The organism is Pseudomonas fluorescens (assembly GCF_902497625.1).
Lineage (GTDB): Bacteria > Pseudomonadota > Gammaproteobacteria > Pseudomonadales > Pseudomonadaceae > Aquipseudomonas > Aquipseudomonas fluorescens_BQ.
Genome location: NZ_CABVGX010000004.1, coordinates 115343 through 198598 on the forward strand (window position 1 = coordinate 115343; position 83256 = coordinate 198598).

71 protein-coding genes, 1 tRNA gene and 1 pseudogene (1 of these 73 running past the window's edge) are annotated in these 83256 nt (G+C 58.5%); 35 read left to right on the forward strand and 38 right to left on the reverse strand.

From position 1 onward, the window contains the following. The 9 genes from F8N12_RS04220 to F8N12_RS04260 all read left to right on the forward strand — a co-directional run. Nucleotides 1-508: the 3' portion of an alpha/beta fold hydrolase gene (locus F8N12_RS04220; RefSeq protein ID WP_150579316.1), read on the forward strand. It extends 224 nt beyond the left edge of the window; the window shows 508 of its 732 coding nt (coding positions 225-732); its start codon lies off the left edge, out of view; the stop codon is at nucleotides 506-508. After that, a complete protein-coding gene (gene bioC, locus F8N12_RS04225; RefSeq protein WP_150579317.1) occupies nucleotides 501-1313 on the forward strand; it encodes a malonyl-ACP O-methyltransferase BioC in 813 nt (270 codons plus the stop codon). The genes F8N12_RS04220 and bioC overlap by 8 nt, the downstream gene beginning before the upstream one ends. Beyond that, nucleotides 1310-1990 carry a dethiobiotin synthase gene (gene bioD, locus F8N12_RS04230; protein WP_150579318.1) on the forward strand — a complete coding sequence of 227 codons (681 nt, stop codon included), beginning with the start codon at nucleotides 1310-1312 and terminating at the stop codon, nucleotides 1988-1990. Before bioC ends, bioD begins: the two co-directional genes overlap by 4 nt. Nucleotides 1991-2097: 107 nt before the next feature. After that, complete coding sequence (locus F8N12_RS04235; RefSeq protein WP_150579319.1) at nucleotides 2098-2394, forward strand: pyrroloquinoline quinone biosynthesis protein PqqE; 297 nt, start codon at nucleotides 2098-2100, stop codon at nucleotides 2392-2394. A gap of 278 nt (nucleotides 2395-2672) precedes the next feature. Continuing rightward, on the forward strand, nucleotides 2673-4478 hold the full coding sequence (locus F8N12_RS04240; protein ID WP_150579320.1) for a phenylacyl-CoA dehydrogenase: 1806 nt from the start codon (nucleotides 2673-2675) through the stop codon (nucleotides 4476-4478). 223 nt (nucleotides 4479-4701) lie between these two features. Further along, the gene (locus tag F8N12_RS04245) at nucleotides 4702-5988 is read left to right on the forward strand and encodes a sensor domain-containing diguanylate cyclase (protein WP_150579321.1); all 1287 of its coding nucleotides are present in this window, start codon (nucleotides 4702-4704) and stop codon (nucleotides 5986-5988) included. Nucleotides 5989-6078: 90 nt separating this feature from the next. Beyond that, complete coding sequence (locus F8N12_RS04250) at nucleotides 6079-7875, forward strand: acyl-CoA dehydrogenase C-terminal domain-containing protein (RefSeq protein ID WP_150579322.1); 1797 nt, start codon at nucleotides 6079-6081, stop codon at nucleotides 7873-7875. A gap of 251 nt (nucleotides 7876-8126) precedes the next feature. Continuing rightward, entirely contained in the window at nucleotides 8127-9905 is a 1779-nt protein-coding gene (locus tag F8N12_RS04255) for an acyl-CoA dehydrogenase C-terminal domain-containing protein (protein ID WP_150579323.1), read from the forward strand. Between the two features lie 367 nt (nucleotides 9906-10272). Then, entirely contained in the window at nucleotides 10273-10431 is a 159-nt protein-coding gene (locus tag F8N12_RS04260; protein WP_003228885.1) for a YqaE/Pmp3 family membrane protein, read from the forward strand. A gap of 130 nt (nucleotides 10432-10561) precedes the next feature. Here F8N12_RS04260 and F8N12_RS04265 read toward each other — a convergent pair whose 3' ends face one another. The 10 genes from F8N12_RS04265 to F8N12_RS04310 all read right to left on the reverse strand — a co-directional run bounded on the left by F8N12_RS04265 (nucleotide 10562) and on the right by F8N12_RS04310 (nucleotide 21797). Next, nucleotides 10562-12376: a S9 family peptidase gene (locus F8N12_RS04265; RefSeq protein ID WP_150579324.1), complete on the reverse strand. Its 1815-nt coding sequence runs from the start codon at nucleotides 12374-12376 to the stop codon at nucleotides 10562-10564. Continuing rightward, nucleotides 12342-13484 (reverse strand): pyrroloquinoline quinone biosynthesis protein PqqE, encoded by a 1143-nt coding sequence (gene pqqE / locus F8N12_RS04270; protein WP_191623112.1) that lies wholly within the window; start codon nucleotides 13482-13484, stop codon nucleotides 12342-12344. The genes F8N12_RS04265 and pqqE overlap by 35 nt, the downstream gene beginning before the upstream one ends. 4 nt (nucleotides 13485-13488) lie before the next feature. Beyond that, nucleotides 13489-13764: a pyrroloquinoline quinone biosynthesis peptide chaperone PqqD gene (gene pqqD, locus F8N12_RS04275; RefSeq protein ID WP_150579326.1), complete on the reverse strand. Its 276-nt coding sequence runs from the start codon at nucleotides 13762-13764 to the stop codon at nucleotides 13489-13491. Further along, nucleotides 13761-14513, reverse strand: coding sequence for a pyrroloquinoline-quinone synthase PqqC (pqqC, locus tag F8N12_RS04280; protein WP_150579327.1), 753 nt, complete (start codon nucleotides 14511-14513; stop codon nucleotides 13761-13763). Before pqqC ends, pqqD begins: the two co-directional genes overlap by 4 nt. 370 nt (nucleotides 14514-14883) lie before the next feature. Next, the gene (gene pqqB / locus F8N12_RS04285) at nucleotides 14884-15795 is read right to left on the reverse strand and encodes a pyrroloquinoline quinone biosynthesis protein PqqB (protein ID WP_150579328.1); all 912 of its coding nucleotides are present in this window, start codon (nucleotides 15793-15795) and stop codon (nucleotides 14884-14886) included. A 73-nt stretch (nucleotides 15796-15868) separates the two neighbouring features. Then, a complete protein-coding gene (pqqA, locus tag F8N12_RS04290) occupies nucleotides 15869-15943 on the reverse strand; it encodes a pyrroloquinoline quinone precursor peptide PqqA (protein WP_009045898.1) in 75 nt (24 codons plus the stop codon). Nucleotides 15944-16103: 160 nt separating this feature from the next. Then, nucleotides 16104-18536, reverse strand: a complete 2433-nt coding sequence (gene pqqF, locus F8N12_RS04295; RefSeq protein WP_150579329.1) for a pyrroloquinoline quinone biosynthesis protein PqqF — start codon at nucleotides 18534-18536, stop codon at nucleotides 16104-16106. A gap of 48 nt (nucleotides 18537-18584) precedes the next feature. Next, a complete protein-coding gene (locus F8N12_RS04300) occupies nucleotides 18585-19379 on the reverse strand; it encodes a carbon-nitrogen hydrolase family protein (protein WP_150579330.1) in 795 nt (264 codons plus the stop codon). A gap of 12 nt (nucleotides 19380-19391) precedes the next feature. After that, the gene (locus F8N12_RS04305; protein ID WP_150579331.1) at nucleotides 19392-21074 is read right to left on the reverse strand and encodes a flavin monoamine oxidase family protein; all 1683 of its coding nucleotides are present in this window, start codon (nucleotides 21072-21074) and stop codon (nucleotides 19392-19394) included. Nucleotides 21075-21335: 261 nt separating this feature from the next. Beyond that, the gene (locus F8N12_RS04310) at nucleotides 21336-21797 is read right to left on the reverse strand and encodes an Lrp/AsnC family transcriptional regulator (RefSeq protein WP_150579332.1); all 462 of its coding nucleotides are present in this window, start codon (nucleotides 21795-21797) and stop codon (nucleotides 21336-21338) included. 156 nt (nucleotides 21798-21953) lie between these two features. Between F8N12_RS04310 and F8N12_RS04315 the strand changes: the two genes are divergently transcribed. Then, complete coding sequence (locus F8N12_RS04315; protein ID WP_150579333.1) at nucleotides 21954-22613, forward strand: peptidase M41; 660 nt, start codon at nucleotides 21954-21956, stop codon at nucleotides 22611-22613. A gap of 50 nt (nucleotides 22614-22663) precedes the next feature. Here the strand turns inward: F8N12_RS04315 and F8N12_RS04320 are convergent. The 5 genes from F8N12_RS04320 to rpsU all read right to left on the reverse strand — a co-directional run bounded on the left by F8N12_RS04320 (nucleotide 22664) and on the right by rpsU (nucleotide 31210). Next, nucleotides 22664-22740: transfer RNA gene (locus F8N12_RS04320), tRNA-Ile, on the reverse strand. 15 nt (nucleotides 22741-22755) lie between these two features. Continuing rightward, nucleotides 22756-26502 (reverse strand): EAL domain-containing protein, encoded by a 3747-nt coding sequence (locus F8N12_RS04325; protein ID WP_150579334.1) that lies wholly within the window; start codon nucleotides 26500-26502, stop codon nucleotides 22756-22758. A 122-nt stretch (nucleotides 26503-26624) separates the two neighbouring features. After that, nucleotides 26625-28469: an RNA polymerase sigma factor RpoD gene (gene rpoD, locus F8N12_RS04330; RefSeq protein WP_150579335.1), complete on the reverse strand. Its 1845-nt coding sequence runs from the start codon at nucleotides 28467-28469 to the stop codon at nucleotides 26625-26627. A gap of 67 nt (nucleotides 28470-28536) precedes the next feature. Continuing rightward, nucleotides 28537-30516 (reverse strand): DNA primase, encoded by a 1980-nt coding sequence (dnaG, locus tag F8N12_RS04335; protein WP_150579336.1) that lies wholly within the window; start codon nucleotides 30514-30516, stop codon nucleotides 28537-28539. A gap of 478 nt (nucleotides 30517-30994) precedes the next feature. Further along, nucleotides 30995-31210: a 30S ribosomal protein S21 gene (gene rpsU, locus F8N12_RS04340; RefSeq protein WP_002551877.1), complete on the reverse strand. Its 216-nt coding sequence runs from the start codon at nucleotides 31208-31210 to the stop codon at nucleotides 30995-30997. Between the two features lie 199 nt (nucleotides 31211-31409). Here rpsU and tsaD point away from each other — a divergent pair, with 199 nt between their 5' ends. Then, a complete protein-coding gene (tsaD, locus tag F8N12_RS04345) occupies nucleotides 31410-32435 on the forward strand; it encodes a tRNA (adenosine(37)-N6)-threonylcarbamoyltransferase complex transferase subunit TsaD (RefSeq protein ID WP_150579337.1) in 1026 nt (341 codons plus the stop codon). A gap of 20 nt (nucleotides 32436-32455) precedes the next feature. Here tsaD and plsY read toward each other — a convergent pair whose 3' ends face one another. Continuing rightward, nucleotides 32456-33025: a glycerol-3-phosphate 1-O-acyltransferase PlsY gene (plsY, locus tag F8N12_RS04350; protein WP_150579338.1), complete on the reverse strand. Its 570-nt coding sequence runs from the start codon at nucleotides 33023-33025 to the stop codon at nucleotides 32456-32458. Between the two features lie 74 nt (nucleotides 33026-33099). Here plsY and folB point away from each other — a divergent pair, with 74 nt between their 5' ends. Together folB and folK are read left to right on the forward strand one after the other, a co-directional pair. Then, on the forward strand, nucleotides 33100-33456 hold the full coding sequence (gene folB / locus F8N12_RS04355) for a dihydroneopterin aldolase (protein WP_028621514.1): 357 nt from the start codon (nucleotides 33100-33102) through the stop codon (nucleotides 33454-33456). Continuing rightward, nucleotides 33447-33965 (forward strand): 2-amino-4-hydroxy-6-hydroxymethyldihydropteridine diphosphokinase, encoded by a 519-nt coding sequence (folK, locus tag F8N12_RS04360; RefSeq protein ID WP_150579339.1) that lies wholly within the window; start codon nucleotides 33447-33449, stop codon nucleotides 33963-33965. The genes folB and folK overlap by 10 nt, the downstream gene beginning before the upstream one ends. Nucleotides 33966-34076: 111 nt before the next feature. On the opposite strand, the gene F8N12_RS04365 is transcribed toward folK, so the two are convergent. From F8N12_RS04365 to F8N12_RS04415, 11 genes are all read right to left on the reverse strand, one after another. Then, nucleotides 34077-35306 (reverse strand): multifunctional CCA addition/repair protein, encoded by a 1230-nt coding sequence (locus tag F8N12_RS04365; RefSeq protein WP_150579340.1) that lies wholly within the window; start codon nucleotides 35304-35306, stop codon nucleotides 34077-34079. Nucleotides 35307-35369: 63 nt separating this feature from the next. Next, a complete protein-coding gene (locus tag F8N12_RS04370) occupies nucleotides 35370-36929 on the reverse strand; it encodes a SpoVR family protein (RefSeq protein ID WP_150579341.1) in 1560 nt (519 codons plus the stop codon). Beyond that, a complete protein-coding gene (locus tag F8N12_RS04375) occupies nucleotides 36926-38197 on the reverse strand; it encodes a YeaH/YhbH family protein (protein ID WP_150579342.1) in 1272 nt (423 codons plus the stop codon). Before F8N12_RS04375 ends, F8N12_RS04370 begins: the two co-directional genes overlap by 4 nt. A 119-nt stretch (nucleotides 38198-38316) precedes the next feature. Continuing rightward, nucleotides 38317-40239 carry a PrkA family serine protein kinase gene (locus F8N12_RS04380; protein WP_028621509.1) on the reverse strand — a complete coding sequence of 641 codons (1923 nt, stop codon included), beginning with the start codon at nucleotides 40237-40239 and terminating at the stop codon, nucleotides 38317-38319. Between the two features lie 294 nt (nucleotides 40240-40533). After that, a complete protein-coding gene (glpE, locus tag F8N12_RS04385; RefSeq protein WP_003228847.1) occupies nucleotides 40534-40863 on the reverse strand; it encodes a thiosulfate sulfurtransferase GlpE in 330 nt (109 codons plus the stop codon). A 32-nt stretch (nucleotides 40864-40895) separates the two neighbouring features. Continuing rightward, entirely contained in the window at nucleotides 40896-41777 is an 882-nt protein-coding gene (locus tag F8N12_RS04390; protein ID WP_150579343.1) for a symmetrical bis(5'-nucleosyl)-tetraphosphatase, read from the reverse strand. Further along, entirely contained in the window at nucleotides 41777-42157 is a 381-nt protein-coding gene (apaG, locus tag F8N12_RS04395) for a Co2+/Mg2+ efflux protein ApaG (protein ID WP_150579344.1), read from the reverse strand. The genes F8N12_RS04390 and apaG overlap by 1 nt, the downstream gene beginning before the upstream one ends. A 113-nt stretch (nucleotides 42158-42270) precedes the next feature. Beyond that, the gene (gene rsmA / locus F8N12_RS04400; RefSeq protein WP_150579345.1) at nucleotides 42271-43083 is read right to left on the reverse strand and encodes a 16S rRNA (adenine(1518)-N(6)/adenine(1519)-N(6))-dimethyltransferase RsmA; all 813 of its coding nucleotides are present in this window, start codon (nucleotides 43081-43083) and stop codon (nucleotides 42271-42273) included. Further along, nucleotides 43080-44069 carry a 4-hydroxythreonine-4-phosphate dehydrogenase PdxA gene (gene pdxA, locus F8N12_RS04405; protein ID WP_150579346.1) on the reverse strand — a complete coding sequence of 330 codons (990 nt, stop codon included), beginning with the start codon at nucleotides 44067-44069 and terminating at the stop codon, nucleotides 43080-43082. The genes rsmA and pdxA overlap by 4 nt, the downstream gene beginning before the upstream one ends. Then, a complete protein-coding gene (surA, locus tag F8N12_RS04410) occupies nucleotides 44066-45382 on the reverse strand; it encodes a peptidylprolyl isomerase SurA (protein ID WP_150579347.1) in 1317 nt (438 codons plus the stop codon). Before surA ends, pdxA begins: the two co-directional genes overlap by 4 nt. Next, nucleotides 45363-48137: an LPS-assembly protein LptD gene (locus F8N12_RS04415; protein ID WP_150579348.1), complete on the reverse strand. Its 2775-nt coding sequence runs from the start codon at nucleotides 48135-48137 to the stop codon at nucleotides 45363-45365. The genes surA and F8N12_RS04415 overlap by 20 nt, the downstream gene beginning before the upstream one ends. Nucleotides 48138-48267: 130 nt before the next feature. Here F8N12_RS04415 and F8N12_RS04420 point away from each other — a divergent pair, with 130 nt between their 5' ends. From F8N12_RS04420 to F8N12_RS04430, 3 genes are read left to right on the forward strand one after another with little or no spacing between them, the layout of a single operon-like run. After that, complete coding sequence (locus tag F8N12_RS04420; protein WP_150579349.1) at nucleotides 48268-49287, forward strand: aminoglycoside phosphotransferase family protein; 1020 nt, start codon at nucleotides 48268-48270, stop codon at nucleotides 49285-49287. Continuing rightward, nucleotides 49284-49955 (forward strand): N-acetylmuramate alpha-1-phosphate uridylyltransferase MurU, encoded by a 672-nt coding sequence (murU, locus tag F8N12_RS04425; protein WP_150579350.1) that lies wholly within the window; start codon nucleotides 49284-49286, stop codon nucleotides 49953-49955. Before F8N12_RS04420 ends, murU begins: the two co-directional genes overlap by 4 nt. A gap of 1 nt (nucleotide 49956) precedes the next feature. After that, nucleotides 49957-50724 (forward strand): TerB family tellurite resistance protein, encoded by a 768-nt coding sequence (locus F8N12_RS04430; RefSeq protein WP_150579351.1) that lies wholly within the window; start codon nucleotides 49957-49959, stop codon nucleotides 50722-50724. 183 nt (nucleotides 50725-50907) lie between these two features. Here the strand turns inward: F8N12_RS04430 and F8N12_RS04435 are convergent, their stop codons facing one another. After that, entirely contained in the window at nucleotides 50908-51900 is a 993-nt protein-coding gene (locus F8N12_RS04435; RefSeq protein ID WP_150579352.1) for an alpha/beta hydrolase family protein, read from the reverse strand. Nucleotides 51901-51973: 73 nt separating this feature from the next. Between F8N12_RS04435 and F8N12_RS04440 the strand changes: the two genes are divergently transcribed. The 10 genes from F8N12_RS04440 (at nucleotide 51974) to trpE (ending at nucleotide 64409) form a co-directional block, all read left to right on the forward strand. Next, entirely contained in the window at nucleotides 51974-54367 is a 2394-nt protein-coding gene (locus F8N12_RS04440; RefSeq protein WP_150579353.1) for a PAS domain S-box protein, read from the forward strand. 103 nt (nucleotides 54368-54470) lie between these two features. Continuing rightward, nucleotides 54471-55100 carry a response regulator transcription factor gene (locus tag F8N12_RS04445; RefSeq protein WP_003210977.1) on the forward strand — a complete coding sequence of 210 codons (630 nt, stop codon included), beginning with the start codon at nucleotides 54471-54473 and terminating at the stop codon, nucleotides 55098-55100. Between the two features lie 341 nt (nucleotides 55101-55441). Further along, complete coding sequence (locus tag F8N12_RS04450; RefSeq protein ID WP_150579354.1) at nucleotides 55442-56566, forward strand: ABC transporter ATP-binding protein; 1125 nt, start codon at nucleotides 55442-55444, stop codon at nucleotides 56564-56566. A gap of 43 nt (nucleotides 56567-56609) precedes the next feature. Beyond that, nucleotides 56610-57653 carry an ABC transporter substrate-binding protein gene (locus F8N12_RS04455; RefSeq protein WP_150579355.1) on the forward strand — a complete coding sequence of 348 codons (1044 nt, stop codon included), beginning with the start codon at nucleotides 56610-56612 and terminating at the stop codon, nucleotides 57651-57653. Nucleotides 57654-57825: 172 nt separating this feature from the next. Continuing rightward, nucleotides 57826-59073, forward strand: coding sequence for an ABC transporter permease (locus F8N12_RS04460; protein ID WP_150579356.1), 1248 nt, complete (start codon nucleotides 57826-57828; stop codon nucleotides 59071-59073). 12 nt (nucleotides 59074-59085) lie between these two features. Beyond that, nucleotides 59086-59910 (forward strand): ABC transporter permease, encoded by an 825-nt coding sequence (locus F8N12_RS04465; protein ID WP_150579357.1) that lies wholly within the window; start codon nucleotides 59086-59088, stop codon nucleotides 59908-59910. 217 nt (nucleotides 59911-60127) lie between these two features. Next, nucleotides 60128-61276: an iron-containing alcohol dehydrogenase gene (locus F8N12_RS04470; protein WP_150579358.1), complete on the forward strand. Its 1149-nt coding sequence runs from the start codon at nucleotides 60128-60130 to the stop codon at nucleotides 61274-61276. A 90-nt stretch (nucleotides 61277-61366) separates the two neighbouring features. Then, nucleotides 61367-62041, forward strand: a complete 675-nt coding sequence (gene rpe, locus F8N12_RS04475) for a ribulose-phosphate 3-epimerase (protein ID WP_150579359.1) — start codon at nucleotides 61367-61369, stop codon at nucleotides 62039-62041. Further along, on the forward strand, nucleotides 62038-62856 hold the full coding sequence (locus tag F8N12_RS04480) for a phosphoglycolate phosphatase (RefSeq protein ID WP_150579360.1): 819 nt from the start codon (nucleotides 62038-62040) through the stop codon (nucleotides 62854-62856). Before rpe ends, F8N12_RS04480 begins: the two co-directional genes overlap by 4 nt. A gap of 71 nt (nucleotides 62857-62927) precedes the next feature. Beyond that, nucleotides 62928-64409: an anthranilate synthase component I gene (gene trpE / locus F8N12_RS04485; RefSeq protein WP_150579361.1), complete on the forward strand. Its 1482-nt coding sequence runs from the start codon at nucleotides 62928-62930 to the stop codon at nucleotides 64407-64409. A gap of 166 nt (nucleotides 64410-64575) precedes the next feature. On the opposite strand, the gene estP is transcribed toward trpE, so the two are convergent. Then, entirely contained in the window at nucleotides 64576-66483 is a 1908-nt protein-coding gene (gene estP / locus F8N12_RS04490; protein ID WP_150579362.1) for an esterase EstP, read from the reverse strand. 406 nt (nucleotides 66484-66889) lie between these two features. Between estP and F8N12_RS04495 the strand changes: the two genes are divergently transcribed. From F8N12_RS04495 to F8N12_RS04510, 4 genes are all read left to right on the forward strand, one after another. Continuing rightward, nucleotides 66890-67483, forward strand: a complete 594-nt coding sequence (locus tag F8N12_RS04495; RefSeq protein ID WP_150579363.1) for an aminodeoxychorismate/anthranilate synthase component II — start codon at nucleotides 66890-66892, stop codon at nucleotides 67481-67483. 9 nt (nucleotides 67484-67492) lie between these two features. Next, nucleotides 67493-68542 carry an anthranilate phosphoribosyltransferase gene (gene trpD / locus F8N12_RS04500; RefSeq protein ID WP_150579364.1) on the forward strand — a complete coding sequence of 350 codons (1050 nt, stop codon included), beginning with the start codon at nucleotides 67493-67495 and terminating at the stop codon, nucleotides 68540-68542. Beyond that, entirely contained in the window at nucleotides 68539-69375 is an 837-nt protein-coding gene (trpC, locus tag F8N12_RS04505) for an indole-3-glycerol phosphate synthase TrpC (RefSeq protein WP_150579365.1), read from the forward strand. The genes trpD and trpC overlap by 4 nt, the downstream gene beginning before the upstream one ends. A 171-nt stretch (nucleotides 69376-69546) precedes the next feature. Then, nucleotides 69547-70248, forward strand: coding sequence for a biotin/lipoate A/B protein ligase family protein (locus F8N12_RS04510; RefSeq protein WP_150579366.1), 702 nt, complete (start codon nucleotides 69547-69549; stop codon nucleotides 70246-70248). On the opposite strand, the gene crp is transcribed toward F8N12_RS04510, so the two are convergent. Beyond that, the gene (crp, locus tag F8N12_RS04515; RefSeq protein ID WP_150579367.1) at nucleotides 70245-70889 is read right to left on the reverse strand and encodes a cAMP-activated global transcriptional regulator CRP; all 645 of its coding nucleotides are present in this window, start codon (nucleotides 70887-70889) and stop codon (nucleotides 70245-70247) included. The two genes, F8N12_RS04510 and crp, sit on opposite strands and share 4 nt — an antisense overlap. A gap of 247 nt (nucleotides 70890-71136) precedes the next feature. Between crp and F8N12_RS04520 the strand changes: the two genes are divergently transcribed. Together F8N12_RS04520 and speD are read left to right on the forward strand one after the other, a co-directional pair. Then, nucleotides 71137-71559 carry an OsmC family protein gene (locus F8N12_RS04520; protein WP_150579368.1) on the forward strand — a complete coding sequence of 141 codons (423 nt, stop codon included), beginning with the start codon at nucleotides 71137-71139 and terminating at the stop codon, nucleotides 71557-71559. 238 nt (nucleotides 71560-71797) lie between these two features. Further along, nucleotides 71798-72592 (forward strand): adenosylmethionine decarboxylase, encoded by a 795-nt coding sequence (gene speD / locus F8N12_RS04525; protein ID WP_150579369.1) that lies wholly within the window; start codon nucleotides 71798-71800, stop codon nucleotides 72590-72592. A 118-nt stretch (nucleotides 72593-72710) separates the two neighbouring features. On the opposite strand, the gene coq7 is transcribed toward speD, so the two are convergent. The 6 genes and pseudogenes from coq7 to hemJ all read right to left on the reverse strand — a co-directional run bounded on the left by coq7 (nucleotide 72711) and on the right by hemJ (nucleotide 77190). After that, nucleotides 72711-73358 (reverse strand): 2-polyprenyl-3-methyl-6-methoxy-1,4-benzoquinone monooxygenase, encoded by a 648-nt coding sequence (gene coq7 / locus F8N12_RS04530; RefSeq protein WP_150579370.1) that lies wholly within the window; start codon nucleotides 73356-73358, stop codon nucleotides 72711-72713. A gap of 80 nt (nucleotides 73359-73438) precedes the next feature. Beyond that, on the reverse strand, nucleotides 73439-73777 hold the full coding sequence (locus tag F8N12_RS04535) for a histidine triad nucleotide-binding protein (protein ID WP_150579371.1): 339 nt from the start codon (nucleotides 73775-73777) through the stop codon (nucleotides 73439-73441). A 78-nt stretch (nucleotides 73778-73855) separates the two neighbouring features. Next, the gene (locus F8N12_RS04540; RefSeq protein WP_150579372.1) at nucleotides 73856-74644 is read right to left on the reverse strand and encodes an SDR family NAD(P)-dependent oxidoreductase; all 789 of its coding nucleotides are present in this window, start codon (nucleotides 74642-74644) and stop codon (nucleotides 73856-73858) included. Between the two features lie 61 nt (nucleotides 74645-74705). After that, nucleotides 74706-75680, reverse strand: coding sequence for a DUF805 domain-containing protein (locus F8N12_RS04545; protein ID WP_150579373.1), 975 nt, complete (start codon nucleotides 75678-75680; stop codon nucleotides 74706-74708). A 78-nt stretch (nucleotides 75681-75758) separates the two neighbouring features. Beyond that, a pseudogene (locus F8N12_RS04550) lies at nucleotides 75759-76728 on the reverse strand (NAD(P)H-dependent flavin oxidoreductase). A gap of 33 nt (nucleotides 76729-76761) precedes the next feature. Then, nucleotides 76762-77190 (reverse strand): protoporphyrinogen oxidase HemJ, encoded by a 429-nt coding sequence (gene hemJ, locus F8N12_RS04555; RefSeq protein WP_150579374.1) that lies wholly within the window; start codon nucleotides 77188-77190, stop codon nucleotides 76762-76764. Between the two features lie 135 nt (nucleotides 77191-77325). Between hemJ and argC the strand changes: the two genes are divergently transcribed. Further along, nucleotides 77326-78360 carry an N-acetyl-gamma-glutamyl-phosphate reductase gene (gene argC / locus F8N12_RS04560; protein WP_150579375.1) on the forward strand — a complete coding sequence of 345 codons (1035 nt, stop codon included), beginning with the start codon at nucleotides 77326-77328 and terminating at the stop codon, nucleotides 78358-78360. Nucleotides 78361-78514: 154 nt separating this feature from the next. After that, nucleotides 78515-78865 carry an iron-sulfur cluster insertion protein ErpA gene (erpA, locus tag F8N12_RS04565; RefSeq protein WP_007947969.1) on the forward strand — a complete coding sequence of 117 codons (351 nt, stop codon included), beginning with the start codon at nucleotides 78515-78517 and terminating at the stop codon, nucleotides 78863-78865. Nucleotides 78866-78940: 75 nt separating this feature from the next. Here the strand turns inward: erpA and F8N12_RS04570 are convergent, their stop codons facing one another. Together F8N12_RS04570 and F8N12_RS04575 are read right to left on the reverse strand one after the other, a co-directional pair. After that, nucleotides 78941-80032 (reverse strand): anhydro-N-acetylmuramic acid kinase, encoded by a 1092-nt coding sequence (locus tag F8N12_RS04570; protein WP_150579376.1) that lies wholly within the window; start codon nucleotides 80030-80032, stop codon nucleotides 78941-78943. Between the two features lie 3 nt (nucleotides 80033-80035). Further along, the gene (locus F8N12_RS04575; RefSeq protein ID WP_150579377.1) at nucleotides 80036-81463 is read right to left on the reverse strand and encodes a peptidoglycan DD-metalloendopeptidase family protein; all 1428 of its coding nucleotides are present in this window, start codon (nucleotides 81461-81463) and stop codon (nucleotides 80036-80038) included. 211 nt (nucleotides 81464-81674) lie between these two features. Here F8N12_RS04575 and tyrS point away from each other — a divergent pair, with 211 nt between their 5' ends. Further along, nucleotides 81675-82874 carry a tyrosine--tRNA ligase gene (gene tyrS / locus F8N12_RS04580; RefSeq protein WP_150579378.1) on the forward strand — a complete coding sequence of 400 codons (1200 nt, stop codon included), beginning with the start codon at nucleotides 81675-81677 and terminating at the stop codon, nucleotides 82872-82874. Nucleotides 82875-83256: the final 382 nt, after the last annotated feature.

The window sequence follows — 83256 nt, forward strand, 5'->3', positions numbered from 1 at the left end:
CGAACTGGCGGCGCGGCGTGGCGATCGCTGCTGCGGCGTACTGACGCTTGCGAGCAATCCCTGTTTTATCGCCCATGAACAGTGGCCGAGTGCGATGTCGGGGGAAACCTTCGACGCCTTCCTGGCCGGGTGCCAAACCGGTTCGCGGCTGACCTTGAAACGCTTTGCATTACTTTGCACTCAGGGCGCGGAAGACCCGCGCGGGTTGTCGCGGTTGTTGCTCGGCGGCGCTCCGCACACGGCCGACGGCGTACTGATGAGCGGCCTCGAAGTGCTCGCGCAACTGGATACCCGCCAGGCGTTGCAAGCCTTTCGCGGACCGCAACTGCACCTGTTTGCCGGACTCGACGGCCTTGTGCCCGCAGAAGCCGCCAGTGAGTTGCTGGCGTTGTTACCGGATGTCGAAATCGGTCTGATTGAACAGGCCAGCCACGCCTTTCTTCTGGAAGACCCCCACGGTGTGGCGGGGGCGATCCAGGCCTTTTTGCATGAGTTTGGTGATGACTGATTTATCCCTTCACAGTTTGCCCGGCGGCTTGCCGGACAAGCGCGACGTAGCCGCTTCTTTCTCCCGCGCGGCAGCCAGCTATGACAGCGTGGCCGAGCTGCAGCGTGCGGTCGGCAGCGAATTACTGAGCAGGCTGCCGGACGCTTTCATCCCGGCTCGCTGGCTGGATCTTGGGTGCGGCACCGGCTATTTCAGCCGCGTGCTGGCCGAGCGGTTTGCCGGCAGCCACGGCGTGGCGCTGGACATTGCCGAGGGCATGCTCAGTCACGCGCGGCCCTTCGGCGGGGCCCGCGATTTCATTGCTGGCGATGCAGAGCAATTGCCGCTGCAAGCTTCGACCTGCGATCTGATCTTTTCAAGCCTGGCAGTGCAGTGGTGCGCGGACTTCGCTGCAGTGCTCAGCGAAGCAAATCGGGTGTTGAAACCGGGTGGGATGTTCGCGTTTGCCAGTCTGTGCGTGGGCACCCTGGCGGAGCTGCGCGACAGTTGGCGTCAGGTCGATGGCAGAGTGCACGTCAATCGGTTTCGTGAGTTCGGGGGCTATCAACAGCTTTGCGCCGACAGTGGTTTGCAGATCGCTACCCTGGAAACCTGTCCGCAGGTGCTGCATTACCCGGATGTGCGCAGTCTCACCCACGAGCTCAAGGCGTTGGGTGCGCACAACCTGAATCCCGGTCGCCCCGGCGGCTTGACCGGCCGCGCGCGAATTCTTGGCTTGGTCGAGGCTTATGAGCGGTTTCGTCAGGCCGAAGGTCTGCCGGCGACTTATCAAGTCGTGTACGCCGTTTTGGAGAAACCTCGATGAGCGCAGCCTATTTCATCACCGGCACGGACACCGATGTCGGCAAAACCACTGTTGCGGCGGGGCTGTTGCACGCTGCGCGCTCAGCGGGCCTGAGCACCGCAGCGGGCAAGCCGGTGGCGTCCGGTTGCTCGGTCACGCCCAAGGGGCTGCGCAACGCGGATGCGCTGGCGCTGTTGGCGCAGTGCTCGATGCCTTTGACGTATAAACAAGTGAATCCGCTGGCGTTCGAGCCGGCCATTGCGCCTCATCTGGCCGCGCGGGAAGCAGGAGTAGCGTTGACTGTGCAGTCTCTGCTCACGCCGATGCGGCAGATTCTGGACTTGCAGGCGGACTTCACCTTGATCGAAGGCGCCGGTGGCTGGCGCGTGCCGCTGGCGGATCAGGACAATCTGTCAGACCTGGCGATGGCGCTGAATCTGCCAGTGATTCTGGTGGTTGGCGTGCGCCTCGGCTGTATCAGCCATGCACTGTTGACTGCCGAAGCGATCGCCCGGGACGGACTGCAGCTGGCCGGTTGGGTGGCTAATATCATTGATCCGAAGACGTCGCGGCTGGAAGAAAACCTCGCTACGCTTGCCGAACGACTCCCCGCGCCGTGCCTGGGACGGGTACCGAAACTCAAGTCGACAACGGCTGAGGCAGTAGCTGAACATCTTCAGCTGGATTTGCTGGACTAGGCTTTTACTATGAGAAGGCACCGTGCCATTAGTGTTTATGTCGGGCCTTTTGCAGCGGCGTCTGCTTCAATGAATGCTTGTTGATCCTTCAAAGGACGCGTTCTCCCATGGAAATCTCAGGAAACACCGCTTTTTATGCCGGGCTGAGCACTATTCAGACTGGGCAGAACCGTGTTGATCAGGCCGCAGGGCAGATTGCCAACACTACCATCGAGCGTTCGGTCACCAGTCAGTCCTCCGAGTCGCAAGTCGACCGTCTGCGCTCTATCGATCGCGCTCAGCAGTCTGACCTCTCCAGCAGCATGGTCGAGATGGCTCAAGGCAGGTTTCAGATCGAAGCTGGGGTCAAAGTTGCCAAGGCTTCCGACGAAGTGCTTGGCACCTTGATCGATACGTTTGCTTGATCCCGCGCTCCAATCCGCTCTCCGACGCCGCGCCTGTCCGCGGCGTTTTGCTGCGTAAGTCCTTCTCGCTCAACTAATCTTCTTCGTATGACATCTGCAATCAGCGGGTATCTGTGCGGGCTAGCGCGTGCGTGCACATCGCGTGTTGATGACGAACGGCAAAGCATCGACGCTTGACAAGATTTAGGCGTAAACGTATGTTTCAAACAACTGTTTGACCGTTACAACACATCTACACGGTCGTTCATCCCCGGTTACATCAGCAGAGGTTTATCGCTATGCCTGACTACAAGGCCCCCTTGCGTGATATTCGCTTCGTTCGTGACGAACTGCTCGGCTACGAAGCGCATTATCAGAGCCTCCCGGCTTGTGCAGACGCAACTCCTGACATGGTTGACGCCATTCTCGAAGAAGGCGCCAAGTTTTGTGAGCAGGTATTGGCTCCGCTGAACCGCGTGGGTGACACCGAAGGCTGCACCTGGAGCGAGTCCGGCGTTAAGACGCCGACCGGTTTCAAAGAAGCCTACAAGCAGTTCGTTGAAGGCGGCTGGCCAAGCCTGGCCCATGACGTAGAGCACGGCGGCCAAGGCTTGCCGGAGTCGCTGGGCCTGGCAGTCAGCGAAATGGTCGGCGAAGCCAACTGGTCATGGGGCATGTACCCGGGCCTGTCGCATGGCGCCATGAACACCATTTCCGAGCACGGCACACCTGAGCAACAAGAGGCCTACCTGACCAAGCTGGTTTCCGGCGAATGGACCGGCACCATGTGCCTGACCGAACCGCACTGCGGCACCGACCTGGGCATGCTGCGCACAAAGGCCGAACCTCAGGCTGACGGGTCCTACAAAGTTTCCGGCACCAAGATCTTCATCTCGGCCGGTGAACACGACATGGCCGACAATATCGTCCACATCGTGTTGGCACGTCTGCCGGATGCACCGGCTGGCACCAAAGGCATTTCGCTGTTCATCGTGCCCAAGTTCATGCCGAACGCTGACGGTTCGATCGGCGCTCGCAACGCCGTGACCTGTGGTTCCCTGGAACACAAAATGGGCATCCACGGCAACGCCACCTGCGTGATGAACTTCGACGCGGCCACCGGTTATCTGATCGGCCCGGCGAACAAAGGCCTGAACTGCATGTTCACCTTCATGAACACCGCACGTCTGGGTACCGCACTGCAAGGTCTGGCCCACGCCGAGATCGGCTTCCAGGGCGGCCTGAAATACGCTCGCGATCGTCTGCAGATGCGTTCGCTGACTGGCCCGAAAGCGCCGGAAAAAGCCGCTGACCCGATCATCGTTCACCCTGACGTACGTCGCATGCTGTTGACCATGAAGGCGTTCGCCGAAGGCAACCGTGCAATGGTTTACTTCACCGCCAAACAAGTCGACATCGTCAAATACGGCGTAGACGAAGAAGAGAAGAAGAAAGCCGACGCACTGCTGGCCTTCATGACTCCAATCGCCAAAGCCTTCATGACCGAAGTCGGCTTCGAATCCGCCAACCACGGCGTGCAAATCTACGGCGGCCACGGCTTCATCGCCGAGTGGGGCATGGAGCAGAACGTTCGCGACAGCCGTATTTCGATGCTGTACGAAGGCACCACTGGTATTCAGGCACTCGACCTGCTGGGCCGTAAAGTGCTGATGACGCAAGGCGAAGCCCTGAAAGGCTTCACCAAGATCGTCCACAAATTCTGCCAGACCAACGAAGGCAACGAAGCCGTTCAAGAATTTGTCGCACCGCTGGCTGCGCTGAATAAAGAATGGGGCGAGCTGACCATGAAGGTCGGTATGGCCGCCATGAAAGATCGCGAAGAAGTCGGCGCGGCGTCGGTGGACTACCTGATGTACTCCGGTTACGCCTGCCTGGCCTACTTCTGGGCTGACATGGCGCGCCTGGCGGCAGAAAAACTGGCGGCCGGCACCTCGGAAGAGGCGTTCTACACGGCCAAGTTGCAGACTGCGCGCTTCTACTTCCAGCGCATCCTGCCGCGTACCCGCACTCACGTTGCAACCATGCTGTCGGGCGCCGGTAACCTGATGGACATGAAGGAAGAGGACTTCGCGCTGGGTTACTAAGACTCGCGTAAGTTGCTTCATTGGGCCGCTGCTTCTTCGGAAGCAGCGGCTTTTTTGTGCGCGACACAAATGGCTAAACATTCCAGCCAAAAAATCCTAAGAAGAACGCAGACGCTGCCGTTAAAGAGGATGGCGATGTGACATGTGTCACACCTTGTGTGATTTACTGGCGCAAATGCAGGCCCAGTGCCATCTCTTTCTTGCCGGGTTGGAGTTTTACCCTTTGTCGCGTCCTTCCGCTGTGCGTATCAGTCATTTTCTGCCGTCCTTTCTGCTCTTGATAGCGGGACTTGCGGCGGCCTACGTCAAGGATCTGAACGTCTTCTTCACCTCGCTGTTCAACGTCTTGCCCACGTTGGTGCTGTTGCTCGGCGGCGCTTACTGTGCGGTATACCGACGCCAGCGCGAACTGTTTCTGATGGTCACGGTGTATATCGCCTACTTCCTGCTCGATACCCAAACCGATTACTACCGTGATAACGGCAAAGTTCGCGCAGACGCTGCGGTGGTGTTTCACCTGTGTTGCGTGCTGTTACCGCTGTTGTTCGGGGTGTTTGCCGCGTGGCAGGAACGCACCCATTTGTTTCAGGACATGGTGGCGCGTTTCGCAGTGTTGGTGGCGGTGGGCAGTGTCGCGCTGGGCCTGGAACAGAGTTACCCGCAAGCGCTGCTGTCGTGGCTGTCGGAGATCCGCTGGCCCGCGTTGCACGGGGCCTGGATGAGTCTGATCCAGCTCGCCTATCCGGTATTTATCGGTGTATTTCTGCTGCTGGGTTGGCAATACTGGCGCAATCCAAGGCCCTTGCACGCCGCGCAACTGGTCGGCCTGCTCGGACTGTGCTGGGCACTGCCGAAGACTTTCATCCTGCCGTTCACGCTCAATATCATGTGCAGCCAGGTCATGTTGATGATTGCTGCGGCGGTCGCTCATGAAGCTTATCAAATGGCCTTTCGCGATGAGCTCACCGGTCTGCCCGGTCGCCGCGCATTGAATGAGCGCATGCAGCGTCTGGGGCGCAATTACGTCCTGGCGATGAGCGATGTCGACCACTTCAAGAAATTCAACGACACACACGGCCATGATGTCGGTGATCAGGTGCTGCGTCTGGTCGCCAGCAAGCTGTCGAAAATCGGCGGTGGCGGAAGGGCGTATCGCTACGGCGGAGAGGAATTTGCCTTGGTCTTCGCGGGCAAGACCCTCGAAGAGTGTATGCCGCACCTGGATGTCATCCGCGAATCCATCGCTACCTACAACATTCATCTGCGTAATCAGGACCGTCCCCAGGATGACCAACAGGGGCGGCAGCGTCGTGCGGGTGCGGCGGCCTCGAGTGTATCGGTTACCGTCAGCATCGGCGTCGCCGAGCGTGTCGAGCAACGTAACCCGGAAAAAGTTCTGAAGTCGGCAGACGAAGCGCTCTATGCAGCCAAAGGCGCTGGCCGCAACTGTGTAGTGGCGTACGGACAGAATCGCCGTGGTGCCGTGCGCATGGACACGGCTGCAGGTTGAGTGATGATGGCGCATTCAGCGTCTGGACTGTGATTGTGGGGCATGCTCGCCAGCATTAGGTTTGAGGGATCTGCTGCCGGAGAAATGACCATGCCCGAGTACAAAGCCCCGCTGCGCGACATGCGCTTTCTGATTGACCACGTCTTCGATTTTCACAGTAACTACGCGGCGCTGGGCGCCACCGATGCCAGCCCGGACATGGTCAGTGCGATCCTTGAGGAAGGCGCTAAATTCTGCGAGAACGTACTCGCGCCGCTCAATCGCAGCGGTGATGAAGAGGGCTGCCATTTCGACAATGGCGTGGTGACAACGCCTGCAGGCTTCAAGCAGGCTTTCGCGCAATACGTCGAGGGCGGCTGGAACGGTCTTGCGGCCGATCCAGCGTACGGCGGCCAGGGCTTGCCCAGCTCGCTGGGCCTGATCATCAGCGAGATGGTGGGCTCCAGCAACACCTCATGGGGCATGTACCCCGGCCTGACCCACGGAGCGATGTCGGCGATCCATGCCCATGGCACCGACGCGCAGAAACAGACTTATTTGAACAAACTCACCGCCGGTGAGTGGACCGGCACCATGTGCCTGACCGAAGCTCATTGCGGTACCGATCTGGGCATCATCAAGACCCGCGCCGTGCCTGCGGCCGACGGCAGTTACGCGATCTCCGGCAGCAAGATTTTCATCTCCGCCGGCGAGCACGACATGAGTGCCAACATCGTCCACCTGGTGTTGGCGAAACTGCCGGATGCGCCGGCAGGCACCAAAGGCATTTCGCTGTTCATCGTGCCCAAATTCCTACCTGATGCAACAGGTGAGGCCGGCGAGCGCAACGGCGTTTCCTGCGGATCGATCGAACACAAGATGGGTATCAAGGCGTCGGCCACTTGCGTCCTGAATTTCGACGAGGCCAAGGGTTTTCTGATCGGCGAAGCGAACAAAGGCCTCAACTGCATGTTCACCATGATGAACCACGCGCGCCTCGGTACTGGCATGCAGGGATTATGTCTAGGCGAAGCGAGCTTCCAGGGTGCGATCAAGTACGCCAACGACCGCCTGCAAATGCGTTCGCTGACCGGGCCGAAAACACCGGAAAAAGCTGCCGACCCGATCATCGTCCACCCCGATGTGCGCCGTATGCTGCTGACGATGAAAGCCTTCAACGAAGGCAATCGCGCGCTGACGTATTTCACCGCGCAGTTGCTGGACGTCGCGCATCTGAGCGCGGATCAGGCGGCACGCCAGGATGCCGAGGACTTGCTGGCGTTCCTCACGCCCATCTGCAAAGCCTTTATGACCGACACCGGGCTGGAAGTGACCAACCTCGGCATGCAAGTGTTTGGAGGGCACGGGTACATTCGCGAGTGGGGTATGGAACAGTTGGTGCGCGACTGCCGGATCGCACCGATTTACGAAGGTACTAATGGTATCCAGGCGCTCGACTTGCTCGGACGCAAGGTGCTCGGCAGTCAGGGCAAACTGCTGCGCGGTATTACCAAAATCGTCCACAAGTTCTGCGCGGCGAATGCCGGGCACGCTCAGTTGGGCGATTATGTCGCGCAGCTCAACGAGCTCAATCAGCAGTGGGGGGAACTGACGACCAAAGTCGGCATGGCCGCCATGAAAAATGCGGATGAAGTCGGCGCTGCGTCAGTGGATTACCTGATGTACAGCGGTTACATCATTCTGGGTTATCTGTGGCTGCGTATGGCGCTGGTAGCGCAGGCGCAAATGGATGAGGACAGTGGCGACGCTGATTATTGCCAGGCCAAGCTGGCGACCAGCGAGTTCTATTTCAAGCGACTGCTGCCGCGCACGGCTGCCCATCGCGCGGCGATCGAGGCGGGGAGTGATTGCCTGATGCAACTGCCGGCGGAATTGTTTGCGCTCTGACGCGTCTGTTTGAACTGCATCGCGGGCGAGCCTTGCTCCTTGGTTTCCTGTTGTACACGGTTTGTACATGCGACGGGACCGTAGGACCAAGGCTTGCCCGCGATTGCGTTTTCACGAAAAAACGCCGATGACTAAAAATTACAAATTGGTCATGGCCTGACCCTATGTGTCGCAAAAGTTGTTGGGTTACACTCGGGGCCAGCGAAACACTATTCCTTCGAATCACCTGCTTAGATCCTGCGAGGTTTGCCATGGCTGACTACAAAGCGCCCCTGCGCGATATGCGCTTCGTCCTCAATGAAGTGTTCGAGGTCGCCAAGCTCTGGGCAGAATTGCCTGCGCTGGCCGAAACGGTCGACGCCGAAACGGTCGAAGCCATTCTTGAAGAAGCCGGCAAGGTCACCAGCAGAAGCGTCGCCCCCCTGAGCCGTGCGGCCGATGAAGAAGGTTGCCATTGGGCGGACGGTGCCGTCACCACGCCGGCAGGTTTCCCACAGGCTTATCAGACTTATGCCGAGGGCGGGTGGGTCGGTGTCGGTGGTGATCCGGCTTACGGCGGCATGGGCATGCCCAAAGCCGTTTCGGCGCAAGTTGAAGAAATGGTCAACTCGGCCAGCCTGTCATTCGGTCTATACCCGATGCTGACTGCAGGGGCCTGCCTCTCGATCAATGCTCACGCCAGCGAAGAGCTGAAAGCGACTTATTTGCCGAATATGTATGCCGGTCTCTGGGCGGGCTCCATGTGCCTGACCGAAGCGCATGCAGGCACCGATCTCGGCATTATCCGCACCAAGGCCGAACCCCAGGCTGACGGTTCCTACAAGGTCAGCGGCAGCAAGATCTTCATCACCGGCGGTGAGCACGATCTGACCGAAAACATTATCCACCTGGTGCTGGCAAAACTTCCGGACGCACCAGCAGGGCCCAAAGGTATTTCGTTGTTCCTGGTGCCAAAGTTCATGGTCAATGCCGATGGCAGCCTGGGTGCGCGCAACCCGGCCAATTGCGGCTCGATCGAACACAAGATGGGCATCCAGGCGTCTGCCACCTGCGTGATGAACTTCGATGAAGCCGTTGGTTATCTGGTCGGTGAGCCGAACAAAGGTCTGGCGGCAATGTTCACCATGATGAACTACGAACGTCTGGGCGTCGGCATTCAGGGTCTCGCGACCGGGGAGCGCTCGTATCAGAACGCCGTTGAATACGCTCGCGATCGTCTGCAGAGCCGTTCGCCGACGGGTGCGCAGAACAAGGACAAAGTGGCAGACCCGATCATCGTCCACCCTGACGTACGGCGGATGCTGCTGACCATGAAGGCGTCGAACGAGGGCGGTCGTGCCTTCTCCACTTACGTAGCCATGCAACTGGACACCGCCAAGTTCAGTGAAGACGCCACCACCCGCAAACGTGCGGAAGATCTGGTCGCGCTGCTGACGCCAGTGGCGAAGGCATTTCTGACTGACCTCGGGCTGGAAACCACCGTTCACGGCCAGCAGATTTTCGGCGGCCACGGTTACATTCGTGAATGGGGCCAGGAGCAATTGGTGCGTGACGTGCGCATCACGCAGATCTACGAAGGCACTAACGGCATTCAGGCACTTGACCTTGTCGGACGCAAAATCGTCGGCAGCGGCGGTGCGTTCTACAACCTGTTCGCTGACGAGATCCGCCACTTCACGGCAACGGCGAGCGCAGATCTGGTGGAATTCACCAAGCCGTTGAACGACGCAGTGACGATTCTTGACGAACTGACTGCCTGGCTGCTGGATCGCGCCAGATCCAATCCGAATGAGATTGGCGCCGCCTCCGTCGAATATCTTCAGGCATTCGGTTACGTTTCCTACGCCTACATGTGGGCACTGATGGCCAAAGCGGCCTTCGGGAAAGAATCCGAGGAAGATTTCTACGCGAGCAAGCTGGGTACTGCACGCTTCTATTTCGCCCGTTTGCTGCCGCGTATCCACTCGCTAAGTGCGTCGGTGAAGGCGGGCAGCGAGTCGCTGTTCTTGCTGGATGCTGCACAATTCTGAGGCCATGGCGCCATGTAAGCATTAGCTTACATGGCGTGCTGCTGTTCTCCCATTGGCGAAGATTGGATCCACGGCTAATCTACTGCTCATGGACGTCGCGCAGGAAGCGCAAAGCAACAACACGGACACGTAGGATTCTGCCAGGACGGCGGAGCGAAATGGATGTCAGGGAAACAGTCTGCAAAGCCCCGCTTCGGCGGGGTTTTCTTTTGCCTGCAGAAAAGTGGCCTGGCCAGCCCAGACCGAGATAGAAGCGCTTGCTGCTTCTATATCCGTACAAGCGATGTCAGCACTGAACCCTGCCGAGTGGCCAGGGTCGATTAGGTTGTGTGGCTCACACGAGCCAACTTAATCAGGAGCTGATCCCATGGACTTTATTCGAATCATCATCGCTATTCTGTTGCCACCACTGGGTGTGTTCCTGCAAGTCGGTTTCGGCGGCGCGTTCTGGCTGAACATTCTGCTGACTTTGTGCGGTTACATTCCAGGGATCGTGCATGCGGTTTACATCATCGCCAAGCGCTGAGTATTACGGCGGCAGGTAGATCGCTTTCGCGAGCAGGCTCGCTCCTACAGGTTTGGTGTCATTAGCACGATGTACGGCACGACATAAAACTGTGGGAGCATGGCTTGCCCGCGGATAACGCGACGCGGTTTCAGCTCTGAAGCCCCATCACCCGCCGATAAAACAACCACTCCTGCTCCAACGCATGCGCCTGATTTCCGGCCTTGCGAAAGCCGTGACGTTCATCTGCGTAGTAATGCGCTTCCACCAGAATGCCGTTTTCCTGCAGCGCCTCAACCATGTCGCGAGTCTGCTGCGGCACTACCACGGCATCCAGTTCTCCCTGAAAGAAAATCACCGGCACGCTAATATTGTCTGCGTGCAGCAACGGTGTTCGCGCGGCGTAACGCTCGGCGTCGGCTTCGGGATCACCGATCAGCCAATCCAGATAATCCCCCTCGAATTTATGCGTTGCCTGGGCCAGTGCGACGGGATCGCTGACGCCATACAAACTGGCACCGGCGCGGAATACCTTGTGGAATGCCAACGCACAGAGAGTGGTGTAGCCGCCTGCGCTGCCGCCGCGAATGAATGCCTGATCGCCATCGATCAAACCGCGATCAGCCAGATGGCTGACCACTGCGCAGGCATCTTCGACATCCACCTCCCCCCAGTTTAAATGCAGCGCCTGGCGATACTCGCGACCGTAACCGCTGCTGCCACGGTAGTTGAGGTCAGCCACGGCGAAACCGCGATGCGTCCAGTACTGGATGCGCGGGTCGAGCATCGGGTAGCACGCCGATGTCGGACCGCCGTGGATGAACACCACCAGCGGCGGTTTTGCCAGCCCGGTCATTTCGGGATAAAAGAAGCCATGCGCCTCGCCCGCGCCGCTCGGATAACGCAGCGTCTGCGGCACACTGATTTGCCCGGCAGGTAGTGGCGCAACACCGCCAGCCAGCACGCTTGGCTGCCCGGTGTTGCGGTTGATGGTGATCACCGCTGCCGGGCTGATCGGCGAGGCGGCAATGCAATAGATGAACTGCTGATCGAGTGCGAGGCTGCGAAAACGGCTGTAGTCACCCGTGAAGTCTTTATCGCCAAGGCTCAGTCGGCCAAAACCGTTTTCGGTCCAACTGGCCAGATAAGTGTCACCCGCTAGCGGTAGCCAGGTGCAGCCGCCTAATTGCCAAGGCGCGGGGCCATGATCGGCGGCGGCGCTCGGCAGCGGACGCAAACCTTGCGCCGATTCAACCCATGGCTGCCAGAACCCGTCACGATCAGAAAGACAATACAGACGACTACGGTCATCGAATCGCGGTTGTTGCAGCGACTCGTCGAAATCATGGCCGGCCACGCAACGCGGTTGGCTCAAGCGGCCATCGCCGTCACGATCAGCGACCATCAAGCGAGTCGCTGTCCAGGGTTGATCGGGTCGGCTCCACTCTATCCAGGCCAGCCGCTGACCATCCGGGCTAAGCGTTGGCGCGGCGTAAAAATCCGCGCCTTCGGCCAACAGATGGCGCGTGCCGGTTTCCATATCGATGGCCACCAGTCGATGCTGATCACCGTTTTCCTCAACCGCCAGCACCTGGCCATTGGCAAAGCGCACATCTCCGTAACGGCATGCGCTTGAGGTCAGCGCTTCAGGCGCTCCGACGAGCGACTGGCGATACACCTGTTGATCCGCCTCATTGACGAAAACAATGCCGTCATCGCTCAGACAAAACGCGCCGCCGCCATATTCGTACACCCGACTGCGCGCGCTGAAACCCGCGGGCGTCAGGCAATGAGCTTTGTTGTCGCGCCACTGCCAGATGCGGCACGCGCCGTCCTCGGGGCGGTACTCGTTCCAGAACAGGCCGTGCGGGCCGACTTGCAACTCGGCGAAGTCGACACCGGCGGCCACGGCTTTAGCGGCGCTGAAGGATTCAGCTTTTGGCGATGAGGCGTGAGTTTCGTTCATTGCGAAAGGCCAGTTGTTCGATGGTTTGAGTCGCGTGCTCGGCTTCTTCGCGGGCCGTCAGAATCACGCCGTGATGTGGCGACTTGCTGCACACCGGATCGGCATTGCTCGCGTCACCGGTGAGCATGAAAGCCTGACAGCGGCAGCCGCCGAAATCCTTTTCTTTCTCGTCGCATGAGCGGCACGGCTCAGGCATCCAGTCGTAACCGCGAAAGCGGTTGAAGCCGAACGAGTCGTACCAGATGTGCTGCATGCTGTGGTCGCGCACGTTGGGAAACTGCACCGGCATCTGTCGGGCGCCATGGCATGGCAGCGCAGTTCCGTCCGGCGTAACGGTCAGAAAAATACTGCCCCAGCCGTTCATACAGGCTTTCGGACGTTCTTCATAATAATCCGGCGTGACGAAAATCAACTTGCACGGATGACCTTCGGCTTCCAGCTTCGCCCGGTATTCATTGGTGATGCGTTCAGCGCGAACCAGTTGTTCCTTCGTCGGCAACAGCCCGACCCGGTTGAGCTGCGCCCAACCATAGAACTGGCACGTGGCAAGTTCGACAAAATCCGCTTCCAGAGCGATGCACAGCTCGATGATGCGATCGATCTTGTCGATATTGTGTCGATGGGTGACGAAGTTCAGCACCATCGGATAGCCATGGGCTTTCACTGCGCGGGCCATTTCCAGCTTCTGTGCGAAGGCTTTTTTCGACCCGGCCAGAAGATTGTTCACCTGCTCGTCACTGGCTTGAAAGCTGATCTGGATATGGTCCAGACCGGCCTTTTTGAAATCGCTGATTTTCTGCTCGGTCAGACCTATGCCCGAGGTGATCAGGTTGGTGTAGAAACCCAGCTTGCGCGCCTCGGCGATCAATTCGGCCAGGTCCTGACGCACTAACGGTTCACCGCCGGAAAAGCCCAGCTGTGCCGCGCCCATATCCCGTGCTTCGCGAAACACCTTGATCCACTGCTCGGTGCTCAACTCTTTGCCTTGCTCGGCGAAATCCAGCGGATTGGAACAGTACGGACATTGCAGCGGGCAGCGGTAAGTCAGCTCGGCCAGCAACCATAGTGGCAGGCCGATTTCCGGCTTGGGCGGTAACTTGTCCGACACGGTATCAGGCAAGTTCGATCCAGTGCTCAGCACGGGCGACCTCCATGAATTGCTCGATGTCTTCACCGAGTTCGGGCACCCCGGGGAACTGCGCGTCCAGTTCGGCAATGATCGCGGCGACGTCGCGCTCGCCGTCGATCAAACCACCAATCAGCGCAGCGCTTTCATTGAGCTTGATCATGCCCTCCGGGTAGAGCAATACGTGGCCTTTCTGCGCCGGTTCGTACTGGAAGCGATAACCGGGACGCCAGGTCGGGGTCTTGCTGCGGTCGAAGCTCATAACGTGATTCCTTTATGCCAGACCCGTTGTTCGGTGACGCTGTGATACGGCGGGCGATTCAGTTCGTAAGCCATGCTCATGGCATCGAGCATGCTCCAAAGAATGTCCAGTTTGAACTGGAGAATTTCCAGCATGCGCTCCTGGCCGGCGCGAGTCGTGTAGTGCTGCAAGGTGATTGCCAGTCCGTGTTCGACGTCGCGGCGAGCCTGGCCCAGACGCGTGCGGAAATATTCGTAACCGGTCGGGTCGATCCACGGGTAATGCTGCGGCCAGCTGTCGAGGCGCGATTGGTGGATTTGCGGCGCGAACAATTCGGTCAGCGAGCTGCTGGCGGCTTCCTGCCAGTTGGCGCGACGAGCGAAGTTGACATAGGCGTCGACAGCGAAGCGCACGCCGGGCAGCACCAGTTCCTGAGAACGCAACTGGTCCGGGTCGAGGCCGACCGCCTCGCCCAGACGCAGCCACGCTTCGATGCCGCCGTCTTCACCGGGTGCGCCGTCATGGTCGAGCAAACGCTGAATCCATTCGCGGCGGATCTCACGGTCGGGGCAGTTAGCGAGAATCGCCGCGTCTTTGAGGGGGATGTTCACCTGATAGTAAAAGCGGTTGGCGACCCAGCCCTGTATCTGCTCGCGGGTTGCCCGGCCTTCGTACATCGCTACGTGATAAGGGTGATGGATGTGGTAATAGGCGCCTTTCGCGCGCAGGGCGGCTTCGAAATCGGCGCGGGACAGCGGGGTGTCAGTCATTTCGGTTCTCCGGGTAGGACCGGTGGATACTTAGTCTCAGTGCTGGCTCCATCGCCAGCAGGCTGGCTCCCACATTCGACCTGATTACATCATCGAGTTCTGTGAGTACCTTGGGTCTGATTACAACACCGAACCCAGGGCGACCAATGGATCTGGTCGCAACACCAAACCCTGGGGGAGCCCATTGGATCTGGGTGCAGCACCAAACCCTGTGGAGCCTATTGGATCTGGTTGCAACATCAAACCCTGTGGGAGCCTATTGGATCAGGGTGCAGCACCAAACCCTTTGGGAGCCTATTGGATCTGGTTGCAACACCAAACCCTGTGGGAGCCAGCCTGCTGGCGATAGACCGCGCAGCGGTCTCGATTCTTACAGCACAATACTCATACCGTCATACGCCACTTCAACCTCACGCCGCGCCAACTCGGCGCGCTCCGGCGAATCTTCGTCGAGGATCGGGTTGGTGTTGTTGATGTGGATAAGCACCTTGCGCTGATCGGGCAACTGCTCAAGTACTTCGAGCATGCCTCCGGGGCCATTCTGTGCCAGATGCCCCATCTCGCGACCCGTGCGGGTGCCGACGCCACGGCGCTGCATTTCGTCGTCGTCCCACATCGTGCCGTCCACCAGCAGGCAATCGCTACCAGCCATGATTTCCAGCAGTGGTGCATCGACTTTTCCCAAGCCCGGTGCGTAAAACAGCTTGCCGCCGGTATTGAGGTCTTCGACGATCAGACCGATGTTGTCGCCCGGGTGCGGATCGAAACGGTGCGGCGAGTAGGGCGGCGCAGCGCTGCGCAACGGCAGCGGGGTAAACCGCAGATTCGGGCAGGCGGCAATGGTAAAGCTGCGATCGAGTTCGATGCGGTTCCAGCTCAACCCGCCGTTCCAGTGGGTCAGCATGGTGAACAGCGGGAATCCGGTGCTCAGGTCTTCGTGGACCATGTCCGTGCACCAGACCTGATGCGGGCAGCCCTCACGCAGGCTGAGCAGGCCGGTGGTGTGGTCGATCTGGCTGTCCATCAGGATGATCGCGCTGATGCCGGTATCACGCAGAGCGCGACCCGGTTGCATCGGGGTGAAACTCTGGAGCTGGGCACGGATGTCCGGAGAGGCATTGCACAACACCCAATTGACGCCGTCATCGGAAATTGCGATGGACGACTGTGTGCGGGCCTTGGCATTCAGGCTGCCGTCGCGAAAACCTGCGCAATTCACGCAGTTGCAGTTCCACTGCGGGAAACCGCCGCCTGCGGCAGAACCTAGAATCTGGACAAACATGGGGGCTCCATCTTTTCAACGCTGAAAATAAAAACGCCTCGGCAAACCGAGGCGCTGGACACACAGGACAAACTTAGCGGCTTGCGAAGTACATGGTGACTTCAAAGCCGATACGCAGGTCGGTGTAAGCAGGTTTGGACCAAGACATGAGAGTGCTCCTTTCAGGGATGGGACAGCTGATTCTATACCTATACATATAGTCCACCTCCGCGCGGAGATGTTCAGATAGTTAGGTGGCTATGTTACTCAAAATTACGGGGTGCTGGCCCGCGAAACTTTGAGAAAGCTCGTTGCAGCAGCGGTAATGATCATTTTCGCGCATGCCACTCGGCACTTGGCGTGGGGCCGGTGGCGAGGCAGTGCCAACCGCCTGCAGCCGATTTCAATCGCTGTACGGCAGAAACCAGCGCACCGTGCTCAGCTGTCAGAATCGCCAATGGTAGCTCCCTCAGGTATTCCGACGAGCGGCCTGCCAGTTTGCTCTGCCACATCAGCTCTGCGACGGCCGCGCTGGGCAATACGATGTAATCAAATTGTTCGGCAAGTGCTCGACGCTGCTCGACGAAAGTCGCTTCATCCATGCCGTCAACCAACGACTGCAGGCCGCTGAAGAACTGTTCCAAGTGCTCCAGTAGCTCCGAGGGTGCGACATTGGGAGACTGCACACCGAACACCAACCCGGTCTGTCCATGAATCTGTCGCAGCCCGCTGAATACCGCGTAACCCAGCTGCAATTCCACCCGTATGCGTTGGTAAAAAGGCGTCTGGGAAAAGTGCGCCAGCAAACGCCAGGCCGCTTCGTCAGCCAGTTCGTTGCTGGCCGTAGGACAAAATAGCAGCACGGCGTGTTCGCTGGAACCGGTATCGATTGTGCTCCAGACTTTGCGACCACCTAGCGACGGCGTGAGTGTCGGCTCACCGTCTGCGGTTCCGGGCACTCGACTCAGAGTGACGCTCAGTGCCGCTTGAGTCTGCGACGACATCCCGGTCGCGAGGCCATCCCAGTGTGCGGTTGACCAGAGCTGTTGCAGATTGTCAGACACCGCGCAGCGCTCGAGACACTGCTCGGGCAGTGCCTTGAGCAGCTGTCGAATCGGTATCAATGCCGGACTGCTTGAGGCTTGCTGTACGACGCCGGTTTCAGCTGACTTCAGCTCTTTCAACGCATGTTCGAGGACGATGGGCATCGGCTCCTGCAATCCCGTCATTTTCAGCAACCATTCATTTCCCGATGCGCTGAAGGAGAAATCCACGCCGGCCTGCCGCGCGTCTTCTGTCAGCGGTCGCAGGCGATTTTCCAGAAGAGTTTGCAGGCTGTCGGACACTGCCGACTCCAACTGCCAGCGCAGGTAAACAGCGCCTTCGACCGTATTATCCGGCAACGCCTGGCTGAATTGCATGGGCGAGCGTTCGCGACGATTGCGCAGACGATCCTGAGCAAAGGTCCGCAGCCCCCGGTGTTTGCTGGTTTGGCCACGGATCAGCCCCGCGCTGGGAGCCTCGGGCTCTGCCTGCAAAAAAGGATTAGGCGGCGGCAATTGCCATGGACCCGTGAAGTGATCCACAGCGCCGATCTGCTTGAGGACGGCGTTCAGCGCCGCTACGCCGTGCGCGGGTAAGCCATCTTCAAGCTGCGCGCAGTCCCATTGAGCGAGTTTCAAGGCACTGCTGATCTGTCGCTGGCGCTGTTGCACCTTTGCAAACTCGTCGCGCAGCGCGCTCCAGTCCTGCTGCGCGGCAAAAAAGCCCAGCCAGTCGAGCAGCAATTCAGTAATGGCGGGGGCGGCTGCGTCGCCCGGCAATGTAAATTCGATATGCAACAGCGCTTGCTCGGCGAACTGATACAGCGGTCTGGCGTGCAGCTGTTCAGCCAGGCCTCGCGCTCGCATTTCAGTAAGCAAACTGCCGGGCTTGTCCGCGTTCAGCCAGTGGCATAAAAAGGCCAACGCTTCTGTCGAAGACTGCGGCAGTGCTTCCAGAGCGAACAACAGATTCAGGCTGTTCGCGTTCACCTGTTGATAACTTGAATTGGCGTCTTCCATTAACAGGGCGGGCGCACTTTGCGGGACGTGTTCCGCAACTGGAATCGTGTCGCAGAAAACCATCGCCAGCCGTTTCAGCTCTTCGATGCTCTGTGGCCCTGCAAGGCTGAGAGTCATCTGCCCGGCCTGGTAGAACTGCTGATGGAATGCCTTCAGAGCGTGCTGAAACTCAGGTCGCTCAACTGGCAGACTGTCTCGGTTGCCCGCGTGGAATCCGCGCAGTGGATGGCTCGCCGACAGGCCATTGAACAGCGCCAGTTGCTGCTGCTCCCTGGCATCACCGGACCAGGCGACGAATTCCGCCTGCAGCACCTCTCGTTCCCTCTGCTGATCCTGAAGATTCATACGCGGATGAGCCAGCATGTCTGACAGGCGTTCCAACCCCCCGCTGAACGCGTGAGGCGATAACTCGAAAAAGAAGTCGGTGGTGCGTTCATTAGTCCGCGCGTTCACCTGCCCGCCATGCCGTTGCACGTAGGCCATCAGCGCTTGATCGGCGGGAAAACGTTCGGTGCCCAGAAACAGCAGATGCTCAAGAAAATGCGCCAGACCAGGCCATGCCAGCAGCACGTCATGACTGCCCGCCGCAACACGCAGCGCCGCCGCACAGCGCTTCAATTGCGGCGCATGACGCAGCGTCAGACGCAGGCCATTGGCCAGGGTTTCAGTGAAGAGGCTAGGGGCATTCAACGCAGGCATGAGCACTTCCAGAGCAGAGAAGCGCTAATGCTAGCGGATAACGATGGATCAGCGCTTGTTCAGCTCGCCATAAAGCTCAGGACGGCGATCCTGCAAATAACGATTGGCTGCGCGGGAATCGTCCATCAGCTGACGATCCAGCTCCCCGACAATCAGCGCTTCGTCCAGCCCGGCCAGGGCGATTTGACTGCCATCCGGTGCGGCGATGCTGCTTTGGCCGCAATACTGAATCTCGTCTTCATGCCCGCAGTAGTTGGCATAAGCCACGTAACACTGGTTTTCGAAAGCCCGAGAGCGCACGGTGACGTCAGCCACAAAGTCGTAAGGCACCATGTTCGCGGTCGGCACCACAATCAGCTCGGCTCCAGCCACTGCCAGCCGACGTGCGTTTTCCGGAAACTCCAGGTCGTAGCAAATCAGAAAGCCGATCTTCCAGCCGTTGAGATCGACCAAGGGCAAGTCAACACTGCCGGCGCTGAACATCGATCGATCCAGATCACCGAAAAGATGACTTTTGCGGTAATTGCACAGACGCTCGCCGTGGGCATCGATCAACTGCACCGAGTTGTAGATCTGTCCGTCTTCGGTTCGCTCGGGATAGCCATAGGCAATGGCCAGCCCGGCGGACCGGGCAATGCGGCCGATCTGTTGCGCCCATTCACCGTTGTAGACCTCCGCCAATACATTCACCGCATCGGAGCCAATGTTGTAGCCCGTCAGAAACATCTCCGGCAGTACCAACAGATCGGCGCCTTTGGCTTCCAGCGCAACCTGATGCAGGCGGTGCAGGTTGCCGGGCGGATCAAGGGGCAGCGGTGGGCATTGGTAAAGGGCTACGCGCATTTCAGATTCCTCTTACTCGGGCAGGGCGATCGGACCGATCTCGTTGAACACATCTCCTGGACCCGGGTTCTCGGCGTGAGTTTCACCGCCGAAGTGTTTCATGATCCCCCATACCGCATTGAGCGAGGTCTGCACTGCGCCTTCCACCCACGCCGGCGTCCACGAAACGTCGTCGCCAGCGATGAAAATCCCGCGCTGTTCGGCCGGCATGTCGTCCTGCATGAAGTGCGCATACATGCGTTGGTTGTAGCGGTAATGGCCGGGCAGGGCGCCTTTGAATGCGCCGAGGAAATGCGGGTCGGCTTCCCATGACACGGTAATCGGGTCGCCAATGATCCGCGCGGCAATGTCGACTTTCGGGTAGATCTTTTTCAGTGCGTCCAGCGCCAGTTTCACGCGTTTTTCCACCGGGTGCGGCAGCATTTTCAGCGCATCGCTCATCCACGAGTAGGACAGGCAGATCACTCCAGGCTTGTTGTCGCCGTTGTCGAACAGGTAAGTGCCGCGGGTCAAACGATCGGTAAGGGTCATGCTCATCAAATCGCGGCCGGTTTCCGGGTCCTTGTCCTTCCAGAATGGCCGGTCGACCATCACGAACGTTTTCGACGACTGCATGTAACGCGTGCGGTCGAGGGCCATCCACATCTTTTGCGAGAACAGGCTCTCGTCACATTCGATCTGGGTGGTCAGCAGCCAGCTCTGGCAGGTGGTCAGGACAGCTGCGTACTCGCGGGTGTCGCCATAGTTATCGGTAATCGTGAAACGACCGTCGGGTGCGTGGGCGATTTTTTTCACCCCGGAACGCGGCGCGCCGCGATGCAGCGAGCTGAGGCTGGTGCCTTCCGGCCAGTGCACGCAGCGTTCCGGTACATGACGCCAGATCCCCAGCGGCACTTGCTCGACGCCGCCGACTACCAAATGCTGGTGGTCGTCGCAGTTGGTCATGACCACGCGGAAGATTTCCAGCATCGAGTTAGGAAAGTCGGAGTCCCAGCCACCGGTGCCGAAACCGACCTGGCCAAACACTTCACGGTGATGGAACGAGAGCTTGGCGAAGGCTTTGGAGGTGGCGACAAAATCATAGAACGTGCGGTCATCCCACAACGGCACCAGGGTGTTCCACAACTCCTTAAGACGTGGCACGTCGCGGTCGCGGATCGCTTGCTGGATGTCGGAGAACTGCGAGCCGGCCTCAAGCGCATCCGCCCAAGCGTCAGCCACTTCCTGAAACAGGGCAGGAAGATCCGCCAGTTTTTGTGCGTAATGGGTTTTGCCTTCGATGTCGATGACGGTGCTGCCGGAAGCCGCTGTCAGCGGGTTCGGGAAAGGCTTGGTCTCGAGACCGAGTTTGTCCACGTAGTGATAGAACGCGGTGGATGAAACCGGAAAACGCATGCCGCCCAGTTCGGCAATGATGCCTTCGGCGCCATTGAACGCCTGTGAACGCAAGCGGCCACCCATCTTGGAAGCCTCGTAGACCACGGGTTTGAGGCCAATCTTCATCAGCTCGTAAGCGGCCACCAAACCGGCGATGCCGGCACCAACGATGGCCACTTCAGCGCCGTGATGGTGGGTCGGAATGCTGCCGATGCCGGCAGGGTGTTCGATCCACGTGTCGAAAGCGAACGGGAAGTCCGGGCCAAACACGGTGACCGGTTTTTTACCGTCTGCAGGATGGCGATTGTGCTTGTTCATGGCTGACCTTGCTGGCGACCGGACGCGGGGTGCGCGTCTGAGTATAGGAAAAGATGGCAGCCATTCTAGAGAGCGCAGAACACGTTAATAAGACGCAATGTGTCGTCGTTTTGCTAAATAAGCAACAGAAGTGACGATCGCAGACTGCACAATGATCAAAATGTGGGAGCGGGCTTGCTCGCGAATGCGTGATCGAATTTACAATAGTGCCGACTGACACGCCCTCTTCGCGAGCAAGCCCGCTCCCACAGAAGACCGTGTTTAAACGGGCTGCCCCCGATCAATCTTGCTGCTCAAGATGATCGAAGTCGTGGTCTTCTCCACCCCATCGACGCTGCCGATCTGGTCCAGCAGTTGATCCAGCTGCTCCGGCGAATCCGTGCGCAGCCACGCTACGTAATCAAATTCGCCACTGACCGCGCACAACTGCTGAACCTGAGCCATGGCGCTTAATCGCCGCAGCACTTCCTTGCCCGAGCGCGGCTGAACCGTGATCCCGACATACGCTTGCAACCCGCCATCCACCACTCGCTGGCCCAGACGCACGCCGTAGCCGGTGATGACCTTGGCCTTTTCCAGGCGGGCAAGGCGCGACGTGACGGTGGTGCGGGCGATGCCCAGTTGCCGCGCGAGCATGGCCACACTCTCGCGGGCGTTGATTTGCAGGGCGGCGATCAGTTGGCGATCGATTTCGTCGAGGACGGGCGGGCGCATGTCAGGCAAGTGTGTCTCCAGCGGCACATATCAATGGGTCAGCATGTTACAGGGACATTTAGGGTCGCGTTCGTTGGTCTAGCCTTTGACTGTTCATGCCATTCTTACCTGCGACAATTAGCCATAAGTCATCAGGGACCCAGGCTGCTACGTGAGGCGATGGATATGACCAACAAGATGCCATCCGCTGTGCGGGATCGCGCAGTGCAGATCGCGAACCATGAAATGGCCCACTACGTGGCGGCTCGCGCGCTGGGATTTGAAACGGGCGGCGTGAGCCTGACAGTTACCATGGACCTGAGGCACCGTGGCGGCGCGGCGATCACCCTGGCCCGACCCATTATGTCGATTGAGAACATGAAGGCTTATCTGGAGGCGCGAGTGATGGTCCTGTTCGCCGGCGTCATGGGACAAACGCTTTCGGCCAGAAGTGCGGTTGGTAAACGCGTCGACAAGGCGCAAGCGCTCGCCTTCCTGCGAGGAGAATTCGGCGCGGAAAAGGACTACGCAAAAATCAGAGAGCTTCTGCATCTGCTGCGCAATATCGAACATCCCGACACGGACGCTGCATCGTCCCGGCTGCTGACGGCGGAGCTCAAGGCGATCCATGATTCTCTCTGGCTGCGTACGCAAAATATCGTCGACAGACTGGCCGAGACGATCCTCGAGTCGGCATGCAGGCTGGTGGAAGGCATGACTTTGGTGGAGCAATGGGGCAGGGCGGGGGATACGTATGAAGGGGAGTTGACGCGAGAAGTGCTTGAGCGGTTGGAGTTAGTGCAGAGGATTCCGTTGTTGGCTCCAATGAATGCTACCAACGTCTGAAGCAGTCTTCAGACACGAAAAAGCCGCGCCTATAGCGCGGCTTTCTTGTTTGGTGGGCCCACACGGACTCGAACCGTGGACCAAAGGATTATGAGTCCTCTGCTCTAACCAACTGAGCTATAGGCCCTCAGTAGGCCGCGGATTATAGCGATGGTTTCTCGGCTGTGCTATCCGAAAAATCCATTACCTTTGTACGAAGAAACGTTGCTGCGAATTCTTCGGCGGGTAAGGGCACGCTGACGATGTAGCCTTGAATCTGTTCACAGCCCTGTGCGGCGAGGAATTGTTGCTGCGCCTGGGTTTCGACGCCCTCGGCGATCACGGTGAATTGCATGCTTCGGCCCAACGCGATAATCGCGCGGACGATCGCTGCATCGTGGGGATCGTCCGGTAATCCGCGGACGAAAGACTGATCTATCTTGAGGATGTCCAACGGCAGGCGTTTGAGGTAACTCAGGGACGAATACCCTGTGCCGAAGTCGTCGATGGCCAACTGCACGCCCAAGTGTTTGAGCTGATGCAGCACCGCCAGCGCTTCCTCGGCCTGGCTCATGATGAAGTTTTCCGTAATTTCCAGTTGCAACAAATCAGGTTGAAGGCCGTTGTCCTTGAGCAGTTGTTCGATTCGCCCCAACAGGTTTGGCTGACGTAACTGCGCGCCAGCGAGGTTGACCGACAGCGGTCCGAGGCTTTCGTAGCGTAAATTCCATTCGCACATCTGTCGGCATGCGGTCTCGAGAACCCAGTCGCCGATCTGCAGAATCATGCCGTTTTCTTCGGCCAGATGGATGAAGTGCTCGGGCGGTACGTCGCCGAAAGTCGGATGTCGCCAGCGGACCAAGGCCTCCGCACCCACCAGCCGATGGTCGATCAGGCTTATCTTCGGCTGATAGTGCAGCAATAATTCATTGCGCTCGATGGCCCGTCGCAGTTCATGTTCCAGCGCCACGCGTTCGCTGGCCTGGGCCGTGAGATCGCGCGTGTAGCTTTCGACACGGTTGCGGCCTTTGGCTTTGGAGCGATACATCGCCGCGTCGGCGTTCTTGACCAGCGTGGCGACATCGCAGCCGTCCTTGGGATACAGGCTGGTGCCGATGCTGGCGCTGATGAAAAACTCGTGCTCGCCGGCCTGGAAGGGGGCGCAGAAGCAATTGAGCAATTTGGTCGCGATGTGATCAGCATCGCTGGGTTGCTGCAAGCCGGGCAGGAGAATGATGAATTCATCGCCGCCCAACCGCGCAACCGTATCAATATCGCGCAATTGCTCCTTCAGGCGCACCGCGATGCCTTTGAGCAGCAGATCGCCGACCGGATGGCCGAGGCTATCGTTGATGTGTTTGAAGCGATCCAGGTCAAGGAACAGCACCGCGCCCTGTCCGCCGTTTTCCTGCTGATGATTCAGTGCGGTCTGCAGTCGGCTCTCGAACAGGGTGCGGTTTGGCAGCCCCGTCAGCGGGTCGTGATGCGCCTGGTAATCGAGTTTGGCCTGGGCATGCTTGAGGCTGGAAATATCCGCAAACACCGCGACAAAATGGGTAATGAATTTGTCGCGATTGCGCACCGCACTGATGGTCAGCCAGCTCGGGTAGAGTTCGCCGTTCTTGCGGCGGTTGGAGATTTCCCCCTGCCAATGGCCTTCGGCGGTCAGTTGGTGCCACATGGCTGCGTAGAAAGCGCTGTCATGTAAGCCTGAAGCGAGCAGGCGGGGCGTGTGCCCAAGCGCTTCGCTTTCGCTGTAACCGGTGATCTCGGTGAATGCACGGTTGACCGCGCTAATGTGCTGTTGAGTGTCGGTGATCAAAACACCCTCAGCGGTACTCTCGAACACGGTCGCGGCTTGTTGCAGTTTTTCCTGCATCAGGTGCCGCTCGGTGATGTCCCGTGCGATGGTCAGCATGCAGTTGTCGTCGCCAATCGGCAGCGGCCGGCTGGATACCTCGCAGAGACGAATCTGCCCGTCACTGCGGCGAATGTGGCAGCTGAAGTCGCGAACGAAGCCGTCCCGATGCAGCAGGTCTAACATCTGCTTGCGTTCGTTGAGGTTGACCCAGATCCCCAGTTCCAGCGTTGAGCGATCCACCGACATGGCGCTGTTGAACCCGGTGAGGCGGCTGAAACCTTCGTTCACTTCCAGCAGCAAACCGTCACTCTGTCGTGACAGCAGCAAACCATCGGGCGAGGCGTGAAAAGCCTTGGCGAATTTTTCCTCGGAGGTTTGCAGTTGCTGCTGGGTTTCCTTGAGCTGGCTGATGTCTCGCACCACCACGACCAGCGCAGGCGTTGTGTCGAGATCGAACGTTTCGGCTGAAATCAGACCGGTGAACAACTGGCCATTGTTGCGGCGAAAAGGCATCTCCAGGTTGCGAATGCTGCCGGCCTGCAAGCGCTGAAGCAGGCCCGGCCCGACTCCGGGTACGCCCCATATATTGAGATCCGTGGCGGTTTGACCAATGACTTCCTCAGCACTGAGACCGACCTGCTCTTCAAACGCTTTGTTGACTTCCATCAGGCAACCGTCGCTGAGCCGCGCAATCACCAGAATGTCCGGGCACTGCTGGAAGACCGAAGCAAATTTCTGCTCGGATAGCCGCAGTGCCTCTTCCGTGCGTTTGGCTTCGCTGATGTCGATCATCAGCCCGCGCATCACCGGCTCATGCCCATGCTCGATCAAGCTGACGATGTCACGCACCCACAGGCAACGGCCGTCCGCCGTGATCACGCGATAATCGAGAGAGTGGTCGCGACCGGCCAGCACTTCGCAATCACAGAAACTCTGCGCACGAGTGAGGTCAGCAGGGTGAATGATGTTGCGCCAGAAGCCGGGAATGAGCCAGTGAGACAGCGGGTAACCGAGCAATTCTTCAGCATGGGGCGAGACATAGCTGTAGGTGAAGTCGGTGATCCGCGCCTCCCAGGCAATCGCAGAAAGACTCTCCACCAAACCGCGATAGTGATATTCGCTGCTGCGAAGCTCCTGCTCCAGATCCACGCGCCGGGCGATTTCCGAACTCAACCGACGGTTGATGCGAATAACCACAGCCAGCATCGTGATCAGTATGAGCAGCCCGGGTACTCCGTAGACCAGCAAGTCTGACCAGAACGTTCGGTGGTCAAGGACGTTGCCTATCCAGTGTTCCTGAATGGTGCTGATTTCTGCGGGTGTCATGTCGGCCAGTACTTTGTCCAGAATGCCGACCAGTATCTTATTCTCCTGAGGCACAGCCATCGCCAGTTGATAGCGATAGGGTGTTTCGCCACTGACATACAAGCCGTCAAGCTTTAGCTGACGCAGGCTCCAGACACTTGAAGCGAGATCGCCAACCACCGCGTCCACTTCGTCAGTGGCCAGTGCCTGCAAAGCCGAGCTGACGTTGGGCATGGCTACCAGGTTCAAATCGGGGTGATGCGTGCGCAGCAATTCGTGGGGCGCGTAATTGTTCACGACAGCAATTTTGAGGCCGTATAGCTCTTCCAGTTTACGTGGCTGTGGGCCGCCGACATGGGCGAGGATGACGATCGGGAAATCCAGATAGGGCCGGGTAAATGACAGGAAGCTCTGGCGTTCGGGGGTCGACATGATGCCGGGCAACAGGTCGATCCTGCCTTCTTTGGCTTGTTGCAGCACGACCGTCCAGCTAACCGGCTCAATCGGTGTGAGCTTGATGGCCAGGCGTTGACGAATCTGATTGATGTAATCCGCCGCAAGGCCCTGGTAAAGACCCTGTTCATCGCGAAATTCGAAAGGTGGCCAGGATGCGTCAATACCCAGTCGTAAATCCGGGTGAGCTGCCAGCCAGCGACGTTCTTCGTCCGTCAGGGTCAGTGCGTTAGCCGTTGCGGTCCAGGTCATCATCGACAGCAAAAAAAGCACGGTCGGCACTCTGGGCATAACGGTCTCGTTACGGCATGGGGAATGGTTCGAGTGTAGTCGGGCAATCGGGCGGGGGGCGGAGCGGGAGGGAATTAATCTGCAAAAAGCAAAACCCCCGGCCTGGGCCGGGGGTTTTGTGATCACTCGTCGAGGAAGGAGCGCAGATGCTCGCTTCTCGTCGGGTGGCGCAGCTTGCGCAACGCCTTGGCTTCGATCTGACGAATCCGTTCACGGGTGACGTCGAACTGCTTACCAACCTCCTCAAGGGTGTGGTCGGTATTCATGTCGATCCCGAAACGCATGCGCAGTACCTTGGCTTCACGGGCAGTGAGGCCGGACAGTACTTCGCGAGTCGCTTCTTTAAGGCTCTCAACAGTGGCGACATCGATTGGCGACTGCATGGTCGAGTCTTCAATGAAGTCACCCAGATGGGAGTCTTCGTCATCACCGATCGGGGTTTCCATGGAGATCGGCTCTTTAGCGATCTTCAATACCTTGCGGATTTTGTCCTCAGGCATTTCCATGCGTTCGCCCAGCTCTTCCGGGGTCGGTTCGCGACCCATTTCCTGCAACATCTGCCGGGAAATACGGTTGAGCTTGTTGATCGTCTCGATCATGTGCACCGGAATACGGATGGTGCGGGCCTGGTCGGCGATCGAGCGAGTGATCGCCTGACGGATCCACCAGGTGGCATAAGTCGAGAATTTGTAGCCGCGGCGGTATTCAAACTTGTCTACCGCTTTCATCAGACCGATGTTGCCTTCCTGGATCAGATCGAGGAACTGCAAACCACGGTTGGTGTACTTCTTCGCGATCGAGATCACCAGACGCAAGTTCGCTTCAACCATCTCTTTCTTCGCGCGGCGGGCCTTGGCCTCACCGATCGACATACGACGGTTGATGTCCTTGATTTCGGCGATCGTCAAACCGGTTTCGGTTTCAAGCGCGGTCAGCTTCTGCTGGCAGCGAATGATGTCCGGCTGCAGGCGACCAATGGCTTCAGCGTATTTGCTTTTGCCTTTGGCCAGCGCATCGGTCCACGTAGTGTCGACTTCGTTGCCCGGGAACTGGCGCAGGAAATCGGCACGTGGCATGCGGGCATCACGAACACAAAGTTGCATGATCGCGCGCTCTTGCTGACGCAGACGATCCAGGGCACTGCGAACACGCTCGACCAGGCCTTCGAATTGCTTCGGTACCAGCTTGATCGGCATGAACAGCTCAGCCAGAAGCACCAGCTCGGCGATTGCCAGCTTGTTGCCACGACCGTGCTTTTTCAGCGCCTTGCGGGTGATTTCCATCTGGTCGGAGACAGCGCCAAAACGCTGTGCCGCGATGACGGGATCGGGTCCGCTTTCGACTTCGTCTTCTTCGTCGCCATCAGCTTCATCGTCGTCGGTGTCGTCATCCGCTTTCACGGCTTTCGGGTCGACGGGCGGTGGCACTTCTGCAGCAGGCGGCGCAATGCCATCGTCCGGGTCGATATAACCGCTCAGGACGTCGGACAGGCGGCCACCTTCGGTGGTGACTCGAGTGTATTCGGAGAGAATATGGTCAACCGTGCCAGGGAAGTGCGCAATTGCGCCCATCACTTCGCGGATGCCCTCTTCAATACGCTTGGCGATTTCAATTTCGCCTTCACGTGTGAGGAGCTCTACCGTACCCATTTCACGCATATACATGCGCACCGGGTCGGTGGTGCGACCAATGTCGGTCTCGACCGCTGCCAACGCTGCTGCTGCCTCTTCGGCCGCGGCTTCGTCGGTATCGGCGTCGGCCAGCATAAGGGAATCCTTATCTGGCGCAACCTCGAATACGTTGATCCCCATGTCGTTGATCATGCGGATGATGTCTTCCACCTGTTCCGGATCTGAAATATCCTCCGGCAGGTGGTCGTTGACCTCCGCGTAAGTCAGGTAACCCTGCTCACGACCAAGTGTGATCAACTCTTTGATACGAGACTGCTGTTGCGCTTTTCCGGACATAACACCCTATCCACTGAAGGTCTTGGCGGGCAAAAAACAAGCCGAGGATTATACCTGAGCTATGACCTCACGCGCCAGTTGAGGTCGGGTTTGATACAGCCATATTGCGTTTTAATAGGTCGCGCATCTGATTTGCGATCTGATTTGCTTCCTCTGCAGTCAATCCAGGCTGCCTGGCTTTTCTGATAAGTGCTTCCAGACTGTCCGTGTGTTGAGCCGCGGATAACCTAGTAATGGTGTCTAAAAACTGTTGTTCAAGGTTGTCGCCATCAATCAGCCATTCCTTTTCTGCCAATGCCCTGAGCAAACGCCCCTGTTCGGTCCCGTGCCAACGGGCCATCAGCTGAATTGAGTTTAGCTTAGGATTTTTTTGCACGGCCTCGATCAGGGCCACCAGTAACTGAGCGTAGGTATTGCTTTCATTAGCGAAATGGTTGGCGGTTTCTACCCTGCCTGCCAGATCGGGATGATGAATAAGGGTGCGCAACGCGATCAGCGTCGGGGCTTCCACGGCTATCGGTGTACGGGGTGCACGGGGCTGATCGCGATCACCGCCGCGTTTGCCGCTTTTATCCCAGGGTTTCTTGTCCCATTTCTTGCCGCCGGCACCGGGTTTTTTCGGCGTCCATTCCTGCTGCGGCGCGTACATGTCCTGCGCCTGCGGCTGATGGTAGTCGCTGTAATCCGGCATGGCGTCGTAATCGATGCCCGGATCGTAGGCGGGCGGGGCGTCTTGCGGCGCGCTCTGCACCAGTTGGCTAACGGCTTCGCCGCTCAGTCCGGTGATTTCCGTGAGGCGCTGGCGCATCAGGATCCGCAGGTTTGCACCCGGGACCTTGTCGATCAATGGCGCAGCAAGGGTGGCCATGTGGGCCTTGCCCTCTAGCGAGCGCGGGTCCGATTCTTCGGTCAGCTGCTGGAAGAAATAATCTGCCAACGGCTGCGCGTGCTGGTTGATTCGGGCGCGGAAGGCGTCGGTGCCCTCGGAGCGGACCAGGGTATCCGGGTCTTCGCCTTCGGGCAGAAACAGAAACCGCGCCCGTCGCCCGTCCTGCAGGCAGGGCAACGTCGCCTCCAGCGCCCGCCACGCAGCGTTCCGCCCGGCCTGATCGCCATCAAAGCAAAACAGCACGTTGGGCACGACGCGAAACAAACGCTTCAAATGCTCTTCGCTGGTGGCTGTGCCCAATGTAGCGACAGCATTGCGCAAGCCTTGCTGGGCGAGAGCGATCACATCCATGTAGCCTTCGACGACGATTATTTCGTCGAGATTGCGGTTGTTCTTGCGCGCTTCATAAAGGCCATAGAGTTCCTGGCCTTTATGAAATACCGGTGTTTCCGGCGAGTTCAGGTATTTCGGTTTGTCGTCACCCAGAACCCTGCCGCCAAACGCGATGATGCGCCCGCGGCTGTCGCGGATCGGGAACATCACGCGATCACGAAAGCGGTCGTATCGTTTGCCGGTTTCGGCGTTTTCGATCAGCAGACCGGCATCGACCATGGCTTTTTGTTGCAGGGTGTCGCTGCTCAGATGCTTGAACAGGTTGTCCCAGCCGGGCGGGGCGAAGCCGAGGCCGAAGTCGCGAGCAATCTCGCCGGTCAGCCCGCGGCCTTTCAGGTAATCCACCGCCGCTTTTCGCGAAGGATGAGATTTCAGCGCTTGCCGATAAAATTCGGCAGCAGCGGTGAGTAACGGGTAAAGCGGTGAATCGGTCGGCTGCCGCGGTTTATGCGGACGGCCGCTCTCTTCGCGGGGAATTTCCATGCCGGCGGCTTTGGCCAGTTCTTCAACAGCCTGGATGAAGTCCAGGTTGTCGTGGTCCATCATGAAACCGAGGGCATTTCCGCCGGCGCCGCAGCCAAAGCAATAATAGAACTGCTTGTCCGGGCTGACGCTGAAGGAGGGGGTCTTCTCTTTGTGAAACGGGCAGCAGGCAGTGTAGTTCTTGCCGGCTTTTTTCAGTTGCAGGCGCGAGCTGACCACATCGACGATGTCGGTGCGGTTCAGAAGGTCGTCAATGAAGCTCTGGGGAATTAGCCCGGCCATGGCGTTCTCGTCATCTGCGCTGTCAGGACCCGTAACGAATGGCGGCCGAACACGGGGCGGTTTTATAGGCGCGCAAAAAATGCGGCTCGACCAGTGTCGTCTGCGTTATCGCTGTCGGGAAGTGTATCTGCCGAAATCCACTGACGATAATACCTATCAGTCTTCGACTATTTGAAAGTGTGTCGCCGAATCCGCTGCGGCAGTCGCTGGCCTCGGATAGCTCATAAGCGGGCACGCAAGCAAGGTGCCTTGGGCTGATCGTCGTAAGAGGAATCAGTGGGTGTGCTCGTCAGTAGCCTTGGAAGGCTCGTCAGAAAAGACGTGCACCGCTGGCAAAAGAGCCAGGTCTGACGCTGTAAAACAGTATGTCTCGGTCGCGTGCGCGGCTTTGACGGTGAAGCATCAAGCGTTGTCCGCAAATGCCATTAGCCCGGCTGAGGGCCGGGCTTGGCAGAAGCTTGCTACGATCGGCTGTGTATTAGTACAGACGAACGGCGCGGCGCTGTTCGCGCTGAACTTTCTTGGCGTGACGCTTAACAGCGGCTGCTGCTTTGCGCTTACGCTCAGAAGTTGGCTTCTCATAAAATTCGCGGCTACGAACTTCAGCCAGTACACCGGCTTTTTCGCAGGAGCGCTTGAAACGACGCAGAGCTACGTCGAAGGGTTCGTTCTCTTTTACTTTGACGGCTGGCATCCAGAGCTACCTTCATTCATTACCGGGGTCAACATCCTCGCGGCAAAAGAGCACTTGAAGACGTCGGTTTTTAAGGGTTGCGGATGTTAACCCCTCATTGACCGGAATGCAAAGCCTCTGATCGAAAACCGCTAGTCGGCGCATCCCGTGGCGACTATTATGCGCGCCTTCGAATTCAGCCTAAACAGGGCGCAAACCCATGCTAGTACTGGGCTTAGAAACTTCCTGCGACGAAACCGGTGTCGCATTGTACGACAGTGAGCGCGGCTTGCTGGCCGACGCGCTGTTCAGCCAGATCGACCTGCATCGCGCCTATGGCGGGGTAGTGCCGGAGCTGGCTTCGCGCGATCACGTCAAACGCATGTTGCCCCTGATTCGTCAGGTGCTCGCCGAAGCTGGCTGCGTTGCTACCGAGATTGATGCCATTGCCTACACGGCGGGTCCGGGGCTTGTAGGCGCGCTGCTTGTTGGTGCCTCCTGCGCGCAGGCGCTGGCCTTCGCCTGGGGCATTCCGGCGCTCGGCGTGCATCACATGGAAGGCCATCTGCTGGCCCCGATGCTGGAGTCGCAGCCACCTGAATTCCCGTTCGTCGCTTTGTTGGTCTCGGGCGGTCATACGCAACTGGTTCAAGTCGACGGCATCGGCCAATACACGCTTTTAGGGGAAACCCTCGACGATGCGGCCGGTGAAGCGTTCGACAAGACCGCGAAGATGATGGGACTCAATTATCCCGGCGGGCCGGAAATTGCCCGTTTGGCGGCGCAGGGCGTTGAAGGGCGTTTCGTGTTCCCGCGTCCGATGTGCGATCGCCCTGGCTTGGCTTTCAGCTTCAGCGGCTTGAAAACCTTCGCTTTGAACACCTGGCATCAATGCGTGAGCGCCGGGGACGACAGTGAGCAAGCCCGTTGCGACATCTCGCTGGCGTTTCAACAGGCCGTGGTAGAGACTTTGACCATCAAGTGCAAGCGAGCCCTGAAGCAGGCTGGCATGAAGCGTCTGGTGATCGCTGGCGGCGTCAGTGCCAACAGGGCACTGCGCACTTCCCTGGAAAAAATGCTCGGTGACCTGCGCGGCGATGTGTTTTATGCCCGTCCGGAGTTCTGTACTGATAATGGTGCGATGATCGCCTTTGCCGGCTGCCAGCGTCTGCAAGCCGGGCAGCACGAAAGCCTCGCAATCAGCGTGCAGGCACGCTGGCCAATGGAGCAATTGTCGGCGCTGTAGAGTGGCGCTAATGTCCGGTATTAAAAATGCCGTTCGCGCCCGGCAAACAGGTCGCGTAGATTGCCGCGATGACGCCAGACGATCAGCCCTGTCAGTGCGCACATCGGCAGCAGGGCGGCTGGCTCCTGCCAAGCCAGCAGGGGCAGGATCAGCGGTGTGGCAATCAGCGCAGCGAGGGAGCTGGTTCGGGTCAGGTAGAACGTCAGCAGCCAGGCACAGACAGCCAACAGTGCAGCGGGCGGATACAAGCCCAGCAACACGCCGGCAGCGGTGGCTACACCCTTGCCTCCACGAAAGCGAAAGTACAGCGGGAACAGATGACCGATTACGGCGAAAACGCCAATCCAGGCCTGATTTTGCAGTGAAAGGCCGGCAACGTCTGCGATAAGAACCGGCACCAACCCCTTGCAGAGATCGCCGAGCAGGGTTAGAACAGCGAGTTTTCTGCCCGCCAGGCGTAACATATTGGTGGCGCCGGCGTTACCCGAGCCACCCATTCGCGGATCGGGATTTCCGGTCAGGCGGCTGAGCAAAATGGCAAAGGACAGCGAGCCGAGCAGGTAGGCGAGAGTCGCCAGTAACCAAAACATGCTAACTATTCCGGGCGGGGACGCCCTGATTCTAACGGCGCGATGCGCCCTTGTCGTGCAGCGGAGAAAAGTGCTTGGACAGAGTGTTTATCGAGGGCCTGGAAGTCGACACCGTGATCGGTGCCTATGACTGGGAGCGAGGCATCCGACAGTGCTTGCGTCTTGATCTGAGTTTCGCCTGGGATAATCGCCCGGCGGCTGCCGGAGATGACCTGACATTGGCGCTCGATTACGCGAGTGTTTCCTCGCGCATCCAGGCGTTTGCCGAACAGGCGCAATTCCAGTTGGTGGAAACGTTTGCCGAGCGTTTGGTTGAAGTGCTGATGAGCGAATTCCATATCACCTGGATGCGTTTGAAACTGACCAAGCCAGGCGCTGTTCCGGCAGCAACCGGTGGGGTCGGCGTGGAGATCGAGCGCGGATGTCGCTGACTCAGGTCTACCTCGGGCTCGGTAGCAATATCGAGCGTGAAATCCACTTGCAGGCCGGCCTTGAAGCGCTGGCAGGTTTTCTGGTGGATATCCGCTGCTCGGCGGTGTTCGAGAGTCAGCCAGTGGGGATCAAGAGCGGTCCCTTCATCAATTTTGTGGTGTCGGCTTACACTGATCTGCCACTGGTTGAACTGGATCGCCGGCTGAAGTTTATCGAGGCGGATAATGGTCGATACGCGCCCGACCGCAAGGGTTTGCCGCTCGATATCGATGTGTTGCTGTTTGGTGACCTGGTTGGCAATTTTGATGGATTGGTGCTGCCGCGCGCCGAGATTCTGAAGAATGCCTTTGTACTGTGGCCGTTGTCGCTGATTGCGCCGGACAGGGTGCATCCGGGCGTCGGCAAAACTTTTGCGATGTTGTGGAGCGAGGCGCAGATTGATCAGGTGCTGGCGCCGGTTGCATTTGAATGGCGCGGTCAGCAGTTGACACCCTCGAATTTGTTGTGAGGGAAACAATGCCTTCGTTGGATCGCCACCCGAAGCAAGGCTCGCTCCAAGGGGCAATCGTGCGAATTGCGGGAGCGAGCGGTTCGGCAGTCCGACTACCCGCCAGGCCTTTCAGGCAGTCGTCGCCTCTTTGTAAGCCGTCAGCGCCCGGAGCCGCTCGCGCTTGATCGCTTCGCCCAGCTCCGGCCCTTTGAAGCCCTTCTCCAGCAATGGTTGCACGGCAACACTGCGCGACGCAGTTGCTGCGCCGCGCAGATAATCCGCCTGCGGATAACTGCGCTGTTCCAGCCCTTTACGTCCGCGTGCGTCCATCTCGCAAGCAGCAATAAATTCCTCAAACCGCTGCGGTCGACGGTAAACATCAAAGTTCTGCAGCAACTCCAGCAAAGTAGAGGGTTTGAGCTCCAGCGCACGATGACCATGCGTGTGGTATTGCCCAACCAACAGTGCCAGCTCCTGGCAATCTTTGGGCGCCTTGAAGCGTTCATTGACTGCTTTGATCAACTTCAAGCCTTTGTGCTCATGGGCGATGTGCCGCGGCCATTGCGCTTCCGGCGTCAGGCCTTTCCCCAAATCATGCAGCAGGCATGCCCAGCGTACGGTCAGTGGCTGTTTGTGCAATGCCGATTGCTCCAGCACGCTTAGAGTGTGCACGCCGGTGTCGATTTCCGGGTGATGAACTTCAGGCTGGGGAACACCGAATAATGCCTCGATTTCAGGCATCAATACTTTCAGCGCGCCGCAACTGCGCAACACCTCGATAAAAACCTGCGGCTGATCTTCCAGCAGAGCGCGGGAAATTTCCTTCCAGCTGCGTTCTGCGGTCAGCGATTGCAATTCACCCGATTCACTCAGCTGTCGCATCAACTCAATGGTTTGAGGTGCGACAGTGAAACCCAGCGCGGCGTAACGGGCGGCGAAGCGAGCAACGCGCAGAACCCGCAAGGGATCTTCGGCGAACGCAGGTGATACGTGACGCAACAGGCGTGCTTCTAGATCTCGCTGGCCATGGTAGGGGTCAGTGATATTCTGCTGATCGTCTTCAGCCATCGCATTGATTGTCAGGTCACGACGAATCAGGTCTTCTTCGAGCGTCACTTCAGGACTTGCGTAAAAGGTAAAACCGCCGTAACCACGACCGCTTTTGCGTTCCGTGCGGGCGAGGGCGTATTCCTCACCGCTCTTGGGATGGAGAAAAACCGGAAAGTCAGCGCCCACCGGACGATAGCCCTTGGCGAGCATTTCTTCGGCAGTGGCGCCCACCACAACCCAGTCGATGTCGGTGACGGGTTTGCCCAGCAGGCGATCACGGACCGCTCCACCGACTTTATAAATCTGCATAAAAAACCTCCGTTAGCTCGACAGAATAACCGTTGCGTCGAACTTGCGGAGGCCAAAACAGGCTCAAAGGTGGATGACGGCCAGGTCCAACCGGCCGTAATCGCCCTCATGTTCGCTTCGCGGCGGCACATGCTGGGTTTTCATGACCTGATCGCCTTGCAAGGTTTCCAGATGAATATCGAAGCCCCACAGGCGGTGCAGGTGTTTGAGCACCTCATCGGTAGAGTCGCCCAGTGGTTTGCGGTCATGTTGCTGGTGACGCAGGGTCAACGAACGGTCGCCGCGTCGGTCGATGCTGTAAATCTGCACGTTGGGTTCACGATTACCCAGGTTGTACTGAGCAGCCAGGGTTTCACGAATAGTGCGATACCCCTCTTCGTCATGAATGGCCGGTACCAGCAGATCATCCTTCTGATCATCGTCGAGAATGCTGAACAGTTTAAGGTCGCGAATCACCTGTGGTGACAGGTACTGCAGGATAAAGCTCTCGTCCTTGAAGCTGCTCATGGCGAACTTGATGCTCGACAGCCAATCGCTGCCGGCCAGTTCCGGGAACCACCGGCGGTCTTCCTCGGTAGGGTGCTCGCACATGCGTCGAATGTCGCGGTAAATGGCGAAGCCCAGGGTGTACGGATTAATGCCGCTGTAATAGGGACTGTCAAAACCTGGCTGGTAAACCACGCTGGTATGAGAGGTGAGGAACTCCATCATAAAGCCATCAGTGACCAGGCCTTCGTCGTAGAGGTCGTTCATGAGCGTGTAATGCCAGAACGTCGCCCAGCCCTCGTTCATCACCTGAGTCTGACGCTGCGGGTAGAAATACTGTGCGATCTTGCGCACGATCCGCACTATTTCGCGCTGCCAGGGCTCCAGCAGCGGCGCGTGTTTTTCGATGAAATAAAGGATGTTTTCTTGAGGCTCTGCGGGGAAGCGCGCATTGTCCTTGTCGCTGTACTTGTCTGCCCCCTTGGGAATCGTGCGCCACAGGTCGTTGATCTGTTTTTGCAGATGTTCTTCGCGGTCTTTCTGCCGGCGGCGCTCTTCTTCTGCCGAAATAGGATAAGGGCGTTTGTAGCGGTCAACGCCGTAGTTCATCAGCGCATGGCACGAGTCGAGCAGGTCCTCGACCGCGTCGATGCCGTGGCGCTCTTCGCACTGCATGATGTACTGCTTGGCAAACACCAAGTAATCAATGATTGAACTGGCATCGGTCCAGGTGCGGAAAAGGTAGTTGCCCTTGAAAAAGCTGTTATGCCCATAGCAGGCATGAGCCACCACCAGCGCCTGCATGCAGATAGTATTTTCTTCCATCAGGTACGCAATGCACGGATCCGAGTTGATCACGATCTCGTAAGCCAGGCCCATCTGCCCCCGGCTGTAGGATTTCTCGGTACTGAGGAAATGTTTGCCATAGGACCAATGGTGGTAGCCCAGCGGCATGCCGACGGAAGCATAGGCATCCATCATTTGCTCGGCAGTGATCACTTCGATCTGGTTCGGATAGGTATCGAGCGCGTAGCGAGCGGCGATACGACTGATTTCGCGGTCGTAGGCCTGGATCAGCTCGAACGTCCACTCGGAGCCGGTGGAGATAGGTTGGCGCTTCTGCTCTTTGGCGGTCATGTCACTAACCTGCGCTGGAAGAGTTCACGGAAGACCGGGTAGATATCCCCGGCCGAGACCAGTTGTTGCTGGGCAAAAGTGTCGGAGAAGGCATCGGCGATGCGTTCATATTCGAACCACAGCGCTTGGTGTTCACGCGGGGTGATCTCGACGTAAGTGTAGTACTGCACAAACGGCATGATCTGGTTGATCAGGATGTCGCGGCAAATAGGCGAGTCATCGTTCCAGTTGTCGCCGTCCGACGCTTGCGCAGCGTAGATGTTCCACTCGTTACTCGGGTAACGCTCGGCCATGATCTCCTGCATCAGTTTCAGGGCGCTGGAAACGATGGTGCCGCCGGTTTCACGGGAATAGAAAAACTCTTCCTCGTCTACTTCGCGCGCGCTGGTGTGGTGGCGAATGAAGACGACATCAATCTTGTCGTAGTTACGCTTGAGGAACAGGTACAAGAGGATGAAAAAGCGCTTGGCGATGTCTTTGGTCGCCTGAGTCATGGAACCGGAAACGTCCATCAGGCAGAACATCACCGCTTTTGAGCTTGGATTAGGCTGTTTGATCAGCAGGTTGTACTTGAGGTCGAAAGTGTCGAGAAACGGCACGCGATGAATACGCGCACTGAGTTTTTCGATTTCAGCCTCGATTTCCTGGATGTCCCCGAAATTATCAGGTTCCTCACGTTTGAGCCGCAGTAATTCTTCCTTGGCTTCACGCAGTTTTGCGCGACTGCTGCCAGACAGAGCGATCCGCCGCGCATGGGCCGAGCGCAAGGTTCGGATGATGTTGATGCGCGACGGGTTACCTTCGTTGCTGATGCCTGCGCGCACGGTCTTGAATGTATCGGTACCGGTCAGGTTACGTTTGACCAGATTGGGCAACTCCAGGTCCTCGAACATGAATTCGAGAAATTCTTCCTGAGTGATCTGGAAGACGAATTCGTCCATCCCTTCACCAGAATTGCCGGCCTTGCCCGGGCCTCTCCCTCCGCCACCGCCTTGGGGGCGGGCAATGTGCTCGCCACTGGTGAACTCCTTGTTGCCGGGGTGAACGACCGTTTGCTTGCCGCCACGGCCGTGGTGAAGCACCGGCTCGTCGATATCACGACCGGGAATGCTGATTTGTTCACCATGCTCCATGTCGGTAATGGAGCGCCGGCTGACCGCCTCTTCGACAGCCTTCTTGATGTGGTCACGATAGCGCCGCAAAAATCGCTGACGGTTCACCGTGCTCTTGTTCTTGCCGTTCAGTCGTCGGTCGATCACATAGCTCATAGGGGGCCCTCCGGGCAGCTTCAAGTTGTGAGCTGCAAGCTGCAAGTGAAAGCAATCACCCGGATCTTGGGCTTACGCGCTTTTTCCTTGCAGCTTGTGGCTTGGGGCTTGCAGCTGCCTCACTGCGACTTACGGACCCGTAGGTACCATTCGGAAAGTAGCCGAACCTGTTTGTCGGTATAGCCGCGCTCCACCATCCGTGTGACGAAGTCGTTGTGCTTCTGCTGATCCTCCTTGCTGGCCTTGGCGTTGAAGCTGATGACTGGGAGGAGGTCCTCGGTGTTGGAGAACATTTTCTTCTCGATGACCACCCGCAGTTTTTCATAGCTGAGCCAGGTCGGGTTCTTGCCGTTGTTGTTGGCCCGGGCGCGCAGGACAAAGTTGACGATCTCGTTGCGGAAATCCTTCGGATTGCTGATGCCGGCCGGTTTCTCGATTTTCTCCAGTTCCTCGTTGAGCGCGACGCGATTGAGGATTTCGCCGGTTTCCGGGTCACGGTATTCCTGATCCTGAATCCAGAAGTCGGCGTACAGCACGTAGCGATCGAAAATGTTCTGACCGTACTCGCTGTACGACTCGAGGTAAGCGGTCTGGATTTCCTTGCCGATGAATTCGATATACCGCGGTGCCAGATACTCCTTCAGGAAACGCAGGTAACGTTCACGGGTTTCAGCCTGGAACTGTTCCTGTTCGATCTGTTGTTCCAGCACGTAGAGCAGATGTACCGGGTTGGCGGCAATTTCGTGCGGATCGAAGTTGAACACCTTGGACAGGATCTTGAAGGCGAAGCGAGTCGACAGGCCGTTCATGCCTTCGTCGACGCCGGCGTTGTCGCGGTATTCCTGAATCGACTTGGCCTTTGGATCGGTGTCCTTGAGGTTCTCGCCGTCATACACCCGCATCTTCGAGTAGATATTAGAGTTTTCCGGCTCCTTGAGACGCGATAGCACGGTGAACTGGGCGAGCATCTTCAGGGTGTCAGGCGCGCAGTGAGCTTTGGCCAGCGAACTGTTGAAGAGCAGCTTGTCGTAGATCTTCACTTCGTCGCTGACCCGCAGGCAGTACGGCACTTTGACGATGTAGATCCGGTCGATGAAGGCTTCGTTGTTCTTATTGTTACGGAAGGTGTGCCATTCCGATTCGTTGGAGTGGGCCAGCAGAATCCCGGTGAACGGAATCGCGCCGAGACCTTCGGTACTGTTGTAGTTGCCTTCCTGAGTGGCGGTCAGCAATGGGTGCAGCACCTTGATCGGCGCCTTGAACATTTCGACGAATTCCATCAGGCCTTGGTTGGCCCGGCACAGCGCTCCGGAGTAGCTATAAGCGTCGGCGTCGTTTTGCGGATATTCCTCGAGTTTGCGGATGTCGACCTTGCCCACCAGTGCCGAGATGTCCTGGTTGTTTTCGTCGCCCGGTTCGGTTTTAGCGACTGCGATCTGGTTGAGGATCGACGGATAGAGCTTCACCACGCGGAACTGGCTGATGTCGCCACCGAACTCGGCGAGGCGCTTGGTAGCCCATGGCGACATGATGGTATTGAGATAACGCCGTGGAATGCCGAAGTCTTCTTCGAGGATCGCGCCATCTTCAGTGGCGTTGAACAGACCCAAGGGTGACTCGAACACGGGCGAGCCCTTGATCGCATAAAAAGGCACTTTTTCGATCAGCTGTTTCAGTTTCTCGGCCAGCGACGATTTACCACCACCGACGGGGCCGAGCAGATAGAGGATTTGTTTCTTCTCTTCCAGGCCCTGTGCGGCATGGCGGAAGTACGACACGATCTGGTCGATGCATTCTTCCATCCCGTGGAAGTCCTCAAACGCCGGATAGCGACGGATTACCTTGTTGGAGAAGATTCGCGACAGCCTCGAGTTGGTCGAGGTGTCCAGCAGCTCCGGTTCCCCGATGGCCAGCAGCAGACGCTCGGCGGCGGAAACGTAGGCGCTGCGGTCCTGCTTGCACAGCTCAAGATACTCTTGCAGAGAGAGTTCTTCCTGGCGTGTGGACTCGAAGCGTTGTTGGAAGTGGCTAAAGATACTCATGACGTCACCTCGCTCGATACGTGGAGCCGACGCCGGATCACTCAGTCGATGCTGGCAGCAACCGAACAGGCAGTCGCTGTTTACCCCCCAGAACTCTTTCGACGCACAATGCCGAAAGCTACTCCCGATGACCCGCGCGCCGGTGTACCGGCTCTCCCCTGTTTTGGATGGCCTGCGCTTAAGGATAGTTGGGAATTCAGGAGGTAAAGGCGAGATACGTAATTAGTTGTGGCAGACCGTTCGTCTGCCACCGCCCAAGCCCGCGGAGGCCGGGGCTTGAGCGCTGTAAAAAAATCATTCGGGGGTGCCTTGCGCGGTTTCAGCAGGATAAGTCGTGCGCCACAGCTCGAAGCCGCCGTCCATGCTGTAGACGTCGGAAAAGCCCTGGCTGATGAGGTAAGCGGCGGCGCCCTGGCTGGAATTACCGTGGTAGCAGACTACTACGGTCGGCGCGTCCAGGTCAGCGCCCTGAATGAAAGCGTGCAGGGAGTGGTTATCCAGATGCTTCGAACCGCTGATATGCAACGCGGCGAACGTCGCTGGATCGCGTACGTCGACGACCACGGCACCTTGTTCACGCAGGGCTTGAGCCTGCTCTGGGGGGATACGTTTGAATTCGCTCATGGCGGCTCCTGTAGCTCGGCTGAAAGCGCAGTCTAGCGCCCAGCGCTGGCTGGCGTTTGTTCGGATGGGGCGGGGGTGCCTGGCGTCTGCGCGTTACCGTGTTCGTCGCATTTGCAAGGGAGGCGCTCGCCGGTGTCGACATTCATCAGGGTCAACGATCCGCCCCAGACGCACCCGGTGTCGAGGGCAAAAACGTTCGGCTCGTTACACTGACCTTCCAGCGCAGCCCAATGACCGAAAATGATCTTCGTATCCCTGGTCTTGCGCTCCTTGTGCTGGAACCAGGGTTTGTAGCCATGTGGGGCCGACTCGAGACCTTCCTTGCTCTTGAGATCCAGTTTGCCCTCGGCCGTACAGAAACGCATGCGGGTGAAATAATTGGTGATTACCCGCAGGCGCGTCACGCCTTTGAGGTCGCTGTCCCATTTTAACGGCTCATTGCCGTACATGCCGTCCAGGTAAGGGGTGAAACGGTTGTCGTCGCGCAGGGCCTCTTCAACTTCCGCGGCGCATTTCAAGGCTTTGCGCAGAGACCACTGTGGCGGTATGCCGGCATGCACCAAGGCGATATTGCGCGCCTCGTCGTAATGCATGAGCTTTTGCTGACGCACCCATTCCAGCAGCTCCGCGCAATCAGGTGCCTGGAGAATCTCGCGAAGCGTGTCGGCTTTTTTCAAGCGTTCGATGTTGTGACCGGCGGCCAGCAAGTGCAGGTCATGGTTGCCGAGCACGCACACCAGCGATTCGCGGATGTTATAGAGGAAGCGCAGAGTGTCCAGCGACTGCGGACCGCGATTGACCAGGTCGCCGACCAGCCACAGTTTGTCCCGGGCAGGGTCGAAGGCAACTTGCTTCAGCAGGCACTTCAGGGGTTCAAGACACCCCTGCAGGTCGCCAACGGCATACGTTGCCATCAGTGCAGGGCTCCGGGTACCGCCAGTCGGAAGGGAGCAATGATGGCATCGAAATGTTTGCCATCGTCAGCAAGCATCTCGTAGGTGCCCTGCATGGTGCCGACTTTAGAAGTCATGACCGTGCCGCTGCTGTAGGTGTGGCTTTTGCCTGGGTCGATCAATGGTTGCTGACCAACCACACCCGCGCCGCGAACCTCCTCGACATGTCCGTCACCGTCGGTGATCACCCAGTGCCGTGTCAGCAGCTTGGCTGGTACAAGGCCGTTGTTGACCACGGTGATGGTATAGGCGAACGCAAAGCGTTCCTGATCGGGTTGTGATTGTTCTGCCAGATAGCGGGTGACGACGCTGACGTCGACCTGGTAACGAGGATCGGACATGCAAAAGGCCTTAAAAACGAAGCGGAACGCGGGCGTAGCTGATGGATTCAGTCTAGGCCAAGTATCGGGTAGTAAACCAGACTGACGTCCTACCCGATAGCGTTCATCACCAGTCAATCGGCGACCGGTTTGACCTGTTCGCTGAGCTTGTCGGCCAGTCGCACGAAGGCGGCCAGATCAAGTTGCTCGGGGCGCAGGCTGCCATCGACGCCGGCGGCTTCAATCTCATCATTGCTGAGCAGCAATTTGAGTGTGTTGCGCAAGGTCTTGCGGCGCTGATTGAAGGCTTCGCGCACGACCCGCTCCAACAGTTTGTGATCTTTGGCCGGGTGTGGCAGTACGTCGTGGGGTACCAGGCGCACGATGGCCGAATCGACCTTTGGCGGTGGATTGAATGCGCCCGGACCGACGTTGAACAGATGCTCGACCCGACAATGGTACTGAACCATGATCGACAAACGGCCCCAGTCCCCACCGCCAGGACCCGCCGCCAGACGCTCGACCACTTCCTTTTGCAGCATGAAGTGCATGTCGCGAATGATCGCCGCATTGTTCAGCAGGTGAAAAATCAGCGGCGTAGAAATGTTGTACGGCAAGTTGCCGACGACACGCAGACTGTTCGGTGCAGCATTGAGGCTATTGAAGTCGAACTTCAATGCGTCGCCTTGATGCAGGTTGAAATTGCTCTTGTCGGCAAACTGCTGGTTGAGGATCGGGATCAGGTCCTTGTCCAGCTCGACGACATCCAGCTGCCCGCCGCTGTTGAGCAGGCCCTGAGTCAGCGCACCTTGGCCCGGTCCGATTTCCAGCAGGCGATCTTCGGGTTTGGCGCGGATGGCGCGCAGGATGCGGTCGATAACACCGGCATCATGCAGAAAGTTCTGGCCAAAGCGCTTGCGCGCCTTGTGTTGGTAATGCTCGGTCATAAACGGGTCTCGGCCATCTGGTAGGCGGTTTCCAGGGCGACTTGCAGGCTGCCGGTGTCGATCTTGCCGCTGCCGGCCAGGTCCAGGGCTGTGCCGTGGTCGACCGAAGTGCGGATGATCGGCAAACCGAGCGTCACGTTGACGGCCGCGCCGAAGCCTTTGTACTTCAGCACAGGCAAGCCCTGGTCGTGGTACATCGCCAGCACCGCGTCGCAGTGCTCCAGATATTTGGGGGTAAACAGAGTGTCGGCGGGCAGGGGACCGCGAAGGTCCATGCCTTCAGCGCGCAGGCGCTCCAAGGTGGGTTCGATGATGTCGATTTCTTCATGGCCCAAGTGGCCGCCTTCACCAGCGTGCGGGTTGAGTCCACAGACCAGAATGCGCGGCCGGGCGATGCCGAATTTTTCTTGCAGGTCGCTGTGCAGGATTCGCGTGACACGCTCCAGCCGCTCCGGCGTGATCGCATCGGCAATCTCGCGCAGGGGCAGGTGGGTGGTAACCAACGCCACACGTAATCCGTGCGTCGCCAGCATCATCACCACTTGTGCGGTGTGGGTCAGCTCGGCGAGAAATTCCGTGTGGCCGGAAAAAGCGATACCCGATTCGTTGATCACACCCTTGTGTACCGGAGCCGTAATCATGCCGTCAAAAGCTCCGTCCATGCAGCCTTGGCCCGCTCGGGTCAGGGTTTCCAGAACGAAAGCGGAGTTGGCTTTATCGAGTCGACCAGCATGAACCGGAGCGCCGAGCGGTGTATCCCAGACGTACAGGCTGTTGGCCGGCGCGGGAACGTCGGGCCAGGCATCTGGCATGACCGGCAACAAATCGACCACCACACCCAGCTGCGCGGCCCGCTCAAGGAGCAGATCGCGGCTGGTAATGGCAATCAGGGGATGGGGCTGGATGTGCGAGGCGAGCAGCAGGCACAGGTCAGGACCTATGCCGGCCGGTTCACCGGGTGTCAGCGCGAAACGTTTCGGTTTCACTGCGCTGCCTGGTCTGCACCAGGGAGTTTGATCTCTACGTACGCTTCGTCACGGATCTGACGCAGCCAGCTCTGCAACTCTTCGTCGTACTTGCGATTCCGCAATACAGTCATGGCTTGCTGCTCGCGGGCCTGACTGGTGCTGTCTGTAGCGCGGCGGCCGAGGACTTCCAGGACGTGCCAGCCGTATTGGGTCTGGAATGGCTTGGACAGCTGGCCTTGCGGGGTATTAGCCATCACTTCGCGGAATTCCGGCACCAGCGCATTCGGGTCGATCCAGTTGAGGTCGCCACCGTTGAGGGCCGAACCCGGATCTTCCGAGAAGCTTTTCGCCAATTCGCCGAAATCTTCGCCCGACTCGATGCGGTCGTAGAGTTTATCAGCCAAGCGCTTGGTTTCGGCTTCGCTACGGATCTCGCTTGGCTTGATCAGGATGTGGCGCACGTGCACTTCATCGCGCACCTGGGTTTCGCCGCCACGCTTGTCAAGGATCTTCAGAATAATGAAGCCCCCCGGCGTGCGCGTTGGCTGAGTCACATCGCCGACGGCCATGGTGCTGAGCAGACGATCGAACGGAGGTGGCAATTGACCGGCTTTACGCCAGCCCATATCGCCGCCTTCCAGCGCAGTTTCACTGGCAGACCTGGCAATGGCCAGTTGACCGAAGTCAGCGCCTTGCTTGAGCTGCTGGTAAACCGCGTCAGCCTGTTTGGCAGCAGTCTGAATCGCTTCGGAGTTGGCGCTTTCCGGCGTAGGAATCAGGATGTTGGCCAGACGGAACTCTTCCGACAGCTGCATTTTGCCAAGGTCGGAAGCCAGGAAGTTCTTCACTTCCTGCTCGGATACCTGGATACGCTCGGCCACACGACGCTGACGCACACGGCTGATGATCATTTCACGACGGATCTGATCGCGAGCGTCGTCGTAAGACAAGCCGTCGCGAGCCAGGGCTGAGCGGAACTGTTCAATCGACATGTTATTGCGCTGGGCAATGGTGCCGACGGCCTGGTTCAGTTCTTCATCGGTAATGCGGATGCCGGAGCGTTCGCCGATCTGCAGTTGCAGGTTTTCGACGATCAGGCGTTCCAGCACTTGCTGGTCCAGCACGCCTGGTGGCGGAGCCGCAGCGCCGCGCTTGGCGATGGTTTGCTGAACTTCATGAACACGCTGGTCCAGTTGGCTCTGCATGACCACGTCGTTATCGACGATGGCCACCACTTTGTCGATGGACTGTACTGCGGCATTTGCCGCAGTACCCAGGAACAACGCGCCCAGCATCAGCGGGCGCAGACAATCAGAAAGCTTGGTCTTCACGTTCACGATAACCTTGGATGCCTTTGTCGAGGAAGCTCTCTACCTTGGCGCCGGTGAGGCCGCCGAGACCTTTCAGGACGATTTGAAGGAAGACGCCATGGTCGCCTTTCTCATTTTCCGGAGCGTCTTGACTGGTTTCGTCATAGTCGACCCAGTAACGGTTGATCACGCGCAACTTCCAGCAGCAGTTGTCGTACTCGAAGCCACCGAAGGCTTCCAGCGTACGATTGCGGTTGTAGTCGTACTGCCAGCGGCTGATGACGTTCCATTGCGGCACCACCGGCCAGATGACCGAGAAGTCATGCTGCTGGATCTTGTAGTAGTCCTTCACGTAACCCGGAGTACCCGGAGTGCCGTAATCACCGCCGCCCACCGACCAACGACCGGTGTTCTGGTCATAACGGACCTGGTCATTGCGATAGCGATAGCCGGCGTTGATGACCTTGTTCGGGTTGTCTTCAGGCTGGTAGTGGAACATCGCGCTACCCGAGCGAGGGCTGCGGCTGTCCGGATCCCAGTTGTAATCGGCAGTGGTACGCCAATCACGGTTCCAGCGGTATTCATACTCGAGTGCGTACGGCGAGACACTGGATTGCGCATCTTCGCGAGTGTCTGCGTCGATACCTGGCAATTGAACCCTGCGATCCTTGAAATAGAAGGCCTGGCCGACGCTGATGCGTTGACGTTCGAAGCCGTTGTCTTCGATCCAGCGGTTGGTCACGCCCAGCGATAATTTGTTCTCGTCGCCGACGCGGTCGGAGCCGGAGAAGCGATTGTCACGGAACAGCGACGAGTAGTTGAACGTGGACTCGCCGGTGTCGAACACAGGAATATCGGTCTGATCTTTCTCCGGTACATAGAGGTAGAACAGGCGAGGTTCCAGAGTCTGGCGGTAGTTCTTGCCAAACCAGGTGGTGTTGCGATCGAAGTACAGCCCGCTGTCAATGCTCGCAATCGGCACGCCACGGTTCTGGTTACTCTTGAAGTCTTCACCTGGGAGCAGGGTGGTTTGCCCACGCTGATCAAGATCAAGGTCGTATTGCGTGTATTGATACTTGAGCGAAGGCTTCAGGAAACCATAAGTCCATTCCATTGGCAGGCTGACACCTGGTTTCAGGTTCAAGCGAGTACCGTTAGAACGAGCCAGGCCGGCCACGTTGGTGTCCAGACGCGGCGACAGGTTGCCGTCTTCGTCAGAGAATTGACCCGTTTTCAGATCACGATCAAAGCGCACTGCTTCGGTTTCGTAATCGAAATCCAGGCCTTCCGGATGGTACGGCAGCTGACCATTGAAGGTGATCTGCGGCAAGCGGTCATACGGCGTGATGTCAGAAACGGTGGCCAGTTGATACGCCTGCGCATTGATCCGCGCGACATAGCTGTCGCCACGGTAGCTGACAGAACCCTGCTGATTGACGTAATCCTCGCTTTTGACACCGATCTGATCGGTCTGCAGATCCTGGAAGTAATACGGATCGCTGATCTTGGTGTAGTCAACTTCGGTGAGCACGCGGGAGTCGAGACCGCCCTTGTGCTGCCAGTTGTACATGTAGCGGGTTTTTTCGTAATCGGTCTGGTCGCTACGATCAGTGTTGTCGTCATTGAGATACGACGCACCGAACTGACCTTCGCTGGACTTGGTCAGATAACGGAACTCGCCTTCCAGCAACATGCCACGCTTGCTCATGTAACGCGGGTACAACGTGGCATCGTAGTTAGGCGCCAGGTTGAAGTAATACGGCGTGACGAGCAGGAAGCCAGTATCGGTGCCTGTGCCGATGGTCGGCGGCAGGAAACCGGACTGACGTCGATCGTCGATCGGGAAGTAGATATACGGCGTGTACAGCACCGGAATGTCCTTGACCCGCAGCGTCACGTTGGTCGCGGTACCGAAACCGGTGGCCGGGTTCAAGGTGATGTTGTTGCCCTTGAGCTGCCAGGCGTTGCTGTTCGGTTCGCACGTGGTGTACGTACCATCCTTGAGGCGAATGATCGCGTTCTCGGCACGTTTGGCGTACAGCGCACTACCGCGAATACGCGATTTGTGCATCACGTATTCAGCGTTGTCGATCTTGGCTTCACCGGTGTCGAGCTGCACGTCGGCATGGTCGCCGACGATCAGTGCGCCGTTGTCGCGAATGCGCACGTTGCCGCTCAGTTCGCCACGGCTTTCAGCCTGATAGAGGTTCGCTTCGTCGGCTTCGGCCTGCATGCTGCCCTGACGCAAGACGACGTCACCGGCCAGTGTGGCGACCTGCTCATCCTGCTTGTAGCGGGAGGCTTTGGCGCCTACGAAGGTTGGCGCATCACTTTTATCCGTCTTGTCATTCATGCCAGGACGGATTGGTTCGATATAGGAACCAGAGCAGTAAGGACCGGTTTCGGCCAATTGCGCTGCAGTGAGCTTCTCGCGTGGAACCCAGTCGAGGTGACTGTAGTCTGCGCTACGGGACGTCAGGCCGCGGCCGTTAGCCTCGGTGACCAGCACAGTTTTGTCGCCGGTGTCTTGACTGGAGCTGCCGTCGGCCGGAGTCTCGCCGCTCGTGCTCACAGCGCTGCCGTCATGGACGGGACGCGGTGGCAGCGCAGCGGCTGGAGATTTCGGCGCACAGTCCCAGGCACCCGAAGCAGAGACTGAGCAGTCATACTGTTCCGCGGCGACCACGAACGAAGTGGCTAGAGGTTGCAGGGCCAGCAGACTGCCGGTAACCAACAACGGAAATTTTTTACGAAACGCGGGGGATTTCAATGCCATCTTATTAGTCCGGGCTTCCTGCGTGCCATCTGCCCGCGGTGTGGGCCGCACGCCTCTCGATGGTCTGAAAAAGATGCTGGATAATAAAGCATGACCCGCTTGACGGCTAGCGCCGTCGGAGACCCTTGTAATGCCTGACCAAGATGTCCGTTTGCAACACCTGAAAGTTTGGCTCGACGAGCAGTTGGCAATCCTCTTTGCAGAACACGATTGGGGGGCTGTACCCCCAGCCACGTTGACTGCGGCCAGTAGTGACGCGAGTTTTCGACGCTATTTTCGCTGGGAAGGCGAGGGCCGCAGCTTCGTGGTGATGGATGCTCCACCGCCCCAGGAAAACTGCAAACCGTTCGTGGATATTGCTTTTTTGCTGGCGAAATCCGGAATAAATGTTCCAAAAATTTACGCCGAAGACCTCGAACGCGGATTTCTCTTGCTCAATGACTTGGGCAACAAGACTTATCTGGACGTGATCGACAGCGAAAATGCCGACGATTTGTTCCACGATGCCTTGCAGGCGCTATTGGCTTTCCAGCAGTTGCCGATGGTTGCGCCATTACCCGGTTATGACGTTGCTTTGCTGCGCCGCGAACTGGAGTTGTTCCCCGAGTGGTACGTGAAGCGCGAGCTGGGCGTTGAATTTGACGCTGCGCAGCAGTCTCTCTGGCAACGGGCCAGCGACCTGTTGATCGACAGTGCCCTGGCCCAGCCCAAGGTGCTGGTCCATCGTGACTACATGCCGCGCAACCTGATGCTCAGCGAGCCGAACCCCGGCGTGCTGGATTTCCAGGACGCGGTGTACGGCCCGGTGACCTACGACGTGACGTGCCTGTTCAAAGACGCGTTTCTCAGCTGGCCCGAGGAACGTGTGCTTGGCTGGCTGGAAAATTACTGGCAGCAAGCCGGCGCCCTCGGTATCCCGGTTCAGCCGGACCTGCAGGATTTCCTCCGTGCGAGCGATCTGATGGGGGTACAGCGTCACCTGAAAGTCATCGGCATTTTCGCGCGCATCTGTCACCGCGATGGCAAGCCCCGTTATCTGGCCGACGTGCCGCGGTTCTTTGCTTATATAGAGGCGGTGGTGGATCGTCGTCCGGAGCTGGCCGAACTGGCTGAGTTGCTGGAAAGCCTGCGCGCCGGAGTTCAAGCATGAAGGCAATGATTCTGGCTGCAGGCAAAGGCGAGCGCATGCGCCCGTTGACGCTGACCACGCCAAAGCCTCTCGTGCGCGCGGGCGGGGTGCCGTTGATCGAGTACCACCTCAAAGCCCTCGCGGCGGCCGGCTTTACGCAGATCGTGATCAACCACGCCTGGCTCGGTCAGCAGATCGAAGACTATCTGGGTGACGGTTCGCAGTACGGTGTGCGGATCGAGTATTCGCCGGAAGGGGAGCCACTGGAGACCGGTGGCGGTATTTTTCGCGCATTGCCTTTGCTGGGCGATGACGCGTTCCTGGTGGTCAACGGTGACATCTGGACCGATTACGACTTCAGCGTGCTGCATCAGCCTATCGACGGGCTGGCCCATCTGGTGCTGGTCGCTAACCCGGCGCATCACCCGGCGGGCGATTTCACCCTGGTCGATGGGCAGGTGCGCGACGCTGAGCCGTCAGCACCCACCCTCACGTACAGCGGCATCGCTGTATTGCACCCGCAGCTGTTCGACGGTTGCACCGCCGGTGCCTTCAAGCTGGCGCCATTACTGCGCACTGCCATGGCCGAAGGCCAGGTCACCGGTGAACGGTTGCACGGGCATTGGGTCGATGTCGGCACCCACGAACGTCTCGCAGAAGTTGAAACCTTGATAGAAGCGAGTCGCTGAGATGCTGTGGCCAGGGACTCTGATTGGAGCCGGAGTGGGGTATGTCATCGCCAGCATTCCGGGGGCCATGCTTGGCGCTTTGTTGGGACAGGCGCTGGACCGGCGCCTGCAACTGCAAAGTTGGGGGCATTTGCGTGAGAGGCTCGGCGGTCGGCCGATGCTGCGCAATGATGAACTGCTGTTCGTGCTGCTGGGACGATTGGCCAAGTGCGATGGGCGCGTGTCGGACGGGCACATCCAGCAGGCGCGTCAGGAGATGCGGTCTCTGGAGATGAGCGAGTCGGCGCAACGCCGCGCGATCACGGCGTTCAATCGTGGCAAGACCGGGCACGATCGTTTGAGCGGGTATTTGCGTCGCATGAGAGCCCAGCCGCATGCCGCCGAGGGCGTATTGCGCGCTTGCTGGCGGATGGTCTGGGCGGATGGTCGCGCCGGTGTCGGTGAGGTTGAGCTGGTGCGCCAATGGGGCAAGTGGCTGGGCTGGACACGGCAGCAGGTGCAGGCGCTGGCGGAGGACTATGAGCCGCACAAGCGTGCGCTGGTGACGAGCGCCGTGACCTATCAGGATGCCATGCGTTTGCTCGGCGTCACCCCCACCACGGAGCCGGCGCAGATCAAGCGAGCCTATCGGCGTTTGCTCAGTCGTCATCATCCAGACAAGATCGCCGGCAGCGGTGCGACGGCGAAGCAGGTGCGTGAGGCGACGGACAAGACGCGCGAGTTGCACACGGCTTATACGTTGATTCGCGAGCGGCGGGATTTTCGCTAGAGATGCACGATTGCGGCAGGTCGACGCCGCGATCGCTAGCAGGCTAGCTCCCACATGGATTCGCGTTCGACACAACATCGAAGCGCGCTGACAACTCTGTGGGAGCTAGCCTGCTAGCGCTGACGGTGGCTCAGCCAACCATCATGTTTGATGTGTTTCCGTTAGCGCTGGCAGGCTCGTTTATCAATTCGCCGGCGGCTTCGGGTTCAACCAGCCACGCACCCGACGAACCAGTTGCTCCTGTTCAGCCTTGGCATCTCCCGGCAACGCTTTGAGCGAAACCTGGCTGTAAGCGACGGCCTTAAGGCGTTTGCTCGCTTGCAGTCGCTCCAGCGCCAGGTTGCGATCCAGCGGTTTGTCCTTGTAGAAAATATCCACAGTCGGCAGCTTCAGGGTCGGCGTCAGGTCCACCAGAGGAGGTTTCGCCGCTGTCGGTGTCTGCGCTGCGATCATGGCAAACTTCTCAACCTGCGGCGGTTGTCTTTCATTCAGAAACCGCGCCGCCCAGTAAGCGCCGGTACCGTGGCCCAGCAGCACAATGCTGCGAACACTTTGTTGTTCTGCGTAGGCAATCGCTGCGTCGATGCGTGCAAAGATTCTCTCGGCATCGGCTTTCGATTGATCCTCACCGGTTTCAGCTACGGACTTGTCGACGATTTCCGCCTCGCCACCGGCTGCCTGTTCGATCGGCGCCGCAGTCGTCGAGTCCTTGCTGCCAACGTCGGGGGCCTTGATCGTTGCCGGTACCTCTACCACGCGCGGGGCAATGACATCGCTTTGCATGTCGGGCAGGGTGATACTCAGGCTGCTCCATTTGGCGTCGGGCAACTGACGCCGCATTGGGCCGATGGTTTGCGGCCAGTCTGCCGTTTCGCCAGCACCCGGGACGATGATGACCGCGCCTTTGGGTTCGGCAGTATTTGCCGGTTTCCACAAGGCCAGAAAAGTGTCGTTGCCAGCTTGTAGCTGTTGTTGTTCCTGAGCGGGAAGTTTTCGCTCAAGCGCTGCCGCTTCTTCCTGACTACGTTCCGGCAACGGCTGACGCTCAAGTGGTTTTTCGCCGACGGATTCTTCCGCAGCGGCCGGCGCTGTTTCAGCGGCGGCAACGGAAAACGCGCAGGGCAGGAGCAACGACAGGCACAATGCTGGCAGCGCCAGGCGGTAGACAAGGGGCATCGGATTTTCCAGGCCAGAATTTATTCCGGCAGCCTAATAGGTTGGTCAGTGTTTGTCAGTGTATGAGACTTCGATGATGCGTTTTCGCTGCCTGTGGGTTATCGGCTGTTTGTTGTTCCCCTTGACGGGGTGGACGGCGCCCGCGCCACCGTTACATGTCGCACAATTGTCGGCGAGCCAGCACGAATGGCTGGCGCAGCGCGACCAATTGCGCGTCGGCGTTGTACTGCAAGCGCCCTACGCACAATACGATCGTCGCCTGCAGCGACTGTCCGGGGTCAATGTCGAGCTGATGAAATGGCTGGCCAGGGCACTCAAGGTCGAGCTGAGCTGGCGTAATTTCCCCGACCTTGCGCAATTGGAAGCAGCGGCTCGCGATGGCGAGATCGACCTCGCGCCCGGCTTGACCCAAACCCCCGCAGGACTGCGCCTGTGGCAATTTTCCGATCCGTACATGCGCGTGCCGCAGCTGCTGGTCAGCGATCAAAAGGGCAGCGGCGCGGTCGAGCTGGAAAAACTTGACAGCCAGACCCGCGTTGCCGTGCGCATGCCTGGTGTCACCGCCGATTACCTGCGCAGCAACTATCCGCAACTGAATCTGCAAGGCGTGCCCGTCGAGCGTCAGGCCTTGCAGTTATTGTTGAGTCAGCAGGCCAGCTACGCAGTGGTCGACGAAGCGCAGTTGGGGCGCCTTACGGTCGAACCGGAGTTCGCCGCACTGGTGGTGGTGGGTGACATCGGTCTGCCGCAGCTGTTGCGCGTAGCGACGCGCCGGGACTGGCCGGAACTGGCCGCTATTGTTGAAAGCGCGCTGCGGGCCATTCCAGCCAAAGACCTGGAACAATTGCACAATCAGTGGCTGAAACCTCAATACCCGCGGCTGACAGACTCGCCGGGTTTCTGGCAAAACCTGTGTCTGCTGTTGGCAGTGTTGATGTTGAGCAGCATGGCGATCGTGTCCTGGCAGCGCCGTCAGCAACACAGTCTGGAGCAACGACTGCTGACGGCGCGCGCAGACATTGCCTTGCGCGCCGCCAGCGAGGAAGCGTTGCGACTTACCCAGTTTTCCATCGATCAAAGCACTGTCGGCATTCTCTGGGTCAACTGGGACAGCCATGTGCGCTATGCCAATCGCGCCGCCGAAACGATGCTGGGTTATCCGCCCGGTGGCGTCATCGACCGGCCGCTGATCGATTTCGAGCCCGGCCTGCACATGGACCGCTGGCTCAACCTGTGGAAACGCGCGCGGGCCAGCGAAGAAGGCCCGCCAAGTTTCGAAACCAATTGCCTGCGCGCCGACGGCAGCGTTTTGCCAACAGATGTTTCGCTGAGCTTTTTGCGCTTCCGCGAGGGCGAATACCTGGTGGTTTACCTCAACGACGTCACCGAGCGCCGACGCGCACTGGCGGCTTTGCAGGAGAGCGAAGCGCGGCTGCAAGGCATTGCCGCCAATGTCCCGGGCCTGGTCTTTCGCCTCGAGCGCGCGCCGGTGACAGGTCAGATCGATTTTGCCTACATCAGTGAGGGCAGCGAGAGTCTGGTGGGCTACTCGCCGGCCACCCTGGCCCATCGCGACACAGGCCTGCGCAGCCTGGTGCACCCGGACGACAAGGTGAGTTATCACCAGACGCAGGACCACGCGCTGGATACCGACAGTGACTGGTCGTGGCAAGGTCGCATCCTCACGCGTCAGGGCGAACAACGCTGGGCCGAGATTAAAGCGATCACCCGCCGCCTTGAAGACGGCGCCTATGTCTGGGACGGCATTGTCTGGGACATCAGCGAAAGCAAACGTATAGAACTGGAGCTGGCCAGCTCCCGCGAGCAATTGCGTGAGCTGTCGGCGCACCTGGAAAGCGTGCGCGAGGAAGAAAAGGCGCGTATCGCCCGCGAAGTGCATGACGAATTGGGACAGATGTTGACGGTGTTGAAGCTGGAAACGTCCATGTGTGAACTGGCCTACGCACAACTCGATCCAGGTCTGAACGAACGCTTGAACAGTATGAAGCGCCTGATCGCTCAACTGTTTCAGCTGGTGCGCGATGTCGCCACTGCACTGCGCCCGCCGATCCTTGATGCGGGGATCGCCTCGGCCATCGAATGGCAGGCCCGTCGATTCGAGGCGCGCACTCAGATCCCATGCCTGGTGCAAGTGCCGGAGAATTTGCCGGTGCTTAGCGATGCCAAGGCAGTGGGCTTGTTCCGTATCCTTCAGGAAGCGCTGACCAATGTCATGCGCCATGCCCAGGCGCATACTGTCGAACTGACTTTGACGCTGGAAGGCGAAGAGTTGTGCCTGACAGTGAGTGATGATGGCGTAGGATTTGTGCCCGCCGTCGGCAGGCCGGCATCCTTCGGGGTTGTGGGCATGCGTGAACGGGTGTTGATCATGGGCGGGCGGTTGTGGCTGGAGAGTGAACCGGGTGAGGGCACGACGTTGAGCGTGCGGGTGCCGGTGGACCGCTGAACGATCGCAGCCTTCGGCAGCTCCTACGCTGAGCGCGTACCCCGTAGGAGCTGCCGAAGGCTGCGATCCTTACCGGCAATCAACCCATTTAGAGGAGAGGCAAGTGATCCGTGTACTGGTAGCCGAAGATCACACCATCGTTCGCGAAGGCATCAAGCAATTGATCGGCCTCGCCAAGGATTTGCTGGTAGTGGGGGAGGCGAGCAATGGCGAGCAACTGCTCGAGACCTTGCGGCATGTTCCCTGCGAAGTGGTGTTGCTGGACATTTCGATGCCCGGAGTAAATGGCCTGGAAGCGATCCCGCGCATTCGCGCGTTGAACAATCCGCCGGCGATTCTGGTGCTGTCGATGCACGACGAAGCGCAAATGGCCGCCAGGGCGTTGAAAGTCGGTGCAGCGGGCTATGCGACCAAGGACAGCGATCCGGCGTTGTTGCTGACGGCAATTCGCAAGGTTGCGGCGGGCGGGCGCTACATTGACCCGGACCTGGCGGACCGCATGGTCTTCGAAGTCGGTCTGACCGATTCGCGACCCTTGCATTCTTTGTTGTCGGAACGCGAATTCTCGGTGTTCGAACGTCTGGCCCAGGGCGCTAACGTCAACGATATCGCCCAGCAACTGGCGCTGAGCAGCAAGACCATCAGCACCCACAAGGCGCGGCTGATGCAAAAGCTCAACATCACCTCGCTGGCTGAGCTGGTGAAATATGCGATGGAGCACAAACTGCTCTGAGCCGCGCCGCCTTGCTTATGTGGGCTAGCCTGCTGGCGATTACGGAATGTCCGTCACTGCAATGTTGGCTGACTGATTGCAATCGCTAGCAGGCTAGCTCCCACAGGTTCAGTGTTGGCATATCCATTTGCGACACTCCGTAAACCTGCTTTTGCCTCTACTTGCCGCTTGCGGCTTGAAACTTGACGCTGCGTTTGCCAAAACGCGCCATCTCTGTAGGGCAATCCCTACCCCCAACCTTCCATCCGGCTGAGGCGATTCTCTCCTGCGCCCCGATTTGCGTGCTCTGCGGCGTCCACTAGGCTTAATCCACAGCAGTCATCAATAACAAAGGTGTGGGTATGAGCCAGGTCGATTCAAGCGCAGGGGCCAGTGACGTTCTGGTCAGCTTTCGTGGAGTGCAAAAAAGCTACGACGGCGAGAACCTGATCGTCAAAGACCTCAACCTGGACATTCGCAAAGGTGAGTTTCTGACCTTGCTCGGGCCGTCCGGCTCCGGCAAGACCACTAGCCTGATGATGCTCGCCGGTTTCGAAACCCCCACCGCCGGCGAGATTCTGCTGGCCGGGCGCTCCATCAACAATGTGCCGCCACACAAGCGTGACATCGGCATGGTGTTCCAGAACTACGCGTTGTTCCCTCACATGACGGTCGCCGAGAACCTGGCCTTCCCACTGAGCGTGCGCGGCTTGAACAAGAGCGATGTCAGCGACAAGGTGAAAAAGGTCCTGAGCATGGTTCAGCTCGATACCTTTGCCCAGCGTTATCCGGCGCAATTGTCCGGCGGTCAGCAACAGCGCGTGGCCCTGGCCCGTGCGTTGGTGTTCGAACCGCAACTGGTACTGATGGATGAACCGCTCGGTGCACTCGACAAACAACTGCGCGAACACATGCAGATGGAAATCAAACACCTGCACCAGCGTCTTGGCGTGACAGTGGTCTACGTGACGCACGATCAGGGTGAAGCCTTGACCATGTCTGACCGCGTCGCCGTATTTCATCAAGGTGAAATCCAGCAGATCGCTCCGCCGCGCAGCCTTTACGAAGAACCGAAAAACACCTTCGTTGCCAACTTCATCGGCGAGAACAACCGCCTCAACGGCCGCTTGCATAGCCACACGGGCGATCGTTGTGTGGTCGAGCTCGCGCGCGGTGAAAAGGTAGAAGCGCTGGCCGTCAACGTCGGCAGGACCGGCGAGCCCGTCACGCTGTCGATTCGCCCGGAGCGCATCAGCCTCAACGGCTTGAGCGAATCTTGCGTCAACCGCTTCTCAGGGAGGGTGGCGGAATTCATCTATCTGGGCGATCACGTCCGGGTTCGCCTGGAAGTCTGCGGCAAGACCGACTTCTTTGTGAAACAACCGATTGCCGAGCTCGACCCCGGGCTGGCCGTCGGCGACGTGGTACCGCTTGGCTGGCAAGTCGAACACGTTCGCGCGCTCGATCCGCTTTTAGAGGCGAATTGATCGCCCCCTGCTACACCAACCCTGCACGTGGAGAGAACAATAAATGTTGAGATCCCTGAAATTCACCGCCCTGGTTGTCGGCATGATCGGCGCGGCACACGCAATGGCGGCGGGCCCGGACCTGACCGTGGTGTCCTTCGGCGGGGCGAACAAGGCCGCGCAGGTCAAAGCCTTCTACGCACCGTGGGAGGCGGCGGGCAACGGCAAGATCGTCGCCGGCGAATACAACGGTGAGATGGCCAAGGTCAAAGCCATGGTCGACACCAAGAGCGTGTCCTGGGACCTGGTGGAAGTTGAATCGCCGGAACTGTCCCGTGGCTGCGATGAAGACATGTTCGAGCAACTCGACCCGGCGCTGTTCGGCAAGGCTGAAGACTACGTCAAGGGCGCAATTCAGCCGTGCGGCGTGGGCTTCTTCGTGTGGTCGACCGTGCTGGCCTACAACGCCGACAAACTGAAGACGGCTCCGACCAGTTGGGTGGATTTCTGGGACACCAAGCAATTCCCGGGTAAACGCGGCCTGCGTAAAGGCGCCAAGTACACCCTGGAATTCGCTTTGATGGCCGACGGCGTGGCGCCGAAAGACGTCTACAAAGTGTTGGCCGGCAAAGACGGGCAGGATCGCGCGTTCAAGAAACTCGATGAACTCAAACCAAGCATTCAATGGTGGGAAGCCGGCGCGCAACCGCCGCAGTACCTCGCCTCCGGTGACGTGGTCATGAGCTCGGCCTACAACGGCCGGATCGCTGCCGTGCAGAAAGAAAGCAACCTGAAAGTGGTGTGGAACGGCGGCATCTACGACTTCGACGCGTGGGCGATTCCTCGTGGCCTGGACCCTAAGCGCGCAGAAGCGGCGAAGAAATTCATCGCCTTCTCGGTGCAGCCGCAGCAGCAGAAGACCTATTCGGAAAACATCGCCTACGGCCCGGCCAACACCCAGGCAGTACCGCTGCTGAACAAGGATGTCCTGAAAGACATGCCGACCACTCCGGAAAACATCGCCAATCAGGTGCAGATCGACGTCAGTTTCTGGGCTGACAACGGCGAGCAACTGGAGCAGCGCTTCAATTCCTGGGCTGCGAAATAATCACAACCCACTGTGGGAGCGAGCCTGCTCGCGAAGAGGGCATAACATTCAACATTTATGTTGATTGATCCACCGCTTTCGCGAGCAGGCTCGCTCCCACAGGTTGCGGTGTTTCAACACAACAGAGGCGGTACGCCGCCTCTGTAATGATCAAAGATTTCCGGAGTACGCCATGGCCACCGCCATTCCCGTGAACGCGGGCACAGACCCCACCTTGAAGCAGCGGCTCAAGCATGCCGAGCGGATCAACCGCTGGAAGGCCCAGGCCTTGATTGCGCCGCTGGTGATTTTCCTGCTGCTGGTGTTCCTGGTGCCGATCGTGGCTCTACTCTACAAAAGCGTCGGTAACCCGGAAGTGGTCGGCGGCATGCCGCGCACCGTGGCGGCCATCGCCAGTTGGGACGGCCGTGGTCTGCCCGCAGAGCCGGTCTACAAAGCGGCCAGCGAAGACCTCGCCGAGGCGCGCAAAAATCAGACCCTGGGCGATCTGTCCAAGCGTCTGAACATGGAACTGGCCGGCTATCGCAGCCTGCTGACCAAAACCGCCAGGGCGCTACCATTCGCCAGCGAACCTTCCTCCTATAAAGAAGCACTGGAAGGTCTCGACGAGCGTTGGGGCGACCCGGCCTACTGGCAAGCGGTGCGCCGCAACACCAGCAGCATCACCCCGTATTATTTGCTGGCGTCGGTCGATCACCGTATCGACGACCTCGGCGAAGTCGCACCGGCCACGCCCGATCAGGCGATCTACCTGGACATCTTCGCGCGCACGTTCTGGATGGGTTTCGTCATCACCGTAATCTGTCTGGTGCTGGCATATCCGTTGGCGTACTTGCTGGCCAACCTGCCGTCGCGGCAAAGCAACCTGCTGATGATTCTGGTCCTGCTGCCGTTCTGGACCTCGATTCTGGTGCGCGTCGCCGCGTGGATCGTTTTGCTGCAGTCGGGTGGCCTGATCAACAGCGGCCTGATGGCATTGGGCATCATCGATAAGCCACTGGAGCTGGTGTTCAACCGCACCGGGGTCTACATCTCGATGGTGCACATCCTGCTGCCTTTCATGATTCTGCCGATCTACAGCGTGATGAAAGGCATCTCGCCGACTTACATGCGCGCGGCGATTTCCCTTGGCTGCCACCCATTCGCCAGTTTCTGGCGGGTGTACTTCCCGCAGACGTACGCCGGAGTCGGCGCCGGTTGCCTGTTGGTCTTCATCCTCGCCATCGGCTACTACATCACCCCGGCATTGCTGGGCAGCCCGAACGATCAGATGGTCAGCTACTTCGTCGCCTTCTATACCAACACCAGCATCAACTGGGGCATGGCGACCGCGCTCGGTGGGTTGTTGCTGTTGGCGACCGTGGTGCTTTATCTGATCTACAGCTGGCTGGTGGGCGCCGGTCGTCTGCGCCTGAGCTAAGGGAGAATCGAAATGCTGAATCCTTATATGTCGCCCATCGAACGGGTGTGGTTCTACAGCTTGCGGATTCTCTGCGGCTTGATTTTGTTGTTCCTGATTCTGCCGGTGCTGGTGATCATCCCGCTTTCGTTCAACTCCGGCAGTTTCCTGGTGTACCCGCTGCAAGGATTTTCGCTGCAGTGGTATCACGACTTCTTCGCCTCGGCAGAGTGGATGCGTGCGCTGAAGAACAGCATCATCGTCGCCCCGGCGGCGACGGTGCTGGCGATGATCTTCGGCACCTTGGCAGCGATTGGGCTGACGCGCGGCGACTTCCCGGGCAAGGCACTGGTGATGGCGCTGGTGATTTCGCCGATGGTGGTGCCGGTGGTGATCATCGGTGTGGCGAGCTATCTGTTCTTTGCACCACTGGGTCTGGGCAACAGTTTCTTCTCGCTGATCGTGGTGCATGCTGTGCTCGGTGTGCCATTTGTGATTATCACGGTGTCGGCGACGTTGCAGGGGTTTAACCATAACCTGGTACGGGCGGCGGCCAGTCTCGGTGCTTCGCCGTTGACAGCGTTCCGCCGCGTGACCTTGCCGCTGATCGCACCGGGCGTTATCTCGGGGGCGCTGTTCGCCTTCGCGACGTCGTTCGATGAAGTGGTGGTGACGTTGTTCCTCGCCGGTCCCGAGCAAGCGACGTTGCCGCGGCAGATGTTCAGCGGTATTCGCGAAAACCTGAGTCCGACCATTGCAGCGGCGGCAACGCTGTTGATTGCATTTTCGGTGATCCTGCTACTGATCCTGGAATGGCTGCGCGGTCGCAGCGAAAAACTGCGCACTGCGCAGGTCTGAAGCTATTACTCGATCCATTGTGGGAGCGGGCTTGCTCGCGAAGGCGATTTCACATCCAACATTGATGTTGACTGTCACACCGCTTTCGCGAGCAAGCCCGCTCCCACAGGGGTTGGGCGTTGGCTCCGAACAGTCATTCACCCCCTGAATAGCAGACAACCCGAAATCCCCAGCTACTATTGTGCCCAGCTCCCCTGCCTATAAGAGGCTGCGCACCATGAGTCTTTCCTCTTTCAAAATCGCTCACAAACTGATCACCGGCGCCGCTGCCATCGAGCAACTCGCCGCTGAACTCACTCGCCTCGATGTCGACAACCCGCTGATCGTTACCGACGCCGCACTGGTCAAATCAGGCACGGTCGAGCTGGCGCTGGCGCAGTTGGGCGGGCGCAGCTATGAGATATTCGACCGCGTCCTGCCCGACCCGGAAATCGCCATTGTCGAAGATTGCATGCGTGCCTACCGCGACGGCGGGCATGACGGGTTGATCGGGCTCGGGGGTGGCAGTGCGATCGACATTGCCAAAAGTGTCGCTGCCTACGCCGGCTACCACGGCGCGCTGGAGGACTTGTTCGGCGTCGACCAGGTGCCGCGCAAAGGACCGCCGCTGATCGCCATCCCGACCACCGCCGGCACTGGTTCGGAAGTTACCAACGTGGCGATCCTCTCCGACAAGGTCGCGCAGTTGAAAAAGGGCATCGTCAGCGACTACCTGTTGCCGGACGTTGCACTGGTCAGCCCGCAAATGACCCTGACCTGCCCACGCAGTGTCACCGCGGCGAGTGGCGTCGACGCGTTGGTGCACGCCATCGAATCGTATCTGTCGGTCAACGCCTCGCCGATCACTGACGCGCTGGCCATCGGCGCCATCAAGCTGATCGCCAAGGCGCTGCCCAAGGCCTATGCCAATCCTTCCCACCTGCAGGCGCGCGAAGACATGGCCACCGCAAGCCTCATGGCCGGCATGGCGTTCGGCAATGCCGGGGTCGGCGCGGTGCATGCGTTGGCGTATCCATTGGGCGGGCGCTTCAACATTGCCCACGGCGTCAGCAATGCGTTATTGCTGCCCTACGTGATGACCTGGAACAAAATGGCCTGCGTCGAGCGCATGCAGGACATTGCCGAAGCAATGGGCGTGAAGACCGCGCACTTGAGCGCCAACGAAGCGGCCGACAAAGCCGTCGAAGCGATGACCGCCCTCTGCTCCGCCGTAGAAATTCCTGTCGGCCTGCGCAGCTTCAACGTACCAGAAGAAGCGATCCCGGCCATGGCGGCAGAGGCGGCGGGGATCGAACGTCTGATGCGCAACAACCCACGCAAATTGAGCGCGGCCGATATCGAGAAGATCTACCGGGCTGCCTACTAGTCGGACCCAATCATCGCAGTCACGGTGCGCGCGCCAAAGCATGAGGTATACAATGCGCGCCATCGTGATTCTGTCCAAAAAAGGTGCGTCATGCAGCCCTTCGTCATTGCTCCGTCGATTCTCTCCGCCGACTTCGCCCGCCTGGGTGAAGAAGTGGACAACGTCCTGGCCGCTGGCGCCGACTTCGTGCACTTCGATGTCATGGACAACCATTACGTCCCGAACCTGACCATCGGCCCGATGGTCTGTGCGGCGCTGCGCAAGTATGGCGTCACCGCGCCCATCGACGCCCATCTGATGGTCAGCCCGGTCGACCGCATCGTCGGCGACTTCATCGAAGCCGGCGCGACCTACATCACCTTCCACCCGGAAGCCACGCAGCACGTCGACCGTTCCCTGCAATTGATCCGCGAAGGCGGCTGCAAATCCGGCCTGGTGTTCAACCCGGCGACCCCGCTGGATGTGCTCAAGTATGTGATGGACAAGGTCGACATGATCCTGCTCATGAGCGTCAACCCGGGCTTCGGCGGACAAAAATTCATCCCTGGCACCCTCGACAAGCTGCGCGAAGCTCGGGCCTTGATCGATGCGTCCGGGCGTGACATTCGCCTGGAAATCGACGGCGGCGTGAACGTGAACAACATTCGTGAAATCGCCGCTGCCGGCGCCGACACCTTTGTCGCCGGCTCGGCGATCTTCAATGCGCCGAACTACCAGGAAGTGATCGATAAGATGCGCTCCGAACTGGCGCTCACCCGCCCATGAGTGGCTTTGAGCAGCTGTTCCCGGGGCGTTTGCCGCGGCTGGTGATGTTCGATCTGGATGGCACACTGATCGATTCGGTCCCGGACCTCGCCGCGGCTGTGGATAACATGCTGCTCAAACTCGGGCGTGCGCCCGCCGGTCTCGAATCAGTCCGCGAGTGGGTCGGCAACGGCGCACCGGTCCTGGTTCGTCGGGCACTGGCAGGTGGAATCGAGCATTCCACGGTCGACGACGTTGAAGCTGAGGTCGCGCTGGATATTTTCATGGAGGCTTACAGCGAAAATCACAACCTGACCGTCGTTTACCCCGGCGTGCGCGACACCCTGAAGTGGCTGAGCAAGCAGGGCGTCGAAATGGCGCTGATCACCAACAAACCGGAACGCTTCGTCGCGCCGTTGCTGGACCAGATGAAGATCGGCCGTTACTTCAAATGGATTATCGGCGGCGATACTCTGCCGCAGAAAAAGCCTGACCCTGCGGCACTGTTTTTTGTGATGAAAATGGCCAATATTCCCGCCTCGCAATCCTTGTTCGTCGGGGACTCGCGCAGCGATGTGCTGGCGGCGAAAGCGGCGGGGGTCAAATGCGTGGCCCTCAGTTATGGCTACAACCATGGCCGGCCAATCGCCGAAGAATCACCGGCGCTGGTGATCGACGATTTGCGCAAATTAATTCCCGGTTGCCTGGATCTGGCCTCTGGGATAACGTTGCCCGACGCTGCTCAACCCTATTCTGGAAACGCCATCGTGGTGGTCACTCGCAAACTCTGGATGAAAGTCATCAAGGCCCTGGCCCGCTGGCGTTGGCGCGCCTGACTTGATCCTGGCCGGTATCCCGGCGCATTTGCATACCTGACCGTTACAACCTCAAGCCACGAGGCTACCCCATGATCCGCGAAGAATTCCTGCGTTTGGCCGCTGCCGGCTACAACCGCGTCCCGCTTGCCTGTGAAACCCTGGCCGACTTCGACACACCGCTGTCGATCTACCTGAAACTGGCTGACAAGCCCAATTCCTACCTGCTTGAATCGGTACAGGGCGGAGAGAAGTGGGGCCGTTACTCGATCATCGGCCTGCCATGCCGCACCGTGCTGCGGGTGCATGACCATCATGTCAGCGTGACCCATGACGGCGTCGAGATCGAAAGCCACGACGTCGAAGATCCGCTGGCGTTTGTCGAAGCGTTCAAGGCCCGTTACAACGTGCCGACCATCCCCGGTCTGCCGCGCTTCAATGGTGGCCTGGTGGGTTATTTCGGTTATGACTGCGTGCGCTATGTGGAAAAGCGCCTGGGCAAATGCCCGAACCCGGATCCGCTGGGCGTGCCAGACATTCTGCTGATGGTCTCCGACGCCGTGGTGGTCTTCGACAACCTCGCCGGCAAGATGCACGCGATTGTCCTTGCCGATCCGTCGCAGGACGATGCCTTCGAGCAAGGTCAGGCTCGCCTGGAAGAACTCCTGGAGCAACTGCGCCAGCCGATCACCCCGCGTCGTGGCCTGGATTTCAGCAAGCAGCAAGCGGCTGACCCGGTGTTCCGTTCGAGCTTCACGCAAAGCGACTACGAAAAAGCCGTCGACACCATCAAGGAATACATCCTCGCCGGCGACTGCATGCAAGTCGTGCCGTCGCAGCGTATGTCGATCGACTTCAAAGCGGCCCCGATTGATCTGTATCGGGCGCTGCGTTGCTTCAATCCGACGCCGTATATGTACTTCTTCAACTTCGGCGACTTCCACGTGGTCGGCAGTTCCCCGGAAGTGCTGGTGCGGGTCGAAGACAACCTGATCACCGTGCGCCCGATTGCGGGCACTCGTCCACGTGGAGCCACCGAAGAGGCCGACGTCGCGCTGGAAAAAGACTTGCTGTCCGACGACAAGGAAATCGCGGAGCACCTGATGCTTATCGACCTTGGGCGCAACGATACCGGTCGCGTTTCGGAGATCGGTTCGGTGAAGCTCACCGAGAAAATGGTAATTGAGCGTTATTCCAACGTGATGCACATCGTCTCCAACGTCACCGGGCAACTGAAGGCCGGGCTGACCGCGATGGACGCACTGCGGGCGATTCTGCCGGCGGGCACCTTGTCCGGTGCGCCGAAAATCCGCGCGATGGAAATCATCGACGAGCTGGAGCCGGTCAAGCGCGGTGTCTATGGCGGCGCTGTCGGTTATTTCGCCTGGAATGGCAACATGGACACCGCCATTGCGATCCGCACAGCGGTGATCAAGAACGGCGAACTGCACGTGCAAGCCGGTGGCGGCATCGTCGCCGACTCGGTGCCGGCGCTCGAATGGGAAGAAACCCTGAACAAACGCCGCGCGATGTTCCGCGCGGTGGCGCTGGCCGAGCAAACGCCGGACGCTTGAACTTGCAACGAGCCTCTGTGGCGAGGGGCCTTGCCCCCGTTGGTCAGGCAACATCAATGTTGGCGGTGATGCACCCATCTCGAGCAAGCTCGCTCCCACAGGGGCTTCATCAGCACAAAAAAAAACGCGGCACCTGCGAGGCGCCGCGTTTTTTTATACCCGCGATTCAGAAATCCAGCGCAACCCCGACATTGAGGCCCTGCTGGGTGAAATCATCATCCTTGCGAAATGTATAACCACCGCGCAACGCCAGGTCGGCCGTCAACTTATGGGTAATCCCCAGGCTCACACGATTCAAATGACTTTGCGGCGTATAGCCATCCAGTCTGAAATCGAGCGAGGGCAGGCTGTTGAGGGCGATGTTCACTTTCTGCGTGTCATCTTCGTATTCACGTTCGTGGGCGTATTCTCCGAAGACCTGCGTCTGCGGGGTGATCTGGTATTTACCCTGCAATCCCGCGCCCAGGCGTTTTGAATCACGCTCTTGATCATCGAAGCTCAACGCGGTGGAGCGGTTGCTGTTCTCCGAGTAACCGTCAACTTCCACCTTCGCATAGTCGGCGCTGATGAACGGCGACAAATGCCAATCGCTGCCCGGTTGTGCAATGTCATAACCCAGACGCGTGCTGAACGCCCACAGATGACCGTCGGTGTCACCTTTCTCCGCACCCTCACCGGGGCCGAGGTCAAACTTGCGCTTGAGGTTGTCGTAGTCCAGTTTCCCGCCGGTCAACGCGGCATCGGCCCACCAGCGATTCTGTTGAAACTGGGCAAACACGGTCGCCAGATAGCTGTTCAGTTTGTAGTCCGAATCGTTACTGCCAGCTTGCAGATTCTGCCGATAGAAGCCCGCCGCAACGCCCACCCGCCAGGCTTCATTGAGACGGTAGCTGCCACCGATGTTCAGGTTGGCACCACTGCCATCGGCGCTGGCGCCGCTGCTTTGGCTGTCGACATCCAGATGCTGGCCGCCACCGGCGACGATCGCCCGCCATTGACCAATCGCCTGCCAGTCCTGCCAATCCGATTGCCATTGACTGCGCAGTTCATCCTGATGCGCACGTAATGTGGCGTGAGCCATTTCCGGCAAGAGTGTCAGTTCCCAAGGCGCCGCCAGCAGGGAGTAAGCGTAATCGGCAATCAGCCGCTGCCCGGACTCGGTCGGGTGCACGCCATCGTTGTAAACCAGCTTGCTCGGATCCGGCGTGGCGCTGTTGATGCCATACAGCGGATTCTCCACGCAGCCGTTGCCGCTGAAGCAGGTGCCGATCAGGTTTTGGCCGGTAGCCAGGCCAAATCGCGCCGGGTCAGCAAAGGTTTCCTGCAACAGAAGCGGCACGTTGAGGGGGATGATATCGGCGTCGATTCCTGCCAGTCGAGTGACCAGCTGCCGATTGAAGGCGGCACTCAGCTGTGAAGTGCCGGCTTGCAGGGGCGTGCCATTGATGGCCGGGGTCAGGCCCAGGTCCGGCAGCAGCCAGACCATCACATAGCGGGCGCCGGCGGTTTGCAGGACTTGCACGCTATCAGCCAGCCGGTCTGCCGCAGCGTTGGCCTGTGCGCCGCTTTGCACGCGCCCCTGAAGAAAATCGTTGCCCCCTCCGGACAGGTAATAAAGAGCATTCGGATCGGCGCGAAAACCATTGCCCGGCAGATAACCCTGACGCGCACGTTCACCGGTGGCGGAGGCGGTGGTGATCGACGTCAGGATCTGATCGGTGCGGTAACCACCCACGGCCCAGTTATTACCGTCCGGCAAACCTTGGCCGGCACGTGCGGCCGATGTTGATGCCGCGGTCTGGTCCGGCGAGAAGCCAAGCCTGCCGCCCAGCAACTGCGTCGAGTTGGCGGTAAAGACTTCACCACTGCCGTCCTGATAAAGCGGTCCGATACGGTTGGTGAAGCGCACGGTTGAACCGGCAGGTCCGCCAGCGTCGGTAAACTGCCCGGCATCGTTCAGGCTGTCGCCAAATACAATGAAGTTCGAGTAGGGGTTGGGCGTCGCGATCGCCTGGGTGCAGGCCATGGCGAGCAAGCAGCCTGCGAGCGGTACAGCCAGTTTCTGTCTAGGCATGGGCAAATCCGTTTTGTTATTGTTTTGGTGAGTGAAACGACAGTGCCAAAAACTATAGAGCGTGTTGCCGTCTGGCGCGAACCTGCTGGAATGTCAGACGCGCTTCAATCGCCCATATTGCACGCTCTGCCCAGCTAAGTTACTGTGCCCGGACGCATAAATGAGACCTTCCCCGTGTTGATCGTCAGCAAGCTACTGGATCAAGTCATCAAGGCACACGCCCGTTGGCGTTGGCGCGCCTGAATCCTTCTGCCGGCTTGGCCGGTTTTTCATCGCTTTGCCTTCCATACCCGCAAGACAAACCGCTTTGAGGCGCGATTCCAGCGACCGACAAAGCGCAGGACGCTGCGGGCAACGCATCCGAAGGCTGAACTGAAGTCAGTGAATTCAAGAGGTTTTTAACGCCATGTTGCTGATGATCGATAACTACGACTCTTTTACTTACAACGTTGTGCAATACCTCGGTGAGCTTGGCTCTCAGGTCAAAGTCGTGCGCAACGATGAACTCACCATCGCCGAAATCGAAGCCCTCAACCCCGAGCGGATTGTCGTTTCCCCCGGCCCGTGCACACCAAACGAGGCCGGTGTCTCGATTGACGTGATCAAACACTTTGGCGGCAAGCTGCCGATTCTCGGCGTCTGCCTCGGCCATCAATCGATTGGCCAGGCCTTTGGCGGCGATGTGGTCCGCGCCCGCCAGGTCATGCACGGCAAGACAAGCCCGGTATTCCATGAAGACAAAGGCGTGTTCGCAGGACTGAATCATCCGCTGACAGTTACGCGCTATCACTCGTTGATCGTAAAGCGCGAGACTTTGCCCGACTGTCTGGAGCTGACTGCCTGGACTCAGCATGATGACGGCGCTGTTGACGAAATCATGGGCTTGCGCCACAAGACGCTGAACATCGAAGGTGTGCAGTTTCACCCCGAGTCCATCCTCACCGAACAGGGCCACGAGCTCTTCGCCAACTTCCTCAAACAAACCGGCGGCACGCGCTAAGGACTTTCCATGAATATCAAGACAGCCCTGAGCCGAATCGTCGATCAGCTTGACCTCAGCACTGAAGAAATGCGCGATGTAATGCGCGAAATCATGACCGGGCAATGCTCGGACGCGCAGATTGGCGCGTTCATGATGGCCATGCGCATGAAGAGCGAAAGCATCGACGAGATCGTCGGCGCGGTGTCGGTCATGCGCGAGCTGGCAGACAAGGTCGAACTGAAAACGCTTGATGGCGTGGTTGATGTGGTCGGCACCGGCGGCGACGGCGCGAACATCTTCAACGTTTCAACCGCATCCTCGTTCGTGGTGGCGGCCGCCGGTTGCACGGTCGCCAAACACGGCAACCGTGCAGTGTCGGGCAAGAGCGGCAGCGCCGATCTGCTTGAAGCAGCCGGTATCTATCTGAACCTGACGCCGGTCCAGGTCGCGCGTTGCATCGACAACGTTGGTATCGGTTTCATGTTCGCGCAGACTCATCACAGTGCGATGAAACATGCCGCCGGCCCCCGCCGCGAGCTGGGGCTGCGCACCTTGTTCAACATGCTCGGCCCGCTTACGAATCCGGCCGGCGTGAAGCATCAAGTGGTTGGCGTATTCAGTCAGGCGTTGTGCCGGCCGTTGGCTGAAGTCTTGCAGCGTCTGGGCAGCAAGCATGTCCTGGTGGTGCATTCCAAGGACGGCCTCGACGAATTCAGTCTGGCAGCGCCGACCTTTGTCGCGGAATTGAAGAATGACCAGGTCACCGAGTACTGGGTCGAGCCTGAAGACCTGGGCATGAAAAGCCAGAGCCTGCACGGCCTGGCGGTCGAAAGCCCGGCAGCTTCGCTTGAACTGATTCGCGATGCCCTCGGCAAGCGCAAGACCGAGAACGGTCAGAAAGCCGCCGAAATGATTGTGCTCAATGCCGGTGCGGCGCTGTACGCCGCCGACCTGGCGAGCAGTTTGAAAGAGGGCGTTGCCCTGGCGCACGATGCGCTGCACACCGGCCTCGCTCGGGAAAAGCTTGAGGAGCTGGGTGCATTTACCGCGGTATTCAGAGTGGAGAATGAGGGATGAGTGTACCGACGGTTCTGGAAAACATTCTGGCGCGTAAAGTCGAAGAAGTCGCCGAGCGCAGCGCTCGTGTGAGTCTCGCCGAGCTGGAAAATCTGGCCAGGGCGGCCGATGCACCCCGTGGTTTTGCCCAGGCACTGATCGCTCAGGCCAAGCTGAAAGAGCCGGCGGTGATCGCTGAAATCAAAAAGGCATCGCCAAGCAAAGGCGTAATTCGAGAGGACTTCGTCCCTGCCGACATCGCCAAAAGCTACGAAAAGGGCGGCGCAACCTGCCTGTCGGTGCTGACCGATATCGATTACTTCCAGGGTGCCGATGCGTACTTGCAGCAGGCTCGGGCTGCCTGCAACCTGCCGGTGATCCGCAAGGATTTCATGATCGACCCTTACCAGATCGTCGAAGCGCGTGCGTTGGGTGCTGACTGCGTGCTGTTGATCGTCTCCGCACTGGACGACGTGAAAATGGCAGAGCTGGCGGCAGTCGCGAAAAGCGTCGGTCTCGACGTACTGGTGGAAGTCCACGACGGTGACGAACTGGAACGGGCTCTGAGAACCCTGGATACGCCGCTGGTAGGCATCAACAACCGCAACCTGCATACCTTCGACGTCAATCTGGAAACCACGCTGGATCTGTTACCGCGTATACCGCGTGATCGTTTGGTGATTACTGAAAGCGGCATACTCAATCGGGCCGACGTTGAACTGATGGAAATCAGCGACGTGTACGCGTTCCTGGTAGGTGAGGCGTTCATGCGTGCTGAAAACCCTGGCAGCGAATTGCAGCGTTTGTTCTTTCCAGAGCGCGGTGTTTTGGTGAGTGGTTCTACCCTCGACTGAGGGTGGGTGCCGGCCCCATCGTCGGAACGCAGCGCGGACCAGGCTCGCTCCCACAGTTGATCACCATTGTCTGAAAAAGCACGGACCAATGTGGGAGCGAGCCTGGTCCGGGCGGCGTTCGACGATGCGGGCATCAGCAGCATCCCGACTTCACGATTTACGGAGTCTCCAATGTTTCAGCCAGTTTCTCTCACCGTTGAAGTCGGCCTGCAAGCCGAACAGGATCTCCTCGCCCAGGTCTGCACCGGCGACGCGCAGTTCAGCCTGCTCTTCTGGCAACCCAGCGACCGCGCCCTGGTCATGCCGCGCCGCTTGAATCGCCTGCCCGGTTTCGAGTCGGCTTGTGAAGTATCTGCAGCCTCCGGCTGGCCGGTGCTGCTGCGCGAAACCGGCGGCGAGCCCGTCCCGCAGTCCTCATCAACCATCAACATTGCGCTGGTCTACGCACCTCCACGCAGCGAGGGCGATCAGAACCGCATCGAAAGCGCCTACCGCCGACTCTGTGATCCGATCTGTCAGGTGCTCGATGAACTGGGCGGCGTTTCTTCGCTGGGTGAAATCGATGGCGCATTCTGCGATGGCCGTTTCAACGTCAACCTTGACGGACGCAAGATGGTGGGTACCGCTCAGCGCTGGCGTCAAAGCAAGGGTGGTACGCGGCCGGTCGGATTGGTTCACGGTGCCATGTTGCTGGAGAATGAGCGCGAGTCGATGGTCGCGGCCGTCAACCGCTTCAATGAGGCCTGCGGCCTCGAGCAGCGGGTTCGCGCCGAGAGCCACATCGCCCTCCATGAAAAATTCAATGCCCCGGATGCACTTGAACGGCTCGATGTGTTGTACCGGCAGTCGCTGGCGCAGATGTTCGAGGTTTAACGCGTACCGAAAACCACCATGGTCTTGCCTTTGACGTTCACCAGGTTGCGCTCTTCCAGATCCTTGAGCACCCGGCCGACCATTTCCCGAGAACAGCCGACAATCCTTCCGATTTCCTGACGCGTGATCTTGATCTGCATGCCGTCGGGGTGCGTCATCGCGTCTGGCTGTTTGCACAACTCCAGCAGGCAGCGGGCGACGCGTCCGGTGACGTCGAAGAATGCCAGGTCACCGACCTTGCGTGTGGTGTTGCGCAGGCGTTGTGCGATTTGTCCGCTGAGGACGTAAAGAATCTCGGGGTCATGCAAGGACAGTTCGCGAAATTTCGCGTAGCTGATCTCGGCGACTTCGGATTCGATTTTCGCCCGCACTCCGGCACTGCGCTGCTGCTCGTGACCGGCCTGCTCGAACAAGCCGAGTTCGCCAAAGAAATCGCCGGAGTTCAGGTAGGCGATGACCATTTCACGACCGTCATCGTCTTCGATGAGGATGGTGACTGAACCCTTGATGATGAAGAACAGCGTTTCCGAGCGGTCCCCGGCACTGATGATGTTGCTCTTGGCCGCATAACGGCGACGCTGGCAATGCATCAGCAGTTTGTCGAGGTTTTTGATTTTGGGTGTTGGGGCAATAGCAACCATGGTTGTATCCCGAAAAGACTGCACGGCGTATTTGATATTTTTTGTGGTTGCTGGCGAATGCTGCAGAACGGTTCGCCGCGAAGCTGGCTATGCGCCAGCGGATTGGCGTCAGCTTACCAGACACGTCCAGCAACATTCGAGCATTTACCTTACCGGGCGGACGGATATGTCCTAGGACTGGTCAGGCCTGTCAACCCAAGGCCCTGTGCTAAGCTGGCGACCCTTTTTATACAGTGGAGTCTTGGCGATGAAGGCACGCATCCAATGGGCTGGCGAAGCCATGTTCCTCGGCGAATCCGGCAGCGGTCATGTCGTGGTCATGGACGGTCCGCCCGAGTCCGGTGGTCGTAACCTGGGGGTTCGTCCGATGGAAATGCTCTTGCTCGGTGTTGGCGGTTGCAGCAATTTCGACGTGGTCAGCATCCTCAAAAAGTCCCGTCAGGCCGTCGAGAGCTGCGAAGCCTTCCTGGAAGCCGAGCGCGCGAGCGAAGATCCGAAGGTCTTCACCAAGATCCATATGCACTTCGTGGTGAAGGGGCGAGGCCTGAAAGAAGCGCAGGTCAAGCGTGCCATCGAACTGTCCGCCGAGAAGTACTGCTCAGCGTCGATCATGCTCGGCGCGGCCGGGGTTGAGATTACGCACGATTACGAAATCGTCGAACTCGGTTGAATCGACATTCAACTATCATAAAAGCAGTGCAGACTCTGGCGATCCCACGCTGACGTCTGCATAATGCGCCACTTTTTTCAGGGTAGTGGTCGGTCAGTCGACAGACCTCGCACCCGGACAGACAACCAAAATCGCCATCGCGAAGAGGTGTTAACCGTCCTACGCAGGTGCGTCGTTCGCATCTGACGGGCATGCTTGATCACGCGGCCGGGCCGCAATACATAGAGAGTTTTTAACGGTGAAAAGCAAACTCAAGCTCCACGGGTTCAATAACCTGACAAAGACCTTGAGCTTCAACATCTATGACATCTGCTACGCGGAAACCCCGCAAGACCAGCAGGCTTACGTCGAGTACATCAATGAAGAGTACAACGCGAAACGCCTGACGCAGATTCTCACAGAAGTTGTCGATATCATTGGTGCCAACATCCTGAACATCGCCAGTCAGGATTACGATCCACAAGGCGCCAGCGTCACGATTCTGATCTCTGAGGAGCCGGTGACTCCGACCGACAGCCAGATCGAAGAATCGCCGGGCCCGTTGCCTGAAATTATCCTGGCCCACCTCGACAAGAGCCACATCACAGTGCACACCTACCCGGAAATTCACCCGGTAGACGGTATTGCAACTTTCCGTGTGGACATTGACGTGTCGACCTGTGGCGTCATTTCACCGCTTAAAGCGCTCAACTTCCTGATTCACCAGTTCGATTCGGACATCGTGACCGTGGATTATCGCGTGCGCGGGTTCACTCGTGACGTCGAAGGCAAGAAGCATTTCATCGACCACGAGATCAACTCGATTCAGAACTACCTTTCCGAAGACACCCGCGACGCGTACCAAATGACCGACGTGAACGTGTACCAGGAAAACCTGTTCCACACCAAAATGTTGTTGAAGAACTTCGAACTGGATAACTACCTGTTCGGTGACGCGACCAACAATCTGTCCACCGAACAACGTGCGCAAGTGACAGATCGTGTGAAACACGAAATGCTCGAAATCTTCTACGCACGCAACATGCCGACCTAAGATTCCTGGTGTACAAAAAAGGCGACTTCCTCACGGCAGTCGCCTTTTTCATATCTGTCGCATGACCCGTGGGAGCAAAGCTTGCCCGCGAAGAGGCCTTCAGCCAGGCCGCTATCTTTCAGATCCGATAAGTACTCTTGGTCATGACCTTCGCCAACAGGCTCATCCCGAACCGGACCGGCGCCGGAAAACGAAATCCGCCTGCGTCCAGTGCACTTTCAGCGTGATGTTCTTCATCAATACGCATCTGCTCAAGAATCGCCCGGGACTTTTCATCTTCGGCAGGCAATTGTTCGAGGTGCTCGTTCAAGTGTTTGCAGACCTGGTGTTCAGTCGCTGCAACAAAACCCAGGCTGACTTTGTCGCTGATCAGCCCGGCCACGGCGCCGATTCCGAAAGACATGCCATAGAACAGTGGGTTGAGAATGCTGGTATGGCTGCCTAACTGATGAATACGTTGCTCGCACCAGACCAGGTGATCGATCTCTTCTTCAGCAGCGTGTTCCATGGCGGCGCGCACTTGCGGCAGCTTGGCCGTCAGTGCCTGACCCTGATAGAGCGCCTGGGCACAGACCTCGCCGGTATGATTGATGCGCATCAGACCCGCGACGTGGCGAGTGTCTTTATCGCTCAGTTGCACTTCCGGCTGCACGATGGCCGGCGACGGACGATACGGTTGGCCACTGGAAGGCAGCAGGGTGCGCATGGCGGCATCGGCTTGCAGCAGAAGACGGTCAATGGGCGAATAGTGACGTTGGGTAGTCATGCTGACCTCCGGGAAAAATCTCGGCGTCCAGTTTAACGCAACAGGCCGCCGAAGGTTTGCGCTGGGTCATCCGTGTTCTATCAACCCGGCGGCCAGTTCATCTGGCGCTGACCCAGCACGTGCATGTGAATGTGATAGACAGTTTGCCCACCGAGTTCATTGCAGTTCATGACCACGCGGAAACCTTCTTCGCAGCCCAGTTCCAGCGCCAGACGTTGCGCGGTGAACAGAATGTGCCCGGCCAACGCCTTGTCCTCCTCGGTGAGGTCATTGAGGGTGCGCACAGGTTTTTTCGGAATCACCAGAAAATGCACCGGTGCTTGTGGGGCGATGTCGTGGAAGGCCAGAACCTGGTCGTCCTCGTAAATGATCTTCGCCGGAATTTCCCGGTTGATGATCTTGGTAAACAGAGTATCCACAGTTGTTTTCTCCGTTGTAGGGGCTGGCCTGAGTGTACTCAGGAGAAATGCAGCAGCCCAGAATTTTGCTTCAGGCCTTCAGCGAGGACAGTAAGCCTTGTTGATCCGACCGGCGATCGTGCGGTTCAGCCAGCGCGAACCGAAACGGGGCAGGAATGCTGTCCAGCGGTTGCGCCGGCCGGGAATAATGATCGCGCGATTTTTTTCAAGTGCCCGCACGGTATAGAGTGCAACTTCCTCAGGGCTCATCAGCCGGTTATGGTCCTTGAGCTTGTCAGTGTTCAATTGTGCGGTACGGAAAAAAGCCGTCCGGGTCGGACCGGGGCACAGCACTGAAACCTTGACCGCGCATTTTTTCAGCTCGACACGCAATGCCTCGGAAAAATGCAGTACGTAGGCTTTGCTTGCGTAGTAAGTGCTCATCCAGGGGCCCGGCTGAAAAGCTGCGATCGAGGCGACGTTCAGAATTTGCCCGCCCCCCTGTAATGCCATTGTATTGCCAACGGCGTGACACAGGCGCGTGAGGGCCAGAATGTTGACCTCGATCAGATCTTGCTCAGTCATCCAGTCCTGCGCCAGGAAAGGTCCGCAAGTGCCGATGCCGGCACAGTTGACCAGCAGATCAATCTGCCGGTCGCCTTCTTCCAGTTCCAGCAGAAATCCGGACAATCTCAGCGGCTCACCGAGATCGCAGGCACGAAACAATACTTCCACGCCGAACCGTTGAGTCAGTTCAATCGCAATGCTTTCCAGCTGGTCACGCTGTCGGGCCACCAGAATCAGGCTGCGGCCTCGGCGGGCCAAGGCCTCGGCCATCGCCAAGCCGATGCCGCTGGAGGCGCCAGTGATCAGAGCGTAACGGGTCATGCAATTCTCCATCTCAACAGCTCCGCGCCGGCAACGCAGTGTCGGGAGCGGGGAGCGCTGTTCATTCTTTCGCAGAGTCTACAGGTGGCGCGGCTTCTTCGGCTGAATCCTCGACTGCATCGGGCACCGGCTCAACTTCCACGGCAGTTGGATCTTCGATCTCATCGGTGGTCATGGAGTCACTTTCGTAGGTACTTTGAGCAGCGCTTTCATACTCGCTCTGGATGGCGGTGAGGCCACCGGCCAGCCCACCGATGAATCCGAGAGCGATGAACACCAGCCAAAGTGCAGCCAGTACTTTGACCGCAGTGGTGTTGGGCGGAGCAGGTGGACCATAGCGATTGGCGGTAGCATTGCCGGGCATCACCATGATCACAAGCGGGAAAATGCTCCCGACAAAAGGCACCAGGATCAGCAGCCACAGCCAGCCGGACCAGCCGATATCGTGCAGCCTCTGGATCATGAACAGCACAGTGGCAATCGCGAGTACCACCACCAGAATGAAGGCCAGCAGGCCAACCAGAATCAGGCCCGCAGTGGAATCCGAACTGATCAGGGCAAAGCCGAACATGGCAAACACGCTGCCGATGCCGAGCGTCACCAGCGTCAGCACCATGGTCCAGGCCAGGTAGCGCAAGCGACCGATGCGGCCGTCTGTACTGAACGGCTTCAGCGCTGCAAACGCCGGCAGGGCATCGCCGACAGCTGCCCGCGGTGGCGCGTAAGGCGAAGAAGGCTCTGCCGATAGGTGATTATCAGGCGCGGCATGCTCGTGGACATCGGCCAGGCTGAGCTCGATCGACGGCTCGCTTTCGATTCGCGCATCAATGCCGGTTTTTTTCAGCGCTTGAAGATAAATCTGCGCATCTGCCTGTGACAGATCGCGCTTGAGTGCAACCGGTCGGCCACTGAACAAGCGCTCGATGGAGGCGACATCGCTTTTGAACAGGTCGGACAGATTGAGTTTGGCAGTCGTGATATCCACGCCTGGCAGCAGAGCGCCGTCGAAGACGATTTTGAAACGGTTTTCGCTCATTGCGAGGCATCCTTGTCGCGTAGTCAGAAAAAATATGAGTGTGGTAAGGCAGCCCTGCACCGCTGGCCGAGCCGGGGATCAGCGCGGCCAGCGTTCAGGCAATTGGCTCGCCCTTTGCTGTGCCTTGCGGTATTCGGCATCAAGGCGTGCCACCAGTTCATCCACGCTCGGCAGATCATTGATGTCGCCAACACCCTGGCCGGCGGACCACACGGTTTTCCATGCCTTGGCTTCATCGCTCCAGCGGCTTGAGCTTTGAGCCGAAGTTGACTTCGCCCTTGCCCTGAAGCGCCGCCATGTCGAATCCTGCGGCTTCAAGGCTCTGACGCATGAAGCTTGCCGGCACGCCGGACACCGCCGGAGTATGAATGATGTCGGCGGCTCTGGAAGTCAGCAACATCTCCTTGTAGGCATCAGGAGCGTGACTTTCAGTAGTAGCGATAAATCGCGTCCCGAAGTAGGCCAAATCCGCACCCAGCAATTGTGCCGCCAGAATTTCATGACCGTGGTTGAGGCAGCCAGCTAACAACAACGTCTTGTCGAAGAACTGACGGATTTCGGCGATCAGCGAAAACGGACTCCAGGTACCGGCATGGCCACCGGCACCAGCGGCCACCGCGATCAAACCATCGACGCCCGCCTCGGCGGCCTTCTCCGCATGGCGGCGAGTGGTTACATCATGAAAGACCAGACCGCCATAACCGTGCACGGCATCCACCAACTCCTTCACGGCGCCGAGGCTGGTGATCACGATCGGTACTTTGTGTTCGATGCAGATATCCAGGTCCGCCTGCAGGCGCGGATTGCTGTTGTGCACGATCAGATTCACGGCATACGGCGCGGGATTTTCGAGTGTTGCCAGGCCCGCTTCGATTTCTTCCAGCCAGGCTTTGAAACCACTGCTCTCGCGCTGATTGAGTGCGGGAAAGCTGCCCACTATGCCGTTGCGACAACAGGCGAGGACCAGCTGCGGGTTAGAAATCAGGAACATCGGCGCAACCACCACGGGCAAACGCAAACGTTCTTCGAGCAAAGCGGGCAGCGACATTGGAAGTACCCCGGTAAGTGGTGCCGATTGAAGTTAGAACGGCCGAACGACGACCAGAATTACGATAGCCAGCAATATCAAAACCGGCACTTCATTGAACCAGCGATAAAAGACATGGCTGCGGGTGTTTTCGCCACGGGCGAAACGTTTTACCTGCGCACCGCACATGTGGTGGTAGCCGATCAGCAGTACGACCAGAGTCAGTTTGGCGTGAATCCACGCGCCTTGGCTGAAGATGCTCGGGTTGAGGTAAATCAGCGCGATACCGAAAATCAGCGTAGCGATCATCGCCGGTCCCATGATGCCGCGATACAACTTGCGCTCCATAAGGCTGAAGCGTTCCTTGCTGACTGTGTCTTCACTTTGCGCGTGATAGACGAACAGCCGTGGCAGGTAGAACAGGCCGGCAAACCAGCAGACCATGCTGATGATGTGAAACGCTTTGAGCCACAGATAGAGCATTTTTAGTTATTCCCAGGTTCACGGTAGCCACGATAGTAGAGGGTAGAGCGGCCGCACGTCACCTTGGCGGTTGTCGCAGGCGCGCGCGGCCCCTATTATCGACGGCTTTCCAGTGGGTTCGTTGAGGGCAGGTTTATGGTCAAGGTCGGTATCGTCGGCGGCACAGGTTACACCGGTGTCGAACTGTTGCGTCTGTTGGCCCAGCATCCGCAAGCTGAAGTGGTCGTGATCACTTCCCGATCCGAGGCCGGTCTGGCCGTGGCTGACATGTACCCGAACCTGCGCGGTCACTACGACGGCCTGGCATTCAGCGTGCCGGACGTTAAAACCCTGGGCGCTTGCGACGTGGTGTTCTTTGCCACCCCGCACGGTGTTGCCCACGCTCTGGCCGGCGAATTGCTGGCTGCTGGCACCAAAGTCATCGACTTGTCAGCAGACTTCCGCCTGCAGGACGCTGATGAGTGGGCCAAGTGGTACGGTCAGCCGCACGGGGCGCCGCAACTGCTGGAAGAAGCCGTTTACGGTCTGCCGGAAGTCAATCGCGAGCAAATCAAACAGGCCCGCCTGATCGCGGTTCCGGGTTGCTACCCGACGGCGACGCAGCTGGGATTCCTGCCATTGCTCGAAGCCGGTCTGGCCGACACCACGCGTTTGATCGCCGATTGCAAATCCGGTGTCAGCGGAGCCGGTCGTGGCGCTTCTGTTGGTTCGCTGTACTCCGAGACTTCAGAAAGCATGAAGGCCTACGCGGTCAAAGGGCATCGTCACTTGCCGGAAATCCGTCAGGGTCTGCGCCGTGCCGCTGGCAAGGACGTCGGTCTGACGTTCGTGCCGCACCTGACGCCGATGATCCGCGGCATTCACTCGACACTGTATGCAACGGTTGTTGATCGCTCAGTGGATCTGCAGGCGCTGTTTGAAAAGCGTTATGCCAACGAGCCGTTCGTCGATGTGATGCCGGCCGGCAGTCATCCTGAAACACGTAGCGTGCGCGGCGCCAATGTGTGCCGCATTGCTGTGCATCGCCCACAGGACGGTGATCTGGTGGTCGTCCTTTCGGTCATCGACAATCTGGTCAAAGGCGCGTCAGGGCAGGCGGTGCAGAACATGAACATCCTGTTCGGTCTGGACGAACGCTTCGGGTTGTCTCACGCCGGCATGTTGCCCTAAGAGCAACTGCAAGCTCCAAGTTGTAAGCCGCAAGCTTGAAGCTGACCGCTTGAAGCTTGCCGCTGCTTTTCTAATAGTTGACCAATTTTCTAGGAGAAGCGGATAATGCGCGTCATCACGCATTATGGCGGCGTAACGCCGGGAGATAGTCAGCATGAGCGTCGAATCCTTCACCCCCACGGCTTTGCAATTCACTCACGGTGCTGCGCACAAGGTGAAGAGCCTGGTCGATGAAGAGGGGAATGATCGCTTGAAGCTGCGCGTATTTGTTACGGGCGGCGGTTGTTCAGGTTTTCAGTACGGTTTCACTTTCGATGAGGAAGTGGCCGATGACGACACCATCGTGGAGCGCGAAGGTGTGAGTCTGGTGGTCGATCCAATGAGCTTTCAGTACCTGGCGGGTGCCGAGGTGGATTATCAGGAGGGGCTGGAAGGTTCGCGGTTCGTCATCAAGAATCCGAATGCCAGCACCACTTGTGGTTGTGGGTCTTCGTTCTCGATCTGATCTCACACTGCATTACAAAACGCCACAGGGCCTCACGGTACTGTGGCGTTTTTGTGTGTAGGTTTTTCACTGTGTTCAGGCTGGGTAGATCGCCCCCAGAACACGCAAGCCCCGAGCGCCGGTGACGCTGGGGCGACTGGCCGCGATGCCCTCCAGGCAGCAATGAGCCAGCCATGCGAACGCCATTGCTTCGACCCAGTCGGGGTCAACGCCATAAGCATCGGTACTGCTGACTTTTGCATTCGGCAAGAGCGTTGCCAGCCTGTTCATCAAGGTGGCGTTGTGTGCGCCGCCGCCGCAGACCAGTAACTCATGGGTATCCGACTGGGCGCTTTGCAGCGATTCGACGATCGTCTTTGCGGTCAGTTCAAGCAAGGTCGCTTGCACGTCCTCGGCAGCAAACACTGGCAGTTGCCCGAGGTGGTGCGTCAGCCACGGCAGGTTGAACACTTCGCGTCCGGTGCTTTTCGGACCTTGGGTGAGGAAGAATGGATCGCTGAGCAATGCTTTCAACAAAGCTGGCTGAACGCTGCCCGTAGCAGCCCATTGACCACCACGATCAAAATTGTCACCGCGTTGCAGGTGGATCCAGGCATCCAGCAACACATTGCCCGGTCCGCAGTCGAATCCAGCCACCGGCTTGCCAGGTTCGATCAGGCTGAGGTTGCTGAAGCCGCCGACATTCAATACCGCTCGGTTGCCTTGTCGTTTTTCGAACAGCGCTTCATGAAAGGCGGGAACCAACGGCGCACCTTGGCCTCCAGCGGCGACGTCTCGGCTGCGAAAGTCACTGACCACGGTGATTCCGGTCAGCTCGGTCAGCAGGGCAGGGTTGCCGATCTGCACGGTAAATCCACGCGCAGGTTCGTGGCGAATGGTCTGACCGTGGCTGCCAATCGCGCGAATGTCTTCGGGTTTCAGCTGTTGCTTGTCGAGAAGGGTGTGAATGCCTTTGGCGGCCAGTTTCACCCAGTTCTGCTGGGCGATGGCGGAGCGGGCGATCTCGTCTGGCCCGCTGGCGCACAGGCCGAGCAGCTCGGAGCGAAAGGTTTCCGGCATGGGAATGTAGTGCGTGGCGACCATCTTGATCGCCGGGGTCAGCTCGATCAGCGCAATGTCCAGTCCATCAAGACTGGTGCCGGACATCACGCCTATATAGAACGCCATGACTTAACGCTTCGAAGCCAACAGGGTGGATTTCTCTTGATCCATGCGCGCCATCAACGGTTGGCTCTGTGCAAGGAAGCGCGCACGTTCGCCTTTCGAGATTGGATCAGCCATCGCTACTTTCTGCCCTAGCGGGTCTACGTGCACACCGTTGACCTGAAACTCGTAATGCAAGTGCGGGCCGGTGGAGAGACCCGTGGTGCCGATGTAGCCGATCACCTGGCCTTGCTTCACGCTGCCGCCGGTCTTGACGCCTTTGGCGAAACCTTGCATGTGGCCATATAGCGTGCGGTAAGTATTGCCGTGCTGGATGATCACGGTGTTGCCGTAACCGCCGCGGCGACCGGCCAGCAACACCTTGCCGTCACCGGCAGCCTTGATTGGCGTGCCGCGCGGGGCTGCGTAGTCGACACCCTTATGGGCGCGGATCTTGTTCAGGATCGGGTGCTTGCGGCCCATGGAAAATTTTGAGCTGATGCGCGCGAAGTCAACCGGGGTGCGGATGAACGCTTTGCGCATGCTGTTGCCGTCAGCAGTGTAATAGCTGCTGTTGCCTTGTTTGTTGGTGTAACGCACGGCGGTGTACGTCTTGCCGCGGTTGGTGAAACGTGCGGACAGGATCGGACCGTTGCCGACAGCCTTGCCGTTTATGACTTTCTGTTCGTAGATCACGTCAAATTCGTCACCTTGACGAATGTCCTGGGCGAAGTCGACGTCGTAGCCAAACACGCTGGCCATGTCCATGGTCAGGCTGTGCGACAGGCCTGCACGTGCCGCCGACTGGGACAGCGAGCTGTTGATGACGCCGTGAACGTAGGCAGAGCGCACAGTGGGCTTGGTGGTAATGCGATTGAAAGCGTAACCCTTGTCATTCTTGGTCAGGGTGATGGTTTCAAGGTCGCTGACTTTGCTGTGCAGGTTGGTCAGCTCACCTTCCGGGTTCAGTTCGAATTCGAGTTTCTGCCCGCGTTTGAGCTGGCTGAATTGCTTTGCCTGCTTGTTGCTTGCCAGCACCTCAAGCACAGCGGTGGCAGGGAGGCCTACTTTTTCGAACAGGGTAGAGAGCGTATCGCCCTTGGATACGACTATTTCCTTGTGAAATGGCGTCTTCTTCTCTTCAGCGACCGGCTCGAGCACGGGAGCTGGTGTTGCTTCGGCTGTTTGCGGGGCATCTTCGGCGCTGTTTTCAATCTGTGCGAATGGCGATTGCGCAGGTTCATTTGTGGCTTGAACGGCTTCAGCAGCGTCTTGATCTTGTGTCAGTTGTTCAGCAGGGCTTTCCAGTTCAAGACTCAGAGTTGTCTTTTTTGCTTCAACGTCGCTGGATGGGAATACCAGAAGCGCCAGGCTCAGAAGGGCGGCAATACCGCTTGCTGCGAGCAGGTGGGTCTTCGGGTAAAGCGGTGGCGCTTTAGACGATTCTTTGATCATAGGTAATTTTTGACTTTGAAAAGATGGATTGGAAAAGATGAATGACATGATGAAGATGAAATAACTGTATAAAATATAACCAAATCATCTCTGAAGCAAGTCCGCGAACACTCTGCCAGCGGATTGGCGTCATTGCGCCGGCCAAATTTTGTATTTGACGCGCGATCTTGTATGGTTGGTTCCCTTTGAATTCAAGCCTTACGGGTCTGTTATGAAGTCGGTTGAAGAGCAGCTAGCGCTGATCAAACGTGGTGCGGAAGAATTGTTGGTCGAGTCCGAGCTGATTGAAAAGCTCAAGCGTGGCCAGCCGCTACGTATCAAGGCGGGCTTCGACCCTACCGCACCGGATCTGCATCTCGGTCACACCGTGCTTATTAATAAGCTGCGCCAGTTCCAGGATCTGGGGCATCAGGTGATCTTCCTTATAGGTGACTTCACCGGGATGATCGGTGACCCGAGCGGGAAGAGCGCGACCCGCCCTCCGCTGACCCGTGAGCAAGTTCTCGAAAACGCCGAAACCTACAAGACCCAGGTCTTCAAGATTCTTGATCCGGCCAAAACCGAGGTGGCTTTCAACTCCACCTGGATGGACCAGATGGGTCCGGCCGATTTCATTCGTCTGACGTCGCAGTACACAGTAGCTCGCATGCTTGAGCGCGATGATTTCGACAAGCGTTACACCACCAACCAGCCTATCGCTATCCACGAGTTCCTCTATCCGCTGGTTCAGGGTTATGACTCGGTCGCATTGCGCGCGGATGTCGAACTGGGCGGTACCGATCAGAAGTTCAACCTGCTGATGGGCCGTGAACTGCAGCGTGGTTATGGTCAGGAGCCGCAGTGCATTCTGACCATGCCGTTGCTCGAAGGTCTGGATGGTGTGAAGAAGATGTCCAAGTCCTTGGGCAACTATGTCGGCATCCAGGAAGCGCCGGGCGTGATGTACAGCAAGCTGGTTTCGATTCCGGACGTACTGATGTGGCGCTACTTCGAGCTGCTCAGCTTCCGTTCGATGGAAGAGATCAATGCTTTCCGTGCGGATGTCGAGGCGGGTGCCAATCCGCGTGATATCAAGATCAAGCTGGCTGAAGAAATTGTCGCGCGGTTTCATGGTGAAGAGGCTGCGGCCAATGCTCATCGTGCCGCGGGTAACCGTATGAAAGAGGGCGAGCTGCCGGATGACCTGCCAGAGATCGAGCTGACTGCTGCCGAAGCCATGCCGATCGCTGCTGTCCTTAATAAGGCGGGTTTGGTGAAGAATTCTGCGGTAGCGCGGGATCTGCTCAATTCCGGTGGTGTACGTATAGATGGTGAAGTTGTTGATCGCACCTTCATGTACGCACTGGGCGCGACTCATGTTTGCCAGGCCGGGAAGAAGGCATTTGCGCGGATTACGCTTAAATTGGAATAAAGCGTAGATCAGGGGTTGACGGCAGATTCTGGAAGTCTATAATTCGCCCCACTTCCGGCGCAGTCGAAACGGAAAACTCCTTGGTAAACAAAGAGTTACGCGGTTTTCGACGGCGAGCTTGCTTCAGATCATCGAAGCCTGGAAGGAGTTGGAAGAGCGGTGTTGTTTGGCTCTTTTAACGATTCGATCTTCTCGGTCGAAAGCGGAGAAAAAGAGGTGTTGACAGCAGCGAGTAACGCTGTAGAATTCGCCTCCCGCTAACGAGAGATCGGAAGCGCAAGTGGTTGAAGTTGTTAAGGATTTCCAAGCGAAACTTTGAAAACTTCTTAAAATAACCGCTTGACAGAAACACGGAGCGCTGTAGAATGCGCGCCTCGGTTGA

What these genes read in the sequence shown, in the direction of transcription:
- pqqC (WP_150579327.1), bottom strand. Translation starts at nt 14,513, where the DNA reads ATGACTGACACCCCGCTGTCCCGCGCCGATTTCGAAGCCGCCCTGCGC.
- F8N12_RS04520 (WP_150579368.1), top strand. Translation starts at nt 71,137, where the DNA reads ATGAAGGCACGCATCCAATGGGCTGGCGAAGCCATGTTCCTCGGCGAA.
- F8N12_RS04455 (WP_150579355.1), top strand. Translation starts at nt 56,610, where the DNA reads ATGTTGAGATCCCTGAAATTCACCGCCCTGGTTGTCGGCATGATCGGC.
- F8N12_RS04465 (WP_150579357.1), top strand. Translation starts at nt 59,086, where the DNA reads ATGCTGAATCCTTATATGTCGCCCATCGAACGGGTGTGGTTCTACAGC.
- argC (WP_150579375.1), top strand. Translation starts at nt 77,326, where the DNA reads ATGGTCAAGGTCGGTATCGTCGGCGGCACAGGTTACACCGGTGTCGAA.
- pqqF (WP_150579329.1), bottom strand. Translation starts at nt 18,536, where the DNA reads ATGCCTGCGTTGAATGCCCCTAGCCTCTTCACTGAAACCCTGGCCAAT.
- F8N12_RS04325 (WP_150579334.1), bottom strand. Translation starts at nt 26,502, where the DNA reads ATGCCCAGAGTGCCGACCGTGCTTTTTTTGCTGTCGATGATGACCTGG.
- F8N12_RS04305 (WP_150579331.1), bottom strand. Translation starts at nt 21,074, where the DNA reads ATGAACAAGCACAATCGCCATCCTGCAGACGGTAAAAAACCGGTCACC.
- F8N12_RS04365 (WP_150579340.1), bottom strand. Translation starts at nt 35,306, where the DNA reads ATGCAGATTTATAAAGTCGGTGGAGCGGTCCGTGATCGCCTGCTGGGC.
- F8N12_RS04255 (WP_150579323.1), top strand. Translation starts at nt 8,127, where the DNA reads ATGGCTGACTACAAAGCGCCCCTGCGCGATATGCGCTTCGTCCTCAAT.
- rpoD (WP_150579335.1), bottom strand. Translation starts at nt 28,469, where the DNA reads ATGTCCGGAAAAGCGCAACAGCAGTCTCGTATCAAAGAGTTGATCACA.
- F8N12_RS04235 (WP_150579319.1), top strand. Translation starts at nt 2,098, where the DNA reads ATGGAAATCTCAGGAAACACCGCTTTTTATGCCGGGCTGAGCACTATT.
- trpC (WP_150579365.1), top strand. Translation starts at nt 68,539, where the DNA reads ATGAGTGTACCGACGGTTCTGGAAAACATTCTGGCGCGTAAAGTCGAA.
- rsmA (WP_150579345.1), bottom strand. Translation starts at nt 43,083, where the DNA reads ATGACCGAGCATTACCAACACAAGGCGCGCAAGCGCTTTGGCCAGAAC.
- F8N12_RS04570 (WP_150579376.1), bottom strand. Translation starts at nt 80,032, where the DNA reads ATGGCGTTCTATATAGGCGTGATGTCCGGCACCAGTCTTGATGGACTG.
- F8N12_RS04450 (WP_150579354.1), top strand. Translation starts at nt 55,442, where the DNA reads ATGAGCCAGGTCGATTCAAGCGCAGGGGCCAGTGACGTTCTGGTCAGC.
- tyrS (WP_150579378.1), top strand. Translation starts at nt 81,675, where the DNA reads ATGAAGTCGGTTGAAGAGCAGCTAGCGCTGATCAAACGTGGTGCGGAA.
- F8N12_RS04430 (WP_150579351.1), top strand. Translation starts at nt 49,957, where the DNA reads ATGCTGTGGCCAGGGACTCTGATTGGAGCCGGAGTGGGGTATGTCATC.
- F8N12_RS04250 (WP_150579322.1), top strand. Translation starts at nt 6,079, where the DNA reads ATGCCCGAGTACAAAGCCCCGCTGCGCGACATGCGCTTTCTGATTGAC.
- F8N12_RS04415 (WP_150579348.1), bottom strand. Translation starts at nt 48,137, where the DNA reads ATGGCATTGAAATCCCCCGCGTTTCGTAAAAAATTTCCGTTGTTGGTT.
- folK (WP_150579339.1), top strand. Translation starts at nt 33,447, where the DNA reads ATGTCGCTGACTCAGGTCTACCTCGGGCTCGGTAGCAATATCGAGCGT.
- F8N12_RS04460 (WP_150579356.1), top strand. Translation starts at nt 57,826, where the DNA reads ATGGCCACCGCCATTCCCGTGAACGCGGGCACAGACCCCACCTTGAAG.
- trpD (WP_150579364.1), top strand. Translation starts at nt 67,493, where the DNA reads ATGAATATCAAGACAGCCCTGAGCCGAATCGTCGATCAGCTTGACCTC.
- erpA (WP_007947969.1), top strand. Translation starts at nt 78,515, where the DNA reads ATGAGCGTCGAATCCTTCACCCCCACGGCTTTGCAATTCACTCACGGT.
- pqqB (WP_150579328.1), bottom strand. Translation starts at nt 15,795, where the DNA reads ATGTTTGTCCAGATTCTAGGTTCTGCCGCAGGCGGCGGTTTCCCGCAG.
- F8N12_RS04575 (WP_150579377.1), bottom strand. Translation starts at nt 81,463, where the DNA reads ATGATCAAAGAATCGTCTAAAGCGCCACCGCTTTACCCGAAGACCCAC.
- tsaD (WP_150579337.1), top strand. Translation starts at nt 31,410, where the DNA reads ATGCTAGTACTGGGCTTAGAAACTTCCTGCGACGAAACCGGTGTCGCA.
- estP (WP_150579362.1), bottom strand. Translation starts at nt 66,483, where the DNA reads ATGCCTAGACAGAAACTGGCTGTACCGCTCGCAGGCTGCTTGCTCGCC.
- F8N12_RS04390 (WP_150579343.1), bottom strand. Translation starts at nt 41,777, where the DNA reads ATGGCAACGTATGCCGTTGGCGACCTGCAGGGGTGTCTTGAACCCCTG.
- F8N12_RS04440 (WP_150579353.1), top strand. Translation starts at nt 51,974, where the DNA reads ATGATGCGTTTTCGCTGCCTGTGGGTTATCGGCTGTTTGTTGTTCCCC.
- pqqD (WP_150579326.1), bottom strand. Translation starts at nt 13,764, where the DNA reads ATGAGCTTCGACCGCAGCAAGACCCCGACCTGGCGTCCCGGTTATCGC.
- F8N12_RS04510 (WP_150579366.1), top strand. Translation starts at nt 69,547, where the DNA reads ATGTTTCAGCCAGTTTCTCTCACCGTTGAAGTCGGCCTGCAAGCCGAA.
- coq7 (WP_150579370.1), bottom strand. Translation starts at nt 73,358, where the DNA reads ATGACTACCCAACGTCACTATTCGCCCATTGACCGTCTTCTGCTGCAA.
- bioD (WP_150579318.1), top strand. Translation starts at nt 1,310, where the DNA reads ATGAGCGCAGCCTATTTCATCACCGGCACGGACACCGATGTCGGCAAA.
- F8N12_RS04265 (WP_150579324.1), bottom strand. Translation starts at nt 12,376, where the DNA reads ATGAACGAAACTCACGCCTCATCGCCAAAAGCTGAATCCTTCAGCGCC.
- rpsU (WP_002551877.1), bottom strand. Translation starts at nt 31,210, where the DNA reads ATGCCAGCCGTCAAAGTAAAAGAGAACGAACCCTTCGACGTAGCTCTG.
- plsY (WP_150579338.1), bottom strand. Translation starts at nt 33,025, where the DNA reads ATGTTTTGGTTACTGGCGACTCTCGCCTACCTGCTCGGCTCGCTGTCC.
- F8N12_RS04545 (WP_150579373.1), bottom strand. Translation starts at nt 75,680, where the DNA reads ATGAGCGAAAACCGTTTCAAAATCGTCTTCGACGGCGCTCTGCTGCCA.
- dnaG (WP_150579336.1), bottom strand. Translation starts at nt 30,516, where the DNA reads ATGGCCGGGCTAATTCCCCAGAGCTTCATTGACGACCTTCTGAACCGC.
- F8N12_RS04370 (WP_150579341.1), bottom strand. Translation starts at nt 36,929, where the DNA reads ATGACCGCCAAAGAGCAGAAGCGCCAACCTATCTCCACCGGCTCCGAG.
- F8N12_RS04260 (WP_003228885.1), top strand. Translation starts at nt 10,273, where the DNA reads ATGGACTTTATTCGAATCATCATCGCTATTCTGTTGCCACCACTGGGT.
- murU (WP_150579350.1), top strand. Translation starts at nt 49,284, where the DNA reads ATGAAGGCAATGATTCTGGCTGCAGGCAAAGGCGAGCGCATGCGCCCG.
- bioC (WP_150579317.1), top strand. Translation starts at nt 501, where the DNA reads ATGACTGATTTATCCCTTCACAGTTTGCCCGGCGGCTTGCCGGACAAG.
- trpE (WP_150579361.1), top strand. Translation starts at nt 62,928, where the DNA reads ATGATCCGCGAAGAATTCCTGCGTTTGGCCGCTGCCGGCTACAACCGC.
- F8N12_RS04420 (WP_150579349.1), top strand. Translation starts at nt 48,268, where the DNA reads ATGCCTGACCAAGATGTCCGTTTGCAACACCTGAAAGTTTGGCTCGAC.
- F8N12_RS04375 (WP_150579342.1), bottom strand. Translation starts at nt 38,197, where the DNA reads ATGAGCTATGTGATCGACCGACGACTGAACGGCAAGAACAAGAGCACG.
- F8N12_RS04480 (WP_150579360.1), top strand. Translation starts at nt 62,038, where the DNA reads ATGAGTGGCTTTGAGCAGCTGTTCCCGGGGCGTTTGCCGCGGCTGGTG.
- glpE (WP_003228847.1), bottom strand. Translation starts at nt 40,863, where the DNA reads ATGAGCGAATTCAAACGTATCCCCCCAGAGCAGGCTCAAGCCCTGCGT.
- rpe (WP_150579359.1), top strand. Translation starts at nt 61,367, where the DNA reads ATGCAGCCCTTCGTCATTGCTCCGTCGATTCTCTCCGCCGACTTCGCC.
- apaG (WP_150579344.1), bottom strand. Translation starts at nt 42,157, where the DNA reads ATGTCCGATCCTCGTTACCAGGTCGACGTCAGCGTCGTCACCCGCTAT.
- F8N12_RS04470 (WP_150579358.1), top strand. Translation starts at nt 60,128, where the DNA reads ATGAGTCTTTCCTCTTTCAAAATCGCTCACAAACTGATCACCGGCGCC.
- F8N12_RS04300 (WP_150579330.1), bottom strand. Translation starts at nt 19,379, where the DNA reads ATGCGCGTAGCCCTTTACCAATGCCCACCGCTGCCCCTTGATCCGCCC.
- F8N12_RS04435 (WP_150579352.1), bottom strand. Translation starts at nt 51,900, where the DNA reads ATGCCCCTTGTCTACCGCCTGGCGCTGCCAGCATTGTGCCTGTCGTTG.
- F8N12_RS04380 (WP_028621509.1), bottom strand. Translation starts at nt 40,239, where the DNA reads ATGAGTATCTTTAGCCACTTCCAACAACGCTTCGAGTCCACACGCCAG.
- hemJ (WP_150579374.1), bottom strand. Translation starts at nt 77,190, where the DNA reads ATGCTCTATCTGTGGCTCAAAGCGTTTCACATCATCAGCATGGTCTGC.
- F8N12_RS04540 (WP_150579372.1), bottom strand. Translation starts at nt 74,644, where the DNA reads ATGACCCGTTACGCTCTGATCACTGGCGCCTCCAGCGGCATCGGCTTG.
- crp (WP_150579367.1), bottom strand. Translation starts at nt 70,889, where the DNA reads ATGGTTGCTATTGCCCCAACACCCAAAATCAAAAACCTCGACAAACTG.
- F8N12_RS04495 (WP_150579363.1), top strand. Translation starts at nt 66,890, where the DNA reads ATGTTGCTGATGATCGATAACTACGACTCTTTTACTTACAACGTTGTG.
- F8N12_RS04315 (WP_150579333.1), top strand. Translation starts at nt 21,954, where the DNA reads ATGACCAACAAGATGCCATCCGCTGTGCGGGATCGCGCAGTGCAGATC.
- F8N12_RS04240 (WP_150579320.1), top strand. Translation starts at nt 2,673, where the DNA reads ATGCCTGACTACAAGGCCCCCTTGCGTGATATTCGCTTCGTTCGTGAC.